The sequence below is a fragment of the Streptomyces sp. NPDC020379 genome (assembly GCF_044387105.1).
GTDB lineage: Bacteria > Actinomycetota > Actinomycetes > Streptomycetales > Streptomycetaceae > Streptomyces.
Window position 1 is genome coordinate 57,672 of sequence record NZ_JBIRVR010000007.1, and the last position, 113,908, is coordinate 171,579.

Sequence of the window (113,908 nt, forward strand, 5' to 3'; positions counted from 1 at the left end):
GTAGCCGCGCGGGAGCTGTTCCATGGCGTCGTCCCCCGCGGTGTCAGCAGGATCCCGCACCATTCCCTCCTCCGGTCCGCCGGCCGTGCCGGTGGGTGCCGCCCCCGCTCATCCCGTCGTCTCCCGCTCCCGCGTGCCCGCTCCGGCGCGGGGCGGCAGCAGGGCGAGATGCTCCTCCCGCACGAGCCCGAACCGCAGCGCGAGTCCGACGATCGCCTCCCGCTTGCCGTTGCGGCGGGCCTGCCTGCGGGGTTCGCCTCCGGCCGGGTCGCTGATGCGCATCTTCTCCTCGGCCAGGTAGTCGATGTGGGAGCTGACGGCGCGGGCCGTGAGACCACCGGCGGGGTGGCACCTGAGCCGTTCGACGATCTGCGGGGTGGTGGGCACGGCGACCGGCGACTCGTCACGCAGCCGTGGTTCGCAGAGCGCGACCAGCACGAGGAAGTACGTCGCCGTCTCGTCCAGGCAGTACGCGGTGACCGTGCGGCTCCCCCACGGGCCGCCCATGCCGTCCGGGTCGAGGTAGACGTGGTCGGGCGCGAACACCTGGAAAGCGACGGTGGTGCCGCGGCGGGTGGGCAGCACCACCCGGGAGAACTCGAAGGGGATGGGCGCTCCGGCCCGTCGTGGCGGCACCCTCAGGTACTCCCCCGCGCCTTCCGGATTCTCCACCAGATAGCTCTGGGTCGCGCTGTGGTTGCTGAGCTGCCAGTGGTCGTCGGTCACCCGGATCTCCCCCGCCAGCCGGGAGATCGCCGCGTCGGCGAGGCGGAGTTCGACCGGGGTCGTCGCGGATCCCCGTCCGAAACGAGCCACTTCCCCCGGGCCGAGCCGTAGCGTCACCGGCCCTCCCCCCGGCTCCCCGCCGGCGTCACCGCTCCCCTGCGGCAGGTGGATCACTATCCCGCTCACGGTCCCTCCTCACACCCCCGTCCACGGCACTCACGCCCGGGCCGCCCCCGCGGCAACCAGACACTCCCACACTTCCCGCACACCGTCACGCCGCCCGCCGGGCCGGGGACATGGGCCGCCGTGCCCCGGGGTCCGCCACGTCACCCAGGCCATCGGGGCCTCAGAGCCAGCCACGCCGTGCCGCCTGGACGCCCGCCTGGAAACGGGTGGTGGCGCCCAGTCCGGCCAGGAGGACGGAGACGCGGCGCACGACGGTGCGGCGGCCCAGACCCAGGTGGCGGGCGATCGCGTCGTCGGTGGCGCCGCTGGCCATGAGCGTGAGGATCTGCCGGTCCCGGGCGTCGATCTGGGTGCCGATGCCCGTGGCCGACACCGGGACCGCGAGCCGCCACAGGGACTCGAAGACATTGGACAGCGCCCGGAGCAGACTCGACGGACGGATCAGGAGGGAGACCACGCCCGGGTGGCCGTCGGCGCTGAGGGTGACCACCGCGAGGTCGCTGTCGCTGATGGCGAGCTTCATGGGCGGATCGTCCAGGGTGCGCGCCTGCTCCCCGGCCGAGATCATGCGCGCCATGTTGGGCCAGGCGACCGAGTCGTCGAAGGCCGATCCGGGGTAGATCGTGCGGTAGACGACCCCGGCGGCCATGCGCTCGCGTTGCAGCACTTCCTGTTCGAGATAGTGGTCGGCCGTCCCGGAGTACGGCGGCACGTCGATGACGCGGATCTGCCGGCGCGCGGACTGCTGGAGTTGCCGGCTGACCGTCAGGATGCGCGCGGCGTCCTCGACGACCTCCAGCGCGCCGTAGTGACCGGCGTCCTTCCTGACGAAGCGGTAGAGCTGTTCCAGTTCCGTGCCGACCTGCCGCCGGGCGGCACGGACGGCGTCGTCGCGCTGCGCCAGCGCCTCGACGACCTGCATGGGCGACAATGCCTCCCAGGTCGGCTCGCCGGCCCCGGAGTCCGTCATGACGACGATGTCCTCGGCCGCGAGTTCCTTGAGCAGCGCCCCGACGAGGGCCTCGCCGAGCCCGCACCGGGCCGCCAGCCGGGCCGCGGACTCACGCGGATGACCGACCAGGGACCGGTAGACCCGGCCGCGGTCGGAGTCCGGATCCAGCACGTCGTGCACGTCACTCCCCTCCCGTACCCCCGTCGGGCGGCAAATCCTACTGGGGAGTAGGCGCACCTGCGCCAGTGGCACAAGTGCGCCACCTCCACCTATGGCGCCGTGTGAAGCCCTGCGGTGAGATTCCGGGTGACCGGCTGCTCCACAAGCCACCGGCATCCAGCCCACCCCGAGGACAACCGATGAGATCAGTCCCGCAGGCCCGGCTGCCGCGCGCCAAGGCCGCGGTCGCAGCCATGGCCGCCGCCGCCCTGCTTCTCCTGGGCGCGCCTTCCGCGCATGCCCGCACCTCGGACCCGCCGAGGATGACCGACGGCTTCGGCCTGACCCAGACGGGCCCGGCCACCGGCACCGCCACCAACTTCGTGGTCACCGTGAACACGCCACAGGTCGCGGGTGAGCACCACATCCGCATCCTGCTGCCCGAGGGCTACGCGGACAATCCCGCCAAGCGCTACCCGGTGCTCTACTTCCTGCACGGCGCCTCCGACGACCCGGTCAACCCGAGGCTGGCCTACCCCGCGCTCGCGGCGGCCAAGTCGATGATCACGGTCATCCCGGACGGCGGCCGGCGGGGCTGGTACAGCAACTGGCTCGACCAGGACACCGCCGCGGGCGCGCAGAACTGGGAGAACTTCCACATCGGCCAGGTGATCCCGTTCATCGACGCCAACCTCCGCACCGTCGCGGCCAAGAAGGGCCGGGCCGTCGCCGGCCTCTCGAGGGGCGGCTTCGGCTCCCTCCACTACGCCCAGGCCCACCCCGAACTGTTCAGCCAGGCCGGGGCGTTCTCCGGTGCCGTGGACCTCTCCAGGGACCACGCCGTCATGCGGGCCGCCGTCGTCGCCACGCTGACCGACATCGGCGCCGCGCTCTGCGGCTCCAGCGGCCCCGCCTGCTCGCTCGACTTCGGGCCCCCGGTCTCCAGCGACGCGATCTTCGGCACGCCGTATCCGGTGTTCGACGCCGACTGGCGCTGGAACGACGCGGATCCGTCCGGCCACATGGACCGGCTGGCCGGCATGGGCATCTCGCTCTACACCGGCAACGGCGGCGGCAACCCCGCGGATCCGGAGTTCTGGGTCCAGTCGGCGACACAGCATGCCAAGGAACACCTGGACGCGCTCGGATATCCCTACCACTACGTGGACTACGGCAACGGCGCCGGCTGGGGCACCTGCGACGGCGGGCACGACTACGACTGCTGGGCCCAGGATCTCGTGGACTTCGTCCCGCGCCTCGAAGCGGCGTTCGCGGCCGCCTGACCCCAGCCTCCGGCAGACAGGATCTCCGCACATGCTCAAGAGACTGTTCGTCCTCCTGCTCGGCCTGGCGGTCGTCTGGACCATGGGGGCCGGTGCCGCACAGGCCGGGCAACGCCTCCAGGACAAGCGCGTCCACAACGCGATGCAGATCGTCTTCAGCACGTCGACGCCGGACAACTACTGCACGATCGGCGCGGTGGGCACGGACAAGTACGGCCACAGGATCGCCATCACGGCGGGCCACTGCATCAACGACCCCCGCTACGCGGACCGCGAGATCCACGACAACATCCAGCCCGTCTACGACCGGGCGGACACCGGGTTCGGCCCCCTCGGCTACGTGCGCTATTTCAAGGACCCCGAGGGCTCGCAGACGGGTCACGTCACCAAGGACTACATGGTCATCGAGCTGCTCCCGCGGACGGTGCTCTCCTCCCAGGGCCCCTACCTCAAGCAGACCGGCGAGCTGAAGGTCCCCGGGGGAACCGCCAGCCCCAACGCCCTCGACCCCGCGTCCGACAACGAACGGCTGATCGCCCCGGGCTCCGGGGAGATCATCACGTCGGGCCAGACGGGTTGCTGGTACGGCACGGTCATGGACAACGAGGACGGTGTCTACCTCTCGGCGGCCACGAACACGCTGGGCGACTCCGGGGGCCCGGCCATCTGGCACGTGCCGGGCACGGCTCTCCCCTCCCCGGACAACAACTTCCAGGCCGAGGGCCCCTGGGCCGGCATCACCAAGGGATTCACCCTGTCCCTGCCGCCCTTCCTCTACACCAGCTCGGCGAACATCCTCGCCGACCTGCGCGCCCGGGACGCCCGCACGCCCGGCGGTGTCTTCGGCGCGGGCTTCGAGGTCACGACCAACCCGTAGAGCCGGCCGCGGCACACGTCCGACGTCGCGCCGGATCCACCTCCACACCCTCAAGACCCTCAAGGGGAAGAAGCCTTGTCCATAGGGATACCGCCAAGACGCACGCCAGCGACCCTGCTCGGGGTGCTCGCGCTGGTGGCCGCTCTGTTCACCGCGGCACCCGCGGCGCACGCCGATGACACCGCGTTCGAGCTCCGCCCGCTGGTCCCGGCCGGCGCGGACCATCAGCAGAAGCTCAGGGCCGAGGTGGAGCACTGGACCCTCGCGAAGATGGCGGCCGTCGGCCTCAACCACGAGGACCAGGACGCCACTCCGCCGCCGGGAGGCTGGGACGACCTCGGCAAGCCCTGGCCGCGGGAGGCGGGGCTGGTCTCCCGCACCGCGGGCAAGATCTTCGTACAGTTCACGGACGTGGACACCGGCGCCGTCACCGAGGACGCGTGCTCCGGCGACGTGGTGAACAGCGCCAACCAGAGCGTTGTCGTGACCGCCGCCCACTGCCTGCGCATCCACACCCCGGTCAACATAGGCTTCGGCAACGTCATCGCCACCAACATGGTCTTCGTGCCGGGGTTCAACGGAGCGAACCTGCCCCGCCACACCACCAGCACGGCCCTGCCCGGCAAGGACATCGCTCCCTACGGTGTCTGGGGAGTGACCCGCGAGTGGTTCACCAACACCTGGAGCCAGAGCGCCGATTGGCTGCTGGGGCACGACATGGCCGCGGTGCTGGTGGCCAACCCCGATGACCCGCGGCCGATCGGCCAGGTCACCGGCGGCCAGGAGATCGGCTTCGGCCAGCCGCAGCGGCAGACCCAGTACGTCTTCGGCTACCCGACCATCAACGAACGCAACTACTACCGCCCCGGCAAGGTCTCCCCGCAGCTCCAGCGGACCTTCGACGGCCGCAGCCTCATGGTCGCCCAAGGCACTCCGTGGGCCGACCCGGTCTACTACAGCGACGTGATGCCCGGCGCGCTGTCACCGGGGTGCAGCGGCGGCGCCGTGCTGCAGAACTTCGACCCCGCCACCGGCAAGGGCCTCCAGACCGCCGTCTTCTCCCGCTACGACGACCCCGGCCAGATCATCGGCATCATGGGCTGGGTGGAGGGCCCCAACATGAGCTCCACCCACCTCGGTGACGAGGAACGGGCCGTCTACAACGTCGCCCAGTCGGCGAGCCCGGCGTAGGGCCGGGCCCTTTCCCGCACCGCTCGCGCGGCGCGCCACGGTCCGCCGTGGCGCGCCGTCGTCACAAGTGCCGCCCCCGCTCGGCCGAAAGCGGCCGACGGCGTGCCGGGGTGCGCGATGATGCCGGGATGACGCTGACATCGATGTGCTTGTGCCTGGTGACCCGGACCACCGCGACCGGCGACCGGGAGGTGCTGCTCGGCCGGAAGAAGCGGGGCTTCGGCGCCGGCAACATCGTGGGCCTCGGCGGCCACGTCGAGGCCGGGGAGACGCCCGCGCGGGCCGCCGTGCGTGAACTGGCGGAAGAATCCTCGCTGGTGGCGGCCGAGGCGGACCTGCGGCACGCGGCACGGCTGGTCTTCCGCTTCCCGGCCCGGCCGGGCTACGACCAGGAAGTGGCGGTGTTCCTCACCGACAGGACCGAGGGCACCGCCCGGGAGTGCGAGGAGATCGCGCCGTCCTGGTACCCGGTGGACGAACTGCCGCTCGGCGCGATGTGGGACGACGCGGGGCACTGGCTCCCGGACGTGCTGGCCGGGCTGCGCCTGGAAGCGGAGTTCGTCTTCGCCGACGACAACCTGACGGTGGCCAAGGCGGACGTCCACAGGGAACCGGTCCGCGAGGCCGGGTCAGGAGACTGATCTCCGTGACACCGGCAGCATCGCCACGACCGTCAGCACCTGGAACGCCACGGCTGTGAGCGTCAGCGCCCCCGCCCCGTGCGCCAGGACGAGTCCCCCGGCCAGGCTCCCGGCCGCCTGGCCGGCGTAGACCGCCGAACCCGACAGCGACAGCACCACCTGTGCCTGCTCACCACCCGCGTTGATCAGGCACTTCTGCAGGGCGGGGTTCATGGTCCAGCCGATCAGCGACCACAGCACGACCGTCACGAAGAACGCGACGACGGTCGGCGCGTGGTGGGAGCCGACGCGGGCCAGGAGCGCCATCAGCCCCATGACCGGGACGAGGGCCGCGGAGGAGAGCAGGGCGAGGCGCTCCGGCGGGAAGCGGTCGATCAGCACGCCGGTCACCAGGTTGGAGACCACTCCGCACGCGCCGTAGGCGAAGAAGACGAGGGCGACGGCGCCGCCGTGCAGCCCCGCGATGTGCTGGGCGGTCCACTCCAGATAGGCGTACAGCGCGAACATGCCGCAGAAGGTCAGCATGCTGACGAGCAGGACCGCCGGCACGCCGGGCAGGACGGCCGCGCGGGCGCGTTCGGCTATAGGCGCCTCCGCCGTGGGCGGCACCGAGGGGAGCGCGCGGGCGAGGCCGAGGAGGGCGACGAGGCTCAGCAGGGCGACGAAGAGGAAGGTGGCGCGCCAGTCGGAGAAGGCGGCGATGACGGTGCCGGCGGGGACGCCGAGGGCGCTGGCGATCGTGATGCCGCCGAGGACGGCGGTCAGGGCCCTGCCGCGTTCCCCGGGCGGGACGATGGCCGCGGCGGTGGCGGACGCGGCGGGCATGAACAGCGCGGTGGCCAGGGCGGCCACCACCCGCGCGGCCATCAGGACCGCGTAGTCCGGCGCGGCCGCGGCCAGGACGTTGGCGACGACGAAGCCGCCGAGGGCCGCCAGGAGCACCCTGCGCCGGTCCCAGTTGGCGGTGCCCACGGCGATGAAGGGGGCGGCCAGCGCGTAGACGGCCGCGAAGACGGTGATGAGCAGGCCCGCGGTGCCGACCGACACCGACAGGTCGTCGCCCACCGAGGACAGGACGCCGCTGATGACGAACGCGTCGGTGCCCAGGGCGAAGGAGCCGAGCGTCATCAGCAGGACCGGCCTCCTGGCCGGTGGGCTGGGGAAGAGGCCCGCCGGGCCCCGTCCGCCCGGCGCTAACCCCAAGGGTCTGCCTCTCCGGTCCCCTTCCTGGTGCCCCTTCCCGCGCCCGCGAGCGCCGCGGCACCCCGGAGTTCCGCGATGTCGGGAAACCCCGCCCGGCTCCACAGCCACAGCGGGGTGTGCACGTCGATGGGGGCCAGGGCGGAGCCGGCCAGCGCCTCCGCCCAGGTCCCGGCGACCGCCGCCCGGTGCGCCGCCGAGCCTTCGAGCACCTCGCTCCCGCACAGCCCGAGCCGCACCGTGGCCTGGATGACGTGCGTGTCGGGGGCGATGGTGATCAGTTCGCGGGACGTCCACCGCACGCCCGCGTACTGCTCCAGGGCGTACAGCCAGTAGTTGAAGATCTTCGGGCCGGACAGATAGGGGAACTCCGGCTTCCTGCGCACCCGCACGATGTCGCCGAGCCTGGCGATGTCCCTCCCCGCCGACGTCAGCAGGCCCGCGACGTCACCGTCCGCCGACGAGTCGGCGATCCCCCGGGCGACGCGGCGCCAGATCTCGGGGTGCCGGTTCGGCTGGAGGGCGACCCGGTGGGCGAGGAGGTGCCGGGCGAGGTCCTCGGGGGTGCGGTCGAGGACCAGCGCCGGGGTGAACACCCAGCGGGAGCCGGGGTCCTGGTATGCCGCGGCGACCGCCCGCCAGAGCGCGTAGCTGTCGCGCTGGTAGTTCAGGGACATGCCCAGCGTCAGGGTGTCCAGGAGGTCCTCGGGAGGCACCACCGCGACGAGCGCGTCCTCCGGCATGACCTCGCCGCCCAGCAGGCTCTCCCGGTGGGCGGCCACGAGGTCCCGGACCCGTGCCAGGACGGCTGAGCCTGTCGTCACGCTACCCCTTGTCGGATGTCAGGGCGCGCCCCATGGACGCGAGGATGTCCAGCCAGTACGGCTCGAGGCGCGTGTCGTCGGGAAGACCGGTCCGCCGGAGCTCCCGCTCGGCCGCGAGCACCGCGCCGTCCGTGCCGAGCGGTGTGCGGGCCGGCATGGGAGGCATGGCCTCCACCTCGTCCGCGCAGCTCAGGACGGAGCGCAACTGGCCTTCCTCGCCCGCATAGTAGTGGAGCGATCCGCAGTGATGGTAGTAGGAACCCAGCGCGAGCCCGAGCTCGTTGGCGACGGTCTCCTGCACCATGGTCAGGAGGACGACGTCGTAGGGCATCACCCCGATCAGGGACTGCGAGCGCATGGACGCGACGCAGTCGAGGCGGCCGCCGCGGTGCAGGAACTGCAGCGACCCGAAGCAGGAGAAGTCCCTCGGTTCGTCGCGGAGGTCGGCGGGGTGGATGAAGCCGAGGTAGGCCCTGCGGGTGGACAGGTCCCGCCTCATGAGTGCGATCAGGTCGCGCAGCGGTGAGGTGGTCCCGTCGCCGATGAGCCGCTGGGAGAGGCCGCAGACGAGTGTGCCGTCGTCGTCGGTGAACGCCTTTCCGCGCGCGTTGTAGGCGATCACCTGGTCCGCGCTCGCGCCCGGTGTCAGGGCCCACAGGTAGTTGGCGAAGGCGAAGCCCTTGTTGGTGTGCCGGCACGTGTCCGGAAGGAGGCGGTTCCTGGGGTCGCGTATCCGCACGGTCGGCGAGATCACCTCGTAGGTCACCCTCTCCGCCGTCCCGAAGCCGGAGCCGACCGAGGTCCGCGACCGCGGCCCGGGCACCCGGTCGCCCTCCTTCGCGAGCAGCGCCGTCAGGTGGTGGTACGCCTCGTGGAAGGACTCGAAGGAGTTCACTGCCGCACCCCCACCGCGATCGAGACCACGCTCTCGGGCAGGGACCCGTCGGCGAGATACGTGTCGGGGCTGTAGGGGCGCCCGGTGGGCGGCACCGGAGGACATTCGAGGAAGTCCGTGAGTGCCAGGCCGGCCAGCCGGAAGAGCTCCTTGGTCCGGGTGCGGTCGGGTGTGAAGGAGTGGACGCCCGGGACCTCCTTGCCGCTGGAGGAGACGAACCGGGTCGTGTGCGTGGTGCGCCGCCGGCCGGTGGACCACACCGCGGACGGCCAGGTGAGCACGATGCGCCCGGCGGGCGCGAGCAGTTGGGCCAGGCAGAAGACGCCGAGCGGGTAGGCCATCCCGTCGACCAGGGATCCCACGACCCAGTCGTAGGAGCCGTGTTTCGCGGGCAGGGCCCTGATCGGCTCCGTCATGACGTCGTCCGGCAGATAGCGGGCCATTCCGGCGCTGGACTCCTGGCAGGAGTAGTCGGCCTCGCCCGTGTCCACGGCCTGGCGGAGCCAGCCCCGCCCCGCGCCCACTTCGAGCAGCCGGGAGCCCGCGGGTGTCCTCCCCAGGATTCCGCTCAGCCGGGGAGCCGACGCGTGGTGGAAATCGGCGGTGGTGAGCCGTAGTTCGTCGATGAATTCCTCGGCGATTCCGGAATAGCCGACGCGGTTGTCGAGATCGACGGACCGGCAGTCCGGATACGCTTCCGCCGCCTTGTGCACCTCGAATCCCTCGCGTACCACGTGGGCGATCTCCTCGATGGTGTCCCTGTTGGCGCGGTGGAGGACGAGATGTGCCTCGTCGGCCATGCGTGACACCTCTTCCGGAGGCTTTCGCTCCGGGAGCAGGGTCACGCGGAACTCCGTGGCGGAGCGCGCGTCGGGGGCGGAAAATGAATCGGACTCCGCGGCCCCGATGTCCTTCAGCCTCTCCGCGAGTTCCGCCCGGCCGGCTCCCGCGGGGCCGCCGATGAGGACCGGGTGACGGGCGGTGTCAGTGGACATTGAAGACGACATCCCCTATTCGCGGCAGCAGGCAGAATCTGCACTTGGCGCAGTCGATGCCTTCCCGGTATTCCTCGGGACAGGCGATCTGCCGCACCTTCGGGCGCGCTTCCTCCGCCGCGGTGCCGGGCGCCCGCGGGTCCCGCACCCGGCTCACCCGCCAGCCTTCCGGAGGAGGGCCCATGGTGTGGTCGACGGAGGCGAAGAGCTGGACGTTGGGCAGCCGCCTGAGCTCCTCGAACGCGGGGAGCATGGCCGGGATCACCCAGGAACGCGTGTAGGCCCAGAACAGGTGCTGGGGCACCGCGCGGGCGATGTCGCGCCACATGGCGACATACCGCTCGCCGAAGAAGTCCCCGGAGGAATGCACCCGCACGGCGACCACGGGAGGGGTGGCTCCCCGCGCGGCGTCGGCCAGTTGCCCGAGAATGATCCGGCCGAGACCTTCGGGGTCCTCGCGGGCGTGCCGTTCATTGGCGAACCACAACGGCCGGTTGAAGACGACCTCGCCGCTCGTGTCCCCGTTGTAGCAGTTCCTGGCGCACCAGTCGCTCGCCCCGGGGCATGTGCGCAAGGTCGGCAGATTCCATACGAGAACGCATCCGATGTGTTTTCCCGACATCCCCGTCTTGATGTTTCCCGGTTCGAGTGCGGGGTGGTCGACAGACGGAGCGGAAATGCCCACAATGGGGAGACCCCGCTGCTGTGCCAGATATCGGGATCTCTGCTGGATCTCCCGTTCCGATGGTATGGCCCGTTTCACTTTTCCCCCGAGCAGTGCAGCCCGCATGCTCCTTGATGACCAGGAAGCTAGCACAGGGGGTGAAGGCTGTGGAGAGGTCGGGAGTCCGTCCTCCGGTGGTATTCAAGCCAATTGAACTCGTGATATTCGACTGTGACGGCGTATTGGTCGACAGTGAATGCATCGCCATGCGGGTCCATGTCCTGCTGGGCGCCGAACTGGGCTGGCCCCTCACCGAGGACGAGGCGGTCGAGCGGTTCATCGGCCGCTCCATGCTGTCCATCACCGGCCAGGTCGCCGCCCGGCTGGGCAGCCGGGCGGCCGCGACGTGGTGGGAGCGGTTCGTCGAACTGCACCGCCGCGAGGTGGACCTCGGCCTGCTGCCGGTCGAGGGCATGCCGGAGGCGCTCGACGCGATCACGCTGCCGACCTGTGTCGCCTCCAGCGGTTCGCACGAGAAGATGATCCACACCCTCGGCCGCACCGGCCTCTACGACCGCTTCGCGGGCCGCATCTACAGCTCCACCGAGGTCGCCCGGGGCAAGCCGGCGCCGGATCTCTTCCAGTACGCGGCGCGGCGGATGGGCGTCGACCCCGCGGCGTGCGCGGTGGTCGAGGACAGCCGCCCCGGCGTCGAGGCGGCCCGCGCCGCCGGCATGCGCTGCTTCGGCTACTCCGGCGGGCTGACGCCCCGCGCCTGGCTCGAAGGCCCCGGCACCGTGGTCTTCGACGACATGCGGAGCCTGCCCGCCCTGCTGACGGGGCGGTGGTGACCGGCCCCGCCGCCGGCCTCCGGTCCGTCTACGCCGCCGCGCCGCGTGCCACGATCCGGTAGGCGTTGGAGAAGCGGGTGCGACTGAGGAGCGGTGTGAGCAGTTGCTCCAAGCCGTACACACCGACCAGGAAGGGAAAGGCCGACCAGAACATGGCCTTGCGAGCCTTCCGCTGGAAGTCGCGGGGAGGCTGGGCGTGCCAGGGTTCGTCGGCGGGCGGCAGGGCGTGAGCGAGGACGAGGGCCGCGGCGCCCGTGAGGTCGAACGAGGTGTGCGGCTCTTGCCGCGCGACAGCGACAACGGTGAAGCCCTGTGCCTCCAGTTCACGGCGGAGGTTGGCGATCGGCATGAGGTGCAGGTGCTGCGGCTGGAAATACGGCACCCACCAGCGACGCAGGACCGCGCTCATCGCGCTCTCCGGGTCCGGGACCTCGATGATCAGGTGGCCGCCCGGGGCGAGAACGGTCCGGGCGGCGGTCAGCTCGGCGCGCGGGTCGGTGGTGTGCTCCAGGTAGTGGAACATGCTCATCGTGTCGTACCGCCCCTCCAGCTTGGGCGCGAGCTCGGTGAGGAGGCCCCGGTGCGCCTCGGCGATCCGGCCCTGCCGCGCGCCCTCCTCGACTCCCGCACCGAGGTCGAGACCGTCGAAGACCGTGTCCGGATGGACCGTCCTGGCCGCGTCGGGGAAGTGCCCGTGCCCGGTGCCGACGTCCAGCCAGCGGCGGGGAGAGCCGAACGGCAGCAGGGCACGCGCACTGGCCTGGTAGCGCTTGCGGTTGCCCTTGCGGCCGAAGAGCATCTCCGCGTTGGCGGCGCCCAGGCCGTCGTAGAAGTCCCGGTAGTAGAAGGCCAGTCCCTCGGACGTGAGCCGGGGGTTCTGGAAGGAGTGGGAGCAGTCACGGCACTGGTCGAGCACGAAGGTGCCGGGCTTGTGCTGGATCAGGTCGACGGTGCGCAGCCTGGTACGCAGCCGGGAGGAGCCGCACCAGGGGCACGCGGTGCTCTTCGGCCCGTGGAAGCGTTCCGTGCCGTCGGCGAGTTCGCGCTGGTAGTCGACGCGGAGCTGGGCGACTTCCTGGGTCCGGTTCATGGGCTTCCTGGTTCTCCCTGTCATGGGGTGGCGAATTCTTCGAGGTGCGCGGCCGCCGCGGCGGCGCCTCCCGCGGCACGGAAGGACTCCTGGACGCGGCGGGCGGCCGCGCCGTACTGGGGAGAGGCGAGCACGCCGTCCAGCGCGGCGCCGATCGTGCGGCGGTCGCCGCGGCCGAACCGGATCCGGATCCCGGCACCGGCCGCGGTGACCTGGGCGGCGATCACGGGCTGGTCGTCCCGGATCGGGGCGACGACCAGCGGCACCCCGTGCAGCAGGGACTCCGCGACGGTGTTGTGGCCGGCGTGGCAGACGACCGCCGACGCCTGGCGCAGCAGGTCGAGTTGGGGCATCCGGCGCACGGCCAGCACGGCGTCGTCCGAGGTGCCGCCGAGCGCCCCGGCCGGGTCGGCGATGACGGCCTGGAGGTGCCGTGACCTGTCCCGTACGGCGGCCGCGCACTCGGTGAGGAAGCGGGCGCCGAGATCGGTGTTGGCGGTGCCGAGGGAGACCAGGACGGTGCGCCGCGCGGGGTCCAGCCGCTCCCGGGGGAAGGGCGCCGGTTCGGGCCGCCGGGTGAGCGCCGGGCCCACGAAGCGGGTCTGCGGGGGCGCGCTGTGGTCCCCCGCCAGGGCGGTGGTGGTGAAGGCCAGGACGAGGTCCGGCGAGAAGCGCGGGTCGTGGGTGCGCGCCGGGTCGCCGAGCGTGCCGCGCAGCCCGGCCAGCAGGTCGTGGATCCACGCCTCGACCTTGGGCGTGCCGCCGAGCGCGGCGGAGAACTCGGCGGAGGTGGTGGCGGAGGTGGCGTAGGGGATGCCGAGCCGTTCGGCCACGAGGGCCCCGGCGAGCGCCTGCTGGTCGGCGACGATCACCTCCGGGCGGAAGGCGACGGCGGCCCGTTCCACCCCGGGGGCCATGGCCAGGGCGAGCGGCCCGAGGAAGTCCTGCCACAGGAAGCGCAGCGCGGCGACCCCGCGCAGTTCGGGGGGCCGGCGCAGATCGGCGGGTGTGTCGCAGGCGTGGACCTCGGCGTCGGGACCCGCCAGCTCCTCGACGATGCCGGGGGCTCCGGCCCAGGCCACCCGGTGTCCGCGCCGGGTGAGTTCGCCGGCCACCGCGACGGCGGGGTTGATGTGTCCGACGAGCGGCGGCACCACGAAGAGGAACCGGCTCATACCCGCAGGCCCTCCGTCCGGTGGCGGTGGCGGTGGCCTGTCCCGAACCAGTCGAGCATGAGCGTCCCGACGGTCCCCGGGTCGCCCACGAGCACGGAGTGGCCGTGGCCCGCCACCCGGTGGGTGCGGCAGTCGGGGAGCAGGGATTCGAGCCAGGGTGCCGTGCCGGCGAGGTCGGAGGTGTCCCCGTACACCGCCAGGACGGGCAGGTCGAGGGTCCGCCAGCGCTCCTCGGCGGGGGTGCGGCTGGCCGCGATGTCCGCGGCGATCGTCGTCCCCTGCAGCAGTGGACGGGCCCAGCGGACGAGGCGGGCCTCGTGCCGGCCGTAGGTCCGCTCGATCCAGGGCAGGGTGCGGTCCTCGCGGAGCCGGCTCGCCGAACCCGCCAGCAGACCGCTCATCTTGGCCGCCCAGGCCGCGGTGGGCGGTTCGGACTCCACGGCCAGGAGGCTGGCGACCCGGCCGGGGTGGCGCAGGGCGTAGTCGAAGGCGACGGTGCCGCCGAAGGAGTTCCCGGCCAGGTGGACCGGCCCGGCGGTGTCCAGGCCCTCGACGAGGGCGGCGAGGTCGTCGGTGAAGTCCTCCAGGCGGTAGCCGGTGGCCGGGCGTTCGCTGCGGCCGTGGCCGCGCTGGTCGTACATCACCACGTCGTGCCCGGCCGCCGCGAGCAGCGGGGCGACGGTGAAGTAGTAGCTGGTCAGGTTGTCCGTGGCGATGCCGTGCACCAGAACCACGGTGTCCTGCCCGGCCGGTCCGATGCGCAGGGTGTTCAGGCGCGGGCGGCGGAGCGTCACCCGAGGCGTCCGGCGATGTGACGGACCATGTGGCCGACGGAGAGCTCGATGATCTCGGTGAGCTCCAGGGAGGCGAAGTAGGCCGGGAAGTCGACCCGTTCGCCATAGCGGCGTGCGAGTTCGCCGGTGAGGGTGACCAGGTCGATCGACTCCAGGTCGAGGTCCTCGACGAAGCGGGTGTCCATGGTGACGGCCGTGCCTTCGAGACCGATCTCGGGGATCACGCGGTGCAGTGCCTCGGTGAGTTCGGCGAGGACGGCGCGCTCATCGGTCCCCGGGAGGGGGGTGACAGCGTCGGACGTGGGGGTGGTGGTCATGAAGGGCTCTCCTCGTGGTGCTGCCGGTGGGCGTCCTCGGTCCAGGCGACGATGTACCGGCGGGGCCGCAGACCCGCCGGGTTGCCGACCTCGGCGAGGGACACGGGGTGGGTACGGCCGGAGGGTGTGCGGACCGTCAGCCGGTCGCCGTCGGCGCTGACGACGCGGAAGTCGCGCGGTCTGCCCCGCAGTCCGGTGCCCTCGGCCTTGGCCGCGGCCTCCTTGGCCGCCCAGAAGCGGGTGAGGGTGTGCGCGCCGCCGCCGAGGGCGTCGTGGAGCGGGAGCTCCTCGGGGGCCAGGGCCGCGTCGCGGGTGGCGTCCGGCCGCTCGGCGATCTCCTCGATGTCGATGCCGGTGGGCGCGGCCCCGGCCGGGCGCACCAGGGCGACGGCGGCTTCCGCGCGGTGGGCGAGGGAGAGGTCGAGGGGCGGCAGTTCCCGGCCGTGCACGCCTTCCAGGTGCGGGCGGCCGCTGTCGTCGTTGCGCACCCGGATCTCGGCGGGGAAGACCGGGCCCGCGCCGTGCTGCCACAGGTGGTGGCGTACGGCGTCCTTGGCGGCGATCCGGCCGAGCAGCCATTGCGGTCTCCCGCGCGGCGGCCGGGCCGCGTAGGTGTCGCGTTCGGCGCCGCCGAGCACGTTGCGCATCATCAGCTCGCGGGAGGCCGGGTCGGGGCAGTGTTCGAAGACCAGGTGCCAGCCGCCGGGCTGGACCCGCGCCAGCGTGCCGCGCCCGGGCCGGCGCCGGATGGCGTCGGTGGCGGCCGGTGAGTCGAACCGGCGGTCCTCCCAGCCGCTGATCTCGCACCAGACGGTGCCGCGGTGGCTGAGCTGGAGGTCCGCCGTCAGCTGGGTCCCGGTGAGGGAGGTGATCCGGATGTGGCAGTCGAGGCGTTGGCCCGCGGCGGGTTCCGGGCCGTGGAAGCGGATCTCGCGGACCCCTGTCGGCAGCACCACCGTGCGGTCGGGGTGGGTGGCCGTCAGCCAGTAGCCGAGCAGTTGACCGGCGCTGTCGAGGAGCGCGCCGGGCGCGGGTGGTGCGGTGAGGACGCCCCGGACATGCCGGGCGCCGAGCGCGGTGACGGTGGTGACGCCCTGGAAGAGCGGGCCGTGGAACATCCAGCGTCGCTCGTACATCTCCCGGGCCGTGACGGTGGGCGCGTCCTCGTGGGCGGGGACGGGCCAGCGGGCGGGCGGTGCCGGGTGGCGGGCCGCCGTCTCGGTCTCCGCGCGCGCGTACCGGCCCAAGCGCACGGTGTGGCGGCCCGGTTGCCCGGGCACGGCCCGTACGGTCAGCTCCACGTCGACGGCGGGCTCGGCGACCAGCCACTCCAGGAACCGGGCCCCGCGGACCGCGACCGTGACACCGGTGCCGGGCGCGGGCACCGCGTCGGCCATGTGCCGGATCATGGTGGCCGCGGGGACCACCGGCCACCGGTCGCCGATGTCGGGCCAGTCCGGCCGCTGGCGGTAGAAGCAGTGGTCGACGAGGTACGGCATGGTGTCGAGGGCGACCCGGAGGGTGGTGGTCCGGAGCGTGGTGGTCCGGAGAACATCCGCCGTGGGACGAGGGATGTCGTGCGCCGCCGCGAAGAGGTCCGCCGCCGCGTCGGCCGTCTCGCTCAGCAGGGCTCGCAGTTGTGCGGCCTCCGGGAACCGCCGTGCGGCGTCCTCCAGCCGCCCGGTTCCGGGGGCCGCCGTCCCCGGGGCGGTGAGCGCGCCGCGCAGCACCGTACGGAGCCGGTCCCGGGAGGCGGGTTCGAGGTCGACCGGACCCGCGTCCAGTCCGAGCCGTACGCCCGGCGTGGGGGAAGGTGACGGGGGTGACGGGGGCGGCGCGACGGTCGTGGTGCCGCGGGCCTCGCCGGGGGCCAGGGCCGCGAAGTCGGGCTCCGCGCCGTAGGCCCAGAGTCCGGCCACGGCGCGGCGCAGCCCGCCGAGACCGTCACCGCGGGTGTCCCCCGCCGTGACCGCCAGGTGCTCGCGGTCGGCGAGGATGTCGCCGACCAGGGCCGGCAGCTGGCCGTGTCCGGCCTGGACGAAGGCGCGGAACCCTGCGGCGTGGAGGGACTCGACGAGGCCGCGGAACCGGACCGGCTCCAGGAGGTGGCGCACGGCCAGCTCGCGGATCTCCGGCTCGCCGTCCGGGAACGGCGCGCAGGTCGTCCCCGACCAGACCGGGACCGAGGGACGGTGCAGGGTGAAGCGCCGCATCCCCTCGCGGATCGGTCCCAGATAGGGGGCCAGCATGGGGGTGTGGAAGCCGGATTCGAAGGGCAGCGGGCGCCCCAGGACGCCTTCCCGGCGCAGTCGTTCCGTCACCTTCTCCGTCTGGGCCGCGGGGCCGCAGACCACGCATTGGTGCGGGGCGTTGTCGTGGGAGAGCACCACCTCGCCGATCCCGTCCAGCGCCGCCTCCACCTGGGCGACGGGCGCCCCGAAGGCCACGAAGACCAGGTCCGGGACCCGCAGGGACAGGGGGTCGAAGTCCCTCAGGAAGGCGTCCACTTCCTTGTCGGCGAAGATGCCGCCCACGGCCATGGCGGTCCACTCCCCCACGCTGTGCCCGGCCAGGGCGTCGGGGGTGACACCGGCGCGGCGCAGCGCCCCGGCCAGGAGCCGTCCGGCGTCGACGACGGCGGCGCCGTGCTCGCCCACGGCGCCGACCCGGGCCTGCTGCCAGGTGGGGCGGGGCAGTCCGAAGTGGCGGGCGACGTCCTCGCCCTGGGGGGTGAAGCCGGCTTCCAGGCCGGGGAAGAGGAAGGCGGTGCGGCCGCCGCCCGGTCCGAGCAGGGGGCGGGGCGCGAACCAGACGTCGCGGCGGCCGCCCCAGGCCCGGCCGCGGGCGACCACCTTCCGGGCCAGTGCGAGGCGTTCGGCACCGGGCCCGGCCACGACCAGCCGGGTGCCTCCGGCGCCGGCGGTCCCGCCCGCGCGCAGCCGCTCGTCCCCGGCTTCGAGCAGCGTGCGCAGTTCCTCGGCCGTGTCCGCCGCGATCCGCAGGACGGGGTCGGGCTCGGCGATCCTGAGGGCCGGGGACGCGGTGCGCCGCTTCCCGGCCGTGGGGCGGAACTCCTCCAGGACCACATGGGCGTTGATGCCGCCGAAGCCGAAGGCGTTCACCCCGGCCCGGCGCACCTCCGCGTCCCAGGGGCGGGCCACCGGGGAGGGGCGGAAGCGGGTGGCGAGCAGGCCGGGGTGGGGGTCCTCGCAGTGCAGGGTGGGCAGGAGCACCTGATGGTGGAGGGCCAGGGCCGCCTTGACCAGGCCCGCCGCGCCCGCCGCCGGCATGGTGTGGCCGATCATCGACTTGACCGAGCCGATCACCGCGTCGGGTTCCCGCGCGGGGCCGAACACCCGGCGCAGTGTGGTCATTTCGGCGGCGTCGCCGTTCGGGGTGCCCGTGCCGTGTGCTTCCAGCAGGCCGATCGACCCGGGGGCCGCGGGATCCAGTCCGGCGGCCGCCCACGCCTGCCGGACCGCTCGGGTCTGGCCGTCCGGGTCGGGGTTCACCAGGGCCGCGGCCCGGCCGTCGCCGGCCACCCCGGTGCCCCGCACCACCGCGTAGACCCGGTCGCCGTCGCGCACCGCGTCGGCGAGCCGTTTGAGGACGACCACCGCGGTGCCCTCGCCCATCAGCACGCCGTCGGCGTCCCGGTGGAAGGGGCGGATCCGCTCGGTCCGGGAGAGTGCTCCCAGCCGGGCGAAGACCGACCACAGGGTCACGTCGTGGCAGTGGTGCACGCCTCCGGCGAGCATCACGTCGCAGCGCCCCGCGGCCAGTTCCCCCACCGCCTGGCCGACCGCGAGCAGCGAGGAGGCACAGGCGGCGTCGACCGTGTAGGCGGGACCGCGCAGGTCCAGCCGGTTGGCGATGCGCGAGGCGGCGAAGTTGGGGACGAGTCCGATGACCCCGTCGGGGCTGTCGGGCCCCAGGGCCTCCTCGAAGGCCGTACGGACCTGGGCCAGCCTCTCCTCACCGACCTCGGGCAGCAGCTCCCGGAGGGTACGGGTCAACTGGCCCGCCGTACGGACCCGTTGGTCGAGCCGCGCCAGCCCCGGCGTCAGATAGCCGCCGCGGCCGAGCACCACGCCGACCCGCGCGGGATCCGCCGCCGCGAGGCCGCCCGCGTCGGCGATCGCGGCCGCGGCCGTGCGCAGGGCGATCAGCTGGTCGGGCTCGATGGCCTGGACGGAGCCGGGCATGATGCCGAAGGCGGCGGGGTCGAAGCCGGTGAGCCGGTCGTCGACGAACCCGCCGCGCCGGCAGTAGATGGCGCCGGAGCGGTAGGCGTCCTGGTCCCAGCGCCCCGGCGGCACCTCGGAGATGGCGTCCACGCCGGTGAGGAGGTTGTGCCAGTACCGGTCGAGATCCTCGGCGCCGGGCAGCGTGACCGCCATGCCGGTGACGGCCACCGGTTCCCGCGCCGGATTTCCGGGGAGGGGGAGGTGCACCGTCACCACCCCGAAGCGGTGTAGAGAACCTCGCACGTGCCGTCGTCACCCCAGGTGAGTTCGCGCAGCAGGGCGAGCGTCCCTTCCCTCGGGTCGATCAGGGCGATGCCGCGCCGGGCGTACTCCCGGGCGAGCTCCGGGCCGACCATCCCGCCGTGCACGCGGTCCGGGGCCCACGGCCCCCAGTGCACGGTCAGTGTCCGGGTGCCCGTGGAGCGGTGCCACTGCCGGCCCAGCCCGGCGAGGGCGTCGTTGGCAGCGGCGTAGTCCGCCTGCCCCCGGTTGCCGTGCACGGCGGCGACGGAGCCGAACAGCAGGGTGAAGCGCGGTGGTTCGGGGAGCCGGCGCAGCGTGGTGAAAAGTGTGCGGGCGCTCTCCGCCTTCGTCTCGTGCACCCGGGTGAAGGAAGCCGGGTCCTTGTCGGCGATGAGCCTGTCCTCGATGACTCCGGCGGCGTGCACCAGGCCGTCGACACGCCCGTAGCGGGCGTGGGTCTCCTTGACCGCCTGCTCGACGGCCTCCGCGTCCCGCAGGTCGACGGACCGGTAGGCGGCCTCGCCACCGGCGGCGCGGATCCCGGCGAGGGTCGCGTCGATCTCCCGGCGGGCCAGGACGATCCCCGCCTCCCGTTCGATCTCCGCGGGCCGGAGCCCACCACGCGCGGCGAGCGCGGCCCGCAGGGCGGCGCGGCCGGTGACGCCCGCGATGCCGGGCGGTTCGGGGGCATCGGCCATGGGGGTGCGGCCGAGGAGTTCGACCCGGCAGCGGGAGGCCGCCGCGAGGGCCACGGCGGCGCGCGCGGCGATGCCCCGCGCCCCGCCCGCGAAGAGCAGGACGGACTCCGGTCCGAGCCCGAGTGCCTCGGCCGCCCGCTCCCCGGTGGACTCGTCGTCGGTGCGCAGCGTTCCCAGCGGGGTCTCCCGGGGTTCGATGCCGAACCTCCGGCCGTCCTCGGCGCGTTCGACGACGGGGGCCCGGTCGGGTGCCAGGAGTTCGGCGACGATCGCGTCGGCTGTCCCGTCGGCGTCCTGCCCGCCGGGAAGGGTCACCAGGCGGACGGCCGTCTCCGGATACTCATGGGCGACGGTGCGGAGGAAGCCGCCCAGTCCGTCGCGGTGGCCGTCCTCGGCCCACCGCACGCACAGCAGCCGGCGCGGCCCGCGCCCGAGCAGATCCTTCAGGAGGGGGAAGGCGTTCGGCAGTACGGGGGCGGCCGGCAGGATCACTCCGTCCAGCGGACCGGCGGACTGGCCGGGGACGGCGTCGGAGTGCGTGACGTGTGCCCCGTGCTCGCCGAGCCGGGCGACGAGAGGCCGGGCGACGCGGGCGCTTCCGCCGAGCACGAGGAGGCGGCTGCCGCGCAGGACCGTGGCGCCGTCCGGCGCGGGGGCGTCGTCCAGTGCCACGCGCTGGAGTACGTACCGCCGGGGCGCGGCTCCGGCCGGCTCGGTCGCCTCGGCGTCGTCGGGCGCCTGCTCCATGTGCTGCGCCGGGCCCTCAGGGCCCTCAGGGCCTTCGGGGCCTTCGGGGCCTTCCGTGTCCGCCGTGCCGTCCGTGCGCGAGGTCATCCACGCGGCGATCGACGCCGCGGTACGCGCGCGGGTCAGGCTCTCCAGGTCCGCGTCGTCCCAGCCGCGCGGGCCTGCCCCGGCGCCGCCCACCCGCTTCGCCAGTTCGCCCGCGATCTCCGTCCGTTTGATCGAGTCCACGCTCAGGTCGGCTTCGAGATCGAGCTCGGGGTCGATCATCTCGACGGGATAGCCGGTCCGTTCGCTGATGACCGACAGCACCGTACGCAACAGATCCGGCTCGTCCTCGGCAGGAAGCCCGACGGGCAGTTCCGTCGGGGCCGCCTCGGCCGGCAGGGAAACCGGCTCCCGCGCGGAGACCGGCGGCGGGGCCTCCCCCACCCCGCCGAAGTAGGTCAGCAGGACGTCCCGCTGCGCCGCGATCAGTTCACGGCTGCCGCGCAGGAAGTCCTGGAGCAGGGCCTCACGGCCCGCCTTCCCGGCCCCTTCCGCACCACTGGTCCCGGTCAGCGGCGCGATCCGCCGCGCCGGCCGCAGCCCTCCGGGGAGCAGCCCGCCGTCCGCGGTGCGCACCAGGTGCCCGTCCACGAGCCAGCCGGGGCGCTCCGGCAGCCTGCCGGGCTCGGCCACCACGGCGTCCCGGCCCGCGAACAGCGCTTCCGCGTCCATCCGTACGCCGGAGACCGCCAGCCGGGCCAGCGCCTCCAGGTGGCCGCGCAGCCCCGCCTCGGAGTGCGGCTCGAAGGGCACGGCCACGTGCGGCCGGTCGCCGAGGACCGCGCGCGTCAGACCGGTGAGCGCGGTGCCCGGGCCCGCTTCGACGAAGACGCGGGCCCCGGCCTCGTACATCGCCTCGATCTGCTCGGTGAACCGCACCGGTGCCGCGATCTGCCCGGCGAGGCGGGCCCGCAGCTCCGTGGTGTCCGCCGGATAGCGGGTGGCCGTCAGTCCGGACCACACCGGGATCTCCGGTGCCCGCACGGGCCGGGTGGCGAGCGCCTCGGCGAACGTCCGCGCCGCGCCGGTCATCATCGGGCTGTGGAAGGCGCACGCCACGTCGAGCGGCCGCACCGCGAACCCGGCTTCTCCCAGGGCCGCCGCTCCCCGCCCAACCGCCCGGGCCGGTCCTGAGATCGTGGTCTGGGAGGGGGAGTTGAGGCCCGCGACCACCACCTGGCCGGCGAGACCGGCCCCGGTCAGTACGGCCTCCACCGCGGCCGCCCCCGCCGTGACGGCGGCCATCGAGCCCGGCTCGTCCCCGGCGGAGCCCAGCATCGCCTCGGCGCGCAGCCCGCTCAGCTCCGGCAGCGCCTCGGTGGGAAACGCGTCGGCCACGCAGAGCGCGACGAGTTCGCCGTAGGAGTGGCCGGCCACCATGTCGGGACGGATGCCCAGGTCCGTCAGCACGTCGTGGACGGCCAGGCCGGCGGCGCCCAGGGCGGGCTGGGCGTGGCGGGTGTCGGCGAGGCGGGCGCGCTGCGCGTCGCGCGTGGCGGGGTCGAACGCGGCCGGGGGGAACATCGCGGCGACCGGGGCACCGCGCAGCCGCTCGTGCGTCTGCGGGAAGGCGGTGAAGAGGTCCGCCAGCATGCCGGGCCGCTGGCTGCCCTGGCCCGGGAAGAGGAAGGCCAGCTTGCCGCGCGTCCGTTCGGCACCGGCGGTGGGACCGTCGTCCCGTCCGGCTCCCGCGGTGGGACCCTCAGCCGTGAAGACGCCGGGCGCCGCCTGTCCGGCGAGCGCGGCCCGCAGCAGGCCGGGCAGCTCGGCGAGGTCCGCGGCGACCACGGCGGCGGTGACGGGACCGGCGGCCGGGTCCGAGGCGCGGCGCGCCGCCGTGCGGGCCAGGTCACGGAGCCGCCACGGCGACCGACGAGGCGCGTCGGCCGGGGCGGGCGCGTGCGTCTCCGCCAGCCGCAGCAGATCCTCGATCGCCGCCGCGCCGCGGAAGAGGAACAGCTCGGCGGGCCAGGCGTCGGCCGCTCGCCGCGGCGGTGCCCCGTCGTCGCACCCGCGCATGACCACGTGGAAGTTGGTGCCGCCGAAGCCGAAGGCACTCACGCCGCCGACCCGTTCACCGGCCGGCTCCGCCCAGGGCAGGGATCGCCGGTGGAAGACGAAGGGGCTGCTCTCCGGCCGCCACCCCGGATTGGGCCGCTGGATGTGCAGGGTCGGCGGGCGCACCCCGGTGTGGAGGGCCAGGGCCGTCTTGATGACACCGGCCAGCCCGGCCGCGCACTTGGTGTGCCCGATCTGCGACTTCACCGATCCGATCACACAGCCGCCGGGCTCGGCGCCCGATTCCTGGAACACCTTGGTGAGCACGTCGAGTTCGGTGCGGTCGCCGACCACCGTGCCGGTGCCGTGCGCCTCGATCAGACCGACCCGGGCCGGGGAGATCCCGGCCTGGGCGTAGGCCCGTTCCAGCGCCGCGCGCTGGCCCTCCGGGCGGGGCGCGGTCAGGCCGAGGGACCGTCCGTCGCTGGAGGCGCCGACTCCCCGGACGACGGCGTAGACCCGGTCCCCGTCGCGCCGCGCGTCGGCGAGCCGCTTGAGCACCACGCAGGCGACGCCCTCGCCCAGCGCGATGCCGTCCGCCCCGGCGTCGAACGCCTTGCAGCGGCCGGTGGGGGACAGCGCGTGCACGGACGAGAAGAGCACGTAGTCGTTGATGCCGTTGTGCAGGTCGGCGCCGCCGCACAGGACGAGGTCCGCCGCGCCCGTCACCAGCTCCTTGCAGGCCACGTCGACGGCGGCCAGGGAGGAGGCGCAGGCGGCGTCCACGGTGTAGTTGGCACCGCCGAGATCGAGCCGGTTGGCGATCCGGCCGGAGATGACGTTGGCGAGCATCCCGGGGAAGGAGTCCTCGGTGAGCGTGGGCAGTTGCTCCGCCAGATCCTCCGGGAGCCGTCCGCCGAGGTAGGACGGCAGGACGGTGCGCAGCGTGGTCGCGTTGGCCATGTCGCCGCCGGCCTCGGCTCCGAAGACCACGCCGGTGCGCTCGCGCGGGAAGTCGCGGTGCTCGTAGCCCGCGTCGGCGAGGGCTCGCCGGGCCGCCTCCAGGGCGAGCAGCTGCACGGGTTCGATGGAGGCGAGCGAGGCCGGCGGAATGCCGAAGCGCAGCGGGTCGAAGGGGATTGCCGGCAGGAAGCCGCCCCACCGGGAGACCGAGACGTCGCTCGCGGGCGCCCCCTCGCCGTAGTGGAGTGCCGGGTCCCAGCGGCCCTCGGGCACCTCGGTCACCGCGTCCGCGCCGCCGAGCACCTGGGCCCAGAAGGCGGGCAGGTCGGGGGCGCCGGGGAACATGCCGGCCATGCCGATGATCGCGACGTCCAGCGGCTCCGGCGCGGGAGTCGTCTCCCGGCCCTCGCCGCCGGTGAGTTCCGCGGCCCGCCGCTCGTAGAAGGCGGCCGCCCCGTCCGTCACACCGCGGTGCAGTGCGGTGACGGTGGTGGTGGCGTCGCGCAGCACCGCGACCTCCCCGGCCATGAACATGCCCTCGTCGCGCTGCCGCCCCTCCCCCACCTCGCGGAGCTCGCCGTCCACCCGCTCGACGCCCTTGCTGGCGATGCGCAGCCGCCCGAGGTTGAGCCGCTCCAGCCGCTCCCACGCCTGCCGCTTGGGGACGCCCTGCCGGCGCAGCTCCTCTTGATGTGTGCGGTAGGTGTCGGTGAACGGGCTCGGTACGCAGCGGGTGACGTGTCCCGGCGCGGTGTCCAGCAGGACGGTGCTCCGCGCGGTGAGCACCGTGCGCTGGAAGAGCGGCTGGACCGCGCCGCACTCCACCGCCTCGCGGGTGAAGAGGTACGCGGTGCCCATCAGGACGCCGACGGCGGCGCCGCGCCGGGTGAGCCCGGCGGAGAGGGCCGCCACCATCGCCGCCGAGCGCTCGTCGTGCACCCCGCCCGCGAACAGCACCTCGATCTGCCGCTGCCCGCCCTCCAGGAAGTCTTCCAGGACGGCCAGTTGGGCCTCCCAGAGCGGGAAGGAGTTGCTGGGCCCGACATGGCCGCCGCACTCGGCGCCCTCGAAGACGAAGCGCCGGGCCCCCGCGTCGAGGAACTGGCCGAGCAGCCCGGGTGTCGGCGCCTGGAGGAAGGTGCGGATGCCGTGGGCCTCCAGCGCGGCCGCCTGCGCGGGGCGGCCGCCGGCGAGGATGGCGTGGGTGGGCCGGAGTGCGCGCACGGCCTCCAGCTGGGCGGCGCGTACGTCGTCCGGCGCGAAGCCCAGGATGCCCACGCCCCAGGGCCGCCCGCCGAGCGCGGCCCTGGCCTCTTCCAGGAGGGTCCTGGCCCGCTCGGGTCCGGCCAGGGCCAGCGCGATGAACGGAAGGCCGCCGCCCTCGGCGACGGCGGAGGCGAACCGCGCCTGGTCGCTGACCCGGGTCATCGGGCCCTGCGCGACGGGGAGCCCGGTGCCGAAGGAGCGGCTCAGGGCCGATCCGGGGCGCAGCGCCGCCGCCGCGCCGTGGTCCCGGAGCGCCCGGTCGATGCCCTCGCGCACGGACCGTACGGCGGCGCCCACCGTGCGGTGGTCCTGGGCGAAGCGGCGGGCGAGGAAGGCGTCCTGTCCGAACGGGACGGGGCGGTCGCGCAGTTCGGCGGGGGTGCCCGGGCGGTCGCGGTCCAGCAGGCGCTCGCCGCCGGCGAGGACCGTCCCGGTGCCGTCCGCCGTACGCAGCAGGCGGGCGAGGGCGGGCGGGGTGGCCGCTTCCTCCAGCAGCGCGAGCTGTACGTCGAGCACGACACCGGCGGCGCCCGCGACGACGGCCGCCGCGGCGGTGTTCGGCCCGATGCCGCCGCAGGCCCAGACGGGGACGCCCAACGCGGGGTCGGAGAGAAGCTGTTGCAGCAGGACGAAGGTGGACAGCTCACCGGCCGGCCCGCCGCACTCGCTGCCGCGCGCGACGACTCCGGCCGCGCCCCTCCGCACCGCGGCGCGGGCCTCGTCCCGCGAGCGGACCTCGGCCAGGACGGTGACGCCGTGGCCCGCGGGCCACTTGACACCCGGGGCGAGCAGCACGGTGTGCGGGCCCGCGGCGCCGGGCTCGCACAGCTCGTCCGGAGAGAGCGCGCAGCCTTCCGCGACGCGTACGCCGAAGGCGCCGCCCGTCCAGCGGCGCGCCAGGGCGAGGGCTTCGCGGGCGCGGCGGCCCCCGTCCCCGAGGTCGAGGACTCCGAGCCCTCCGGCCCCGCGCACGGCGGCGACGACCCGAGAGTCGGCCTCTCCGAAAGGACTGACACCGATCACGGTCTGCACCACGGAGGCGGCTCCCCATCAGGGACTCTGAAAGCTGGATGATGCCAAAGGAGCCGGTTGCAAGGACGAGCGCTCCCGCCTCCGCAGTCGCAACTTCCCCACAGCAAGACTTCCGGATCACTGTGGTACACACCCGGCCGGAGATGCAAATCCGGCCCTACCGCGCACAGTTGCACGCACGGGGGTCCTGTCAGCGCCCGCGCATCATATTCCGCTTGACAACAAGCCTCAAGACCTCACCCCCGGCACATCCGTTCACCCGATCCCATGAAACTTCAGGAACTCCCGTACTTCACCGGTGAGTTGACTGTTCGTCAATTTGCCGCCGTGCCGCGAGGCGGGCCCGGGCGTTCGCGTCGTAGGGGCAGTCGGGCCGCAGGTTCACACGCTCGCTGAGCAGCGTGCGGGCGCGGTCGTGGTGTCCGGCGCGCAGGGCCGCCTCGACGAGGGTCTTCTGGAGGGCGTCCCGCTGGGCGTGGCTGCCGCCGAAGGTGTGGAGGCGGCGCCGCAGAGGCAGCAGCAGGCCGACCGCGTCGGCGTACCGCCGCTGCCCGTACGCCACGAGCGCCCGGCACACCGGCAGCCCGATCTCGGCGGTCATCGGGGCGTTGGACCCGCCCGTACGCCCGGCGACGGTGTCCCGCAGCCAGGCTTCCCGGTCGCGGATGAGGCGTCCGGCCTCGGCCGTGCGGCCGGCTCCGACGTAGGCCATGACGGCGTGCACGTCGTTGAAGGCGTAGTAGGCACCGTCGTTCCGTCGCGCCCAGGCGTCCGCGAGCGCGGGCCAGCGGTCACCGGTGTCCGCGTCCGAGAGGTACAGCCGCCACAGCAGTGACGCGGCGTCGAGGAGCTCCATCGCGGCCCCGGCCGAACCGTCGTGGTGCACGGCGGCGTCGTAGACGGCGAGGACCTTGTCCACGCGCCCCGTCTCCATGACGTAGAGGGCGTAGTGCCACCAGTTGTGGACATTCAGGTAGTTGCCGGTCGACCAGTCGTCGGTGCGGGCGTCGAGATAGCGGATGCCGTCCTCGTAGCGGCCCTGCATCTCATAGGCGTGCACGACGGCGTGGATGCCCCAGACGTCCCGCGCGTTGCGCTCCACCGCTTCCAGGCCCACGCGCTCGGCCAGGGTGTAGTGCCCGGACTCCTCCAGGCCGAAGGCGTACATGCCCTGGAGGAGCCCGTAGTGCGGATCGTCCGTGTCCCAGGCGGACAGGGCGCCGCCGATGCGGTCGCGCAGCAGCGCGGCGTCGCCGGTGAAGAAGTCGAGCTGGTGCCCGACGGCCAGGGCGAGGGCGTCCCGCGGACAGGCCACGACGAGTTCGCCGAGGACGCGGCCGGCGTGCCGCATGTCGCCGTCCAGCCAGCGGGAGGCGGCCTCGACGTGCATGCGCTCGCGCGGACCGAGGTCCGCCATGTCCACCGCCCGGCGGTACGCCTCGAACGCCGTGGCCGCTTCGGCCGCGTCCTTCTCCTCCGTGCCCAGCAGCCCGAGGTAGGCGCCGAGGACGTTGCCCATGGCGGACCGGGGCGAGGCGTCGAGCACCGCCGCGGCCTCCGCCGCCACCTCCCCGCGGAAGAAGAGCAGGCTGTCCAGCGCCCGCTCGTAGAGCCGCACGGCGTCGGCGTCGGTGTACGTCATCACGTGGGCATGCCGGTCCGTCACCACGTCGTCCTCCTACGGGATCACTCGGGATCACTTCGAGCAGGAGGGATCTCTGCCCCGCGGGTCCGCGACGGACACCGCGCCGGCGAGGGGTCAGCGCGCGCCGGTGGCGCGCGCGGCGCGGCGCAGCCGGGCGCGGGCCGGGTCGCGCGGCGGGTGGGCGGCCGTCGGCGCCTTGTCGGGGCCGGTCCGCACGAAGAGGGTCACGGTGACGCCCTCGGTGAAGCCGCCCCGGCGCATCAGGGCCGCCGACGCCTTGTTGCTGCTCTCCACGTCGGTGATGATCCGGGAGGCGCCGGCCGCGAAGAGCGCCGCACAGCACCGCTCGACGAGCTCACTGGCGACTCCCTTGCCCCGCGCGCGCTCGTCGAGCGCGATCCATTCGAGATACCCCCAGTCCTCACGCTCGTCGTAGGACAGCGACCCGAGCACGAACCCGATCAGCCCCTCGTCGTCCACGGCGACCCAGCACGCTTCGGGCTGCGCGTCCCAGTGGACGGCGACGGTGGACAGCGACCACGAGGTGTACGGCATGGCGTCGACGTCGTACGCGCGGTAGCCGAGGCTGAGCACGCCATCCAGATGGGACAGCTGCATAGGAATGATGTCGATTTGACCCATGAGGGAATCTTTACATATGGGTGAGTTCGTACCCACAGTGGCTCGGCCGCGGACCCATTGCGGTGCGATGCCTCGCCGCCCCACCATGCCGGCATGCGGTTCTCCATGAACGTCCCCAACTTCGGCGACTTCGCCGATGCCAGGAACGTGGCGGCCCTGGCCGTGGCGGTGGAGGGAGCGGGGTGGGACGGCTTGTTCCTGTGGGATCACGTGGTGCACCGCAAGCACGATCCCCGTCCCGTCGGCGATCCGTGGATGCTGCTGACGGCGGCCGCGCTGGCCACCACGCGCATCAGGCTGGGCACACTGGTCACGCCGGTGCCCCGGCGGCGGCCGCATCAGCTGGCGCGGCAGGTGGCGACGCTGGACCGGATCAGCGGTGGCCGGGTGGTCTTCGGGGCGGGCCTGGGCGGGCCGGTCGAGGACGAGTACGGAAGCTTCGGCGAACCCACCGACGAGGCCGTGCTCGCCGAGCGCCTCGACGAGGGGCTGGGCCTGCTGGAGCGGTACTGGTCGGGCGAGCGGGTCACCCACCGCGGCCGTCACTTCCACGCCCACGACGTGGCGCTGCTGCCCCGGCCCGTGCAGCACCCGCACCCGCCGGTGTGGGTCGCCGGTTTCTGGCCGAACCGCAGGCCCATGCGGCGTGCCGCCCACTGGGACGGCGCGGTGCCGCTCTTCGAGTCCGCGCGGCACGGCCGCACTCCGCCGGTGGACGAGGTCCGCGACCTGGTGGCCTACGTCCGCCGGCACCGTCCCGACGACCGCCGTGACGCGCCCTTCGAGTTCGTGGTCGAAGGCGTCAGCCCCGCGAACGCCCCGGCCGCCGCACGCGACGTGATCGGGCCGCTCCTCGACGCGGGCGCCACCTGGTGGGACGAGCGTCTCCCGATGGACCACCCCGGGCTGTCACACCTCGGCACGGTCGTCCGGCGCGCCGGACTGGGCCCGCCCGCACTCTGACCGGGGCCGCGTCACCACAGCCGCTTGCGCCGGCATCGCACGCTCCCGCTCCGCCCCACCGCGTCGTAACCGTCGGCACGGCGCCAACGGGCGTTGTCGTACCCGACGGTGTCGGCCCAGGGGCCGGCGATCCCGCACAGCTGGTTCCACAGGCGGAACTTCGCGCGCAGCGCACTGCGTGAACCGTCGTCGCACTCGAACACGTCACGGAGTTCCCGGCACAGGAGGAAAAGGGCGTGCTGGAAGGACACGACGGTGCAGTAGACGCCATTGCCGAAGCCGTTGGCGCGCCGTACGTCGTCGGTCCGCGACGTGAGGAACGCTTCCAGGGCGTCCACGTCGGCGAGGGTGAGGTCCGCGGCGTAGCGCAGTTCGCGGACCGCGGGCGGGGGCTGGGTGACAGCGCTCATGAGGCTCCCTTTCGGCGGAGTTGGGGTTGTCGGTTCCGCCACGTCTAACGATGTCCTCTTATTTCGGACATGGGTTGCTTATTCGGAATCTGTGGGGCGGGCCACGCCGTGCGGATCTGGCCGAAATCACAGGCTGGCAGTGACCGTCTCGCGCCACGAAGATGCTCCCCTGCCGTTGTGGGGCCGATCTGAAGGGTGGGAACGGATGGCTTTACGAGGAAGAGGGCTGCGGGGCAGACGGGTTGGGGCGCTGACGCACAGCGCGGCCGCGCTGGCGCTCGCCTGCGCCGGGGCCGTGGCCGTGCCCGCCGCGGCGAGCGCGTCCGCCCCGGCGGCGTCGTCCGGAACGGTCTCCGGGGCGGCGTGCTCCACGGACACCGGCGCCAAGGGGCTGGCCAGTAACCCGGTTCCCGGCAGCCTGGTCTCCGTGGCCCGCGCGGACGGCCGGATAGCCCAGCTCCAGCTCTTCTACGACACCACGGCGACGAGGGGCCTGCCCTTCGTCTGGCACCGTGAGCAGGACGCGCCGGGCGGCGCTTACGGGGCCTGGCAGCGGGTGGGCACGACGACCGTGGGCCCGAAGAACTACTCCATCGCCGCGATCGAGAATTCCGCGGGCGACCTGGAACTGCTGTTCCCCACCTTCGGCGCGTTCTGCCACACGGTGGAGGACGACAGCGAAGGAGGCTGGAGTGCCCCGGAAACGTTCGGTCTCGCACCGTCGCCGTACCACGGTGGGGTCGTGCTGTTCAAGGAACGGGACGGCAGCATCGACGCCTTCGCCTCCGGGCCGGGGAACGGCAACGCGATGCAGCTCCGGCACGAGCGGACCGCCGGCGACGGCTGGGGCCCGGTCCGGTCCACCGGGCAGCTCCCGGATCCGAACGCCGGGCTGAGCCAGCCGAGCACGGTGGAACAGCTCCCGGACGGCAGGCTCCATCTGACCGCCCGCGAGTGGAACAGGGACCGCACCTGGGAGGTCTATCAGACGGCGTCCGGCGACTGGGACGCGTGGCATCTGCTGTCCCCGGTCTCCGCCCGCACCCGGCGGGCCGCCCCCGCCGCCGGTCCACGGCTGGAGGTGAACCGGACCGGTGACCTCCTGGACGGCGACATCGTCGAGTTCACGATCGCGGGCGGCCCGCCGAAGGCACGCGTCTGGGTCAAGCAATGCGGGCCCTCGGCATCCGTGACCACCTGTGACGACGCCACCGGGCGCCAGTTCCGCGTGTATCCGGACGGCACGTACGAGAAGTCACCGAAGAAGCTGTACGCCCAACTGAGCACCACGGCCGGGAACATCGACTGCCGGACGGCTCCCGCCGAGACCCCCTGCTCCCTGGCCCTCACCGACAACACCGGGGCCCTGCTCGCCACCGCTCCGCTGCGTTTCCGCCCGCACGGCCGCCTGGAGCCCCCGCCCACCCTCGACGTCACACCGGACGAGGACCTGGTGGACGGCCGGCCGGTGCGCGCGACGGGCCGGGGCTACGAACCGCAGTACCACGTACTCGTCATGGAGTGCGCCACCGGCTCCGCCGACACCTCCGGCTGCCGCCCCCGCACGAGGCCGCCCGCCACCAGCGACGACGGCCGGATCGACGAGACGGTGACCGTCTCCGCGACCTTCACCGGCATCGACGGCCGCGCCGTCGACTGCCGCGCCCAGGACGCCTGCGAGCTGGTGGTCTTCGGCACCCGCGTCCGGGGCCCGGAATCCGTCCGCCACCCGCTGGACTTCGCACAGGCCGGCCAGCCGCGAACGGCCCGCCCGGCACAGTCGGCGGCAGCCGGCCCGCCCATGACATCTGTCAAGGTCCACCGGTGACAGACCGCTCTACGGCCGGTCCTCCTCGCGCGAGAAGATGATCTGGCACCACCGGATCGTGCGGGCGGGGGCGTGCCCGTGGAACACCTGCTGCTGAGCGGCGGCGCCGCGGAGGCCCCGGTGGTCGCCGGGGCCGCCGCCCAGATCTTCGGCATGCCGGTCACCGTGCGGCGGCCCGACGAGTACGTGGCCCTGGGCGCTGCCCGCCAGGCCGCCCGGTCCCTCGCCGCCACCCCGAACGGCCCGAGTGGCCACAGCCCCGACGGCACCGATGTGGCAGCACCGGCCGACAGGGGCGTGGGCGGACGGTCCGGCAGGCGTACGCCCGCGCTCGTGAGCAGGTGCACGGAGCGGGGGCATAAGGGCCCTCCGGCCCAGCTCCGCCCTCGGAGGGTCAGGCGAGGTGCCGTACGAAGAGGCCGGAGACGGTGGCGGAGCCCTTCGGGGCGGGCTGGTCCGGCGAGCCGCCGAAGAGCACGGTGCCTCCGGCGCGGTCGACACCCAGGAGGCGGGCGTGGTCGGTCCGCTGCTCGCCGTCGACGCCGGTGCTGACGCGCTCGACAGCGCCGGTCACGAGGTCCCGGACGAAGACGTCGTAGGTGTTGTTGGTGTCGCCGGGCACGAGGTTGGTGGCCGCCGAGGTGAAGAACGCCTTCCGGTCGTCGGCGCTCATGAGCGCGCCGACGGGCGAACTCCCGTCGCCCTGCACGCCGTCGGGTCCGAGGCTGAGAAGCCGGATGTCCTTGGTGACCAGGTCCGTGGCGAAGACATCCCCCACCCCATTGGTGTCGTTCGCCACGACGCGCTGCGAGGTACAGGAGAAGAGGGCGTACCGGCCGTCGGGGCTGAGGCTGATCCGGTCGGCCCGCACATCCTCGCCGTCGAGACCCCAGGCGGCCAGGCGGATGCCGCGGCCGCGGATGTCGTACACATAGAACTGACGGTCCGGGGCGGGCCGTCGGATCCCGGACTTTCCCGCCGTGGCGGGCGGGTCGGTGGAGATGCCGTTGGACTTGAAGCCGACCTTGCTTCCGTCCGCGCTGATCACCGGCGAGGCGTACACGCCCCACGCCGGCCGGCCGCCGATCCGCGCGGTGGTCCGCTCCCGGCGGTCCCGGACATCGATGTGGGCGACGCCGTCGCCGCCGGTCGAGGAGAACGCGACGTAGCGGCCGTCGTCGCTGATCTGCCCGTCGGAGCTGCTCGCGGCCGAGGAGGCGTCCTCACTCCGCACGAGGAGCTCGGTCCGGCCCCGCTCGCGGTCGCGGACGTAGACGTCGGACCTGTGGCCCGTGCGCGCGGCGTCGGTCAGGTCGGTGGCGTAGGACGAGAAGACGACATAGCGGCCGTCCCCGCTCACACTGTCGGCCGTGGAATCGTCATCGGCCACCGAGCCGTCCGGGGTGGCGCTGATCAGCTCCACCCGGCCCGTCCGGAGATCCTTGAGGAACACCTTCAGGTGGTCCCCGGTGGCTCCGGGGACCAGACCGGTCGCCCGGGACGCGAAGACCACGAAGCGTCCGTCGCCGCTGATCCGCCCGCCTTCCACGGGCGCGTTCGCCGGAGTGCCGTCCTCCGCGACACTCACCTGCTCGGTGCGCGGCTCCCGGCCGTCCGCCACCGCCGAGGCCGCGGGCAGAGCTGTCGGGAACCCTACGGATAACGCCGCCACAACAGCGACATGTCTGAGTCGACCGGGTCGACGCATGGCTGTTCCTCCTCATGCGATCGCGCGCATACGCGTGTGGACTGGGAGGAGGAAGCCAACAGCCGACGCGGTGTTCCGTCAATGCCGACCGAGCTTCCGTCCGCCCGGGACCGCGGGACCACAGGCCGCCTCCGCGCGCGAGGAGCGCACGGAGGCGGATGCCGGCGGCGGTCAGAGGGAGTGGGCCCCCACCACGTAGTAGAGGGCGTAGAGGACTCCGGGCAGGCCCGTGATCAGTCCACCGAGCGCCGCCAGCACCATGGGGAGCCGACGGGTCGCCCGCAGGACGCGGGCGAGATAGCCGACGAGCACGAAGAAGGCCAGGGCCACGACGACCCCGGCTGCCAGCCATGCGGAAGGATTCGGATGCATCTCTGCTCTCCTTGCGACTGCGCCCAGTCCGGAATATCCGACGCGTCGGCACGGAACGACCCGCTCACAGGCCCTTGGTAGGAGGGCCGGGACCGCCCGCGACCGTGCGTCGGGGGTCTTCGACGGTAGCCCAAGTGGGTATGGGCGGGCCAGAGTTGGCGGAGTACGCGGCAGGATGGACACGCGATGGCAGAGCCGCTCCGGGCTACCACCCCCGGAGGGCTCCGCGTCTGAGCCGACACCGGACTGGGCACGTCACGGCTGGCCATCGGCCCCATGGTGCCACGAAGCGATAAACAGCCGAGAAACGAAGGAACACCTCCTGCGATCCACAACCGCTCTTCGCTCACTTAACGCCCGCTGAATGCGCTGCTACGGTGAAGAACGCGCCCGTGTGGTCCGGAAGTTGGAGTGTGAGGGGGTTCGATGAGCCTTCGGTTCGGCCTCCTGGGGCCCGTGGAGGCCGACTGGCTCGGGAGACCCGTCGCCCTCGGCCCGCCGCAGCGCAGGGCCGTGCTCGCCGTGCTCCTGCTCGCGCGGGGCCGGGCGGTGACGGTGGCCGCGCTGCGGGACAGGATCTGGCGCACGTCGCCGCCCACGTCCGCCATCTCCGCGATCCATGTGCACGTTCACCACCTCAGAGCCGTGCTCGGGGCGCTCGCCCAGCGGAGCCAGGACGGACTGCCCCAGTTGGTCACCCACCCCGGACACCCCTCCGACCAGGTGAGTTACGCTCTGCGCGCCCCCCTGGGCAGCGTCGACGCCGACCGCTTCCACCTCCTGGCCCGGCGGGCCGACGAAGCCGAGGCGCGGGGCGAGGCGAAGCAGGCGCTCGTCCTGGTCAACTCCGCGCTCGCGCTCTGGCGGGGCGCGCCGCTCTCGGGCCTGCGGATCCCGGACTTCTGCGCCGACCACGTACTCGGCCTCCAGGATCTCCGGCTGGACCTGGCGAAGCGCAGGGCGACGGCCCTGCTGGCGGCCGGCGCGACGGCACGCGTCACCGCCGAACTCCGGCAGCTGTGCGCCGAGTACCCCGCGGACGAACAGGTCGTGGTGCTCCTGGCCAAGTCCCTGCGCAAGGCCGGCACCCACGCGGGAGCCCTCGACCTCATGACGCGCGAAGTGGACCGCTGGCAGCGGGAGTACGGGATCCGGCCCCGCGCGCTCCTGCGGGAGCTGGCCGCGAACGGCGGGAATCCCGATGGCGCGCGTTGAGGCGAGGGTCCTGGGCCCGCTGGAGCTGCTGGTGGACGGGCGTCCCGTCACACCGACCGCGGCGCGCCAACTCGCCCTGCTCGCCTCCCTCCTGGTCGAGCCGGAGCGCGTCGTCGCACCGGAAGCGCTCATCGAGGACGTCTGGGGAAGCCCCGCGCCGGACAACGCCCTGTCCCAGCTCCAGAACCACATCCACCTGCTGAGGAAGCGGCTCGCGGCGTCGGTGGGGAGCGAGGAGGCGAAAGAGCTGCTGCGGCGCTCCCCGGCCGGATACCGCCTCCACGCCCCGGCCGCCGACCTCGCGGAGTTCACCGAACTGCTGGAGGCTGCGAGGGCCGCTCCCGGACCGGAAGCGGTCCTCGCACTGGCGGGCCGCGCCCTGTCGCTGCACCGGGGCCCGGCCTACGCGGGGGCACCGCTCCACAGCACGCGCCTGGCCGGCACGGCTCAGCTGATCGAGGAGCGCAGGCTGGAGGCGCTGGAACTCCGCATCGACGCCGAACTCCGCATCGGCCGGCACGCCCGCGCCCTGCCCGAGCTCCGTCTGCTCGTCCGGGCACACCCGCAGAACGAGCGCTTCCAACGCCTCCTGGCCGCCGCCCTGTCCGGGGCGGGGCGCGAGGGGGAGGCGGCGGGTGTGCTGCGGCGGCTGGCTGCCGGGCCCGCCACGGACGGGCCGCAGGTCCTTGACCGGACGAGTGCCGCCGAGGCTGTCGCCCCCGCGGCCGAGCCCGTGCTCGACGCGCCACCCGTGGCGGGGGTGCCGTCCGGCCGCACCCGGAGGCCGGGCCGCCCCTCCGAGGCATCGCCGCGGCTGCGTTTCACCCTGCTCGGGCCCGTGCGGGCCTGGCGCGGCGAAGAGCGGCTGAGCATCGGTTCACCTCAGCAGCGGGCGTTGCTGGCCACCTTGCTGCTGCGTGGTGGCCGCACGGTCCTCGCCGGCGAGTTGGTGGACGCGCTGTGGGGCGACGAACCCCCGCACGCCGCCCTCGCCGCATTGCGTACGTACGCCTCCCGGCTCCGCAACGTCCTCGGCCCTGATGGCAACGCCCTGGTTAGCGAGTCCGGCGGCTACGCGATCCGGGTGGGGCACGGCTGCCTCGACATCGACAAGGCCGAACACCTCGCCACCGAGGCCGAGAAGTCCCGCGCCGCGGGCGACCGCACCCGCGCCCGCGAGCTGATCAACGAGGCGCTCGGGGTCTGGGACGGCGAGCCCCTGGCCGGCCTGCCCGGCCCGTACGCCGAAACGCAGCGCGCCCGGCTGGAGGAGTGGCGGCTCACCCTCATCGAGACCCGCCTCGACCTCGACCTGGAGGTCGGCGCCCACGCAGAGGCCGTCTCCGAGCTCACCGCCCTGACCGCCGCCCACCCGCTGCGCGAATGGCTGCGCAAGCTGCTGATGCTCGCCCTCTACCGCAGCGGACGGCAGGCCGAGGCCCTCGCCGTCTACACCGACACCCGCAGGCTGCTGGCCGACGAACTGGGCATCGAACCCAATCCGGAGCTCGCCGAGCTCCAGCAGCGCATCCTGCGAGCCGACCCCGGCCTCACCCTGAACTCCGCGGCCGACCGTTCCTCACCCGACCCCGGCTTCACCCGGCCTACGCAACTTCCCGCGATGGTGCCGGACTTCACCGGCCGCGAGTCCTTCGTGGCGGAGCTGATCGAGCAGCTGGTCACGGCGGAGGGCCGGATCATGGCGGTCTCGGCGGTCGCGGGCATGGGCGGCGCCGGCAAGACGACGCTGGCCGTGCACGTCGCGCACGCCGCCCGGCACCACTTCCCCGACGGCCAGCTCTACGCCGACCTCCAGGGCACGGGGCCGGTGCCCGCCGAACCCGAGGCCGTCCTCGGCTCGTTCCTGCGGGCGCTGGGCGTCCCCGACTCCGCGATCCCCGACGGCCTCCAGGAACGCACCGCGCTCTTCCGCTCCACCCTGGACGGCCGCCGCGTCCTCGCGCTGCTCGACAACGCCCGCGACGCCGCCCAGCTCCGCCCCCTGCTGCCCATTGCCGAGGGCTGTGCGGCCCTGATCACCAGCCGGAGGCGCATGCTCGACCTGGCGGGCGCCCGCCTCGTCGACCTGGGCGTGCTGAGCGCGGACGAGGCGCTCGCGCTGTTCACCCGTATCGTCGGCCAGGAACGGGTCGGCGCCGGGCGCGACGCCGCCATGGACGTCGTCGCCGCCTGCGGCTTCCTGCCGCTGGCCATCCGCATCGCCGCCTCCCGGCTCGCCGCCCGCCGCACCTGGACCGTCTCCGTCCTCGCCCACAAGCTCGCCGACGAACGCCGCCGCCTGGACGAGCTCCGCGCCGGCGACCTCGCCGTCAAGGCCACCTTCGAACTCGGCTACGGCCAACTGGAGCCGGCACAGGCCCGCGCCTTCCGGCTGCTCGCGCTGCCGGCGGGGCCGGACATCGGGCTCGAAGCGGCCGCCGCGCTGCTCGACCGGGAGGCCGGCACCACGGAGGACCTTCTGGAGTCCCTTGTCGACCTGAGCCTCATGGAGACCCCGGGGCCGGGCAGGTACCGCTGCCACGATCTGCTGCGTACATATGCCCGGCACCGTTCACCTGCCGGTGCCGAGGAGGACGAGGCACTGCTGAGGCTGCACCGGTTCCACCTCGCATCCGCGCGCGCGGCCTTCGTCGTGACACGTCCGGGCGACCGCTCCTTGGCGTACCTGAGGGACACGGGCTCCCCGGGGCTGGAGTTCGCCACCCATGACGCCGCCTTGGACTGGGTCTGCGGAGAGGCGGGAAACCTGCTCGCCGCTGTGCAACAAGCCGTGGCCCACCCCTCGGACGAGGCACTCGGCGATGCCGTGGACACCTTGTGGGCGGTCGGCGACCTCCTGGAATCGGGGAAGTGGGAGGAGGCATACAGCAGGGCGGCCGGGGCCCTGGTCGCGGCGGCCGGGCAGCGCGGCGCGGTGGTCGCCGAGGGCCGGGCGAGATGTCTGCTCGGCCGCCTGGCCGCCGTCGCGGGACGGTTCGAGGAGGCCGGGACCGAGGCGCTGCGGGCCGGGTCGTCTGCCCGGGAGACCGGGGACCGGCTCGTGCTCGTCCAGGCGCTGATCCTCAGGAGCACCGTCGCGCGTCATCGGCACGCGTACGAGGAGGCCGAGCGGTGTCTTGAGGCCGCGCTGGAGGAATACCGCGCCGACGGTGACCGGTACGGCGAGGCCGCGGTGCTCGCCGACCTGGCCCGGACACACGCGGAAACGGGGGCCGGCGAGCGCGCGGTCGAGGAGGCCCGGCGCAGCGTGCGCGCCTTCCGGGAGTTGGGTGCCGTCTCGCGACTGGGCGACAGCCTGTACACCCTGGGGCTGGCTCTGGAGCGGCTTGGGCAGAGGGACGATGCCTTCGTCGCCCTGGACGAGGCACGAACCCTGTTCATCAGGGCGCGACAAGGGCTCTGCGAGGGGATGGCGCTGTTCCGTATGGCCGAGAACTGCTTGGGGCGGGGACAGCCCTCGCGGGCCGCCCAGTTCGCGCAACGCGCGCTGACCGCACTGGAGACGGTGGGCGGCGATCGGCGCAGGGCGTCGGTGCTGACCCTGCTCGGCAGGGCGTTCCACGACCTCAACCGCCTGGACGAGGCCCGCTCGTGCTGGACGACGGCGCTCGGGCTCTTCGAACCGCTGGGCGCGAGCGAGGCAGCGACGGTCCGGACGCTGCTGGGCGAAGCACCCATGGCCCGGAGGGCGTAAGGCCCGTGCTCGCTGAGGGGCGTCGGCGCGGCGGACCGGACCCCACAGCCACCCGCCCGCAGCGGCTCCGCTCCGGCATAGCCTTGCCACTTGTGGACCGATCCGTGGACGACACAGACCTCCGTCTCGCCGGCCTCCGCCGCGCGCACTCCCGCCTCGAACGGGCCACCGTCGACGCGCGGGCCCTCGACCACCGACTCCGCCTCCTCGGACACCGGCCGGGGCTCCTGCGCTGGGTTCTCCTCGCCATAGCGGTGTGGTGCGCGGCCAGGGGCGGCTGGGCTCTGCTGGGCGCGTGACGAGCGGCGGCCGGTGACCTGCCGACGGCTCTGCTGCCCGGCCGGCCAGGAACTCGGCGAGCGCTCCGTACCATGCCCGCACAGCTCAACAGACCGCATACAGGCCGGACATCATGGGGTTCGGCACAGCGACAGACAAGGTCTCCGAGTCCTACGGGCAGCATCACCGCCTTGTCCGCCGCCGCTCTTCCCCGCATTCGTTCCTCGCCCCGCACCCCGTCGGCCCGGCGGTACCGGCGCTTCGTATGCTCACGGTGCGGGGAACCGGAAGCCGACCACCTTCGGAGGCGAACGAACATGTCGGAACAGCGTGTTGTCCTGGTGACGGGCGGGGCAACGGGAATCGGGGCCGCCACCGCCCGGCTGCTGCGCACCGCCGGGCACCAGGTCGTGATCTCCGGGCGGCGGCCCGAGCCACTGCGCCGGGTGGCCGAGGAGACCGGAGCGCTGGCCCACCCTTCCGACGCCGCCGACCCCGAGGCCGTGCGTGAGCTCGTCGAGACGACGGTGGCGGCCTACGGGAGACTCGACGGTGTGGTGCTCAACGCCGGAATCGGGCGTGGCGGCGCGGTCGGCGACACCACGCCCGAGGACTGGGAAGAGCTGATACGGACCAATCTCACCGGCCCGTTCCTGCTGCTGCGTGCCGCGCTGCCGCATCTGCTGGCGGCCCGCGGTGCAGTGGTCGCGGTCGCCTCGGTCGGCGCGCTCCGCAACAGCGCCGGCAATGCCGCCTATGCGACGTCCAAGGCGGCTCTGCTCCACCTCTGCCGCTCTCTCACCGTCGACTACGGACCGCGGGGCCTGCGGGCCAACACGGTGTGCCCGGGCTGGGTGCGCACGGAGATGGCCGACCAGCGGATGGCGCGGTTCGCGACGGAGGCCGGGCTGGCGGGCGGTGCCGAGGAGGCATACGGGGAAGCGAACCGGCTGACTCCCGCAGGGCGGCCGGGTGACCCGGAGGAGGTCGCCCAGGCGATCGACTGGCTGCTGTCGCCGGCCGCGTCCTACGTCAACGGGGCCGTCCTCACCGTCGACGGCGGGGTGACCACGGTCGGCGTCGCCGGTGCCGCCTTCGACTACCGGATCGAGGCACGCGCTCCGCGCCTGTGACGGACTGACGGAGAGGCCCGTTCGGCTTGTTCCCCGCATGGTTCTGCGGGACGACTTCTTCGACAGCGCGCCAGCGGTGACTGCATCCCTCCGTCAACGGTCCGCCGAACAGGTCGAGCGCCTTCTTCACCGCAGTGGCAAGTGACAGGGGGGCGGCCTGCTCGGCTACGCCGAGACACACCCGGAGCGGGTGTCGGAGATCGTCATCTCCGCTGTCACCACCACCCGGCGCTCCGAGATCGACTGGCTCTACCGCGGCGTCGGCCGCTTCTTCCCCGAGCAGTGGGAACGCTTCCTGGCGGGTGCTCCTGGCACACCGCGGGACGGCGATGTCGTCGGGGCCTACGCGCGCCTGACGGAACACCCGGACGCCGCGGTACGGAGAAAGCGACGGCCGACTGGTGTAGGTGGGAGGACGCGGTCCTGTCCGGGGAGACGGACGGTACGGCCAACCCGTCGGGGACCGGCCGCCGGACGCCCGACTGGCCCTGGTGCGCATCTGCGCGCACTACTTCTCCCACGGCGCGTGGCTGGAGGAAGGCGCGTTGCTGCGCGACGCCCACCGCCTGGCCGGCATCCCTGGCGTTCTGGTCCACGGCAGGATCGACATGGGCGGCCCGCTCGACACCGCCTGGCAGCTCACCCGCGCCTGGCCCGACGCGGAACTGATCGTCGTCGGCAACGCGGGCCACATGGACAGTGACACCACACGGGCGCATGTGCTCAAGGCCCTCGACCGATTCGCTCACCAGGCGTGAAGCGGCACCTGTGCTGCCGCACGATGGGCGGTGGGCGGCTTGATGTGCGGCAACGCGGCCGTCGTCGGGGCCCTGGTCGAAGACCTCGGGACGGCCAGGGCGCATATCCCGGCGCCGATGCGGCGCTCACGGTCGGCACGCGGGCGCGTCGTCCTCACGCCTCCTACTCGCCCCAGGTAACCGGGAGGCTCTTCACCCCGTAGATGTCTGCGGTCTCCGGGCGCAGGTCAACCTCTTCGGCGGGTACGGCCAGGCGCAGTGTGGGGAAGCGGTCGAACAGCGCGGGGAGCGCGACCCGCATCTCGACGCGGGCCAGCTGCTGGCCCAGGCACTGGTGGATACCGTGGCCGAATGCCAGGTGCCCGCCGTACTGCCTCCGGATGTCGAGCACGTGGGGATCGGCGAAGCGCTCGGGGTCACGGTTGGCGGTGTTGTACGACAGGACGACCGTCGTACCGGCCTCGATGGTCCGGCCACCCACCTCGACGTCCTCCAGCGCCGTCCTCATGAACGACTTGGCGACGCTCAGATACCGCAACAGCTCCTCCACGGCCCCGTCGGCGAGCGTGGGATCGGCGCGCAGCGCGGCCAGTTGCTCCGGGTGCCGCAGCAGCGCGAAGGTGCCGAGGGACAGCATGTTCGCAGTGGTGTCGAACCCGGCTGCCAGGAGAATGAGGCTGATCCCCGTCAGCTCCTCATCGGTCAGATCGCTGTCGGTGAGTTCGCTGAGCACGTCGTCGGTGGGGTTCGTGCGCTTGGCGGCCACCAGCTCCGCGAGGTAGTCCTGAGTCGCGGTATAGGCCGCTATCAGCTCCTCGTCGCTCGTCTCCCCACCCATGAACGCGTCGATCTGCTCCTGGAAGGAGCCCCGGTCCTCGTACGGCACCCCCAGCAGCTCGCAGATGATGATGGTGGGGATGGGCTTGGCGAACGCGGTCACCAGGTCCGCCGACGGCCCAGCCTCCTCCATGGCGTCCAGGCAGTCGGCGGTGATCCGCTCGACGCGCTCGGTGAGAAGTCGCATCCGCCGCACCGTGAACTTGCCCGCCAAGGGCTTGCGGTAGCGGCGGTGCTGTGGGTCGTCCATGAGGAGGAACTCGCCGGGCGGCGCCGGAGGAAGCTCGAAGTCCACGACATTCATGAGCTCTTTGCGCGCGCTGAACCGTGGGTCGGCCAGGACCGACCTGACCAGGTCGTACCCGGTGATCAGCCAGCCGGGCTTTCCGCCGGGGTGGGTGTAGCGGCTGATGGGGCCGTGGCCGCGAGCGTCGATCAACTCTGCCGGCGGGTCGAAGGGGCAACCGGACTGACGCGCCGTCGGCAGAGCCGTGATGGTGTGAAGGGATTCACCCATGACCATTCCTCATCTCGCGATAGTACGTGTTCGGTACTTCGTGAAAGCTATGTTGCATTCAGCAGTACGTCAATCGACGGAAAGGAGCTTCTCCAGTTCAGTGGCGGTAAATTGATGCAATGACGCTGAGATCGAACGCAACGCAGCGTTGCAATGAATGATGGCGAAGGCAATACTGGCGGCATGCCAGGAGGACGTTTGAACCAACAGGACCGCCAGCGCATCGCGGCCGGACTGGCCGACGGGCTCTCCTACGCCGAGATCGCCAGGCGGCTCGACCGGCCGACCTCGACGATCAGCCGGGAGGTCGGACGCAACGGCGGCCCCGGCGGCTACCGGCCCCAGCAGGCTCACCAGGCGACGGTCCAGCGGGCACGGCGTGACACACCGGCACCCCCGCACACGGCCGGGCCGCCGGGCGGCGCGGTGGAAGAGGAGATCGTCGAGCTGGCGGTCAGGTCAGGGATGCCGAGGATGACAGCACGCGTGCACGTCGACCTGCTGCTGTCCGAGGACGGCAGGCGCACCGCGGCCGAGCTGGCCGGCAGGCTGAAGGTCAGCCCGGCCTCCGTCTCCGCGGCCGTGAACTTCCTGGTCCAGCAGGGCTATGTCCGGCGCGAGCGCGATCCGCGGCGGCGACGCGACATCTACGTGGTCGACGACGAGGCCTGGTACCACTCGGTCGTGATCAGCGCACGGCAGACGCTCGAGTCGGCGCAGGCCGCGATGAGGGGGGCGGAGACGGTCGGGCTCGACAGGCCCGCAGCGCAGCGGCTGGCCAAGGCAGGGACGTTCCTGGAGCGAGTCACCCTGGACATGATGGAGTCGGCCGACCGCTGGCGCACCCTCCTGGCGTGATGCGTCTCGCCCCCCTTGAAGCCGGCGCACGATCTCCGTGACCCGGGGCACTGGGGAAAGTGCCACGCATACTCGCGCTTCGGCGGTCCTCCGAAGAGGAACGAGACCTTCTTGACGCGGCGTTGACGGCTGACGTCGACAGCAGGACGGCGTGGCGTGCCGGACGTGGCGGCGGTGGCCGAACATCGGCCACCGGGACGGACTGGCGTGTTCACACCCTCACCTGTGACGCCCGGCATTACCGTCTTTGACCGTGTATCAACCCTTGACACATCATCATCGAACAATTCCCTTCGGCCAGAACAAGCCATCGAATGCAATAAACACCCCGTCAAGAGGCCCTGGTTCAGCGTAAATATTGCGATAAGGGGACTGGCCACGCCCAGATCTTCAGCGCTTCTCTCAGATGGCTCAAACAGATCGGTCTGTCGACTCCCGGCCACAGCGGTCCTCTCGTCCCACGTGCGACCGGCGGTTCCCGTCCCCCTTCCGCTCCTCACCACTCAACGAGGTGCATCGCCTATGGCGGATCTGGCTTTCCTCGGTCTCATCGTCCTCTCGTTCGTCCTCCTCCACCTCGTGGTGAAGGGGGTCGAGAAGCTGTGAGTGCCGACAACGCCGTGGGGCTCGTCACGGCCGTGGCCCTGCTGGTCTACCTGGTGTTCTGCCTGCTCTTCCCGGAGAGGTTCTGATGAACGACACCCTCGCGGGCTGGCTGCAGATCCTCACCCTGGTGGCCGCGCTCGCCCTGTCCTACCGACCGCTCGGTGACCACATCGCCCGCTGCCTGACCACCTCCCGGCATCTGCGCGCCGAGCGCGTCGCGTACCGGGCGGGCGGGGTGAACCCGGACGCCGATCAGACCTGGGCGGCCTATCTGCGCAGCGTCCTGGCGTTCTCGCTGGTGTCGCTGCTGTTCCTCTACGGCTTCCAGCGGCTGCAGAACCACCTGCTGCTGTCGCTGGGCATGAAGCCCGTCCCCTCGGACCAGGCGTTCAACACCGCGGCCTCGTTCGTCACCAACACCAACTGGCAGTCGTACTCGGGCGAGTCGACGATGGGCCATCTGGTGCAGATGGCCGGCCTCGCGGTACAGAACTTCGTCTCCGCGGCGGTCGGCATCGCTGTCGTCGCCGCCCTCATCCGCGGCTTCACCCGCAAGCGGACCAGCCGGGTCGGCAACTTCTGGGCCGACCTCACCCGGATCGTCCTGCGTGTGCTGCTGCCGATCGCCCTCGTCTTCGCGATCGCGCTCCTCGCGGCCGGAGTGATCCAGAACTTCCACGGCGTCCAGGCGGTGACGACCATCGCCGGCGACCACCAGAGCATCACCGGCGGGCCGGTCGCCTCGCAGGAGGCCATCAAGGAGCTGGGCACCAACGGCGGCGGCTTCTACAACGCCAACTCCGCCCACCCCTTCGAGAACCCCACCGCCTTCACCAACCTCCTGGAGATCTACCTGCTGCTGGTGATCTCCTTCTCCCTCCCCCGGACCTTCGGCACGATGGTCGGCGACCGGCGGCAGGGATACGCCGTCCTCGCCGTGATGGGGGTCATCTGGGCAGCGTCCGTCGCCGTGGTGACGGCCAACGAGCTCCACTCCGTGAGCAGTTCGGCGGGTCATGCCGCGGGCAGCATGATGGAGGGCAAGGAGCAGCGGTTCGGCGTCTGGGCATCGGCGCTCTTCGCCGTGGCGACCACCCTCACCTCCTGCGGCGCGGTCGACTCCTCCCACGACTCGTACACGCCGGGCGGCGGCGGTCTGCTGATCTTCAACATGATGCTGGGCGAGATCGCCCCCGGCGGCACGGGCTCCGGCCTCTACGGGATCCTGGTCCTCGCCATCGTCGCCGTCTTCGTGGCCGGCCTGATGGTGGGCCGGACCCCCGAGTTCCTGGGCAAGAAGATCCGCAGCCGGGAGATGAAGTTCGCCTCCCTCTACATCCTCACCACCCCCGTCATCGTCCTGATCGGGGCGGGCGTCGCCATGGCATTGCCCGGTGAGCGGGCGGCGATGACGAACCCCGGGCCGCACGGCTTCTCCGAGGTGCTCTACGCCTTCACCTCAGCGGCCAACAACAACGGCTCCGCCTTCGCCGGCCTCCAGGCCAACACGGTCTGGTACAACACCGCCCTCGGCCTGGCCATGATCTTCGGCCGCTTCCTGCCGATGGTGTTCGTCCTGGCACTCGCCGGTGCCCTGGCCGGGCAGCGCCCCGTGCCGGTGACGGCGGGCACGCTGCCCACGCACCGGCCGCTGTTCGTGGGCCTGCTCACCGGCGTGATCCTCATTGTCGTGGGCCTGACCTTCTTCCCCGCGCTGGCGCTGGGCCCCCTCGCGGAAGGACTCCACTGATGTCCACCTCTCCGGCACCGGACCCCTCGCATCAGCCGCACCGGGTCTCGGGCGGTCTGCTGGACCCGCGGCAGCTCGCCTCCTCCTTCCCCGGTGCCGTGCGCAAGCTGGATCCCCGGTTGATGGTCCACAACCCGGTCATGTTCGTCGTCGGGGTCGGAGCCGTCCTCACCACCTTGTCGGCTCTCAAGGACCCGGGCGTCTTCCCCTGGGTGATCACGGCGTGGCTGTGGCTCACCATCGTCTTCGCCAACCTCGCCGAGGCGGTGGCCGAGGGGCGGGGCAAGGCCCAGGCGGAGACGCTGCGCCGGACCCGGACCCAGACCACGGCACGCCGCCTCGCCGACTGGCGTCCCCGGACAGCGACCCCCGTGGAAGAAGAGGTGCCGGCCGCGGACCTGCGCCTGGGCGACCACGTCGTCGTCGAGGCCGGGCAGGTCATCCCCGGTGACGGCGACGTGGTCGAGGGCGTCGCCAGCGTGGACGAATCGGCGATCACCGGCGAGTCCGCCCCGGTCATCCGGGAGTCCGGCGGAGACCGCTCGGCGGTCACGGGCGGCACGAAAGTGCTGTCGGACCGCATCATCGTCAAGATCACTTCCAAGCCCGGCGAGACCTTCATCGACCGGATGATCGCGCTGGTGGAGGGCGCGGCGCGGCAGAAGACACCGAACGAGATCGCGCTGAACATCCTGCTGGCCTCGCTCACCGTCGTCTTCCTCGTCGCGGTGGTCACCCTCCAGCCGTTCGCGGTGTTCGCGGGCGCGGAACAGAGCATCGTCGTCCTCGTCGCGCTCGTCGTGGCCCTCATCCCGACCACGATCGGCGCGCTGCTCTCGGCCATCGGCATCGCCGGCATGGACCGGCTCGTGCAGCGCAACGTGCTCGCCATGTCAGGGCGCGCCGTGGAGGCCGCCGGGGACGTGGGCACACTCCTGCTCGACAAGACGGGCACCATCACGCTGGGGAACCGTCAGGCCGCCGAGTTCCTGCCGGTCGGCGGCGTCGGCGCGGACGAACTCGCGGACGCCGCCCAGCTGTCCTCGCTCGCCGACGAGACGCCCGAGGGCCGCTCGATCGTCGTCCTCGCCAAGCAGCGGCACGCGCTGCGTGCCCGCACGGAGGGCGAGCTGGCGCATGCCACGTTCGTGCCGTTCACCGCGCAGACCCGGATGAGCGGAGTGGACGTGGACGGCCGCCGCATCCGCAAGGGCGCGGCAGCCGCCGTCGGGACCTGGGTCACCGAAGCCAGCGGCACGGTCAGCGATGAGGTCCACGAAGGCGTCGAACGGATCTCGCAGAGCGGGGGCACCCCGCTCGTGGTCGCGGTCCGGGACGGGGACGGCGCGCGGGTCCTGGGACTGGTGCACCTCAAGGACGTCGTCAAGGAAGGCATCCGGGAGCGGTTCGACGAGCTGCGCGCCATGGGCATCAAGACGGTCATGATCACGGGTGACAACCCGCTGACGGCCCGGGCCATCGCCGAGGAAGCCGGCGTCGACGACTTCCTCGCCGAGGCCACGCCCGAGGACAAGATGGCCCTCATCAAGCGCGAGCAGGCCGGCGGCAAGCTCGTGGCGATGACCGGTGACGGTACGAACGACGCGCCCGCCCTGGCCCAGGCCGACGTCGGCGTCGCGATGAACACCGGCACCTCCGCCGCCAAGGAGGCCGGGAACATGGTCGACCTCGACTCGAACCCCACCAAGCTCATCGAGATCGTCGAGATCGGCAAGCAACTGCTCATCACCCGGGGCGCGTTGACCACGTTCTCCATCGCCAACGACGTGGCGAAGTACTTCGCGATCATCCCGGCGATGTTCGCCGCGGTCCACCCGGGCCTGGACAGGCTCAACATCATGCGTCTGCACAGCCCGGCCTCGGCCATCACCTCCGCGATCGTCTTCAACGCACTCATCATCGTGGCGATGATCCCGCTCGCCCTGCGCGGAGTCCGCTACCGGCCCACGTCCGCGGCGGCGCTGCTCAGTCGCAACATCTGGGTCTACGGGCTGGGCGGGCTCGTCCTGCCGTTCCTCGGCATCAAGCTGATCGACCTCGGCACGCAGTTCGTCCCCGGCCTCCACTGACCGACCGCGCAGAAGAGCAGAGAAGAGGCGTCACCCCATGTTCCTGCACCTCCCGCCGACGCTGCGACAGCATGTGTCAGCCCTGCGCATGCTCATGGCGTTCACCATCGTCACGGGCATCGCCTATCCGCTCGCGGTCACCGGCATCGGCCAACTGGCGTTCGGGCACCAGGCCAACGGCTCCCTGATCAAGGAACACGGCGAACCCGTGGCTTCCAGCCTCCTCGGCCAGAACTTCGCCCTGCCGAAAAAGAACCCGGACGACAGCTCGGAACCCCTCCGACCCGACCCCAAGTGGTTCCAGCCCCGCCCCTCCGCCGCCGATGCCGGCCAGGGCGCCGGCCCGTACGACCCCACCTACTCGGGCGCCTCCAACCTGGGCCCGAACGACCCCCGGCTCATCACGTCGATCGCCCAACGGCGCGCAGCCGTGGCCGCCTTCGACGGCGTCAGCCCCGCATCCCTCCCGGCCGACGCGCTCACCGCCTCCGGCTCGGGCCTCGACCCCGACATCTCCCCGGCGTACGCCTACGAACAGGTGGCCAGGGTCGCCAAAGCCCGTGGTCTGCCGGCCGAGCGGCTACGGACGCTCGTGGGCGATCACGTACGCGATCGCGAACTGGGCTTCCTCGGACAGGGACGGGTCAACGTGATCGAGCTCAACCACGCCTTGCGTCACCTCCCCGCGCAGTCCCCGGTCAGGTCGTGAGAACGAACCCCAGGGAGCCCGTCGGAATGACCGGGGCATTCCCAAGCGCGTACAAGGCCCGGCGGCAGAACTGCCGCCGGGCCTTGCCGCGGTTTTCGGGTCCCGGCCTCGTCAGCAAGGCCAGGCCCCGCGTGCGTGTGCACGCTGCTCACCGTCCGGCAGCCCCAGGGTGCCGTGCCACCACCGGCAGGGCGAGAGTGAGCGCCCACCCCGTTCCCCGGCGGTGGCCGGCCCGGACCCCCAGTGTGCCGCCCATCGCTTCGACGAGGTCGCGGGCCAGCCGGACGGAGAGACTTCCGGCGTCCGCCTCGGCTCCGACGCCGGTCATCCGCATGACCAACCGGTCGTCCGACACCTCGGCCGTGAGAGCGGGCGAGGTGTCGGAGCCGCCGCGGCTCAAGGCCTCCGCCGCGACACTCGTGAGGACGCGGGCGAGGACGGCGGCATCGGCGATGACGTCCGGCAGTTCCTCCGGGAGCGAGACCGAGATCGTGCGGCCGCCTGGCCCGAGGTCGTCCAGCACGGTGGTGAGCACCTCGCCGACGTCGACCGGGCGCAGGTGCAGCTCCAGGGCGCCCGCGTGGAGCCGGCCGAGGTCCTCAAGGTCGCCGGCGAGCTGCTCGGCACGTCTCGCCGACTCCCGTGCCTCCGCCAGCAGACGCCGCTCGCGCGGCGGCCGGTCCCTCGTCCCGTCCGTCAGCCGGATGAGCACCGTGCTGGTCACGGTCAGCGCCGCCCGCAGGTCCCGGACGGCCATGGCGAGCGCCATCGCGCGGCTTCGTTCCGCGGCTTCCCGGGTGCCGGTCTCCGCGGCCTGGAGCGCGACCCGGCCCTGGGCGTGCGCGATGCCCAGCTGAGTGGCGCATGCCGCGAAGATGTCCTGGTCGTCCGCGCTCAGGCCACGGCCGCGAGCGGCCAAGGTCAGGTACTCGTCGATGGGGCTCTCCAAGTCGGCGTCGTACGGGCGCTCGGGCGGTCGTTCACCGGCACTCGCGACGACGAACCAGCGGGGCGGGGCCGCCGGACCGGGGGCCCGTTCGAGCAGGCTGACGGCGGCGAGGCCGAAGTTCTCACGCAACTGCTCGACCAGGGCGGGGAGATCCTGCCCGTGCATCATGGCAGTCGCCAGCCGGCTCAGCGCCGCCGCCTCGGCGGTGGCCCGTGTGGCCTGATACGTGCGCCGGGTGACCGTGCCCGCCGCCGTGCCCACCAGCACCGCCACAACGACGAAGACCGCCAGGGCGATGATGTCGTTGCCGCGTTCCACGTCGAAGGTGTGCACGGGCACGGTGAAGTAGTAGGTGGCCAGCAGTCCGGCGGCGATCGCCACGAGCAGGGCCGGGCCCAGGCCGCCGACGAGCGCCACCACGACGACGACCAGCAGGTACAGCACGAGATCGCTGGAGAGATCGAGACGGCCACGCAGCGCGGTGAGCACGGTGGTCAGCGCCGGCAGGAGTACGGCCGCACTGGCCATGGCCGGCAGGAATCGCTTACGGCCGGTTCCCCGGCCGGGGCGTGGCAGAGCGAGGCCGGCGGCTCCGGCAGCTTCCTCATGGGTGACGACGTGGACATCGACGGGGCCGGACTCCCGGATCGTCCGCCGCCCCACGTGACCCCGCAGCAAGGATCCGAGCAGGCCCCGTCGGCCGGCGCCGAGGACGATCTGGGTGACGTTCTCGGCGCGGGCGAAGTCGAGCAGCCCTTGGACGACGTCGGCGGCGGTGGTCTGGTGGTAACTGCCGCCCAGGGACTCCACCAGCGCACGCTGTTCGGCGAGGACCGCGGGGTCGGTGCCGGCGAGCGCGTCGCCCGGGGTGACGTGCAGGGCGAGCAGTTCGCTGCCCGGGGTCCGGGCGGTGATGCGGGCTGCCCGGCGGATGAGCGTCTCGCCCTCCCGCCCACCGGTCAGCCCGACCAGGATGCGTTCCCGGGTCTCCCACGGCGCGGCGATCCCGTGCTCGGTGCGGTAGCGCTGGAGGCCCTCCTCCACCCGGTCGGCGAGCCACAGGAGGGCGAGCTCACGGAGGGCGGTGAGGTTGCCGACGCGGAAGTAGTGGGTGAGGGCCGCCTCGATGCGGTCGGGCGGGTAGATGGCGCCGTGCGTCATGCGGCGGCGCACGGCTTCGGGCGGGAGGTCGACCAGCTCGATCTGGTCGGCCCGGCGTGCCACCTCGTCCGGGAGCCTCTCGCGCTGCCGTACTCCGGTGATCTGCGCGACGACGTCGTTGAGGGATTCCAGGTGCTGGACGTTGAGCGTGGTGACGACGTCGATGCCGGCGTCCAGGAGTTCTTCGACGTCCTGCCACCGCTTGGCGTTGCGGCTGCCGGGCACGTTGGTGTGGGCCAGCTCGTCCACCAGGGCGACCTGCGGGTCACGGACCAGGACGGCGTCGACGTCCATCTCGGTGAAGTCCGCCCCACGATGTGCCATGGCCCGGCGCGGGACCGTCTCGATCCCCTCGGCCATGGCCGCGGTCGGCCGCCGCCCGTGCGGTTCGACGAAACCGATGATCACGTCGGCGCCCTGGGTACGCAGCCGCTGCCCCTCCTCGAGCATGGCGTAGGTCTTGCCCACGCCGGGGGCGGCACCAAGGTAGATCCGCAGTTTTCCGCGCGCTGCCATCGACCGACTCCCGTCGGCTCTTCCACCGAGTCCCCGGCCGGGCCGCTCTCCGGCCCGGTGGCCTTCCGTTTCCATGGTGCGCCGCAGTGCGGGGCAGCCGCCCGCCACCTACGGGGAGGCCGGGGCGCCGAGCGCGCCGTGCGCGTACGTGTGGATCAGCTGGAATCCGGACTTCGCGGCGAGGTGGCGGCCTGGGTGACTGTCGCGGGAGCAGGTCCAGGACGGGACGCGGCCGCGGGCGGTGATGTCAGCGCACGGACGCAGGCGTAGGCCGGGCCCCGGCCACGCTCGGCCGGAAGGGGGCAACGGCGATGTCCTCGTAGCGGCTGCCGGCGAGGAGGAGGCAGGCGCTGGTCGCGGAGGCGCCCCAGCTTCGGCCGGAGGCCGCGAGCCCGGCCGGCCCGCCCCCACTCGCGGTGGTCCAGGCGAGGCCGTGGTCGAGGGCCCGTAGGGCCGGCGCGTCAGCGGGCGCGAGTGGGCGGAGGACGACGCCGGAGGCGGGCCGGGCGGCAGGCATCGGGGCGACATGAGCACAGATCATGCGCTCCCGGGGAATGATCTGCTCGAAACGCACTGCCGACCAGGGGCAGGAAGCGGTCCGGGGCTGCGATGCAGCAGTGGGCCAGCGGCGCGAGGTCCTCGGGGATCGTGGCGCACGGGTCGCCGGCCAGGACGGCATAGCCCCCGCAGGAGACGGCGGCTGCCCGCGGGCGCGGCAAGCGGTCGACCCGCCACGTGTCCCGCCCGGTGCGGGCGGCGTGCTCGGGAAGGGCTCCCGCACCCGGGCGCCCGGCCGGGAACCGGATGGCCGGCGCGGTCTTGGCGCGCTGCTGGGCCACGAACACGGCCGGCACGACCACGCCTGCGGCGATCATGTCCCCCACCAGGTAGTTCCTCACCAACGCAGCGGATCGCCGGCGCCATGTACCTCCCCGAACCACGCTACGGATACGGGCAGCACCTGAATGCAGTCGTGCTGACTGCACGCCCGTGTCATGCGGTCAGCACGAACACCGGACCGCGCAACCGCCAGGTTGGACTTTCAGGGGTTCACCCGGCGCCGAGGCCCCGGTCCGCAGGCTGCGCACCCGGCCCCGCGCCTTGTTGACATCACACAATCGAATCGCGAGAGCGGAGTCTGTCGTGCGCGAGAGAAACTGACAGAGCCGAGGCCATCTCCAGCGCGCACCCAGCCGCCCTCCACCACCGCGTGCCACGATGGCCGGGCGATGCCCGGACGCCCATGGGGAAGATCCTCGGACCCCGTGGCGTCGGCGCTCGCACCAGCCTCACCGACGCACGTGACAGGAGTGGACCCCCGCCATGCCCAGCACCCCCTCCCCCAAGGCCACCGCCCAGATCGGCGTCACCGGACTCGCCGTCATGGGCAGCAACCTGGCCCGCAACTTCGCACGCCACGGCCACACCGTCGCCGTCCACAACCGCACGTACGCCAAGACCACGGCCCTCATCGACGAGCACGGCCACGAGGGGAACTTCGTCCCCGCCGAAACCGCCGAAGAGTTCGTCGCCGCACTGGAGAAGCCCCGCCGCCTCATCATCATGGTCAAGGCCGGCGACCCCACCGACGCCGTCATCGACGAGTTCGCACCTCTCCTCGACGAGGGCGACATGATCATCGACGGCGGCAACGCCCACTTCCACGACACCCGCCGCCGCGAGAAGAAACTCCGCGACCGCGGCATCCACTTCGTCGGCACCGGCATCAGCGGCGGCGAGGAAGGCGCGCTCAACGGGCCCGCGATCATGCCCGGCGGATCCACCGAATCCTACAAAGCCCTCGGCCCCCTTCTGGAGTCCATCGCCGCCAAGGCCCCCGACGGCAGCCCGTGTTGCACGCACATCGGACCCGACGCCGCCGGACACTTCGTCAAGATGGTGCACAACGGCATCGAGTACGCCGACATGCAGCTCATCGCGGAGGCGTACGACCTGCTCCGCAACGTCGCCGGCTACGAGCCCGCGCGGATCGCGGAGACGTTCCGCGCCTGGAACACCGGCCGTCTGGACTCGTATCTCATCGAGATCACCGCCGAGGTGCTCTCCCACACCGATGCCGCCACCGGGCAGCCCTTCGTGGACGTGGTGGCCGACGAGGCCGAGCAGAAGGGCACCGGCCGGTGGACGGTGCAGACGGCGCTGGACCTCGGGACCCCGGTGTCGGGCATCGCGGAGGCCGTCTTCGCCCGTTCCGTGTCCGGGCACGGCGATCTGCGCAAGGCCGCGCGCGGGCTGCCCGGACCCGCGCGCGAGACCCTCTCCCCCGCCGAGGCCGAGGAGTTCGCGGCGCGGGTCGAGGAGGCGCTGTACGCGTCCAAGGTCGTCTCGTACGCCCAGGGCTGGAACATGATCAGCGCGGCGAGCGCCGAGTACGGCTGGGACATCGACCTCGGTGCGGTGGCCGCCATCTGGCGGGGCGGATGCATCATCAGGGCCGCGTTCCTGGACCGGATCCGCAGCGCGTTCGCGGCCGACCCCGGGCTGCCGACCCTGCTGGCCGACAAGGGATTCGCGGACGAGGTGGGCCGGGCCCAGGACGCCTGGCGCTCGGTCGTCGCGACCGCGGTCGGCCGCGGGGTGCCCACGCCGGGCTTCTCCGCCGCGCTCGCGTACTACGACGCCCTGCGCGCGGAGCGCCTGCCGGCCGCGCTGACCCAGGGTCAGCGCGACTTCTTCGGCGCCCACACCTACCGGCGCACGGACCGCGAGGGGACGTTCCACACGCTGTGGTCCGCCGGCCGCGGCGAGGAGCGCACGGCCTGAGAAAGGCCGCGTGACCTGCGGACGGCCAACGGCCCCGGGCCACCGGGAGGGTGGGCCGGGGCCGTCCGGTCCGATAAGAGTGTCCCCACCTGCCGCTTCTGTCCTGACCTGCGTCTTTGCAGGTCAGAAAGGGGTTGCGGGGACCTTGGCATAGACCCGGCCAGGGGCGTGGGCTTAACTTATGGGCTATGACCTCCCCCCGCAGCACCTACGGTGGCGGCTACTACGCCTCGCCGTCGTTCCCGGACACCCCCATCTACGACAGTCTCGTCGCCGAGCGGGGCACCCCGCAGATCGCGCCCATCCGGGTGTCGTCGCCGTACGACGGCGGGAGCCAGCTGCCCGCCCTCCCCGCCCTGCCGTCGGGGCCGTCCGCGGCACCGGCCCCGCAGTCGCCGCAGACCGGCTATGCCGGGCAGGCCCCGCAGTACGGGTACCAGCCGCCCGCGCCGCAGCCCTCGGGCCTCCAGCAGGCGCCCGCGCCCTACATCCCGCAGCAGGCGGCGCCGCGCGGCTATCCGGGCCCGCAGCAGTACCAGCAGCGGCCCGCAGCGGCCTCGGCGAGTCCCGCCGGGTACGAGGCGATGCGCCCCGTGGCGCCCCGCCCGGCCCCCGCGCCGTACGACGACCAGTACAACAACCGCCAGTACCCGAATCAGGGCGGTTACTGACGGAACTCCCGATTCGGGCGGAGCCGACCGGGGGGCTTCGGTCAACCGCCCGGCCCGGGTGGCAAGATGGCCGCATGTCCACGCCATTGTTGACTGCGGTCCACTTCTATCCCGTCAAGTCGCTGACGGGTCGTGCCGTCGATGAGGCGACCGTGGAGCCGTGGGGGCTCGCCGGGGACCGCCGCTGGATGCTGGCCGACGACAGCGGTCACATGATCACCCAACGGCAGCAGCCGCGGGTGGCGTTGGCCGCCGCCGAGCCGCTGCCGGGCGGCGGGGTGCGGCTCAGCGCCCCGGGGCGCGCGCCGCTGGACGTCACCGTGCCCGACCCCGCGGAGCGGGGCACGGTCACGGTGCAGCTGTTCCGGGACAAGGTCGAGGGGGTTCCCGCCGGGGAGGCCGCGGACGCGTGGCTCAGCGCGTACCTCGGCACCCCGGCGCGGCTGCTGCACATGGACGACCCGGCGACGCGCCGCCTGATCGACCCCGAGTACGCGGATCCCGGCGAGACCGTGAGCTTCGCCGACGGCTATCCGCTGCTCGCCACCACCCTCGCCTCGCTCGACGCCCTCAACGCCCTGATCTCCCAGGGCGACCACCCGGACGAGGGCCCGCTGCCCATGAACCGCTTCCGGCCGAACGTGGTCGTCGGCAACACCGCGCCCTGGGCCGAGGACGACTGGCGGCGCGTCCGCATCGGCGAGGTGACCTTCCGCGCCGTGAAGCTGTGCGGACGGTGCATCGTGACCACCACCGACCAGCACACGGCGGAGCGCGGCAAGGAGCCGCTGCGGACGCTCGCACGGCACCACCGGATAGACAAGTCGCTGGTGTTCGGGACGAACCTCATCCCGGAGCACACCGGAGTGGTGCGCGTCGGTGACGACGTGGAGATCCTCGACTGAGCAGGCCGCGCGCCGTTCCGCCGGGAGCACGCTCCGCACGCCACTCGTCAACGCGCCGCCAGGAAGGGTCTCCGGAGGGGGTGATTTTGCTCTCTCCGCCGCCTTCCTCCGCATGCGATGCCCTGTGTGAGGTATTTACGGACGCGGAAGGGGGTGAGCGCTGTGCGCGCGACGATCTTCGCCCGGCGGTGGCGGCTCAATCCGCTGCGCCGTCGCACCGATGTCCTCGAAGCGTGGGTGGGGGCGGTCGCGGTGGTGCTGATGCTGCTGACGGGATCGGCCATCGGCTGGGTGACCGGCTCGCTCGCCCACCAGGCACTGCGCCAGACCGTCCGTGAACAGCGCCTGCACCGGCACCTGGTGACCGCCACAGCCCTGCGCAATCTTCCGGTCAGGGCCACCGAGACCGACCGTGAGACCGCCGCCGGCCGCGAGGGCCACCACCGGGTGGTCGCCCGGTGGCCCGCCCCGGACGGCCACCGGCAGTTCTCCGGCGTGGTCGCCGTCCGGCAACAGACCCGCGCGGGGCAGCGGTTCCCGCTGTGGACGGACGACCGCGGCCGGATCGCGGGCCGCCCCATGGACAACGACACGGCCACCGTCCACGCGGTGCTCGCCGGTGCCGCCGCGGCCGCCGGAGCGGCGGGCCTGGTGGAGGTGGGCCGCCGGCTGGTCGTATGGCGGATCGTGCAGCGGCGGTACGCCCAGTGGGACCGCGCGTGGGAACAGGCCGGGCACACCTGGGGCCGGGCGGGCGCAGGCAGCTGACCGGTCAACTTCCCTGGCCCACGCGCGCTACGGTGGACCGGCCGGTACGCATCCGTCCCGGGTGAACAGAGCACGAGGTGGGGGCGCAGCAGCACCATGGCACAGGGCTCGGTCCAGGTGACGCACACCGGTACGGCGCGATGGCGGCGGCGCACCGGCGAATACGACTCCCTCGCATCGGCTCTGGAGGCGGCGGCGGACGGGGACGTGCTGTCGGTCGCTCCGGGCACGTACCGGGAGAACCTGGTCGTGACCCGTTCGATCACGCTGCGCGGCAGCGAGGGTTCGCCGGGGGCGGTGCGGATCGCGCCGGCCGAGGGGGTGGCCCTGACCGTGCGGTCCTCCGCGGCGCTGCTGGATCTGCACATCGAGGGTCAGGACGCGGCGGCGCCCGCGCTGCTGGTCGAGGACGGCGCGCCGGAGCTCGCGGACCTGCGGATCGTGACGCGTTCGGCGGCCGGGATCGAGGTGCGCGGCGGCTCGCGTCCGACGGTGCGCCGGTGCACGGTGGAGAATCCGGGCGGGGTCGGCATCAGTGTGCTGGACGGCGCGACCGGTGTCTTCGAGGAGTGCGAGGTCGTGGCGGCGGGCCGGTCGGGCGTGACGGTGAGCGGGGGCGCGCATCCGCGCCTGGAGCGCTGCCGGGTGCATCATGCCTCGGGCGCGGGGCTGTCGCTCTCGGGCGAGGGCAGTGCGCTGGAAGCGGTCGGCTGCGAGGTGTACGAGATCCGTGGCGCGGGCGTGCAGGTGGCGTCGCGGGCGGCCGGTTATCTGTCCGACTGCCAGGTGCACCGGACGTCCGGTGACGGCGTGACCCTGGACACCGATGCCGTGCTGACGCTGGTGGACTGCGACATCCACGACGTGCCGGAGAACGGCGTGGACCTGCGGTCCCGGTCGGTGCTGTCGATGACGCGCACAGCGGTGCGCAAGTTCGGGCGCAACGGTCTGTCCGTGTGGGATCCGGGGACGCGGGTGGACGCGGACCGGTGCGACATCCACGACAGCACGGGTGACTATCCGGCGGTGTGGGTCAGTGACGGGGCGAGCGCCGCGCTCGGCTCCTGCCGGGTGCGCGATGTGCCGGACGCGCTGTTCGTGCTGGACCGCGGGTCGCGGGTGGACGTGGTCGACAGCGACCTCGCGCAGGTCCGTAACACCGCGGTGTCGGTGAGCGACGGCGCCACCGCGCAGCTGGACGACTGCCGGATCCGGGCGGCGGCGACGGGTGCCTGGTTCCGGGACCACGGGAGCGGGGGTTCGCTGGCCGGGTGCACCATCGACGCGACGGCCACGGGGGTCATCGTCACCAAGGGCGCGGATCCGGTCATCGAGCGGTGCACGGTGAGTTCGCCGGTGGAGGCGGGCTTCTATGTGTCGGCGGGCGGCCGGGGCTCCTTCCACGACTGCCGGGTGACGGGGAGCAGCGGATACGGCTTCCACGTCATCGACGGCTGCCGCACGACGCTGACGCGCTGCCGTACGGAGCGGTGCGCGCGCGGTGGTTACGAGTTCGCCGAGGAAGGCACGGTCAGCGAGGGCTGCACGAGCGACGAGAGCGCGGCGTTCACGCTGGGGGCGTCCTCGGCGGGGTCGTTGCGGACGGCCGGTGTCCCGGTCGTGGAGCGGACCGTGCCGCTGCTGTCGGTGCCGCCGGTCGCGGTGCCGGTCCAGCGGGTGCCCGAGGGCGCGGTGCCCTCCCCGGCGGCGGACGGCCGTCCCGCGGCGACGGTGCTGGGTGAACTGGACGCGCTGGTGGGCCTGGAGAGCGTCAAGCGGGAGGTGCGGGCGCTCACCGACATGATCGAGGTGGGGCGGCGGCGCCAGGAGGCGGGGCTGAAGGCCGCCTCCGTGCGGCGGCATCTGGTGTTCACCGGTTCACCGGGCACGGGCAAGACCACGGTGGCCCGGCTCTACGGCGAGATCCTCGCGTCGCTGGGGGTGCTGGAGCGCGGTCATCTGGTGGAGGTGTCGCGCGTGGACCTGGTGGGCGAGCACATCGGTTCCACGGCGATCCGGACGCAGGAGGCGTTCGACCGGGCGCGAGGCGGGGTGCTGTTCATCGACGAGGCGTACGCGTTGTGCCCGGAGGACTCGGGGCGGGACTTCGGCCGCGAGGCGATCGACACCCTGGTGAAGCTGATGGAGGACCACCGTGACGAGGTGGTGGTGATCGTCGCGGGGTACACCGAGGAGATGCGGCGCTTCCTGACGATCAACCCCGGGGTGGCGTCGCGGTTCTCGCGCACGATCACCTTCGGGGACTACGCCCCGGACGAGCTGCTGCGCATCGTGGAGCAGCAGGCGGAGGAGCACGAGTACCGGATCGGGGACGGGGCCGCGGAGGCCCTGTTGGCGTATTTCACGGCGATCCCGAAGGGACCCGCGTTCGGCAACGGCCGCACGGCGCGGCAGACGTTCGAGGCGATGGTCGAGCGGCACGCGGGCCGGGTGGCGCAGCTCGTCGACCCGAGCACCGACGATCTGACGCTGCTGTATCCGCAGGATCTGCCGACACTGCCGTGAGGCAGTCCGGATATGCGATGGCCGGAGTGAGGCACGGGCGTTGTCACAGGTGCGTGGGAGGATGAACACGCGGATTCGGCAGTGCTGAGCGGAGGGACCGGCCGGTGAGCGACAACCAGAATCTCCTGGCGGAACAACGGCGCGCCCTGATCCTCGACGAGGTGCGGCGGCGTGGTGGTGTGCGGGTCAACGAGCTGACGCGCAAGCTCAATGTCTCGGACATGACGGTCCGCCGCGATCTGGACGCGCTGGCCCGGCAGGGTGCCGTGGAGAAGGTGCACGGGGGCGCGGTGCCGGTCGCCGAGGCGACGGCGCACGAGCCCGGCTTCGAGGCCAAATCGGCGCTGGAGCTCATCGCCAAGGAGGACATCGCGCGGGCCGCGGCGAAGATGGCCGCGCACGGCAGTGCGATAGCCCTGGCCGGCGGGACGACGGTGTTCGCCCTGGCCCAGCAGCTCGTGGATGTCCCGGATCTGACGGTGGTGACGAATTCGGTGCGCGCGGCTGATGTGTTCCACAGCGCTCAGCGCACGATGACGGCCGCGGGGCCTTCGCCACGTCCGGGTGCGGCGATGGTGGTGCTGACGGGCGGGGTGCGTACGCCGTCGGACACGCTGGTGGGGCCGGTGGCGGACGCGGCGATCCGCTCACTGCACTTCGATGTGCTGTTCATCGGGGTGCACGGCATCTCCGTGGAGGCGGGGCTGTCGACGCCCAATCTCGCGGAGGCGGAGACGAACCGGCACTTCGTGCGGTCCGCCCGGCGGGTCGTGGTGGTGGCGGACCACACCAAGTGGGGGACGGTGGGCCTGAGTTCCTTCGCCGCCCTGGACGAGGTGGACGCGCTGGTCACGGACGCGGGGCTGTCGGAGGGGGCGCGCCAGGACATCGCGGAGCGGCTGCCGGAGCTGGTGGTGGCGGAGAGTTCGCGGGGCAGCGCCGAGGGCTGAGGCGGCGCAGACATCCGGGGCCTCAGGGGTTAGGGTGTGCGGCGCCGTTGGCCGGTCGATCCGATGGGGTGCACGATGGCGCGCAGACTCCGCCCTGTGGGGCTGGACTTCGTGGAGGCGGCACCGCTGCGGCTGGTGTTCGTCGCGCACATGGCGGCGGCGCCCCGGCGCGTCTATGCCGCGCTGGCGGAGGATGTGCCGGGCTGGGCGCGGTGGTTCCGTGCGGTGACGGCGGCCCGGCCGGTGGAGCGGGCCGCCGTCAAGGGCCGGGAGATCCGGCTGCTGGGTGGCGCGCGCTTCCTGGAGACGGTCCTGGCGGAGGACCCGTCCCGGCGCTACGCGTACCGCGTCGACGTCACGAACGCGCCGGGTGTGCGGGCCATGGCCGAGGACTGGCAGTTGCTCGCCGTCGGCACGGGCACGGTCGTCCGGTGGACAGTGGCGGTCGACGGCTCCGCACCGGTGCGCCTGGCGGCCGCGCTGGCGAGGCCCGGCCTCGGGTACGCGTTCCGTGACGCGGTGCACTGCCTCGACCGGCGTCTCACGGCGATGCACGGCCGTCCCTCCTGAACGCGCTTACGGGCCTTCAGCCGGGCCAGTGGCCGGAGGTCAGGAAGGTGTCGATGGCCCGCGCGTACGGGGTGATGTCCAGGCCCTGTCCGGCGAGCCAGCTGTCGGAGTAGTACTTGTCGAGGTAGCGCTCACCGGGGTCGCAGATGAGGGTGACGACGCTGCCCTGGCGGCCCTGGTCCGCCATCTCGGCGACGATCTTGAGCGCGCTCCACAGCCCGGTGCCGGTGGAGCCTCCCGCCTTGCGGCCGATGGTCCGGTCGAGGGCGCGTACGGCGGCGACGCTTGCGGCGTCGGGGACCTTCATCATCCGGTCGATGGCTCCGGTCACGAAGCTCGGTTCCATGCGCGGCCGGCCGATGCCCTCGATCTGGGAGCCGCGGTCGCTGGTGGCGTGGGGGTCGTGGTTCCGCCAGCCGTCGAAGAAGCAGGAGTTCTCGGGGTCGGCGACGCATACGCAGGTGTCGTGCTGCATGTAGCGCACATAGCGGGCGATGGTCGCGGAGGTGCCGCCGGTGCCCGCGGTGGCGACGATCCAGGTGGGCACGGGATGGCGTTCGAGGCGGAGCTGGCTGTAGACGGACTCGGCGATGTTGTTGTTCCCGCGCCAGTCGGTGGCCCGTTCGGCGTACGTGAACTGGTCCATGTAGTGGCCGCCGGTCCGCGCGGCGAGGGCGGCCGCTTCCTCGTACATCTTGCGCGGGTCGTCGACGAAGTGGCACCGCGCGCCGTGGAATTCGATCAGCCGGCACTTCTCACGGCTGGTGGTGCGGGGCATGACGGCGATGAAGGGGACGCCGATGAGCCCGGCGAAGTACGCCTCGGACACGGCGGTGGAGCCGCTGGACGCCTCGATGACGGGGGCTTCCGGGCGGATCCAGCCGTTGCACAGCCCGTAGAGGAAGAGGGAGCGGGCGAGGCGGTGTTTGAGGCTGCCGGTGGGGTGGGTGGATTCATCCTTCAGGTAGAGGTCGATCCCCCATTCGGGTGGCAGCGGGAAGCGCAGGAGGTGGGTGTCGGCGGAGCGGTTCGCGTCGGCCTGGACCTTGCGCACGGCCTCGTTGAGCCAGGCACGGTGGGCGGGATCGCTGCGGTCCACGTCGAGGGTGGGGACGGCGGCACCGGGATCCGCGCCCGTCGCCCCGGGTTGCACGGTGCTGTTCACGGCGCTCCTCACGCAGTTCATCCGGGCCCATGCGGAGCACTCGGACGTTTCGATCATAAATGGGCACTGGTGCGTGAGCCGCCTCACAGGCAGACTGCGCACTGGGCACACGATTCAGCCGGGGAGGCGGTTGCCGTGGCGGAGCCGGAGTTCAACGCGACCGGGGTGCGGATCGAGCGTTCGTTGCGCTCTCTCACCCGGGCCGGCCAGGTGAAGATCAAGGACGGCAGGCTCGAGTTGCTGACGAGCTACGGCAGGGAGATCGACAGCGCGCCCGTGGACTCCGTCCAGGCGGGCCGCCCATGGTTCGCCGCCCGGGACCGGGCCCGGGCGCGGGTGAACGGGACGCGCTACGTCCTGACGCTGGGCGGCCAGAACCCGTCCGCCGAGGAGTCGGGCCCGTCCGCCGTCCGGCGCTTCCTGGAGGCGGTCCGCTCCGCCCGGGGCAGTGACGCGGGGGACTGACGGTCCAGAAGTTGCGCGAGCGACCATCAGGGTCGACCCTGGACCGTACCGGCATCACCGAGGGTTCATAGCCCGCTACGCTGTGGATCCGCGACGTCGACCGGGTCGGCAGCCGCCTCCGCCCGCCCGGACCCAGCGCGTGCAAAAACGCCTATCTGCATCAGGCTAGCCCTACTTCTTCAGGGAGTCGCAGCCGTGATCAGCCGACCGAACAAGCACTGCACCGTAGAGCTACAGGCTCTCCCGCCGCGGATCGGCCAGGTCCGCAGAATCGTATCTGCGCAATTGCGCTACTGGCATCTCGATCCGCTCATCGACCCGGCCGCCCTCGGCGTCACCGAACTGCTGACCAACGTGCACCAGCACGCGGAACCGGACAAGCGCTGCACGGTCGAGATCGAACTCGTGCTGGACCAGCTGACCGTCTCCGTACGCGACCACGACCCCCGCCTGCCGCGCATCGGCAGCGCCGACCCCGCCAGCACCCACGGCCGGGGTCTCGCCCTGATCGCCGCGGTCAGCGCCAGCTGGGGGGTGCAGGAACGTCATGACGGCGGCAAGGTCGTGTGGTTCACGCTTTCCGTACCCGGCACCCCCAAGGCCCGGCCGGTGCAGTCGGACCGGACGACGATCGCCTTCGAACAGCCCGTTCTCGAACTGCCCGCGCTCCAGCCGCCGGTGCTCCAGGAACCCGTCTTCGACGAGTCCCTGGTGGCGGTCCGGACGGCGCCGTTGCGCGACCGCTCCCCTGTCTGATCCAGCGTTCCCGGCTGCTCGGCAGGGGCAGCCATTCCAGCGGGAGCGGCGCGCGGCACCTTCGGGCGCGCCGCCCGCCGGGCGGGCCGAGCCCGTACTCAACGGCCATGCCGGACGCCTCAGCGCACGGATGCCCGCGCCTCGACGGCGCCGACGAGCCCGTGCGGCAGGGGGCGTTCGCGAGGAGATCACGGCGTGCCGCGTTTCCCTCCGGTGCCGAAGTGCTCCTCCAGGACGGACATCCGGCGCCAGTATTCGTCCTCGTCGATGTCACCGGCGGCGAACCGGCGGCCCAGAACGGCCGTCGGCGAGTTCTCGGCCGCTGCCGGCCGGATGTGCCAGGGGCCGCGACGGCCGCGCCATACGGTGCGGCGCAGCAGGGTGACGACACCGACCACGACGGCGGCCCAGATCAGCGGGAAGAAGAGGATCCACGGGCCGGGCCCGCCGTGGGCCCAGGGTTGCGCGAGAGTGTTCATGGGGGTTCAGCTCCTCGGTAGTGACGGTTTCCCGTCACCTCCGAGCCTGGTCGTCGCGGGCGCCCACGTCGTCGTACGGCGGGCGGCCGCACATCTGCCTCGTGGGGGGGTACGAGGAGTGTGCGGCGTACTCCCCACGGGTGTTTTCGGCCCTCCACGCGCGTGCGCGCACGCGTGGTCAACCGTGACGACGGCAACGCGGCGGTCCCGAAGGCGGACGCGCGCGTGGTCAGCGTCATCGCACAGAGGCGCCGAGGTCCCTGTCACCGCTGGTGCGCGCGTGCGCGTCGTCAGCCGAGGGCGGCCAGGGGATCGTCCAGTACGGGCTGCCAGGCCGCTTCCGCCGCGCCGATGAGGCTGTTGTGGTCGAGGGTGCAGGGCAGGATGGGCACGCTGCCGCTGCGGCCCCACAGGCTGCGGTCGGCGACGACGGCGCGGAGCCGGTCCGGGTCGGCCTCGAGCAGGTCGCGGTGGAGTCCGCCGAGGATGACGCGGTCGGGGTTGAGGATGTTGACCAGCCCGGCGAGTCCGAGTCCGAGCCGGTCGATGATGAGTTCGGCGGCGGCCCGCACGGACGGGTCGGCGTACTCCGCGCGGAGCAGGTCGCGGGACTGCTGGAGCTGCGAGACCTCGGGGCCGGGCGCGCGGCCGGCCGCGGTGAGGAAGGCGAGGGGGTCGGCCTCGACGTCGAGGCAGCCGCGGCTGCCGCAGTGGCAGGGCAGGCCGACGGGGTTGACGGTGAGGTGCCCCACCTCCAGGGCGAGGCCCGAACTGCCGGTGTGCGGGCGCCCGTCGAGGACGAGGGCGCCTCCGACGCCCCGGTGGCCGGTGGCGACGCACAGCAGGTCCTTGGCACCGCGCCCGGCACCGTGGCGGTGTTCGGCGAGGGCGGCGAGGTTGACGTCGTTGCCGGTGACACCGGTGGCGGGGGCGGCTCCGGCGCCGGGGATCCCCGCCGTGGCGAGGGCCTCGGAGAAGAGGTCGCGGACCGGTGCCCCGGCCGGCCAGGACAGGTGCAGCGGGTTGAGTGCCGTGCCCTCCGGTTCGGCGACGGCCGAGGGGACGGCGAGTCCGGCGCCGAGGCAGCGGCGGCCCGTCTCGCGCAGCAGCCCGGCACCGGCCTCGACGACGGCGCCGATGATGTGCGAAGGATCCGCGGGCACGGTCATGCAGCCGGGCGCGGTGGCGATCATCCGGCCGCCGAGCCCGACGAGCGCGGCACGGAAGCCGTCGGCATGGATCTGGGCGGCGAGGACGACGGGCCCGTCGGGGGCGATGGCGAGCCGGTGCGAGGGCCGCCCCTGGGAACCGGCGGCCGCGCCGGGCCGCGCGTCGACCTCGATCAGGCCGAGGGCCTCCAGCTCGGCGGCGACGGCCCCGGCGGTCGCGCGGGTCACGCCGAGCTCGGCGGTGAGCACGGCGCGGGTGGGGGCACGGCCGGTATGGACGAGCTCCAAGGCCGGGCCGAGGGCACCGCGGCCCCGTTCCAAACGTGTTGTCCGAGTCTGGGTCACGCCCCTATTCTGACTTTGTGCCGACGCTGAACAAAATACGGACCGCCTTTCGGGGCCCGCAGGCCCCGATACCCGTCGACCCTGCCCTGCGCAGCCTCCGTACCGCCCTGACCCTCTTCTTCGCCCTCGACGGCCTGCTCTTCGCGGGCTGGGTCGTCCGCATCCCCGCCATCAAGGAGCAGACCAGCGCCTCCGCGGGCGCTCTCGGACTGGCCCTGCTCGGGGTCTCCGCCGGCGCCGTCGCGACCATGACCGTGACCGGCCGGCTGTGCCACAAGTTCGGCAGCCATCCGGTGACGGTCGCCGCCGGCGTGCTCATGTCCCTGGGCATCGCCCTGCCGCCGCTCACCCACTCGGCGCTCTCCCTCGGGCTGGTGCTCCTCGTCTTCGGCGCGGCCTACGGTGGCATCAACGTCGCCATGAACAGCGCGGCCGTCGACCTCGTCGCGGCACTGCGCAGGCCCGTGATGCCCAGCTTCCACGCCGCGTTCAGCCTCGGCGGGATGCTGGGCGCGGGGCTCGGCGGCCTGGTCGCGGGACACCTCTCCGCCACCGGCCACCTGCTGCTCCTGACCGTGATCGGGCTGGTCATCAGCGCGGCCGCGGGACGCGCGCTCCTCGCCCACCCGGCACCGCGCCCCGGGCCGCGCACCCCGGCCGCCACGGCCGGCACCGGCACCGGCAGGGGACGGCGGCTGGTCGTCGTCTTCGGCCTGATCGCGCTGTGCGACGCCTACGGCGAGGGCGCCCTCGCGGACTGGGGCGCGCTCCACCTCCACCAGGATCTCGACGCCCGGCCGGGACTCGCGGCCGCCGGCTACTCCGTCTTCGCGCTCACCATGACGCTGGGGCGCCTGTCGGGCAGCGTGCTCCTCGAACGCCTGGGACAGACCAGGACGTTGGTCGCGGGCGGTGCGGCCGCCGCCGCCGGCATGCTGCTCGGGTCGCTGGCCCCGACGGTCTGGGCCGCCCTGCTGGGCTTCGCCGTCACCGGGTTCGGCCTCGCCAACATCTTCCCGGTCGCCATCGGCCGGGCCGGGGAACTCGCCGGTCCCGGCGGGGTCGCCACCGCCTCCACGTTCGGCTACGGCGGCATGCTGCTCGGACCTCCGGCGATCGGCTTCCTCGCCGAGACCTGGTCCCTGCCGCTCGCCCTGACCACAGTCGCCGCACTCGCCGCGATGGCCGCGGCGATCGCGTACGGGACACGGAACGTGGTGCGCGCCACCGCGCGGTGACCCGGCGGCGTTGTCAGTGCTCGCTGACACAATCCGAAGGAGAGGCGTCCGGGAAGCCGGACGGGACCGCCGTCGAGGAGTGACGCGGACCGTCCGGGAGGCGAAAGGCGGGGTGGGCATGAGCGGAACGCGGGAAGAGTGGCGGTGCGCCGGGCTGCGCTGGGCACCCTCCGGACCGTCGCTGGCCTGGCTGCACCCCGCCCACGGGATGCGCTCCTCTCCCCTGCCTCCGGGGCGGCCGCTGGCGTTCACGACCGGTGACGCACGGCGGTGCGTCGGAGTGCGCAGGGGCACCCGGCACACTCCGTGCCCGGCAGACGCCGAAGTGCCCACGACAGCGGTCTCGGCGCAGTGCCCCGAGTGCGCGCGGCTGGACCGCTCGCACTCCGTGGCCGCCGACACCGCTGTCGACGACCCCCGGCCGTACGACGTCTATCTGGCGTGGTTCGGCCCCGACGTGATCAAGGTCGGGATCACGGCCGCCGAGCGCGAAGGCGTCCGGCTGCTCGAACAGGCCGCGCTGTCCTACGCCCTGCTCGGGCGCGGCCCGTTGATGGCCGCCCGCCGGGCGGAGGCCGTGCTGGACGCGGCACTCGCGGTCCCGGACCGCTTCCCATACGCGGCCAAGCGCGCCGCCCGCCACCCGGTGCCGCCCCGCGAGCAGCGGGTGGCGGAGCTGGCCGCGCTGCACGAGCGGGCCCGCACGCTCGGCACCCTGCCGGAGTCCCTGGCCGTACGGGCCTTCGCGCCGGTGCACCACGACGAGATGTTCCGTCTCGACCGCATCGGCCCGGACCCTCGTCTGGTGGAGCTGTCCGCGGGGCGCACACTGACGGGCGAGGTCGCCGCGGTGGCCGGCCCGGACGTGTATCTGGAAACAGCGGACGGGCGGCTCCTGTTGGCGGACGCCCGGCGGCTCGCGGGCTGGCCGCTGCTGGCGGCAGCGGCCGGGGCGAGGACGACGGTGTCCGTGCGCATACCGGAGCCGGCCGGTCCGCAGTCGCTCTTCTGACGTCCTCCCGTCAGCCCAGCCAGCCGGGCCGGACGAGGCCGGACTCGTAGGCGAGGACGACCAGTTGGGCCCGGTCCCGCGCCCCCAGCTTGACCATGGCACGGCTGACGTGCGTCTTGGCGGTGAGGGGGCTGACGACGAGACGACGGGCGATCTCGTCGTTGGACAGGCCGATCCCGACGAGCGTCATCACCTCGCGCTCGCGGTCCGTCAGCTCCGCGAGGGCGTCGGCGGCAGCGGGTTCCTTGGAGCGGGCGGCGAATTCGGCGATCAGGCGGCGCGTCACGCCCGGCGAGAGCAGCGCGTCACCGGCGACCACGGCCCGTACGGCACGGAGCAGTTCATCCGGTTCGGTGTCCTTCACGAGAAAGCCGGAGGCGCCGGAGCGGATCGCCTCGAAGACGTATTCGTCCAGCTCGAAAGTGGTCAGCATGATGACCTTCACGTCCGCCAGGTGCGGGTCCTCGGTGATCCGTCGGGTGGCGGCGAGCCCGTCGAGAGCGGGCATCCGGATGTCCATGAGGACGGTGTCGGGGCGCAGTTCGCGGACCAGCGCCAGGGCCTGCGATCCGTCCGACGCCTCACCGACGACGGTGATATCGGGCTGCGCGTCCAGCAGGGCGCGGAATCCGGCGCGTACGAGCAGCTGGTCGTCGGCGAGCAGGACGCGGATGGCGGGTGCCGCTCGGTCGCTCACGGCTTCTCCTGGGGCGGGGTGGTGAGGGGCAGTCGGACGCTGACGCGGAAGCCGCCGTCGGGCCGGGGGCCCGCCTCGACCGTACCGCCGAGGGCGGCGGCCCGCTCCCGCATGCCCACCAGCCCCTTGCCGCCGCTGGGGAGCGCGGCCCCGGTGGCGGGGCCGTCGTCGTCGACGCGCAGCAGGAGCGCGTCGGGACGGTAGGCCAGCAGCACCCGGGCCGTGCGGGAGCCGGAGTGGCGGACGATGTTGGTGAGGGCCTCCTGGACGATCCGGAAGGCGGCGAGGTCGGCACCGGGTGGCAGGGCGATGCGCGGGCCCTCGGTGGTGATGTCCACGGCGAGCCCGGCGCCGGCCGCCTGTTCGGCCAGCTCGGGCAGGCGGTCGAGGCCGGGGGCGGGCGAGCGGGGCGCGTCGCCGGGGGTGCGCAGGGTGTCGAGCACCTGCCGGACCTCGCCGAGCGCCTCCTTGCTGGCGGCCTTGATGGTGGTGAGCGCCGTGCGGGCCTGTTCGGGGTGCTCGTCGAGCAGGGCGAGACCGACGCCGGCCTGGACGTTGATGACGGAGATGCTGTGGGCGAGCACGTCGTGCAGTTCGCGGGCGATGCGCAGCCGCTCCTCGTCGGCGCGGCGGCGCTCGGCCGCGGCCCGCTCGACGCGGTCGCGGACCCACTGTTCGCGCCGCAGCCGGACCAGTTCGGAGCCGACGAGGACGGCCACGGCCCAGGCGGTGGGCGCCCACTCCTCGTTCCAGGCGGCCGGCCCGTCGCCACCGGGCGGCAGCCAGCGGTAGAGCCAGTGGGCGATGAGGAGATGACCGGCCCACAGCAGACCGACCGCGCTCCAGGCGGCACGGCGGTGTCCGGCGACGATCGCGGTGAAGCAGGCGATGACGACGCTGAGGAAGACGGGGCTGTAGGGGTAGCCGCCACCGAGGTAGAGCAGGGTGACGGCGCATGTGCCGAAGACGGCGGCGCGCGGGTGGCGGTGGCGGATCAGCAGGAAGGCGGGTCCGGCGGCGAGCAGGACCCTCGCGAAGGAGTCGAGCGGCGCCCGGTCGGGCTGGTCCAGTGCGGCGTAGTCCCCGCCGATCTGCTGGAACACCGCGACGGCGAGGGTGGACGGCCATGGCGGGCGCCGCGTCGAGCGGGCGAACCAGCGCTCCCAGGGCGGCCCCCCGCCGCGCTCCCGCGCCCACGGCGCCCGTCCTTCACTGCCCATACGGCCAAGCTAGTCGGCGGCGGGGCGGATGGCGTCAGCCGCGCGTGGTGGCCGCGTCTGCTTCCTGGGGAGTAGTGAGCCCGACCTGATGGGCCAGACCGCGGACGGCGTGCGCGAAGAACGCGTCCCGGGCCTCGACGACCTGGTTGAACTGGCCGAAGAGCTCGAAGCCGATCAGCCCGAAGAGCTGGGCCCAGGCGGCGACGAGCGCGGCGGTCGCCGGCGCGGGAAGCCCTGGGGCGAACTCCGCGGCCAGCCGCTCGACATCGGTGTGCACGGTGCGGGGCAGGGGGTCCACGGGCGGGGTGACGAGCCTGCCGCCGGCGTGGGCCTCGCGGGCGATGGAGAGCAGGGTGAGCGCCACCCGGCCGGCCGGCTCGACGGTGGTCAGGGGGGCGGTGTAGCCGGGGACGGGTGAGCCGTAGATCAGCGCGTATTCGTGCGGGTGGGCGAGGGCCCAGGTACGGACGGCCCGGCAGACGGCGGTCCAGCGCGCGGTCGGATCCTCGCTGTCGACGGCGGCGAGGGCGGTCTCGGCGGCGGTGCCCACCGCGTTGTACGCGTCGACGATGAGGGCGGTCAGCAGGTCGTCGCGGCTGGGGAAGTAGCGGTAGAGCGCGGAGGAGACCATGCCGAGCTCGCGGGCGACGGCGCGCAGGGACAGTTTGGCCGCGCCGTCCCGTGCGAGCTGCAGGCGCGCCTCGTCCTTGATGGCGGCGGTGATTTCGCTGCGGGCCCGCTCTCTGGCCCCTCGGATCGCACTCATGAGGCCCAGTCTGCCAGTCGACGGGAGCAACAGCCAGAAACGAGAGCAGTGCTCTTGCGCTGCCGCGAGAAAGAGCGCACACTGATCTCAAGCGAGAGCACCGCTCTCTAATTGGAAACCGGAAACCCGGGGGTATCCCATGGCGCGCTACATCAAGCCCGGACGGCTGGAAGCACGGCTCGTCCACGGCACGATCGGCTGGCTGGCACGGCGAGGTCTGAGCCTGGCGGGAACGGCGGAGCTGTCGGTACGGGGGCGCAGCAGCGGCGAGTGGCGGCCGGTCCCGGTCAATCCGCTCGACGCGGAGGGAGGGCGCTTCCTCGTCTCGGCGCGCGGCGACGGGCAGTGGGTGCGCAATCTCCGGGCCGCGGGCGGCGGGCGGCTGCGCGTCGGGCGCACCACTCAGCCCTTCACAGCGGTGGAGGTGGCCGACGAGGAGAAAGTCCCACTGCTGCGGGCCTATTTGAGCCGCTGGGGCTGGGAGGTGGGCCGGTTCTTCGACGGAGTGACCGCGAAGTCGCCCGACGAGGAACTGCGGCGGATCGCTTCACTGCACCCGGTCTTCCGGATATCGACGACACCGGGGGCAGCTGGGCAGGGCTGAGGGGGCAGGCGCGCGGGCCGACAGCGCGCCACCGGCCCACCGGCGGCTCACGCGGAGGGCGAACCATGCGGGCCGATCGGCGCGAACCGTGCGCGCCTCCGGAGCGGCTACCCGCTGCCCGCCCTCGAAACCCGGTGAAATGCCGCCGGGCCGGGCCGACGGCCGGCCCGGCTCACGCTCCGAGCGCTCAGCGGGCGTTCGCGGCCTCGGCGCGGTCCACCGAGGACAGGACGCGGCGGGCCACCGGGTGCGTCCGTACGATCTCGGCGAGCGTGGTCGTGCCACGCGTGATCTTCGCGAACGCCTGCCATGCCGGGCGGAAGCCCGTTATGGCAGCGTGGACGAGGCCGGGGCGCCGCCTGTAGAGGGCGAGCATCCGGCGCCCGACCCCCATCTCCACGCCCAGACCCGCCTTGATGGCGAAGGCGTAGTTGAGCGCCTGGCGACGGGCGTCCACCGCGTCCTGCGCCTCACCGATGCGTACGGCCCACTCCCCCGCCAGGCAGCCCGAGCGCAGGGCGAAGGAGATGCCTTCGCGGGTCCACGGCTCCAGCAGTCCGGCCGCGTCACCACACACGATCACCCGGCCGCGGGAGAGCGGCGAGTCGTCCGAGCGGCAGCGGGTGAGATGTCCGGAGGAGATGCTCGGCTCGAAACCCGCCAGGCCGAGGCGGGCGATGAAGTCCTCCAGATAGCGCTTGGTGCCCGAGCCGTCGCCCCGCTCCGAGATCACGCCCACCGTCAGGGTGTCGCCCTTGGGGAAGACCCAGCCGTAACTGCCCGGGATCGGGCCCCAGTCGATGAGCACCCGGCCCGCCCAGTCCTCGGCGACCGTCGGGGGCACCGGGATCTCGGCCTCCAGGCCGAGGTCGACCTGATCGAGCTTGACCCCCACATGGGCCCCTATGCGCCCCGCGCTGCCGTCGGCGCCGACGACCGCGCGGGCCAGGACGGTCTGCCCGTCGCCGAGCACGACAGCGACGGTGCGCCGGTCGGGCACCGCCGGGCCGTGCTGCTCGACACGGGAGACGGTCACGCCCGTGCGCACCTCGGCGCCCGCGCGCTGCGCGGCCTCGACCAGACCCGCGTCGAACTCGGGCCGGTTGATGAGCCCGAAGAGCATCCGCTTGGAGCGGCGGGTGCGCGAGAGCTTCCCGTTCAAGGAGAAGGTGACAGCATGCACACGCTCGCGCAGCGGCAGTTCGAAGCCCGGCGGCAGCGCGTCCCGCGAGGGGCCGATGATGCCTCCGCCGCAGGTCTTGTAGCGAGGCAGTTCGGCCTTCTCCAGGAGGAGGACGCGGCGGCCCGCCGAAGCGGCCGCGTGGGCCGCGGAAGCCCCCGCGGGTCCCGCGCCCACCACTACGACATCCCACACCGGCCCCTGGCCCTCGGCCGCGTCCCGCCCCGCGTCCTGGGCTGCGTTGTCGCTGCTCACCTGTGCTGTTACTCCCGCTCGATCACCGGTTACGGCTACCGCCCGCATCCTACGGCCCGCCGCCCGTCCGCCCCGCCCCGGGAAGGCCGTGGGCACAGCGCGGGGCGGCCATGGGAGGATCGGCAGCGCAATCGCCTGTATGTACGGCTAACGCCGTGCCCCCAAGGAGCGTTCCATGGAGCAGCCCTCGTCCCCTCAGCCCCAGCCGGACCCGGCCGCGCTGGCGGCGACCGTCGCCTCACTCCAGTCCCGTGCCAGGGCCGAGCTGGCCGAGCTGGTGGCCTTCAAGTCGGTCGCGGACGAGGCGCAGTTCCCGCGCGGCGAGTGCGAGGCCGCGGCGAACTGGGTGGCCGACGCCCTGCGCGCCGAGGGCCTGGAGGACGTGGCGCTCCTCGACACCCCCGACGGCACCCAGTCCGTCTACGGCTGCCTGCCGGGCCCGGCGGGCGCGCCCGTCGTCCTGCTCTACGCGCACTACGACGTGCAGCCGCCACTGGACGAGGACGCCTGGCTCTCGCCGCCGTTCGAGCTGACCGAGCGCGACGGGCGCTGGTACGGGCGCGGTGCCGCGGACTGCAAGGGCGGTGTGGTCATGCACCTCACCGCGCTGCGGGCGCTGAAGGCGCACGGCGGTGTCCCGGTCACCGTGAAGGTGATCGTCGAGGGCTCGGAGGAGCAGGGCACCGGCGGCCTGGAGCGGTATGCGCAGGCGCACCCGGAGCTGCTGGCCGCCGACGCCATCGTCATCGGCGACGCGGGCAACTTCCGGGTGGGCCTGCCGACCGTCACGGCGACGCTGCGCGGCTTGTCGACCCTGGTGGTCCAGGTGGACACCCTGGAGGGCAATCTGCACTCCGGCCAGTTCGGCGGGGCGGCTCCCGACGCGCTGGCGGCACTGATCCGCGTCCTGGACTCGCTGCGCGCCGAGGACGGCTCGACCGTCATCAACGGCCTGGACGCACAGGCGCGCTGGGAGGGACTGCAGTATCCGGAGGAGGACTTCCGCAAGGACGCCAAGGTCCTCGACGGCGTGCGGCTGATCGGTTCCGGCACGGTGGCCGACCGGCTCTGGGCCCGCCCGGCCGTCACGGTCCTGGGCATCGACTGCCCGCCGGTGATCGGCGCCACCTCGTCCGTCCAGGCGAGCGCCAAGGCGCTGGTGAACCTGCGGGTCCCGCCGGGCACGGACGAGGCCGCGGCCGCGAAGCTGCTGACCGCCCATCTGGTCGCGGCCGCGCCGTGGGGGGCGCGGATCTCGGTGGAGCAGGTCGGCCAGGGCCAGCCGTTCCGTGCCGACACCGAGAGCCCGGCGTACGCGTCGATGGCCGAGGCGATGCGCGTCGCCTACCCGGGCGAGGAGATGCAGATCTCCGGCATGGGCGGCTCGATCCCGCTGTGCAACACCCTCACCTCCCTCTACCCGGAGGCGGAGATGCTGCTGATCGGGCTGAGCGAGCCGGATGCGCAGATCCACGCGGTGAACGAGAGCGTCTCCCCGGAGGAGCTGGAGCGGCTCTCGCTGGCCGAGGCCCTGTTCCTCGTCAACTACGCGGCCGGCAAGCGCTGACGTCACGGCGGCCCTTGGGCCGTCAGCCGACCGGGACGCCCGCTTCGAGGTTGAGCGGGCGTCCCTGTTCACGGGCGCGCAGCGCCCAGCGGAGTCTGGTCAGCCGCACGGGCGGCAGCAGGGCCGCCGCCTCGCTCTCGGTGACGAAGCGCCAGCCGCGCAGTTCGGAGCCGGGCAGCAGGAGCCGGTGCGCGTCGTCCTCCGTGAGCCGCCCTCCGTCGAAGAGGAACCGCAGGCCGCCGTAGCCGGGCGGCTTGGGCGGCTCCCAGTCGATGACCAGCAGGCGTGGCACCTCGGGGAGTTCGATGCCGATCTCCTCGGCCACCTCGCGCATCCCGGCCCGGGCGGGCGCCTCGCCGGGTTCGACGACCCCGCCGGGGAACTCCCAGCCCGGTTTGTAGGTGGGGTCGACGAGGAGCACACGGTCCTCCTCGTCGAAGAGCAGGACCCCGGCGGCGAGGGTCTCGGCCGTGGGCTCGGGGGTCTGGACGATCGTACAGACGCCGGCGGTTCCGGTGCGTACGGCCTCCGCGACCCGCTCGGCGACCTCCCGTGGGGTCAGGCCGCCGGTGTCCACGGCGAAGGTGTCGGCGCGGAGCCAGGGCAGCGCCGCGCGGTAGGGGGCGATGTGGTCCAGCGCCCAGCGCCGGACGCTCTCGCTGCGCTCGGGGTCGTGCTCGTACTCCTCACGGTTCGCGATACGCGCCCGCAGTATCGTTTCGTCAAGCGTCAGCAGCACATGCCGAACAGGGATGCGACGGGAGGCGAGGGCGCCGAAGATCTCGTCCCGGTACTCCTGCCGCAGCAGGGTCATGGGCACCACGAGCACCCCGCCGACCTCGGCGAGCAGCGCCGCCGCGGCGTCGGCGACCAGCCGCCGCCAGATCGGCAGGTCCTGGAAGTCGCCGACCTCGCCCATCCTCTTCGGCGGCATCAGACAGCGCAGTGCTCCGCCGATCACTTCAGGGTCGTAGAGGGTGCTGCCGGGAATCAGCTCGGTCAGCTCTCTCGCCGTGCTGGTCTTCCCCGTACTGAACGCGCCATTCAGCCAGACGATCACGGTTCCCCCTTCTCCGTTGACCCCTGTGAAGTGCCCGCAACACCTTGCCACGGAAACGCGTGCGAGCGGCATGGCGCGCCACCAGTTCGACGGCTCGTCGGTGACGGCCGGATTCCGCCTGCCGCGCCCCGTCCGCAGCAGCCGGCACGGCCGTCGGTTCGCGTTCCTTGCCCGGCCCCCTCTCCCCCGGGACCGCTTCCGGCGCATACCCCCGCGCCGGGCTTCCACCCCCGCGGGTCTCAGCGTCCCGACGGCGGCGCCCAGAGCCCCAGTTCGCGCGCCGCGGCGGACGCCGCGCCGACCAGCCCGGCGTCGGATCCGAGCCGGGCCGGGAGCACCTCGATCCCCGAGGCGAAGGACAGCGTCGCGTAGTCCCGCAGGCGCTCACGGAGCGGGCCGAAGAGGATGTCACCCGCGCCGGCGACACCGCCGCCTATGACGGCCACCTCGATCTCGACCAGGGTGGCGGTCGCCGCGATCCCCGCGGCCAGGGCCTGCGCGGCGCGCGCGAAGGAGGCGAGGGCCACCGCGTCCCCGGACCGGGCGGCCGCCGCGACGGCGGCCGCGCTGCGGTCGCCGCCCGGGCCCGGGCGCCAGCCCCTGTCGAGCGCGCGGCGGGCGATGTTGGGGCCGCTCGCGATGCGTTCGACACAGCCGCGCGCGCCGCAGGGGCAGGCGTCGCCGTCGAGGTCGACGCTGATGTGTCCGATGTGGCCCGCATTGCCCGTGGGTCCGGTGTGGAGGCGGCCGCCGAGGACCAGTCCGCCGCCGACGCCCGTGGAGACGACCATGCACAGGGCGTTGGCGCGGCCACGGGCAGCGCCCTGCCAGTGCTCGGCCGCGGTCATGGCGACGCCGTCGCCCACCAGCACCACCGGCAGTCCGCCCACCCGCTCCCGCACCTCGGCGACCAGCGGGAAGTCGCGCCAGCCGGGGACGTTGACCGGGCTGACCGTGCCGCGGGAGGCGTCGACGGGACCGGCGCTGCCGATGCCCACCGCCAGGACCCGTGGCCACTCGGGTGCGCGTACGAGCTCGTCCTGCACCTCCGCCACGGCGCCCATCACCGCCGTGGCGGCCTCCCCCGCGGGCGTCAGCCGCTGGGCGCGGACGAGCAGGCGCCCGTTGTCGTCCACCAGCGCGCCCGCGATCTTGGTACCGCCGATGTCGAGAGCCGCGACGAGGCCGGAGCGGTCGATGTGCATTTGGTGCGGTATCTCCTGGTCCACGGGCGCCGAAAGGGTGTGCGGTCGCCAGTCTCCCCAGAGTTGACAACGTTGTCCAGGCTCTATGCTCGACGTCACCCCCACGCATCGACGCCCGCCGTGACACACAAAGGAACGAGCCATCGTGGCCCAGACCAGCCCGCAGTACCGCTACGGCAACCGCCCGACCATGAAGGACGTGGCGGCGCGCGCGGGGGTGGGTCTCAAGACCGTCTCGCGGGTGGTGAACGGCGAGCCGGGCGTCACCCCGGACACCGAACGGCGCGTGCAGGACGCCATCACGGCGCTGGGCTTCCGCCGCAACGACAGTGCCCGCATCCTCCGCAAGGGCCGTACGGCGTCCATCGGGCTCGTGCTCGAAGACCTCGCCGACCCCTTCTACGCGCCGCTCAACCGCGCCGTCGAGGAGGTGGCCCGCGCCCACGGCGCCCTCCTCATCAACGGTTCCAGCGCCGAGGACCCCGACCGCGAGCGGGAGTTGGCCCTGGCCTTCTGCGCCCGCCGTGTCGACGGCCTGATCGTCATTCCGGCGGGCGACGACCACCGCTATCTGGAACCCGAGATAGCCGCCGGCATCGCCACCGTCTTCGTGGACCGCCCGGCAGGGCGGACGGCCGCCGACGTCGTGCTCTCCGACAGCTTCGGCGGCGCCCGCGACGGCGTCGCCCACCTCGTCGCGCACGGCCACCGGCGCATCGGCTTCATCGGCGACCACGCGCACATCCACACCGCCACCGAGCGGCTGCGCGGCTACCGCGCCGCCATGCGGGACGCCGGGCTGCCCGTGGACGAGCGGTGGATCTCGCTCGGCCCCACCACCCCCGAGCGCGTCCGGGCGGCGGCCGAGACCATGCTGGCCGGACCGCGGCCGGTGACCGCTCTGTTCGCGGGCAACAACCGCGTGACGGTCACGGCCGTGCGCGTCATCGCCGCCGCGCCCCGCCCGGTCGCTCTCGTCGGCTTCGACGACTTCGAGCTCGCCGACCTCCTCTCGCCCGCCGTCACCGTCGTCGCACAGGACGCGGCGCGGCTCGGACGCACAGCGGCGGAGCGGCTGTTCCGGCGGCTGGACGGAGTGACGGAAGCCCCGCAGCGGGTGGAGCTCCCCACCCGGCTGATCGTGCGCGGCTCCGGCGAACTCCCGCCCGTCGAAGACTGATCGCTATGCCTCCCGGCCCGCCAGCCGGTCGAGGTCCGCGCGCGTCAGCCCGGTCGGTCCGGTGACCTCGGCGCTGTCGATCGCCCCGCAGTCCAGTCCTCGCAGCAGATACCCGCTGAGTGCCCTGGCCGTGGCGGGTTCATCCAGTACGGCGCCGCTCACACTCCGCATATATGCGGCCAGTCGAGCAGCGGCCTGGTCAAGTCCCTCTCGGTAGAAGGCGTACACCGCCACGTAGCGGGTCGGCAGATGGCCCGGATGCATGTCCCAGCCCTGGTAGTACGCCCGCTCCAGCGCCCGGCGCACGAGTCCGTGGTGCAGCCGCCAGGCGTCGTGCACCTGCCGGGTCGAGCCGACCGGCAGGACATTCGTCGAACCGTCGGAGAGGCGGACCCCGGTACCGGCGGCCGCGACCTGCATGACGGCCTTGGCGTGATCGGCCACCGGATGATCGGGCGACTGCTGCGCCGCGCCCACCCCGCAGGAGGCGCTGTAGTCGAAGGTGCCGTAGTGCAGCGAGGTCACGCGGCCCCCGGCGGCATCGATCATCCGGGCGACGGTGGCCCGCCCGTCGGCGCCCAGGATCGCCTGGGTGGTCTCGATCTGGATCTCGAAGCGGATGCGCCCGGGCGCGAGGCCCCGCGCCTTCTCGAACTCCTCGGCCAGCCGGACCATCGCCGTGACCTGCTCGGCGTAGGTGACCTTGGGAAGGGTGAGCACCAGCCCCGCGGGCAGCCCGCCGGCCTCCATCAGCCCGGTGAGGAAGATGTCGAGCGTGCGGATGCCGCGGTCGCGCACGGCGGCTTCCATGCACTTCATGCGGATGCCCATGTACGGGGCCGCCGTGCCGTCCTCGTACGCCCGCGCCACCAGCCGCGCGGCCCGCGCGGCCGCCGCGTCCTCCTCGGCGTCGGGGCGCGGCCCGTAGCCGTCCTCGAAGTCGATGCGCAGGTCCTCGACGGGCTCGTGCTCCAGCTTGGCGCGCACGCGCTCGTACACGGGCCCGGCGAGGCCGTCGGGTATCCCGAGGACGGCGGCGAGCGCCGCGGCGTCGGGGGCGTGGGCATCGAGAGCCGCGCGCGCCTTCGCGCCCCAGGAGCACACGGTGTCGGAGGCGAAGACGTCGGCGGGGACGTAGACGGTGTGCACGGGCTGGCGGGTGCCGGGGTCGCCGGGATAGCGGCGCGCGAGATCGGCGTCGACGTCGGCGAGGGAGGCGCCTATGCGTTCCTTCAGGGCCTCGTCGAAGGTTGTCGCGACCGTCCCGTGCTGCCCCATGGCGCCGTCCTCCGCATTTCCGCTGACCGGAATTCACTGTCCGTGCAGCGAAGTTAGCGACGGCCCAGGGGCAAGGTCAACAGCCCCGGCCCGATCGGCACGGTGCCGGGGACGCCGTGAGGCCCCGTACGCGCGGGCGTACGGGGCCTCACGGGCGGACGGGTTCAGCCCTTGCGGGCCGTGACCTCCGCGGTGAGCTGCGGGACGACCTCGAAGAGGTCACCGACCACGCCGTAGTCGACCAGGTCGAAGATCGGGGCCTCGGCGTCCTTGTTGATGGCGACGATCGTCTTCGAGGTCTGCATGCCGGCCCGGTGCTGGATCGCGCCGGAGATGCCCGCCGCGATGTACAGCTGCGGCGAGACCGACTTGCCGGTCTGGCCGACCTGGTTGGTGTGCGGGTACCAGCCGGCGTCGACGGCGGCACGCGAGGCGCCGACGGCCGCGCCGAGCGAGTCGGCCAGGCCCTCGATCAGCGAGAAGTTCTCGGCGCCGTTGACACCGCGGCCACCGGAGACCACGATCGCGGCCTCGGTCAGCTCGGGGCGGCCGGTCGACTCGCGCGGGGTGCGGGAGACGACCTTGGTGCCGGTCGACTTCTCGCCGAAGGAGACGGCCAGTTGCTCGACCGTACCGGCGGCAGCGGCGGCCTCCGGGGCGGCGGAGTTGGGCTTGACGGTGATGACCGGCGTGCCCTTGGTGACGCGGGACTTGGTGGAGTACGAGGCCGCGAAGACGGACTGCGTGGCCACCGGGCCCTCGGCGCCGGCCTCCAGGTCGACGGCGTCGGTGATGATGCCCGAGCCGATACGGACCGCGAGGCGGGCCGCGATCTCCTTGCCCTCGGCGGAGGACGGGACGAGCACGGCGACCGGGGAGACGGCCTTGTACGCGGCCTCCAGGGCGTCGACCTTGGGCGCGACGAGGTAGTCGGCGAACTCGGACGCGTCGGCCGTGAGGACCTTCACCGCGCCGTACTCGCCGAGTGTCTGCGCGGCGGCGTCGGCACCGGCACCCAGGTGCACGGCGACGGGCTCGCCGAGGCGGCGCGCGAGGGTGAGCAGTTCGAGGGTGGGCTTGCGGACGGCACCGTCCACGTGGTCGACATAGACGAGAACTTCAGCCATGGGATGGGACTCCTGCGCAGAAAAGGGGCGGATGACGGTTCGTGCGGACTGACGGAAGCTCAGCCGCGGTGGGGACCGGAAGCCTTCGCGGACGCGCCGCGGGGCCCGGATCCGCCGCTAGATGAACTTCTGGCCCGCGAGGAACTCGGCGAGCTGCTTGCCGCCCTCGCCCTCGTCCTTGACCACGGTGCCGGCCGTGCGGGCCGGGCGCTCGTTGGCCTCGTCGACCTTGGTCCAGGCGCCTTCGAGACCGACCTCTTCGGCCTCCAGGCCGAGGTCGGACAGGTCCAGGGACTCCACCGGCTTCTTCTTGGCCGCCATGATGCCCTTGAAGGACGGGTAACGGGCCTCGCCGGACTGGTCGGTGACGGACACGACGGCCGGGAGGGACGCCTCCAACTGCTCGCTCGCGGCGTCACCGTCACGGCGGCCGGTCACCTTGCCGTCGGCCACGGCGACCTCGGACAGCAGGGTCACCTGCGGCACGCCCAGGCGCTCGGCGAGCATGGCCGGGACCACGCCCATGCCACCGTCGGTGGACGCCATGCCGGAGATGACCAGGTCGTATCCGACGTGCTCGACGGCCTTGGCCAGCACCAGCGACGTGCCGAGCGCGTCGGTGCCGTGCAGGTCGTCGTCCTCGACGTGGACGGCCTTGTGCGCGCCCATGGACAGCGCCTTGCGCAGGGCGTCCTTGGCGTCCTCGGGACCCACGGTCAGCACGGTGATCTCGGCGTCGTCCGCCTCGTCGGCGATCTGCAGCGCCTGCTCGACCGCGTACTCGTCGAGCTCCGAGAGCAGGCCGTCCACGTCGTCACGGTCGACGGTCAGGTCTTCGGCGAAGTGCCGGTCGCCGGTGGCGTCGGGCACGTACTTCACACAGACAACGATCCTCAAGCTCACGCCGGCTCTCCTACTGCATCGTCTCTTCGTAGCTGCCTTGTGCAGGCAGCATAGGCGCCTTGTGGGGCGTATTCCGGTCGGACCGGGCAACGCCCCGAACGGAATGTTACTCGTCAGTACACCCAGCGCGTTCCACGAATGCAAGGCACGCCAACTGTGATCTGGCCAACGCGCCGGACCAGGGACGTATCAGTCGCGCAGACCGTTGAAGCGCCCCTGGTGGTAGAGCAGCGGGCGGCCCGCACCCTCGGGGTCGCCGGCGACGACTTCCGCGAGCACCAGGCGATGGTCACCGGCGGGCACCCGGGCGACCACCCGGCACACCAGCCAGGCCAGGACGCCGTCGAGCAGGGGCACGCCCTCGGGGCCGGTCCGCCAGCTGGTGGGCGGCGCGAAGCGGTCGGCACCGCTGCGCGCGAAGGTGCCGGCCAGCTCCCGCTGGTGCTCGCCGAGTATGTGGACACCGACGTGTTCGGCCTCGGCCAGCACGGGCCAGCTGGAGGAGCCGGTGCCGACGCCGAAGGAGACGAGCGGGGGTTCGGCGGCGACGGAGGTGAGCGAGGTGGCGGTGAAGCCGACGGGGTGGGTGCCGTGCGCGGTGATCACGGCGACGCCCGAGGCGTGCCGGCGGAACACGGAGCGCAGCAGTTCGGGGCTGGCGAGGCGGGGCGTGCCGAGTCCGGGCGTGGCCGTCATCGATCTGTCCTTCTGGTGGAGGTCCATCCGGGAGCTGTACGGTCTCGGGTGCTCATTGCTCCGGACAGCGCGCGCCGGCCGTCCGGAGCAGATCGACGTACGCGCGTCCGTGGAGAAGCAGTCCAGGCCACATCACGTCACATTGACGATCATGCGTGTACACCGTCAAGTGAGGCCGGGGGTATGGGAGATGGATCACGGTGCATCACACCAGGGCGCCGAGCGCCGCGATGACATGGGCCTTGCGGGGCTGCCCGGCCGCCCGGCGCGCGACGCGGCCGGACGCGTCGAGGACGAGCACGGTGGGAGTCGCGCTGACGCCCAGGGCGCGGACGAGCTCCAGTCTCGCCTCGGCGTCGATCTCGACATGCGCGACGCCCTCGACCATGGCGGCGACCTCCGCCAGGGTCCGTCTGGTCGCCCGGCACGGCTGGCAGAAGGCGCTGGAGAACTGGACGAGGGTGGCCCGCTCCCCCAGCTCCGCACCGAGCTCGGCGGCATCCAGCCGCATCACTTCGTCCCGCACCGGCACACTCGCCCCTCCGCAGTCGTCCGCGTCCCCGGGACCGTCGCGGCCCCGTGGTGTTCCGACGGTTGAAGCGCCGCCGGGGCCGCAGAAATTTCCCTTCACGCCCTCGAACGCGCCCCCGTCCGGCGCTCGCGGGGGTCTGCCCGGTTCTGTCCGGAGTACGCGGTGTACCTTCGGCACTACCGGACGGCCGGACCGCGCCGCGGGCCGACGTGACGAGGATCTCCTGGCCCCCGGGGCGTCCCCGCTGGTCCATGGGCCGGGCGATCAGGCACGATCGGCCGGGAGCCGAGAACCTACGGCCGCGTAACTTCAGCCGGGAGCACCCTCCCCAGGCCCAGAAGGATTTCCCCGATATGGCAGAACTCGTCTACCCCCCGGTGATCGGTGTCGCCCGCTCCATGTTCAAGGCGCTCGATCTGCGCTTCGACATCCAGGGCACCGAGCACGTGCCGCAGCGCGGCGGGGCGGTGCTGGTGAGCAACCACATCGGCTATCTCGACTTCATCTTCTGCGGGCTGGCCGCCCGGCCCGCCAAGCGCCTGGTGCGCTTCATGGCCAAGGAGTCCGTCTTCCGGCACAAGGTGTCGGGGCCGCTGATGCGCGCGATGAAGCACATTCCCGTGGACCGCGCGGCCGGCATGGACGCCTACAAGCACGCGCTGTCCGCGCTGCGCTCGGGTGAGATCATCGGTGTCTTCCCGGAGGCGACGATCTCCCAGTCGTTCACGCTGAAGAACTTCAAGTCGGGCGCGGCCCGGCTCGCCCAGGAGGCGGGCGTGCCGCTGCTGCCGATGGCGCTGTGGGGCACCCAGCGGCTGTGGACCAAGGGGCACAAGCGGGATCTGGGCCGCAACCACATCCCGATCACCATGCGGGTGGGCGAGCCGATGGCCGCCGATCCGGCCGAGCACGCCGACACGATCACGGAGCGGGTACGGGGCCGCGTCCAGGAGCTGCTGGAGGCGGCTCAGCGGGCCTATCCCGTCCGCCCCAAGGGTCCGGACGACACCTGGTGGGTTCCCGCCCACCTCGGCGGCACGGCGCCGACCCCCGCGGAGGCCGCGGCCCTGGACCGCCGCTGACGCGCGCCCGGCGGGCGCCTGACACCAGGCGCCCGCCGGGGCGCCGTCCCCGATCGTGGACCGGAATGACACATCCGGCCGCAAGGTCGATGACATTGCGGCCGGACGCATTCTCACGCGCGAGCGCTTACCTCTGCTTGCCCATCTCCGCCGCGAGCGTCGCCACGAAGGCGTCCACATCGGCTTCGGTGGTGTCGAAGGAGCACATCCAGCGGACATCACCGGCCGCCTCGTCCCAGAAGTAGAAGCGGTAGCTCTTCTGGAGACGCTCGCTCACGTCGTGCGGCAGCCGCGCGAAGACGGCGTTGGACTCCACCGGGTGCAGGACCTCCACTCCGTCGACGGTCCGTACGCCCTCCGCCAGGCGCGCGGCCATGGCGTTGGCGTGCGAGGCGCTGCGCAGCCACAGGTCCCCGGCGAGCAGTGCCTCGAACTGGGCGGAGACGAAACGCATCTTGGAGGCCAGCTGCATGGACAGCTTGCGCAGGTGCTTCATGGCCCGCACCGCGTCCGGGTTCAGCACGACGACGCACTCGCCGAACAGCATGCCGTTCTTCGTGCCGCCGAACGACAGCAGGTCCACGCCGGCGTCGGTCGTGAAGGCCCGCAGCGGGACGCCGAGCGTGGCCGCCGCGTTGGCGATGCGGGCGCCGTCGAGATGGACCTTCATGCCCCGCTCGTGGGCATGGTCGCAGATCTCCCGGATCTCCTCCGGCGTGTAACAGGTGCCGAGTTCGGTGGTCTGGGCGATCGAGACGATCTGCGGCTGCGCCCGGTGCTCGTCGTCCCAGCCGTACGCCTCCCGGTCGATGAGCTCGGGGGTGAGCTTGCCGTGCTCGGTCGGCACGGTCAGCAGCTTGAGCCCGCCGACACGCTCGGGTGCCCCGCCCTCGTCCACGTGAATGTGCGCCGTGCCGGCACAGATCACCGCGCCCCAGCGCTCGGTGGCCGCCTGGAGGGCGACCACATTGGCACCGGTGCCGTTGAAGACCGGGAACGCCTCGGCCGTCGGGCCGAAGTGACCGCGCATCACCTCTTGGAGGTGCGCGGTGTAGACGTCCTCGCCGTAGGCGATCTGGTGGCCGCCGTTGGCGAGGGCGAGGGCCGCGAGGATCTCGGGGTGCGCGCCCGCGTAGTTGTCGCTGGCGAAGCCGCGCGAGGCGGGGTCGTGCCGCCGTATGGCATCGGTCGTCGCGGTCACGGTTGCGGAGTCAGCCACAGACGGGTTCCGTTCACTTCTCGGGCGGGCTTCCCCCAGACGCCGACGATGGCCTCGGCCAGGTCCTTGACGTCCGTGAAACCCGCGAATTTCGCGTTCGGGCGCTCGGCGCGCATGGCGTCGTGCACCAGGGCCTTGACCACCAGGATGGCAGCGGCCGCCTTGGGTTCACCCTCGCCCCCCGCCTTGCGGAAGGCGTCGGCGAGCGCGAGCGTCCACGCCTCGGCGGCGGCCTTGGAGGCGGAGTACGCGGCGTTGCCCGCGGTGGGCTTGGAGGCGCCGGCGGCGCTGACGAGGAGATAGCGGCCGTTGCCGCTGCGCTGGAGCGGGGCCTCGAAGGCGAGCGAGGTGTGCTGCACGGTACGGATGAGCAGCTTCTCCAGCAGCTCCCAGTCCGCGAGGTCGGTCTCGGCGAACGTCGCCGAGCCGCGCCAGCCGCCCACCAGGTGTACCAGGCCGTCGATCCGGCCGAATTCCTTCTCGGTGCGGTCGACCCAGCCGCGGGTGGCCTCCAGGTCGAGCAGGTCCACGATGTCGCCGGTGACCGTGGCGCCCCCGTGGGCATAGCGGGCGGCGTCGACGGCCTCGGCGAGCCGGGCGGCGTCCGCGTCGGAGGCGACGACCGTCGCCCCGGCCTCGGCCAGGCGCAGCAGCGTCGCGCGCCCGGCCGGTCCGGCCGCGCCCGCCACCGCCACGACCGCGCCGTCCAGCCGGCCCTCGCCGTTCGTCGTTGTGCTCATGATCGTCGCCTCCGTCTCACGCTTGCTCACGCGGCCGCCTGCCCCTCGCTCGCCGCGGTGATCCCCTTGGTCGAGGCGATCACGCTGCGCAGCTTCTTGGCAAGGGCCTCGTAGAACATGCTGAGCGGGAACTCGTCCGGAAGCACGTCGTCCACGAGCTTGCGCGGGGGCTGGGTCAGGTCGAGGGCGTCGGGGCCCTTGGCCCATACGGAGCCGGGGTGCGGCGCGAGGTAGGAGGAGACGAGCTCGTAGGCGGCGAACCAGTGCACGAGCTTGGGACGGTCGATCCCGTCGCGGTAGAGCTTCTCGATCTCGCCGCACAGCTGGTTGGTGACCTGCGGGGCGCGGTCCCAGTCGATGTGCAGTGTGTTGTCCGTCCAGCGTACGACGTCGTGCTTGTGGAGGTAGGCGAACAGCAGCTGCCCGCCGAGGCCGTCGTAGTTGCGCACGCGCTCGCCGGTGACCGGGAAGCGGAACATCCGGTCGAAGAGGACGGCGTACTGCACGTCGCGGCCCTGGGCATAGCCGTCGCTCTCCAGCTTCACGGCCTCCTTGAAGGCCGTGAGGTCGCACCGCAGCTCCTCCAGGCCGTACATCCAGAACGGCTGCCGCTGCTTGATCATGAAGGGGTCGAACGGCAGGTCGCCGTGGCTGTGGGTGCGGTCGTGGACCATGTCCCACAGGACGAACGCCTGCTGGCAGCGGTGCTGGTCGCCGATCATCTCCCGGATGTCGGCGGGCAGCTCCAGGCTGAGGATGTCGACGGCCGCCTCGGTGACCCGGCGGAAGCGGGCCGCCTCGCGGTCGCAGAAGATGCCTCCCCAGGTGAAGCGCTCCGGGGCCTCGCGGACGGCGATGGTCTCCGGGAAGAGGACCGCGGAGTTGGTGTCGTAGCCGGCGGTGAAGTCCTCGAAGGTGATGCCGACGAAGAGGGGGTTGTCGTAGCGGGTGCGCTCCAGCTCGGCGAGCCACTCCGGCCATACGACGCGCAGGACGACCGCCTCGAGATTGCGGTCGGGGTTGCCGTTCTGCGTGTACATCGGGAAGACGACGAGGTGCTGGAGTCCGTCGGCGCGCTGCGCGGCGGGCTGGAAGGCCAGCAGCGAGTCCAGGAAGTCGGGCACGGCGAATCCGCCGTCCGCCCAGCGGCACAGGTCCGTGACGAGCGCGCGGTGGTACGCGGCGTCGTGCGGCAGGAGAGGCGAGAGCTCCTCGACGGCCGTGGCGACCCGGCCGATCTCGGTGCGTACGGTGTCGCCCGGGGGTGCGCCCTCCGCTTCGAGGTCGATGGACCCGTCCGGGGACTGCCACGGCCGGATCGTTTCCACGGCGTCCTTGAGCGTGGCCCACGACGGATGATCGATCACGCGGCTCGCCGCTGTTTCGTCGGTCGCTATCGCCATCGACGCAAGAATTTCCGTCATGTCTGCCCCTCCTCGGGAGAACTTCGCGTTAAGACACCGTATCTGTGTGCGGTTCTTCATCTCAAGAGGGGCAGCCATAAATTATCCTGCCGACCCCCTGGTCAGACCGCTGATTTTCCTGTCGGCACGCACTCGGGTGGCCTCAGACGCCTCACGGCATCGCGTCCGGCGCGTGCGGCCCGCTGCTGCCCTGGCTCAGTTCCGGCCATTGACCGGCGCTCCTTCATGGGTACCCTCCGGGGCCGCCGAGAATTCATGAATCGGCAACAGTCTTCCGCTATTCGGACGATCAGTGATCTGACCTGGACAGATCCCGTCGGCACTGCCACGCTCCCGCCATGTCCGTCGCCAACCGGCCCGCAGGCCGCACGACTTCCCGTTCCGCTTCCCTCCACGCCGCTCTCTCCGCCGGGCCCTCGCACCTCGCGGCTCCCGGCCACCGCGGGCGCCTGCCGCGCCTCGGTGCCGCGCTCGCCGTGCTGCTGCTGGGCGCGGCCGTCGGCTGTGCCCCGCAGGACGACACCGGCTCCGCGAAGTCGGCCGCCGCGCCGCACGCCGCCGCGTGCGCCAAGGGCCACCTGGCGACCGCGACCGCGGGCAAACTCACCGTGGGCACCGACAAGCCGGCCTACGCCCCGTGGTTCCAGGACGACGACCCGGCCGACGGCAAGGGCTTCGAGTCGGCCGTCGCGTACGCCGTCGCCGACCGGCTCGGTTACGCCAGATCCGACGTGATCTGGCAGACGGTGCCCTTCAACTCCGCTGTGGCACCCGGGAAGAAGAAGTTCGACTTCGACCTCAACCAGATCTCCGTCAGCGACGAGCGCCGCCGGGCCGTCGACTTCTCCTCGGGCTACTACGACGTCCGGCAGGCCGTCATCGCGCTCAAGGGCTCACCCGCCGCCAAAGCCACCACGGTGGACGCCCTCAAGCACGTGAAGGTAGGCGCGCAGGTGGGCACCACGAGCCTCGACGTCGTCAACAGCGTCATCCGGCCCGAACAACGGCCCGCCGTCTTCCAGAAGAACGACTACGCCAAGACCGCGCTCAAGAACGGCCAGGTGGACGCGATCGTCGTGGACCTGCCCACGGCCTTCTACATCACCTCCGCCGAGGTCCAGGAGGCGAAGATCGTCGGCCAGTTCGCAGCCTCAGGAGGCAGGGCCGAGCAGTTCGGACTCGTGCTCGACAAGGGCAGCGGGCTCACCGGCTGCGTCAGTGACGCCGTCGACTCCCTGCGCAAGGACGGCACACTCGCCCGCCTGGAGAAGACCTGGCTCTCCGAGGCCGTCGACGCACCGGTGCTCAAGTGACGGCCGAGGACACGGGGCCCGCCACCCCGGCCCGGGGCGCCCCGCCGGAGAGCGACGCCCTGCCGGAGAGCACCGCGTCCCAGGAGGCCGCCACCCGGGACGCATATATTCCTTCCGCACGACGCCTGGAACGCGAACGGTTCAAACGTGCGCGTGCCCGCCGGGCCACCAGCGTGGCGGCCGTCAGCACACTGGTCACCGGCACCGTACTGTTCCTCGCCGTCGTCAACTCCCCCGGCTGGTCCCGCACCCGGGAGACCTTCTTCGACGCGCACTACGCCCGCGAGGCCCTGCCCAAGGTGCTCGACGGACTGCTGCTCAACCTCCGGCTGCTGGTCGTCTGCGGGGCCGCGGTCCTCGTACTCGGCCTGCTGATAGCGATCGCCCGCACGCTGCGCGGCCCGGTCTTCTTCCCCTTGCGGGCCCTCGCCACCGCCTACACCGACTTCTTCCGCGGTCTGCCGCTCGTCATCTGTCTCCTGATGGTCGTCTTCGGCGTTCCGGCGCTGCGGCTGCAGGGCGTGACGACGGACCCGGTGCTCCTGGGCGGCACGGCGCTGGTGCTCACGTACTCCGCCTACGTCGCCGAGGTGTTCCGCGCGGGCATCGAGTCCGTGCATCCCAGCCAGCGCGCGGCCGCTCGCTCGCTGGGCCTCTCCGGCCCGCAGACGCTGCGCCACGTGGTGCTGCCGCAGGCCGTGCGCCGTGTCGTCCCGCCCCTTCTGAACGACCTCGTCTCGCTCCAGAAGGACACCGGTCTCGTCTCGATCGCGGGCGCCGTCGACGCGGTCTACGCGGCGCAGATCATCGCCGCCAAGAGCTTCAACTACACGCCCTACGTGGTCGCCGGGCTCATCTTCGTGGCCCTCACCATCCCGATGACACGGTTCACCGACTGGATCACCGCACGGATGGACCGCCGCCGGGCCCAGGGAGGAATCGTATGAGCACCGCCGAACCGTCGGCCGCCGTGCTGCGGCTGGAGGCCGTGCGCAAGACCTTCGGCCGCTCCGTCGTCCTGCGCGATGTCGGCCTCGAAGTCGCCCCGCACACCGTGACCGCCCTCATCGGGGCGTCCGGTTCGGGCAAGTCGACCCTGCTGCGCTGCGCGAACCTCCTGGAGGAGATCGACGACGGCGCGATCTTCCTGGACGGCGAGGAGATCACCGACCCGCGCGTGGACCCGGACACGGTGCGCCGTCGCATCGGCGTGGTCTTCCAGGCGTACAACCTCTTCCCGCACATGACCGTGCTCGACAACATCACGCTCGCCCCGCGCCGGGTGCACGGCGTGCCGCGGGCCGAGGCGGAGGAGCGGGCGCGGGAGCTCCTGGAGCGGCTCGGCCTGGGCGGCAGGGCCGGTGAGTACCCGGACCGGCTCAGCGGGGGCCAGCAGCAGCGGGTGGCGATCGTACGGGCCCTGGCGGGGCGGCCCCGGCTGCTGCTGCTCGACGAGATCACCGCCGCCCTCGACCCGGAGCTGGTCGGTGAGGTGCTGGCCGTCGTGCGCGATCTCAAGGACGACGGCATGACCATGGTGCTCGCCACCCACGAGATGGGGTTCGCCCGGGACGTCGCCGACCAGGTGTGCTTCCTCGACGGCGGTGTGGTGCTGGAGCATGGCACGCCCGCGGAGGTCTTCGGCGAGCCCCGCGAGGAGCGCACGCGGCGCTTCCTGCGCCGGCTGGTCGAGGCGGGCCGGCTGTAGCGGTGCGGGCTGTAAGGGGCACCGCCCGCGGGCCGGTGCCCCTTACAGCCTCGGAATCCTGCCGCCTTACGGCAATTCCTTGACGAGCAGCTCGAACTCGAGGTCGTCGCGCTGCGGGATGCCGAAGCGCTCGTCGCCGTACGGGAAGGGGGACATCCGGCCGGTACGGCGGTAACCGCGGCGTTCGTACCAGGCGATCAGCTCGTCACGCTGCCGTATGACGGTCATGTGCATCTCGTCGGCGCCCCACTCGGCACGCACGAACCGCTCGGCCTCGGCGATGATCACCTTGCCGAGCCCGGCGCCCTGCATCGCCGGACGGACCGCGAACATCCCGAAGTAGGCGTGCGTGCCCCGGTGTTCCAGCTGGCAGCAGGCGACGGTCTCGCCCTCGCACTCCACCACCAGCAGACGGCTGTTCTCGTCCGTCACCACGGCCTCGACGCCCGCGGGGTCGGTCCGCTGGCCGTCCAGCAGATCCGCCTCGGTCGTCCACCCGGCACGGCTGTCGTCACCGCGGTAGGCCGATTCGACGAGTGCCACGAGCTCGGGCACGTCGGCGACGGTCGCTGCCCGGAAGACCGGCTCTGCGGTGCGGCTGCTGGCTGTCTCCATGGTCTCCGTGTGGTCCTCTCCGTACGGCTTCGGCTGCACCTCTTGGCTGCATACGAACACTAACCCGATCGGCTCTGCGTACAGTCGCGTCATGGTGCATGTACTGAGCAGCCGCGTGCTTCTGCGGCCCACCGATCCGGAGCGTTCCCGGGAGTTCTACGGGCGGGCGCTGGGGCTCGCGGTCTACCGGGAGTTCGGGACCGGCCCGGAGCGCGGCACGGTCTATTTCCTGGGCGGCGGGTTCCTGGAGGTCTCGGGCCGCGCCGACACGCCGCCGGACCCCGGCATCGAGCTGTGGTTCCAGGTCGCGGACGCCGCGGCGGCCCACGCGGAATTCCTCCGCGAGGGCGTCGAGGTGCTGGAGCCGCCGGAGACCAAGCCCTGGGGACTGATCGAGATGTGGATCACGGACCCGGACGGGGTGCGGATCGCGGTGGTGGAGGTGCCGGAGGGGCACCCGATGCGCTATCGCCCAGGCATCTGAGGACGCCTGGGCGACGCGCGGCCGCGCAGCAGGGGCGACAGGATTCGAACCTGCGACTAGCGGGTTTGGAGTCCGCTGCTCTGGCCAGCTGAGCTACGCCCCTTCGGTGCCCTCACTCTCTCCCGAAGACCGCGCCCAAGGCAAGATCTTTTTTTGCCGCGGGCTTCGGCCGGTGGGCGCGCTCCTCCCGTGCACCGGTCTGCCACCCTGATGCGCCCCCGTGTCACCGCGCGTGCGCGGGCGTGCCCGGCGTCGCGCAGTGCTCCCCTTGTGCGCCCGTGCGCTCCCGTGTGATGCGACTCGGGCGGGAATCCTCCGGGGGTAGGTCTGCCTGACCGGGGAGGTGCGCGGTGCACGAACCACCGCTCATCGGCTGGCTGCTGGTGGCACTGTGCGCCGCGACCGGCGCGTATTGCCTCGTGAGGGCAGGAGCGAGGAACCCGGCGGAGGCCCGGTCCACAGGTGGTGACGCCTTGATGGGCCTGGGCATGGCCGTGATGGCCGTACCGACCGCCGGTCTCACCAGCCACCCCTGGGGCGCCCCGGTGTTCGCGGCCGTGTTCGGCGCGGCGGGCCTGCGCTCCCTGCTGGTGGCACGTGGCCGTACGGAACAGCACCTGCACCATCTCCACCACGCCGTCGGCGCGTTCGCCATGGTCTACATGGCGCTGGCGATGGCGGGTTCCCCCATGAGCGGGCACACCGGGAGCGCACACGCCGAAGGGCACGTCCCCGCGGGGACTCCCCTGCTGACGGGCCTGCTGCTGGTGTATTTCGCGGTGTACGTCGTACGGACGGTGGCCGCCCTCGTCCCCGTGGTCGCCGCCACCTCCGGCGAGGCGCCCTGGCCTGGCCGTCCCAATCTCACCAACGCGTGCCGGCTGTCCATGGGCATCGGCATGCTGGCGATGCTGCTCACCCTCTGAGCACGCGCGGTCCCTCTGTGAGACCGTGGCATGCGTCACTTCGCGCCCGGGACCGTACCCGGGCACGGTGTCGCGCTCATAGGCTGCGGCCATGATGGTCCCGCTCGTGCTGCTGGTCCTCGGTGGGCTGGTCGCCGCGATGACGCCGCGCCTGCTGACCCGCTCCGACTGGGCCGACCGCGAACCCGTCGTGGCCCTGTGGGTGTGGCAGTGCGCGGTGGCGGCCGTACTGCTGTGCTGTGCTCTCGCCATGGCGCTCAGCGCCGCGGCGGCCTGGGAGGCGGTACGCGGCCATGTGTTCGCGGCCGCCCCGCACGGAGTCATGGAGGCGTACGCCCTCGCCTCGTACCGTCCGTGGGCCGCCCCGCTGGCCGTGGCGCTGGGCTTCGGCGCGGTGTGGACCGCCGCGATGCTGACCCGCGAGATCGGCCTGGCCCGGGCCTGCCGTCGGCAGCGCCGCACCGATCTGCTCGTCCGCGCACCGCAGTTGCCGGGCGAGGCGCCGGACGCGGACCGGCTGGTGGTGCTCGAGGGTGAGCGGCCGGACGCGTGGTGGCTGCGCGGCGGGACGGCTCCCCGGCTGGTCGTCACGACGGGCGCGCTGCGCCGGCTCTCGGACTCGCAGCTGGACGCGGTGCTGGCCCACGAGCAGGGGCACGCGCGGGCGCGGCACAGCTGGCTGCTGCACTCCTCGTCGGCGCTGGCGACCGGCTTCCCGCAGGTGCCGGTCTTCGCGGCGTTCCGCGACCAGGTGCACCAGCTCGTCGAGCTGGCGGCGGACGACGCGGCCTCGCGGCGGTTCGGCCGGATGACGACGGCGCTGGCGCTGGTCGAGCTCAACGAGGACCGCGGTGTCTTCGGCCCCTGCCCGGCCCAGCTGTCGCAGGTGCCGCGCCGGGTGGACCGGCTGCTGTCCCCTGGGCCGCGGCTGACGACGGCACGGCGGTTGCGGTTGACGGCCGCCGGAGCCCTGGTTCCGGCGGTGCCCTTGCTGGTGGCCTTCATGCCCGGGCTGAGCGCGCTGGGCTGAGCCCCCGGAGGGACGCTCTCCGGGCTGTACGGGTGGCGCTACGGCCAGGGCTTCCGCAAGGATCCGGCCATGCACGTTCCGACGCGCTCCGACGCACCCGCCCTGCCGACCCGCCCCGCGCCCGCCCTCGGGTGGCGCGCAACTGCCGTTCTCTGCGCCCTGTTTCTCGCTCTGACGGTGCTGGTCGTCCGCGATTGGGGTCCGCTCGTATCACTGGACCGGCGGGTGGCCGACGGCCTGCATCCGATCGCCGTCGGCCACCACGGCTGGACGGGGTTCGTCCGCTGGCTGTCGGAGCGGTTGTGGGATCCCTGGACCATGCGCGCGGTTCTCGCCGTGGCGGCGCTCTGGCTGGCGCGGCGGCGCGCGTGGCTGCTGATCGCGTGGATCGCGGGGACGTCCGCCGCCGGAACGCTGGTGCAGCAGGCCCTCAAGTCCGCTGTCGGCCGGGACCGCCCGCACTGGCCGGATCCGGTGGCCGTCGCCAGCTATCAGGCGTTCCCTTCGGGCCACGCGCTGACCGCCACCGTGACGTGCGGACTGGTGGTGTGGCTGCTGTGGCTGCACCACGTACGTCCCGCCGGGATCCGTGCGGCGCTGGCGGTGGGAGCGCTGTCGGTGACCGGCGTGGGCTTCACCCGTCTCTATCTCGGTGTGCACTGGCTGTCCGACGTGGTGGGCGGCTGGCTGCTGGGCGCGGCGCTCGTCGCGGGGGCGGTGTGGGCGTACGACGCCGTGACGGCGGGGCGCGGCACCGGAGCGGGGGCCGGGCGGGAGGACGCCCGGACCGATCGGAAATAGTTCAAGCTTCATCTATGTTGGCGGGGAGGAAAGGAGCGATCCATGACCGCTTTCACCCCGTCCTCCCCCACCGCCGCCGTGCCGGTGTCCCCGCACCCGCTGGCGGACGAGTACGAGCGCGCGCACCTCTTCTTCGAGGCGAAGGACTACGCCGAGGCCGCCCGCATCCTGGCACCCGTCGTCGAGGCGGAACCGGCCCACCTGGCGGCCCGGCTGCTCCTCGCCCGGTCGTACTACCACTCCGCCCAGCTGAACCGGGCCGAGGCCGAGGCGCGGCGCGTCCTGGACCACGCCCCCGCCGAGGCGTACGCGCATCTGCTGCTCGGGCGCACGCTGGAACGGCAGAACCGGGACGCCGAAGCGGCGCCCCACCTCCGGCTGGCCGCCGCGATGAACGGCGACTACGCCTCGGCCGCCCCGGTTATCCACAGGACCGCCACGTGACGGCCCCTGGATGGGACAGTGCTCCCATGAGCAACCTCGAACTCCGGCCCGCACCGGCCGAATGCGGTGGCCGCGCCGACGTCACCGCGCGGCCGGTGCGGGAGCTGCTGCCCGCGAAGCGGGTCCCGCTCGGCGAGAGCACCGTCGTGCGCCGTCTGCTGCCCAGCCTCGGGCGCCGCATGGTGGGCGCGTGGTGCTTCGTCGACCACTACGGCCCGGACGACATCGCTCAGGAGCCGGGGATGCAGGTGCCCCCTCATCCGCACATGGGCCTGCAGACCGTCAGTTGGCTCCATGACGGCGAGGTGCTGCACCGGGACAGCCTCGGCAGCCTTCAGACCTTGCGTCCGGGGCAGTTGGGGCTGATGACGGCGGGGGGTGCCATCGCGCACTCGGAGGAGTCCCCGCGCGAGCACGCGCGCCTGCTGCACGGCGCCCAGCTGTGGGTGGCACTGCCGGACGCGCACCGGCACACCACTCCGAGGTGGGAGCACCATGCCGAGCTGCCGCGGGTGACGGGCGGCGGCCTGCGCGCCACCGTCCTCATGGGCGAACTGGACGGCGCGGCCTCTCCCGCCACCGCCTTCAGCCCGCTCATGGGCGCCGACATCACCCTGCCGGCGGGCGCTTCCGCGCGCCTCCCCGTCCGGCCCGACTTCGAGTACGCGGCCCTGACCATGTCCGGCGAGGCCGAGGTGGACGGCGTGCGCCTCGCACCGGGCTCCCTGCTCTACCTCGGCTGCGGACGCTCCGAACTGCCGCTCCGCACGGACGTGGACAGCTCGTTCATGCTGCTGGGCGGCGAGCCGTTCGAGGAGCGCATCCTCATGTGGTGGAACTTCGTGGGCCGTTCCCACGAGGACATCGTCCAGGCCCGGGAGGACTGGATGACGGGGTCTCGCTTCGGCGAGGTGCACGGCTACGACGGCGGCCGGCTGTCCGCTCCCGCGCTGCCGCCGGTTTCCCTCAAGCCGCGTGGCAGGGTGCGCTGACCTGGAGGGACGACCGCGGCCCCGACGGCGTAGTGCACGTATTCGTGGACGACACGGAAGCCGGTCCTCGTGGCGAGGTGGCGGCTGGCGTGGTTGTCCCGGGAGCAGGTCCAGGACGGGACGCGGCCGCGGGTGGTGAGGTCCGCGCAGAGTGCCTCGACGCAGGCCGAGGCCAGGCCCCGTCCGCGTGCTCCGGGGAGGGTGGCGACGGCGATGTCCTCGTAGCGGCTGCCGGCGAAGAAGGTACAGGCCAGGGAGAGGAGTTGGCCCTCGCGGAAGGCGCCCCAGCAGCGGCCGGAGGCGGCGAGGCCGGCGGGGCCGCCCCAGCTCGCGCTGGTCCACGCCAGGTCCGGGCCCAGGGTGCGCAGGGCCTGGGTGTCGCGGGGCAGGAGCCGGCGGACGGTCGTGCCGGGGCCGAGGCGTACGGCCGGGGGCGGGTCGCTTCGGATCCAGATCATGCGCTCCCAGGGGACGAGGCGGTGGAAGGCGGCGCCGAGGAGGGGCAGGAACCTGTCCGGCGCGGCCACGTAATGACCGGTTAGGCAGGCCAGTTCCTCGGGGGCCGTCCGTCGCGGGTCCCCCGCCAGGATGGCGTGCCCGGCGCAGGAGACGGCGGCGGCCCGTGGATCGGCAGGGTCGTCGGCCCACCAGCTCCCGTGGCCGGTGAGGGTGACGTGCTCGGGGAGGGCTCCCAGCCCGGGGCGGCCGGCGGGGAACCGGAGCGGCCCGGCCCGGAGGGCCGTGCCGTGGAGATGTTCGACCAGCATCACATCACTCCGGGGTACGCGCGGAGCAGGCGGTACGGAACCGTTGCCGGTGCCGTACCGCCGCCGGCCCACTGTCAGACGCAGGCTTTGCTTCCGTGGTTGGCGTTCTTCTTGCGACGGGCTCGCTTCTTGCGGGCGCGCTTGGACACGGTCGTGGTTCCCTTCGTCAGGCGGTCGTGGTTCTTTTCGTCAGCCGGCCTTGGCGACCAGCTGGTCGGCGAGCTTGCGCAGTCGGCGCACCGTGCGCTCCTCCATCGCGACCGGGGCCGCCGGGGAGAGGGCCGTACGGTCGTAGTAGGCACCGGCGACGAGCTCGGTGGCGGGGTCGCAGAGCCGGACGACGCGCTCGGCGCCCTCCACGGCGGAGTCGCCCTCGTGCGCGTACAGCGGCAGCAGTCCGGTGTCGCACACGCCGGGGTGCACACTGACCGACGTCCACGGAGCCTGCTCGCGGGCGAAGACGGTCAGCGCCAGCTGGGACTGCGCGTAGGCGGCGAGACGGGAGTAGCGCTTGGTGCGCTGCGGGTCGTTCCAGGAGATCGACGCCGTGCGGTGCATGGAGGAGGACACGTTGACGACGCGGCTGCCGGGCCGGGCGCTCAGCGGGCCCGCCAGTTCGTGGGTGAGCAGATAGGCCGCCAGGAAGTTGACCTGGAGGGAGAGTTCGTTTCCGTCGGCGGTCATCGTGCGCTGTTCGGGCGCGACGACGGCCGCGTTGTTGACCAGGACGTCCAGGACGGGGTGTTCCTCGGCGATGCGGGTGGCCATGGCCCGCACCTCGTCCAGGCGGGAGAAGTCGGCGACGGCCAGCCGCAGGCGCAGGGTGTCGGTGCCGGCCGCTGTCAGGCGGACGATGGCGTCGTCGCCGGACTCCTGGTCGGGGGCGTGGACGATGACCGTGTCGCCTCGTTCGGCGAGCAGCCGGGCGGTCTCCCAGCCGATACCGGACGTGGCACCGGTGACCAGAACGGTCCTGGAGGCGGGTGAGACAGCAGAAGACATGGGAATCCACTCCGGATCGGGCAGAGCGGCAGCGAGCGCCGTAGGGCGCGGCTGCCGTGCGAGCGTGAAGGGGCATCAGTGACAGGACGGCGGATGCCGGGACGCACTGTGCCGGGTGACACCGGCCGCCGCGTGTAGGGCGCGGCCGGGGAGTCGGTGAACAGCGGGTGCGCTCAGCGCACCGTGTGGGAACGGCACGCGGAACCGGGCAGCGCCGTATGAGGCGGCCGGTCGTCGTGGCGAAGGTGGCTGTTCACGGGGACCATTGAAGGAAGCCGGAAGTCCGGGCACAAGCGACACGCCGCATCCCTGACGCTGCCCTGACGTGCGTGCTCCCCGGGGTTCCGCCGCGCACGTGGCACCCGCTTCGACGTCTCCGACGGTGAGGGCGGCGTTCGGGCCGCGTCAGGAACAGGCAGCCGCCTTGCCTGAGTTCACCTCCACTTGTTCTACTAGTATGCAAACAAGTGGAGGTTCTGCTTTCATGCCGCAATCACGATCCGCGTACGTCAACGCCCGTCGCCTTGCCGTCTCCCTCGTGCCGCCTCTGATCGCCGCTGCCGTCGTCCTGACGGTGTTCCTCTCGGTGCGGGACCGGCTGCCCGGCCGGATCGCCTCCCACATCGGCCCCGGGGGAAATGCCGACGGCTACTCGGGCCAGGGGTCCTTCCTCGCCGCCGCATTGGGAGTGCTGCTGGGCGTCGGTGCCCTCTTCGGCGCGCTCGTCCACCGGATGCGGCCGAACGACGACGGCCAGCGCGTGGTGGCCGTCATCGGCGGTGCCGTCGCGGTGTTCACCGGATGGCTGGCCACCGCCGTGCTGCTGGCCAACACCGGCGTCGACGACGCCTCCTCCGTCACGCTGCCCGGGACTCAGGCCGCATTCGCCTTCGGAGCCACGGCGCTCTACGCGGCCGTGGGCTGGCCGGCCTGCGGCAAGGCCGAGGAAGCCGAGACGATACCCGGATCCTCCGCCGACGCCTCGCGCCTCGCGCTCGGTGACTCCGAGATCGCCGGCTGGACGCGAGTGGCGGGCTCCCGGGTCCTGCCCGTCACCGGTCTCCTGCTCCTTGCCGCCGGCGTCGTCGTCGGGTTCACCGCCGGCTGGCTGCCCGCACTGCCACTCCTCGTCACCGGAGTCCTGATGGCCCTGCTCACGGGTGCACGGGTCACCGCGGACCGGCGCGGGCTCACCGTCACCCCCTCGATCGTCCCCTGGCCGCGCCTCAACGTGCCGCTGCGGAAGATCGCCGAAGCCGATCACCGTGCCGTCAGCCCGCTGCGGGACTTCGGCGGCTGGGGCTATCGCATCCGCCCCGGGGCGAGCGGCATCGTGCTGCGTTCCGGTGATGCCATCAGCGTCCGCCTGACCACCGGCAGCGAGTTCGTCGTCACCGTCGACGACGCCGCCACGGCCGCCGCGCTGCTCAACACCCTCGCCGACCGCGAACGCCGCACCGCCGCAGGAGGGTGACCGTGCTCTTCCGCGTCGACCCCTCGTCCGCCGTGCCCCTGGGCGACCAGATCGCCGCCTGCGTCCGCGGCGCCATCGCCGACGGCACCGCAGGCAGCGGCGAGCGCCTGCCCTCCGCCCGCGATCTCGCCGCGTCGCTCGGTGTCAACATGCACACCGTGCTCCGGGGTTACCAACGGCTGCGCGAGGAGGGCCTCCTCGAATTGCGCCGGGGGCGCGGCGCCGTGGTCACCGGAGGACCGACGGCCGAACGCGCCCGGCTCACCGTGCAGGCCCAGCGCCTGGTCGCCGATGCCCGCGCGCTGGGACTGAGTGACGACGATGTGCTCGGTCTGGTCAGGACGTCCCTGTCGGCCGATGGCAGGTGAGGGTGCGCGGAGCGCCGCTGTCCGAGCCGGGAGCGCGCCGTCGGCCGACGGCGCGCTCCCCTCGCTACGACACGGTCAGCTCGGCGATCCCCGTGCGGGACTTGGCGTCGGTCCGGCCGTGCAGCGCGACGCGTACGTATCGCGCGGAGACCGGCCCGCCGCCCGCGACGGCCTCGTGCCAGTGCCGGCCGTCGGGGGAGAGCCGGACGCTGTACGAGGCCGGTGCCGGGCCGGTCCAGACGGGGGCGGCCTTGGTGACGCGTACGGACTTGCCGAGGTCGGTGGTCAGTTCACCGTTCGGCCCGTCGGGGACCCAGGCCGTGGCGGGGTTTCCGTCGACGGCGGCCGCCGCGTACATCCCGGGTTCCTCGGAGGTGGCCGTGGCGGTGGTGCAGCGGGCCAGGTTGTCGGTAGGGGTGAGGTCGGGGCGGCGGGTCTTCAGGACGGCCGGTGCGGCCTTGGTGAGGACCTGCTCGCCCCGCGGGGTGTCGAGGGTCATGGGCGCGCCCTCGGTGAGCCGCACGGTGGTGTCGTGGGCGCCGATGGCGATGTCGTACGTGCGGCCCTGCCAGCGCAGGCCGCGCAGGGTGACGCCGCGGCCGAGCTGCGGGGGCAGCGTCGGGTCGAGGTGGAGCCGGTCCTCGCGCATCCGCATGCCGGTCAGGCCGTTGGTGAAGATCTGGAGGAAGCCGCCCTTGCCGGTGAGGAAGTCCTGGGCGGGCGAGCCGGCCAGCGGGTCGTCGGCGCCCGCCTTGGTGCCGCGGGCCTCGTAGAACTGGTCGAAGGGCCCGCGTACGAACGGCCGGACGGAGCGCTGCAGATAGGTGTACGCCGAGCAGCCCGGTTCGCCCGTGGCGGCAGCGTCGATGGCATGGACCGAGTCCGTCATGGCGGGGCCGTCGGGGTCGGTGCGCCGGGCGTAGTAGTCGAGGGTGCGTGCCGCGTCGGCCCGGGACATCGGCCATTCCAGGGGGTACGTCAGCAGCACCGTGTCGGCCTGCTTGATCCTGCCGCCGGGGTAGCCGTCGTACTGCTGGAAGACCTTGTGCCGCGCGTCGTACGGGATCCGGATCCTGTCGGCGACCGACGTCCACTCCCCCGGCGCGCGCTCGCCGAGCAACCGCGCGGCACGGGCGGCGTTGCGCAGGGAGGTGACGGCTCCGGCGTTGGTGAAGACCGCGTCGTCGACGCCGTTGCTGTACTCGTCGGGGCCTGCGGTGTCCTTGATGGAGTAGCTGCCGTCGGCGTTGGGAGTGACCCTCCCGGCCCAGAAGTCGGCGATGCCCTTCAGCACCGGCCAGCCGCGCTCGCGCAGCCAGGCGGTGTCGCCGGTGGCGAGGTAGTACTGCCAGGTGGCGAGGGAGATGTCCGACTGGAGATGGATCTGGGTGCGGCAGTGGGGCGGGTCGACGCTGTGGCACTCCTGGGCCAGGTTGCCCTCGCTGCCGCTGTTCCAGGGGTAGAAGAGCCCTTGGTAGCCGAGCCCGCGGGCGTTCTCGCGGGCTCCCGGGAGGGTCCGGTAGCGGTAGTCGACGACGGTCCTGGCGAGTTCGGGTGCGGTGGCCAGCAGGGCCGGGTACATCCAGGTCTCGGCGTCCCAGAAGACGAGGCCCGCGTAGTTGTCGCTGGTCAGCCCGGCCGGGGCGATGCTGTTGGCCGCGCCCTGCCGGGTGCTGGACAGCAGCCCGTATTGGGCGGAGCGCACCCACGCCTGAAGATCGGGCTGTCCCGGCACCTCGATGCCCGAGCGCCACAGCCGGGCCCAGACCGCGGTGTGGGCGCGCAGCAGGCCGTCCCAGCCGCGCCGGGCCGCGCGCAGTGCGGCGGCGGTGGCGTCCTGGCGGGGCGCGTGCGAGGTCAGGGCGGTGTCGACGCCGACGTATTTGGTGAGTTCGTACGCGTGGCCCTCGCGGACGGGGAAGGTGAGGGACTGCTCGGCGCTCAAGTCCTTCGCGGATCCGGCGCGTCGGCCCCCGGTCGCGTGCACACCGCGCCCGGCCCGCAGGGTGGAGGCGACGGCGCCGTCGGTGTCCGTGCCGTCGGTGCGGAAGGCCACGTCCATGGTCCGGCCGTCCCGGCCGGTCCCACCGGTGCGGTCGCCGCCGCCGGTCTGCCGCATGCGCCGCGCGCCGCGTCCGTCCAGCAGGTCGGTGACGGTGGCGTCGCCGCTCCAGCGCGGCGTCATGCGCAGCCGTACGGCGCCCGTGTGCGGGTCGTCGCGGTCGGCCAGCACGTCATAGACGAGGTCGGTCCCGCGCCCGTCGGCGGCGGTCCAGGTCAGGGAGGTCCGGACGATGCCGCAGCTCTGGAAGAGGGTCTGGCGATATCCGGAGATCCGGCCCGGCTTCGTCGAAGAGTCGAAGACGTCACCGTGTTGGCCGCCGGTGCCGACGGTGAGTCCGGTCCAGGTGGGGAGGGCGGCGACGGCCTGCCGGTCGGCGGCGGTCCGTTTGTTGTGCGCGTAGAGCCCGGAGACGAACGAGCCGTCGTATCCCGGGGTGAAGAGCGGCCAGCCGGTCTTGGCGTCGCTGTCGGTGTAGCCGGCGCCGTTGGGCGGTACGCGCTGCCCCAGATAGCCGTTGCCGACGTAGGCGTGGTGGGTGTCGCCGGTGTCGATACGGGTGGAGTCGAGTGTCCAGCCGTCGCCGGTCCGGCAGCCGCCGGCGGGGGAAGTGGCAGCGGCGGGGCGGTCGGCGGTGGGGGGTTGCGGCGCCGGCGCGGCGGCCGCGGGCGGCACCGAGGCGACGAGCGCGCCTGCGAGCAGCAGTGCGGACAGCCGGGCCGGACGCGGCCGCGCGCCGGGGGAGTACGTCATTGTTCTCCGTCGTCTTGCCTGTGGTCCAAGAGTCCCGCGACCTTAAATTTGATGAACTCATAACGTCAACAGTCGCGGTTGTCTTTATGACTCTTGAAGACGGAGAACCTCGCGCCGACACGCCGGAGGCCATGGCGAACCGGGCGTGACCCGCCGGCCCCAGCCGACCGGCGGCCCGCCGGGGCCCCGGGCGAGAGGGGCCCCGGCGGGGCGGCGTCAGCGGACGAACTTCCAGGTGATGCCGTTGATCACGCCCTTGTCGAGCGGCGCCAGCTTCTGGAAGGCCGTCTTGCTGAGGTCGATGTGGGTCCGGTCGCACGAAGGACACTTGTCCTTCACCGGCACTCTGATGGTCTTGCCCTGGTAGCTGACCTCCACCGATATGCCCTTGCACAGCGGGTCGTTGTTGGGATTGGTGGAGGTCCACCACGACGCCGGGACCGCGACGAGGTCCTGGGAGGTGGCGTCGATGGGGGTGCCGCAGGCGCCGTAGCCCTTGTCGGTGTAGTACGTCGTCTTGCCGCTCATCGACTGGCCGATCGGGACGTCGGCGGCCGCCGGTCCCGCGCCGAGGGCGATGCCGGTGACCGCGGCGACCAGGACGGGAGCCGCGTATCGCAGGGTCTTCAATGCGCGCATGTTCTCTCCTTGTTCATGAGGTGTTGTGCACTAGGAGTTGTTCACCAGGCGTTGCGCACGGGCCTTTGCCCATAGGCCATTCAGGGCGACTCCCGCCCGGAACAGCTGATGACGGCATGACGGAGCCAAGGGAGTCCGTCGGCCCACGAAGCCACAGGACAGCGGCATTTCATCGGCACGTGCCCGGCTTCCGGCATATGAGGACATGCTCCTCGTTGCTCCCGCAAGCCCTTTCAGGCGCAGTTGTCCTGAAAACATTGCTCAATACATTGAGTTCGGCCGGACACGGCGCCTGCTGTTGACAGCAAACTCAAGGGAGTTATTCACTGCGCGATGGCGACAACACGCCGGTCGGCCCGATTCACCGTCGGCGGGCGTCACTCACCTTTCCCCCACAGGAGCCGCCATGAGAAGAAAGCGCATCGCCGCCCTGCTGTTGGCCGCACTGACCCTGACCGGCATAACCGTCCTCGCCCCGGCCGGCACCGCGGGTGCCGTCGGCCCGCGTGGTGCCGCGCGGGCCGCCTTTCCGGTGAGCGAGGCCCAGTTCAAGCAGATGTTCCCGAAGCGGAACGCGTTCTATACGTACAAGGGCCTGGTCGCCGCGCTGAGCGCGTACCCCGGCTTCGCGGGCACCGGCAGCGCCGAGACCCGGAAGCAGGAGGCCGCCGCCTTCCTCGCCAACGTCTCCCACGAGACCGGCGGGCTGGTCTACGTCGTGGAGCAGAACACCGCCAACTACCCCCACTACTGCGACCGGAGCCGGCCCTACGGCTGCCCGGCCGGCCAGGCCGCCTACTACGGCCGCGGCCCCCTCCAGATCAGCTGGAACTTCAACTACAAGGCGGCGGGGGACGCCCTCGGCATCGATCTGCTCCACCGTCCCTCGCTCGTGCAGACCGACGCTGCCGTCTCCTGGAAGACCGCCCTGTGGTACTGGAACACCCAGCGCGGCCCCGGGACCATGACCCCGCACGAGGCGATGGTCAACGGCCGCGGATTCGGGCAGACCATCCGCAGCATCAACGGCAGCCTGGAGTGCGACGGCCGCAACCCCGCCCAGGTCCGGAGCCGGGTGTCGAACTACCAGCGTTTCACCGGCATCCTCCACGTGGCGCCAGGCGGCAATCTGTACTGCTGACCCCGATTGCCCTTTCAGGCAACAGGAAACGGGCGGCACCGTCGAGGTGACCGCCCGTTTCACATGCAAAGCGTTTGAGTGGACCGTGTCAGCGTCATCGCGGAGTGCTGCTCTTCGCTCTGCTTAATTCATGAACTCCGCTGTTCGGCAATTCCCTGTCCGACGGCCGCCGCACGGGATCACGGGCAGGCCAGCCAGCGCACCTCGTACGGGGCGAGGGACAGCGCCCGCCCCTCCACCGTGGCCGCCACCGGCCGGCACTCGGTATTGACGACGAGCACGGCCGCGTCGTCGGCGAGGACCTGGATCCTGTCTCCCGCCCCGGCGGTGGCGGCGACCGGCCGGAAGGCGGTGCCCGGAGGGAATTCGCGGGCGAAGTTCCTCAGCAGCCGCGCCATGGGCAACTCCCCTCCCCCGTCCGGCAGATGGGTGCTCCGCCACAGGCAGCCGGGGCACGCCTTTCCGGTGCGCTGCGGGTTCCAGTAGAAGGCCGCGGACGCGCCGCTCTCCGCCAGCCGCATCATCGCGGTGGCGTGCACGGCGGTGCGGTGCTGCTCGCCCCAGCCGTCCCGGCCGCCGGCCCTGTCGTCCCCGGCGGGCGGCTCGACGTACCACTCGGCCCACCACACCGGGAGCCCGGTCACGCTCCTCACCCAGCGGGTGACGTCGGCGAACTTCTCGGTGGCGGCAAACTCGTCGGGGAGCGCCCGGTGGCCCTCGCGGGTGTAGCTCGACCCGTCGACGACGACGAAGTCCGCGCCCGCCTTGTGCGCGCTCCAGTAGCGGATGACGTCGGCGGAGCGCTGGTCGAGCTCGCCCCAGGGGCCGCGCAGTTCGCGCGAGCGGTCCTCGGGGTCATCGGCGGGCGGATCGTGGTCGACCACCACATAGGGGCCGCCCACCAGGTTGCGAGGGTTCCGCCGCTTCAGCTCCGCGTGGACGAGGTTGTACAGCCGTGTGTAACCCTCGTAGTCCCAGCGCCTTTTGTCCTCGTCGTAGAAGCCCTTCATTTCGTTCCACACGAGGAAGTGCCGGATGTCCGGATAGCGTTGGGCGATCACACCCGCGAGCCGGGCGAAGTCTGCGTAGTGCCGGGGATCGGGAGCGGCCTCCAGCCGGGACCAGTCGGTGCGCCCGGCCCGGCCGCCCTTCATCCAGTCGGGGGCCGCGCACAGGGTGAGGACGGGCGTGGCTCCCGTGGCGCGCATCAGGGTGACGCGCTCGTCGAGCGCCTCGAAGTCGTAACGGCCGGGCGCCGGTTCGGGATTCTCCGCGCCCCAGCCCATGATGTGCTGGTTCTGCGGCAGGGGCCGCGCGGAGAGCAGGGCACCGGCTCTGCGGGTGGCGTCAGGCTCACCGTGTTCCGCGCTGTGCCGGGTATGGGTGAAGCCCCAGCCCGGTGCCCCGTCGTGTCGTTCCACGGCATCCAGAATATCCGTGTCGTCCGGTCTTCTCCCGGGCTCACGTGAATCCGGGGCACGGCCGGCCGGATCCCGTGCGGGAGCGCGGTGGGACCGTGTCAGATCCTGACGGCCCCCGCGCTCGTGACGGCCGCCCGTCTCAGCGGAGCCACGGAAGATCCGCTCCCTCCCTGTCGAGCCCTGCCTCCATCGCCCGGCAGATCCCGCCCAGTTGCTGGATCTGCTCCGGGGTGAGGTTGTCGAAGACGGCCGCGCGCACCGCGGCGACGTGGCCCGGGGCCGCCTTCTCCAGGACCTCGCGGCCCTCTTCCGTGAGGACGGCGTTCTGGCCGCGCTTGTCTCCGTAGCACGACTCCCGGCGCACCCAGCCGAGCTTCTCCAGGCGGGTGACCGCGTGCGAGAGCCGGGGGCGGGTGATCTTCGCCTGGCGTGCCAGGTCGGTCATCCGGATCCCCCGGCGGGGGGCCTCGGAGAGCTGGACGAGCAGCCCGTAATACAGGTGCGGCATGCCCGCCTCCCGCTGGAGGCGGCGGTCCAGGTGGTCCTCCACCAGCCTGCTGGCCCGCAAATAGGCGCGCCACACGCGCTGTTCCTCATCGGTGAGCCACCGCGGCTGCGACTCCTGCCCCACAAAGCCTCCTCGTGTGTCCGTGCCCACAGGTCATTCCGCCGAGGTCTGCGGCTTGGGGAGGAAGGGGATCATCAGCATGCTCACCAGGATGATGGCCCCGGACACGACGAACGCCCGGCCGTAACCGGAAGCCAGGGCGTGGGCGCCGGACCCCACGTCGGCCGTGCGGCGGGCGGCGACGGAGGCGAGGACCGACAGGCCGAGCGCGCCGCCCATGGTGCGCGAGGTGTTGGCGAGACCGGCCACCAGGCCCGATTCGGAGAGCTCCACGCCCGTCGTGGCGGAGACCGCGAGGAGCGTCATCATCAGGCCCGCGCCGAAGGAGAACACGATGCCCGGACCGAGCAGGGTGACCAGGAAGGAGCCGTCGGCGTCCATGCCGCCCTGCCAGATGAAGCCCGCCGCGGTGAGCAGCCCCGCGATCACGAGGAGGGTGCGCCCCTTGATCCACCGCATCAGGCGGGGTGCGAACTGCGCGGAGAGGATGATGGTGGCGGTGTGCGGGAGCAGGGCCAGGCCGGTCTGCACGGCCGAGTACTTCAGCACGTTCTGCATGTAGAGCGAGAGGAAGTACCACATCGCGTAGAAGCCCATGCCGCTGACGATGGTGATGGCGTTGGCCGCCGACACCGAGCGCACCCGGAAGACGCCGAGCGGCATCAGCGGCTCATGTGTGCGCTGCTCCACGGCGACGAAGGCCGCGAGCGCCACGGCTCCGGCGATCAGGAAGACGAGGGTGCGCGCCGAGCCCCAGCCGTGTCCCTCGCTCTGCGAGATGCCGTACGCCAGGCTGCCGACGCCGAGTGTCACCAGCACCGCTCCGGGGAGGTCCAGCCGGCGCTGCCGCGCCTGGCCGGTGCGGCTCTCGGCCAGCCAGGCCACGGCCGCGACGATCACGATCATGCCGAGCGGCACGTTGATCAGCAACACCCAGCGCCACGAGAGGTAGTCGGTGAGCAGACCGCCGATGAGGCCGCCGGCGGCGCCGCCGCCCGTGCCGACCGCCGTCCAGATCGCGACGGCTTTGACGCGTGCCGGGCCTTCGGGGAACGTGGTCGTGAGGATCGCCAGGGTGGCGGGTGAGAGCACGGCCGCCCCGATGCCCTGCAGGGCGCGCGCGACGATGAGCATCCACGGCGCCTGCGCGAGGCCGCCCAGCAGGCTCGCGGCGGTGAACACCCCGAGGCCGAAGACGAACACCGCCTTGCGGCCGAACAGGTCGGAGGCCCGGCCGCCGAGCAGCAGGAAGCCCGCGAAGGTGATGACGTAGGCGTTGACCACCCACTGCAGGCCCGTCTCACCGATGTCGAGGCCGGTACGGATCGACGGCAGCGCGACATTGATGACGGACACGTCGAGGACCACCACGAACTGCCCCACGCAGGCGGCGAGGACCGCCACCCAGGTGGGCCCGCCGCGACCGCGCGCCTCCTGGGCGCCGTCCTTCCCGGAAAGTAACTGTGACATGGACTACATCATCCCCAGGTGGCATCCTCGCCCTCAACAGACAAACGGAGTAGGGGACTTCAGACTTAGGGACTAGTCCTCCGCTTGCTGTCCCGCGGTCCCCGTGCGAAGCGCCCGGCTGGGCGTACCGCGATGTGCCGTCGGCCGGACGCGGCGGCGCGGCGGAGCCGCAGACCGACGTCTCCCCGTGCCCCTTCAGGGCGCTGCCGAACCGCGGTCGACGTCACCCGGCCCGCTCAGAAGTACCCCTCCCGCTTGCGGTCCTCCATGGCCGCTTCCGACAGTTTGTCGTCGGCCCGGGTCGCGCCTCGTTCCGTGAGCCGGGAGACGGCGATCTCGGCGATGACGTCGGCCACGGTGGCCGCGGCCGAGTCCACCGCGCCGGTGCAGGACATGTCGCCCACCGTGCGGTAGCGCACCCGGCGCTTCTCCACCGGCTCCCCGTCCCGCGGCCCGCCCCATTCCCCGGGCGCCAGCCACATGCCGCTCCGCCGGAAGACCTCGCGCTCATGGGCGTAGTAGATCGAGGGGAGTTCGATCGCCTCGCGGGCGATGTACTGCCATACGTCGAGCTCGGTCCAGTTGGACAGCGGGAAGACGCGGACGTGTTCGCCGGGGGCGTGCCGGCCGTTGTAGAGCTGCCACAATTCGGGCCGCTGACGCCGCGGGTCCCAGCCGCCGAACTCGTCCCGCAGGGAGAACACGCGCTCCTTGGCGCGGGCCTTCTCCTCGTCGCGGCGGCCGCCGCCGAAGACGGCGTCGAAGCGGTGGCGCTCGATCGCGTCCAGCAGTGGCACCGTCTGCAGCGGATTGCGGGTCCCGTCGGGACGTTCGCGCACGCTGCCGTTGTCGATGAATTCCTGTACGGAGGCCACTTCCAGCCGCAAGCCGAGCGCTGCCACGACGCGGTCCCGGTAGGCGATCACTTCGGGGAAGTTGTGGCCGGTGTCCACGTGCAGCAGCGCGAACGGCACGGGCGCGGGCGCGAAGGACTTCAGCGCAAGGTGCAGCATGACGATGGAGTCCTTGCCGCCGGAGAAGAGGATCACCGGTCGCTCGAACTCGCCCGCCACCTCGCGGAAGATGTGGACGGACTCCGACTCCAGCAGGTCCAGGTGCGTCAGCCCGTGCGGCCGTGCCGTCCCGTGGGTCCCGTCGCGCCCCGCGGTGTACGGCCCGCCCCGCCGGGGGTTCAAGCGAGCTCCCTCTCCGCCAGGAGCCGGTGCAGCGCCCGCGCCGACTCCTCGGCGCTCCGCTCGCGCACCGAGAGCCGCAGCTCGGGGCCGGGCGGCGCCGGGAGCCCTCGCGCGGGCACTGCGTCCCGCACCACCCGCACCTCCAGATGCGCGGTGCCGGACCTCTCATGGCGTCTGCGTACGGCTTCGCGGCCGGCCGCGCGGGAGGCGGTCACCGGGACGAGGACGACGATGCCGTTGCGCGCGAGGACCTCGGCGACCAGACCGATCCGCCGCATGCCGGTGTCGCGGTCCGCGGGCGAGGAGCCCGCGGACAGGAGCGCGCGGGTCCCGTCGCTGTCGAGCACCTCCACGCGCCGGCCCCGCTCGCGCAGCCGCTCCGCCAGCGCGCGGGCGATCGTCGTCGTGCCCGCGCCCGGCGGGCCCGTCAGCCATACGGTGGCGCCCGGCCAGCACGTGCAGAAGGATTGAGGGTTCACCCGTCGCTCCCGACTCGCCGATGAGTAATGCGTGACAACCGCGGCGGACCGGGCACCGGCGCCGCGCGTTCCGGCAGCGCGAGGACCCGGGCCGCCGCCGAAGTGATCAGGTCCTGCGCCCTGTCCGGGCCCGGTGGCGCGTCCCGGACCGTGCGCCAGGCCACCATGCCGTCCGGCCGTACGAGCACCGCGCCCGCGGGCCCGGTTCCGCAGGTCCGCGGGAAATCGCCGGAGGGATCGGCGAGTTCGCCGCCGGTGGCCGCCAGGTGATGGCCCCGGAGGGGTACGCCCGTCTCCTTCGCCGTCCGTGCGGCGGCCGCCGCCCAGACCGGGTCGGCGGAGAGCAGGACGAGGCGCCCGTGGCACAGGTCGAGCGTGGAGACGCGCCCTCCCCTGTCCGTGCGCAGCCACATGTGCGGCAGCCGGGTGCCCGGGTCTCCCCGCAGGGCGAAGGCCGGAGGAAAGGCGGGCCCGGGCGAGGCGCCGAGGACGGCGGCGGAGCTGTAGCGGTATCCCATGATCAGGGTCCGGGGGTCGCAGCGGACGCTTCCTCCCAGCGGCTCCGGCGGCACGCCGTCGAGGAGCATCGACTGGTCCGCCGTGGCCTTTCCCACCGGCCGGCGCTCTTCGTCGTAGGTGTCCAGGAGCCGCGGTCCGGCCCAGCCGCCGAGCACGGCGGCGATCTTCCAGGCGAGGTTGTGCGCGTCCTGGAATCCGACGTTGGAGCCGTAGCCCCCGGAGGGCGGGTGGAGGTGGGCGGCGTCGCCGATGAGGAACACCGCTCCGCTGCGGTAGGCCGCCGCTATGCGGTGCCTGGCCTTCCAGTGGAAGACGGTGTCGATCCGCGCGTCGCTCCCGCCGTCACCGACGGCGGCCCGGACCAGGTCGAGGCAGGTGCGCTCGGAGTAGCTGCCGTCGGGTTCGGCGCGGGCCGGGTCGTAGTCCACCGCGGCGCACCAGCGGCCCGGGGTGTTGAGCTCCATCACCGCGCCGTCGAACCCGGGGTTCTGGATCATGCACATGAAGAACCGCCGGTCGCGCGCCCAGCGGCCCGGGTCGGCGCGGAAGAGGATGCTCACCCGGTGGGCGACCGTGCCCAGCCCCTCCCGCGCGATGCCCACGCCCTCGGCGATCCGGCCGCGCGCGCCGTCGGCGGCGACGACGAAGCGGGCGTCGACCGTATAGGTCCGGCCTGTCCCCCCGTCCCGGACGCGGGCCCGCGTCCGGTCCTCCCCCGGCCACAGTCCGGTCACTTCGTGCCCGAAGCGCACATCGGCACCGTGGCGCGCGGCGGCCTTCGCGAGCAGCGGTTCCATCCGGTCCTGGCCGCACCAGAAGGGCGCGCAGGGGCCGGGTACGGCCAGTTCCTCGTCGCCGGTCTCCAGCACCTGTGCCGGTTCGGGACCGGCGAGCGAGGCGGCTTGCAGGACCACTCGGGGGAGGTGGCGTTCGGGGCGGGTCCGCAGCCGTGGGTCGTCCTCGCGCACGACCTCGAAACCGGCCCGGCGGATCTCCTCCTCCAGGCCCGCCTCGCGGAAGAGTTCCATGGAGCGGCGGCTGACGTGGGTGGCGCGCGGGACGGGCGAGGTGGTCGTGCGCCGTTCGACCAGCAGGGTGCCGACGCCGTGGCGTGCGAGGAAGAGCGCCATCGCCAAGCCCGTCGGTCCTCCTCCGACGACGAGCACCGGGACGTCCACCGCTTGGCTCTCCTCCCTGCCGGTCGCGGGTCTCGGGCCGCTGTCAGGACTTGGCCGCCAGCCGGTCCCCGACGACGAGGTGGTCCAGGCGCATGCCCGCGAACGCCTCGACGGCGTCCTCCGGGGTCTCGACGATGGGCTGGCCCGCGACATTGAAGGAGGTGTTGAGCAGCACGGCACAGCCGGTGAGCGACTCGAACCTGCCGAGCAGCTCGTACACCTTGGGGTTCTGCGCGGCGTTCAGCGTCTGGAGCCGGGCGGTGCCGTCCACGTGGGTGGCGGCCGGGATGGCGTCCTGCCGGGTCACGCGCGCGACGACCAGCATGAACGGGGAGGGCTGGGCCAGGTCGAAGTAGTCCGCCGCCCGGTCCTCGCGCACGATGGGCGCGTACGGCCGGAACCACTCGCGGTGCTTGACGTTGTCGTTGAGGTGGTCCCGCACGGACGCGGGGAAGGGTGCGGCGAGGATGCTGCGGTGTCCCAGGGCCCGGGGGCCGAACTCGGAGTGGCCGTCGAACCAGCCGATGATCTTGCCTTCGGCGAGCAGGCCGGCGACCCTGCCGGGCAGGTCGTCGGGGGTCTCGACGGTGAAGCCCGAGGCGGCCAGGGCCGCGTCGACGCGCTCGGTGGCGTAGTCGGGCCCGAGGTAGGCGGTGCCGAGGGCGGGGAGCTCCGCGGGCGAAAGGCCCTCCAGTTGGTGGAGGCCGTAGTAGGCGCAGCCGAGGCTGATCCCGTTGTCGCCGGCGGCCGGGACGACGAAGACCCGCTCGAAGGGGGTCTCGCGCAGGATCCGGCCGTTGGCGACGCTGTTGAGGCCGACGCCGCCGGCGATGCACAGGTCCGTCATCCCGGTGCGCCGGTGCAGGTCCCGGGCACAGTGCAGGAGGGCGCGCTCCAGGGTCTCCTGGGCGGCGTAGGCCAGGGCCGCCCGGTCCTCGAACTCATCTGATTCCACGAGTCGTTCGAAGACGTGGTTCACCTTGCTCGCCGAGATCTGCACGCCGCCCTCGGGCAGCAGGGTGACCAGCTCGGCGACCTCGTCGACGAAGCGGTCGTCGCCGTAGGGCGCGAGGCCCATGGTCTTGCCGTCCTCGCTGACCGGGTAGCGGGTCTTGGGGCCGGAGTAGGCGAGGCCGAGGGCGAGGCTGGCCGAGCGGTAGAAGTGGCCGAGCGAGTTGTCGGTCTCGCCCGGCTGGTAGTAGGCGCTCTCGGAGGAGGCGTCCACGGCGTGGGTCCCGGCGACCCGGTTGACCAGGCGCAGCCCGGAGGCGTCGGCGGTGTAGCAGCTGACCGTCTCCGCCTCGCGCGGCCCGGGGCCGGACTTCAGGCCGGTCACCAGGCTGCCGGAGTTGTCGCAGACCAACACGGCGGCGCGGGTCATGCCGGAGGCGCCGAACGCGCTGTAGGCGTGGGCGAGATGGTGGTTGACGACCGTCACACGCTTGCGGAACGAGTGGTAGAAGGGGCGTGGTACGAGCTCGCAGGCCACCACGTGCTCCACGGCCTCGGCGGTCGTGCCGAGGGCGTCGAGGACGGCGCGCCGGCTGTGGCCCGCCAGGAGGTCCGCTCCCAGGCCGTACTTGCTGCGGACCAGCCGTTCCTCGTCGATCGCCACCAGCCGTCGGCCGTCGGTGGCACAGGAGGCCCAGTCATGTCCGGATCCACCCAGACCCAGCACCGTCATGGTGTCATTGCTCCTTCAGCTGTGGCCGGCTTCGATCAGGAGGGGCGGGTTCAGGCCCTGCGGATCTCGACGATGCGCACCGGGCCGGTGCCGCAGGGCAGCGAGCGCTCCACTGTCAGGCCCGACTTCTCCAGCAGCGCGGCGAATTCGCTCTCCGAGCGCTCGGCACCGCCGACGAGGACGAGCAGCAGCAGGTCGACGAAGAGCGTCGAGGCGGCGGGCCGCTCGTCGACGAGGTTGTCGATGACCAGGAGCCGGGAATCCGGCGTCATGGCGGCGGCGACGCGGCGGAGGATGCGTACGACGTCGTCGTCGTCCCAGTCGTGCAGGACGTGCTTGATGAGGTAGAGGTCGGCGCCGTCGGGGATGGTCTCGAAGAAGTCGCCGGGCAGGATCTCGCACCGGTCCGCGAGGCCGCGGCCGGTGAGGAGTTCGCGGGCCTCCTCGGCGACGGGCGGGCGCTCCAGCAGGGTGCCACGCAGGCCGGGGAAGGCGTCGAGGACGGCGGCCATGAGGCTGCCGCGGCCGCCGCCGATGTCCACGACGGTCGCGGCGCCGGAGAAGTCGTAGGCCGCGGCGACCTGGCCGGCCTCGGCGAGGGAGACCGACCCCATGGCGCGGTTGAACAGCTCCCGCGCCTCCGGGTCCTCGTGGGTGAGCTGCCAGAACGAGGTGCCGTTGGCCACGTCGAAGGACGCCTCGCCGGTGCGGACGCTGTGCGCGAGCTGCTCCCAGGCCCGCCAGTGCCAGGGGGCCGCCTGGAAGCGCGCGTCGGTGGCGACCGGGCTCGCGGGGTCGGGCAGCAGGACGGCGGAGAGGGCGTTCTGGGCGAACAGGTCGTCGTGGCCGAGGTCGTCGAAGACGCCCACCGTGGCGAGGAGGCGGAGCAGCCTGCGCAGGGTCTGCTCGTGCGCGCCCGTGGTCTCGGCGAGGGCGGCCGCGGTCCGGGGGCCCTCCTGGAGCAGTTCCGGGACGCCGAGTTCGACGGCCACATGGATGGCGCGGGCCTTCCACGCCCCTTGCAGGATGTCGTTCACGGTCTCTTCCGCGGCGGCGCGGGCAGCCGCGGCCTCGGCGTTCTCGGGTGTCTGCTCCACGGTCATACGGGGGTCCTCCACAGGGCATCGGGGGGGCAGGCGGCATGAGGACGGGGTGAGTGCGGCCAGGTCCGGGGCGACGGGGTGCGCGGATGCGGCCGCGGGCGGCGTGCGGGCGTCGGAGCCGCCCCGGCGGGCGGGGCGGCGCTGCGGGCACCGGCGGCGGACGGCCGGGAGAAGTGGCGCGCGGGCCGTTCAAGGACGGCGCGGGCGGCACACGGATCGCACGGACACCGGTACCGCGACCGGGCAGCACCGGGAGAGGAGCAAACGGTCCACCGAAAACCTGTGTGGAGCCAGCCAAACTGTGCCAAGCACCGGAAGGCCCGTCAAGATTCCGTCCGGCACCGCCTCGCCGTGACCGGAGCCTCCCGCAGTGTTTCGGCCATCGTGGATCAGCGGCCACGCCCTGCCGCACGGCAACTCCTCGACCGGCTCTAGGCTGTTGGGCGACCCCATGACCACGCGGTACGGCTGACCTCGCCGAGCCGCAGGAAGAAGGACCGGCGATGACACCAGAGGAACTCTCCGACTTCGCGCTGGAGCTGCCGGAGGCGGTGGACGACGAGGCGTTCGGCCCCGGAGCCGCGGTCTTCAAGGTGGAGCAGAAGGTCTTCGCCATCCTCCAGGACGCGTCCGAGGACCGTCCGGCGCAGGTCACGCTGAAGTGCGAACCGGATCTGGCGCTGCACCTGCGCGAGCAGTACGCGGCGGTGGTGCCCGGCTACCACGTCAACAAGCGCCATTGGAACACGGTTGTCCTGAACGGCACGGTTCCCGTGGATGAGCTGCGGGAGATGGTGGAGCATTCGTACGATCGCGTGGTGGCGGGGCTGCCGAAGGCGGTACGGGAACGCCTGGGCCTCCTGCGCAAGGTGTGACCCCACCCCACTCTCCTGCCTCTCCCGCCTCTGTCTCTCTCTGAATTTCCTTCGTTCCGTCGTCTGGAGAGAGTCCTCGTCCCGCTGTTAGCTTGATCCGACGATCGACGCCTGTCCGGCGCCGGAACGCTTCGGCCTTTCCGGCGCCTCCCGGATGACGGCATGCCAACTGCCACGCACACCGAGGGAGTCGCCCGTGACCATTCGCCAGCGTGTCGTCGTCATCATCACCGAGGGAGCGGCGCCCGAGCTGCTCGACCGCTGGTGCGCCCAGGGGCTGCTGCCCGGCTTCGCCGCTCTGCGCTCGCAGGGGGCCTCCGGGCCGCTCCACGCCGAGGGCACCCCCTATGAGCCGCCGGGCCTGCTGAGCGTCCTGACCGGCCGGCGCGCCGCGGACCACGGCTTCTTCTCCTACTGGACTTGTCACCACCCGGAGTACGCGCCGCAGGTCCTGACTCCCCAGCACCGCCGTCATCCGCTGCTGTGGCAGCACGAGGTCTTCCACGGCGTCAGATTCGCCTCGATCGGGCTCTTCGGCACCCACCCCCCGGAGCCCTTCGACGGTTCCCTGATCACCTATCCGATGTATGCCACCCTCCACGCCTGCCACCCGCGCAGCCTCCAGCGCACGCTGGCGAAGAAGGGCATCCGTCCCGTCCACGACGTGTCGATCTTCTGGACCGGCCAGGACCGCGACGAGCTGCTGCCCTCGCTGCTGGAGGCGGACGTGCAGCGCGGCCGCGCCGCGCTGGCGCTGCTGGAGGAATCCGATGTCGTGATCGTCAACCTCACGAGCATCGACCGCTGTTCGCACATCTACTGGCAGGAACTGGAGCACGGCCCCGAACACGAGCGGGACAGTGCCGTCTTCGCCGCCTACCGCACCTGCGACCAGGTGATCCAGGACGCCTTGCGGGCGGCCGGCGACCACACCAGCGTGGTGGCCTTCTCGGAGATAGGCTTCGGGCCGCTGCGCAATTACTGCTCCATCAACGACGAGATGGAACAGGCGGGATTCCTGACCACCGCCGAGGACGGCCACGTCGAGTGGGCCGCCAGTGCGGCCTTCGAGGCGGTGCAGGGCACCCATGGGGTGAACATCAATCTGCGCGACCGCTACAAGCACGGTCTCGTCCCGGAGCGTGACTACGAGAAGGTGCGCACCGATCTGGCGGCCGCGCTGCTGGAGCGGCGCAACCCCCGTACGGGCAGGCCGTTCTTCGAGGCGGTGCACCGCCGGGAGGAGGTCTATCCCGGCGAGGCCACCGCGCACGCGCCCGACCTCATCCTGGAGCCGGCCGACTGGCGCTATCTTCCGCTGGGCGACCCGCACTGGGCCTCACATGTCCACCGGGACTGGCAGAGCGGCTGGCACCGCCGGGAGTCCTACTGGTCGGCTGTCGGCCCCCACTTCACCGGCGGAACACGACAGAGTCGTACCGCCGCGCCCGTCGATATTCCCGCAACTGTCTGCGCCCTGCTCGGGCGTGACGTGCCGGCTGATTGGGATGGCGTTCCGCTGTCCTGAAATCGACGCCCTGCCAGCGGCGTTGACCCCCGCGAGGGATGCTCCGATTG

The 113,908-nt window shown here is 72.5% G+C and carries 97 protein-coding genes, 1 tRNA gene and 2 pseudogenes (1 of these 100 running past the window's edge); 47 read left to right on the plus strand and 53 right to left on the minus strand.

Annotated elements, in window-relative coordinates; all coding sequences use genetic code 11:
- The 3 genes from ACH427_RS11555 to ACH427_RS11565 form a co-directional block, all read right to left on the minus strand.
- Window positions 1-24: the start of a serine/threonine-protein kinase gene (locus ACH427_RS11555; RefSeq protein ID WP_398869453.1), read on the minus strand. Its footprint begins 1,368 nt before the window's first position; the window shows 24 of its 1,392 coding nt (coding positions 1-24); it begins with the start codon at window positions 22-24; the stop codon falls past the left edge of the window.
- 84 nt (window positions 25-108) lie between these two features.
- A complete protein-coding gene (locus ACH427_RS11560; protein WP_398869235.1) occupies window positions 109-912 on the minus strand; it encodes a serine/threonine protein kinase in 804 nt (267 codons plus the stop codon).
- Between the two features lie 160 nt (window positions 913-1,072).
- Window positions 1,073-2,044: a hypothetical protein gene (locus tag ACH427_RS11565; protein WP_398869236.1), complete on the minus strand. Its 972-nt coding sequence runs from the start codon at window positions 2,042-2,044 to the stop codon at window positions 1,073-1,075.
- 179 nt (window positions 2,045-2,223) lie between these two features.
- Between ACH427_RS11565 and ACH427_RS11570 the strand changes: the two genes are divergently transcribed.
- From ACH427_RS11570 to ACH427_RS11585, 4 genes are all read left to right on the plus strand, one after another.
- Window positions 2,224-3,306 (plus strand): alpha/beta hydrolase, encoded by a 1,083-nt coding sequence (locus ACH427_RS11570; protein ID WP_398869237.1) that lies wholly within the window; start codon window positions 2,224-2,226, stop codon window positions 3,304-3,306.
- A 31-nt stretch (window positions 3,307-3,337) separates the two neighbouring features.
- Window positions 3,338-4,183, plus strand: coding sequence for a hypothetical protein (locus ACH427_RS11575; RefSeq protein WP_398869238.1), 846 nt, complete (start codon window positions 3,338-3,340; stop codon window positions 4,181-4,183).
- A 123-nt stretch (window positions 4,184-4,306) separates the two neighbouring features.
- Window positions 4,307-5,374, plus strand: a complete 1,068-nt coding sequence (locus ACH427_RS11580; protein WP_398869239.1) for a trypsin-like serine peptidase — start codon at window positions 4,307-4,309, stop codon at window positions 5,372-5,374.
- 128 nt (window positions 5,375-5,502) lie between these two features.
- A complete protein-coding gene (locus ACH427_RS11585) occupies window positions 5,503-6,015 on the plus strand; it encodes an 8-oxo-dGTP diphosphatase (protein WP_398869240.1) in 513 nt (170 codons plus the stop codon).
- On the opposite strand, the gene ACH427_RS11590 is transcribed toward ACH427_RS11585, so the two are convergent.
- The 5 genes from ACH427_RS11590 to ACH427_RS11610 form a co-directional block, all read right to left on the minus strand.
- Window positions 6,004-7,143, minus strand: coding sequence for an MFS transporter (locus tag ACH427_RS11590; protein ID WP_398869241.1), 1,140 nt, complete (start codon window positions 7,141-7,143; stop codon window positions 6,004-6,006). The two genes, ACH427_RS11585 and ACH427_RS11590, sit on opposite strands and share 12 nt — an antisense overlap.
- A 65-nt stretch (window positions 7,144-7,208) precedes the next feature.
- The gene (locus tag ACH427_RS11595; protein WP_398869242.1) at window positions 7,209-8,039 is read right to left on the minus strand and encodes a hypothetical protein; all 831 of its coding nucleotides are present in this window, start codon (window positions 8,037-8,039) and stop codon (window positions 7,209-7,211) included.
- Window position 8,040: 1 nt separating this feature from the next.
- Window positions 8,041-8,934, minus strand: coding sequence for a thymidylate synthase (locus ACH427_RS11600; RefSeq protein WP_398869243.1), 894 nt, complete (start codon window positions 8,932-8,934; stop codon window positions 8,041-8,043).
- Window positions 8,931-9,929: a hypothetical protein gene (locus ACH427_RS11605; protein WP_398869244.1), complete on the minus strand. Its 999-nt coding sequence runs from the start codon at window positions 9,927-9,929 to the stop codon at window positions 8,931-8,933. The genes ACH427_RS11600 and ACH427_RS11605 overlap by 4 nt, the downstream gene beginning before the upstream one ends.
- Window positions 9,919-10,503 (minus strand): hypothetical protein, encoded by a 585-nt coding sequence (locus ACH427_RS11610; RefSeq protein WP_398869245.1) that lies wholly within the window; start codon window positions 10,501-10,503, stop codon window positions 9,919-9,921. The genes ACH427_RS11605 and ACH427_RS11610 overlap by 11 nt, the downstream gene beginning before the upstream one ends.
- Window positions 10,504-10,811: 308 nt before the next feature.
- On the opposite strand from ACH427_RS11610, the gene ACH427_RS11615 reads away from it, so the two are divergent.
- The gene (locus ACH427_RS11615) at window positions 10,812-11,444 is read left to right on the plus strand and encodes an HAD family hydrolase (RefSeq protein WP_398869246.1); all 633 of its coding nucleotides are present in this window, start codon (window positions 10,812-10,814) and stop codon (window positions 11,442-11,444) included.
- 28 nt (window positions 11,445-11,472) lie between these two features.
- Here the strand turns inward: ACH427_RS11615 and ACH427_RS11620 are convergent, their stop codons facing one another.
- The 8 genes from ACH427_RS11620 to ACH427_RS11655 all read right to left on the minus strand — a co-directional run bounded on the left by ACH427_RS11620 (window position 11,473) and on the right by ACH427_RS11655 (window position 28,346).
- Window positions 11,473-12,534, minus strand: coding sequence for a class I SAM-dependent methyltransferase (locus tag ACH427_RS11620; RefSeq protein WP_398869247.1), 1,062 nt, complete (start codon window positions 12,532-12,534; stop codon window positions 11,473-11,475).
- Window positions 12,535-12,554: 20 nt separating this feature from the next.
- Complete coding sequence (locus ACH427_RS11625; protein ID WP_398869248.1) at window positions 12,555-13,709, minus strand: glycosyltransferase; 1,155 nt, start codon at window positions 13,707-13,709, stop codon at window positions 12,555-12,557.
- Window positions 13,706-14,503, minus strand: a complete 798-nt coding sequence (locus ACH427_RS11630) for an alpha/beta fold hydrolase (RefSeq protein WP_398869249.1) — start codon at window positions 14,501-14,503, stop codon at window positions 13,706-13,708. Before ACH427_RS11630 ends, ACH427_RS11625 begins: the two co-directional genes overlap by 4 nt.
- Window positions 14,500-14,820, minus strand: a complete 321-nt coding sequence (locus ACH427_RS11635; protein ID WP_398869250.1) for an acyl carrier protein — start codon at window positions 14,818-14,820, stop codon at window positions 14,500-14,502. The genes ACH427_RS11630 and ACH427_RS11635 overlap by 4 nt, the downstream gene beginning before the upstream one ends.
- Window positions 14,817-19,274 (minus strand): beta-ketoacyl synthase N-terminal-like domain-containing protein, encoded by a 4,458-nt coding sequence (locus ACH427_RS11640; RefSeq protein ID WP_398869251.1) that lies wholly within the window; start codon window positions 19,272-19,274, stop codon window positions 14,817-14,819. The genes ACH427_RS11635 and ACH427_RS11640 overlap by 4 nt, the downstream gene beginning before the upstream one ends.
- 2 nt (window positions 19,275-19,276) lie before the next feature.
- Window positions 19,277-26,062: an SDR family oxidoreductase gene (locus tag ACH427_RS11645; protein ID WP_398869252.1), complete on the minus strand. Its 6,786-nt coding sequence runs from the start codon at window positions 26,060-26,062 to the stop codon at window positions 19,277-19,279.
- A gap of 289 nt (window positions 26,063-26,351) precedes the next feature.
- Window positions 26,352-27,725, minus strand: a complete 1,374-nt coding sequence (locus ACH427_RS11650) for a tetratricopeptide repeat protein (protein WP_398869253.1) — start codon at window positions 27,723-27,725, stop codon at window positions 26,352-26,354.
- A gap of 93 nt (window positions 27,726-27,818) precedes the next feature.
- Window positions 27,819-28,346 (minus strand): GNAT family N-acetyltransferase, encoded by a 528-nt coding sequence (locus ACH427_RS11655; protein ID WP_398869254.1) that lies wholly within the window; start codon window positions 28,344-28,346, stop codon window positions 27,819-27,821.
- A gap of 93 nt (window positions 28,347-28,439) precedes the next feature.
- Between ACH427_RS11655 and ACH427_RS11660 the strand changes: the two genes are divergently transcribed.
- Window positions 28,440-29,309 carry an LLM class flavin-dependent oxidoreductase gene (locus ACH427_RS11660; protein ID WP_398869255.1) on the plus strand — a complete coding sequence of 290 codons (870 nt, stop codon included), beginning with the start codon at window positions 28,440-28,442 and terminating at the stop codon, window positions 29,307-29,309.
- 11 nt (window positions 29,310-29,320) lie between these two features.
- Here the strand turns inward: ACH427_RS11660 and ACH427_RS11665 are convergent, their stop codons facing one another.
- A complete protein-coding gene (locus ACH427_RS11665) occupies window positions 29,321-29,719 on the minus strand; it encodes a hypothetical protein (RefSeq protein ID WP_398869256.1) in 399 nt (132 codons plus the stop codon).
- Window positions 29,720-29,924: 205 nt separating this feature from the next.
- Between ACH427_RS11665 and ACH427_RS11670 the strand changes: the two genes are divergently transcribed.
- Window positions 29,925-31,547, plus strand: coding sequence for a neocarzinostatin apoprotein domain-containing protein (locus ACH427_RS11670; protein WP_398869257.1), 1,623 nt, complete (start codon window positions 29,925-29,927; stop codon window positions 31,545-31,547).
- 394 nt (window positions 31,548-31,941) lie between these two features.
- Here ACH427_RS11670 and ACH427_RS11675 read toward each other — a convergent pair whose 3' ends face one another.
- Both ACH427_RS11675 and ACH427_RS11680 read right to left on the minus strand, forming a co-directional pair.
- Entirely contained in the window at window positions 31,942-33,219 is a 1,278-nt protein-coding gene (locus tag ACH427_RS11675; RefSeq protein ID WP_398869258.1) for a TolB family protein, read from the minus strand.
- Window positions 33,220-33,426: 207 nt separating this feature from the next.
- Window positions 33,427-33,627, minus strand: coding sequence for a hypothetical protein (locus tag ACH427_RS11680; RefSeq protein WP_398869259.1), 201 nt, complete (start codon window positions 33,625-33,627; stop codon window positions 33,427-33,429).
- A 426-nt stretch (window positions 33,628-34,053) separates the two neighbouring features.
- On the opposite strand from ACH427_RS11680, the gene ACH427_RS11685 reads away from it, so the two are divergent.
- The 6 genes and pseudogenes from ACH427_RS11685 to ACH427_RS11710 all read left to right on the plus strand — a co-directional run.
- Entirely contained in the window at window positions 34,054-34,842 is a 789-nt protein-coding gene (locus ACH427_RS11685; protein WP_398869260.1) for a BTAD domain-containing putative transcriptional regulator, read from the plus strand.
- Window positions 34,829-35,434 (plus strand): annotated as a pseudogene (locus tag ACH427_RS11690) (BTAD domain-containing putative transcriptional regulator); the annotation flags it as partial. The gene ACH427_RS11685 and the pseudogene ACH427_RS11690, both read left to right, overlap by 14 nt.
- A gap of 159 nt (window positions 35,435-35,593) precedes the next feature.
- Entirely contained in the window at window positions 35,594-38,557 is a 2,964-nt protein-coding gene (locus ACH427_RS11695; protein ID WP_398869454.1) for an AfsR/SARP family transcriptional regulator, read from the plus strand.
- 104 nt (window positions 38,558-38,661) lie between these two features.
- Window positions 38,662-38,856 (plus strand): hypothetical protein, encoded by a 195-nt coding sequence (locus tag ACH427_RS11700; protein ID WP_398869261.1) that lies wholly within the window; start codon window positions 38,662-38,664, stop codon window positions 38,854-38,856.
- A gap of 297 nt (window positions 38,857-39,153) precedes the next feature.
- Window positions 39,154-39,969: an SDR family NAD(P)-dependent oxidoreductase gene (locus ACH427_RS11705; protein WP_398869262.1), complete on the plus strand. Its 816-nt coding sequence runs from the start codon at window positions 39,154-39,156 to the stop codon at window positions 39,967-39,969.
- 157 nt (window positions 39,970-40,126) lie between these two features.
- Window positions 40,127-40,727 (plus strand): annotated as a pseudogene (locus tag ACH427_RS11710) (alpha/beta fold hydrolase); the annotation flags it as partial.
- A gap of 163 nt (window positions 40,728-40,890) precedes the next feature.
- Here the strand turns inward: ACH427_RS11710 and ACH427_RS11715 are convergent.
- Window positions 40,891-42,081 (minus strand): cytochrome P450, encoded by a 1,191-nt coding sequence (locus ACH427_RS11715; protein WP_398869263.1) that lies wholly within the window; start codon window positions 42,079-42,081, stop codon window positions 40,891-40,893.
- Between the two features lie 183 nt (window positions 42,082-42,264).
- Here ACH427_RS11715 and ACH427_RS11720 point away from each other — a divergent pair, with 183 nt between their 5' ends.
- From ACH427_RS11720 to kdpC, 5 genes are all read left to right on the plus strand, one after another.
- On the plus strand, window positions 42,265-42,939 hold the full coding sequence (locus tag ACH427_RS11720) for a helix-turn-helix domain-containing protein (RefSeq protein WP_398869264.1): 675 nt from the start codon (window positions 42,265-42,267) through the stop codon (window positions 42,937-42,939).
- Window positions 42,940-43,541: 602 nt separating this feature from the next.
- Complete coding sequence (kdpF, locus tag ACH427_RS11725; RefSeq protein ID WP_398869265.1) at window positions 43,542-43,631, plus strand: K(+)-transporting ATPase subunit F; 90 nt, start codon at window positions 43,542-43,544, stop codon at window positions 43,629-43,631.
- Window positions 43,631-45,295, plus strand: a complete 1,665-nt coding sequence (gene kdpA / locus ACH427_RS11730) for a potassium-transporting ATPase subunit KdpA (protein WP_398869266.1) — start codon at window positions 43,631-43,633, stop codon at window positions 45,293-45,295. The genes kdpF and kdpA overlap by 1 nt, the downstream gene beginning before the upstream one ends.
- Window positions 45,295-47,385 (plus strand): potassium-transporting ATPase subunit KdpB, encoded by a 2,091-nt coding sequence (kdpB, locus tag ACH427_RS11735; RefSeq protein WP_398869267.1) that lies wholly within the window; start codon window positions 45,295-45,297, stop codon window positions 47,383-47,385. The genes kdpA and kdpB overlap by 1 nt, the downstream gene beginning before the upstream one ends.
- A gap of 37 nt (window positions 47,386-47,422) precedes the next feature.
- Window positions 47,423-48,094, plus strand: coding sequence for a potassium-transporting ATPase subunit KdpC (kdpC, locus tag ACH427_RS11740; protein ID WP_398869268.1), 672 nt, complete (start codon window positions 47,423-47,425; stop codon window positions 48,092-48,094).
- Between the two features lie 148 nt (window positions 48,095-48,242).
- On the opposite strand, the gene ACH427_RS11745 is transcribed toward kdpC, so the two are convergent.
- Together ACH427_RS11745 and ACH427_RS11750 are read right to left on the minus strand one after the other, a co-directional pair.
- On the minus strand, window positions 48,243-50,720 hold the full coding sequence (locus ACH427_RS11745; protein ID WP_398869269.1) for a DUF4118 domain-containing protein: 2,478 nt from the start codon (window positions 50,718-50,720) through the stop codon (window positions 48,243-48,245).
- Between the two features lie 247 nt (window positions 50,721-50,967).
- Window positions 50,968-51,237 (minus strand): hypothetical protein, encoded by a 270-nt coding sequence (locus tag ACH427_RS11750; RefSeq protein ID WP_398869270.1) that lies wholly within the window; start codon window positions 51,235-51,237, stop codon window positions 50,968-50,970.
- A gap of 806 nt (window positions 51,238-52,043) precedes the next feature.
- Here ACH427_RS11750 and gndA point away from each other — a divergent pair.
- The 7 genes from gndA (at window position 52,044) to ACH427_RS11785 (ending at window position 59,894) form a co-directional block, all read left to right on the plus strand.
- Window positions 52,044-53,504, plus strand: coding sequence for an NADP-dependent phosphogluconate dehydrogenase (gndA, locus tag ACH427_RS11755; protein ID WP_398869271.1), 1,461 nt, complete (start codon window positions 52,044-52,046; stop codon window positions 53,502-53,504).
- Window positions 53,505-53,692: 188 nt separating this feature from the next.
- Complete coding sequence (locus tag ACH427_RS11760) at window positions 53,693-54,175, plus strand: DUF6643 family protein (RefSeq protein WP_398869272.1); 483 nt, start codon at window positions 53,693-53,695, stop codon at window positions 54,173-54,175.
- Between the two features lie 74 nt (window positions 54,176-54,249).
- The gene (locus ACH427_RS11765) at window positions 54,250-55,080 is read left to right on the plus strand and encodes an MOSC domain-containing protein (RefSeq protein ID WP_398869273.1); all 831 of its coding nucleotides are present in this window, start codon (window positions 54,250-54,252) and stop codon (window positions 55,078-55,080) included.
- Between the two features lie 162 nt (window positions 55,081-55,242).
- A complete protein-coding gene (locus ACH427_RS11770) occupies window positions 55,243-55,848 on the plus strand; it encodes a hypothetical protein (protein WP_398869274.1) in 606 nt (201 codons plus the stop codon).
- A 96-nt stretch (window positions 55,849-55,944) separates the two neighbouring features.
- Complete coding sequence (locus tag ACH427_RS11775) at window positions 55,945-58,374, plus strand: right-handed parallel beta-helix repeat-containing protein (protein ID WP_398869275.1); 2,430 nt, start codon at window positions 55,945-55,947, stop codon at window positions 58,372-58,374.
- Between the two features lie 104 nt (window positions 58,375-58,478).
- The gene (locus ACH427_RS11780; protein ID WP_398869276.1) at window positions 58,479-59,324 is read left to right on the plus strand and encodes a DeoR/GlpR family DNA-binding transcription regulator; all 846 of its coding nucleotides are present in this window, start codon (window positions 58,479-58,481) and stop codon (window positions 59,322-59,324) included.
- A 75-nt stretch (window positions 59,325-59,399) separates the two neighbouring features.
- Window positions 59,400-59,894, plus strand: a complete 495-nt coding sequence (locus ACH427_RS11785) for an SRPBCC family protein (RefSeq protein ID WP_398869277.1) — start codon at window positions 59,400-59,402, stop codon at window positions 59,892-59,894.
- Between the two features lie 16 nt (window positions 59,895-59,910).
- Here the strand turns inward: ACH427_RS11785 and ACH427_RS11790 are convergent, their stop codons facing one another.
- On the minus strand, window positions 59,911-61,059 hold the full coding sequence (locus tag ACH427_RS11790) for a PLP-dependent cysteine synthase family protein (RefSeq protein ID WP_398869278.1): 1,149 nt from the start codon (window positions 61,057-61,059) through the stop codon (window positions 59,911-59,913).
- Between the two features lie 135 nt (window positions 61,060-61,194).
- Here ACH427_RS11790 and ACH427_RS11795 point away from each other — a divergent pair, with 135 nt between their 5' ends.
- Together ACH427_RS11795 and ACH427_RS11800 are read left to right on the plus strand one after the other, a co-directional pair.
- Window positions 61,195-61,524: a hypothetical protein gene (locus tag ACH427_RS11795; protein WP_398869279.1), complete on the plus strand. Its 330-nt coding sequence runs from the start codon at window positions 61,195-61,197 to the stop codon at window positions 61,522-61,524.
- A gap of 195 nt (window positions 61,525-61,719) precedes the next feature.
- Window positions 61,720-62,280: an ATP-binding protein gene (locus tag ACH427_RS11800; RefSeq protein ID WP_398869280.1), complete on the plus strand. Its 561-nt coding sequence runs from the start codon at window positions 61,720-61,722 to the stop codon at window positions 62,278-62,280.
- A 188-nt stretch (window positions 62,281-62,468) separates the two neighbouring features.
- On the opposite strand, the gene ACH427_RS11805 is transcribed toward ACH427_RS11800, so the two are convergent.
- Window positions 62,469-62,759, minus strand: a complete 291-nt coding sequence (locus tag ACH427_RS11805) for an SHOCT domain-containing protein (protein ID WP_398869281.1) — start codon at window positions 62,757-62,759, stop codon at window positions 62,469-62,471.
- Between the two features lie 290 nt (window positions 62,760-63,049).
- Window positions 63,050-64,273 carry an ROK family protein gene (locus ACH427_RS11810; RefSeq protein WP_398869282.1) on the minus strand — a complete coding sequence of 408 codons (1,224 nt, stop codon included), beginning with the start codon at window positions 64,271-64,273 and terminating at the stop codon, window positions 63,050-63,052.
- Window positions 64,274-64,290: 17 nt separating this feature from the next.
- On the opposite strand from ACH427_RS11810, the gene ACH427_RS11815 reads away from it, so the two are divergent.
- The gene (locus ACH427_RS11815; protein WP_398869283.1) at window positions 64,291-65,511 is read left to right on the plus strand and encodes an MFS transporter; all 1,221 of its coding nucleotides are present in this window, start codon (window positions 64,291-64,293) and stop codon (window positions 65,509-65,511) included.
- A 118-nt stretch (window positions 65,512-65,629) separates the two neighbouring features.
- Window positions 65,630-66,523, plus strand: a complete 894-nt coding sequence (locus tag ACH427_RS11820) for a DUF2797 domain-containing protein (RefSeq protein WP_398869284.1) — start codon at window positions 65,630-65,632, stop codon at window positions 66,521-66,523.
- A gap of 10 nt (window positions 66,524-66,533) precedes the next feature.
- On the opposite strand, the gene ACH427_RS11825 is transcribed toward ACH427_RS11820, so the two are convergent.
- The 3 genes from ACH427_RS11825 to ACH427_RS11835 are packed head-to-tail and all read right to left on the minus strand — an operon-like array spanning window position 66,534 to window position 69,206.
- Complete coding sequence (locus tag ACH427_RS11825; protein WP_398869455.1) at window positions 66,534-67,196, minus strand: response regulator; 663 nt, start codon at window positions 67,194-67,196, stop codon at window positions 66,534-66,536.
- 20 nt (window positions 67,197-67,216) lie between these two features.
- The gene (locus ACH427_RS11830) at window positions 67,217-68,440 is read right to left on the minus strand and encodes a sensor histidine kinase (RefSeq protein ID WP_398869285.1); all 1,224 of its coding nucleotides are present in this window, start codon (window positions 68,438-68,440) and stop codon (window positions 67,217-67,219) included.
- Between the two features lie 34 nt (window positions 68,441-68,474).
- Window positions 68,475-69,206 carry a TetR/AcrR family transcriptional regulator gene (locus ACH427_RS11835; RefSeq protein ID WP_398869286.1) on the minus strand — a complete coding sequence of 244 codons (732 nt, stop codon included), beginning with the start codon at window positions 69,204-69,206 and terminating at the stop codon, window positions 68,475-68,477.
- A gap of 139 nt (window positions 69,207-69,345) precedes the next feature.
- Between ACH427_RS11835 and ACH427_RS11840 the strand changes: the two genes are divergently transcribed.
- Entirely contained in the window at window positions 69,346-69,810 is a 465-nt protein-coding gene (locus tag ACH427_RS11840; RefSeq protein ID WP_398869287.1) for a nitroreductase/quinone reductase family protein, read from the plus strand.
- A 187-nt stretch (window positions 69,811-69,997) separates the two neighbouring features.
- Here ACH427_RS11840 and ACH427_RS11845 read toward each other — a convergent pair whose 3' ends face one another.
- On the minus strand, window positions 69,998-71,245 hold the full coding sequence (locus ACH427_RS11845; RefSeq protein WP_398869288.1) for a geranylgeranyl reductase family protein: 1,248 nt from the start codon (window positions 71,243-71,245) through the stop codon (window positions 69,998-70,000).
- A gap of 175 nt (window positions 71,246-71,420) precedes the next feature.
- Between ACH427_RS11845 and ACH427_RS11850 the strand changes: the two genes are divergently transcribed.
- Window positions 71,421-72,812 carry a dipeptidase gene (locus tag ACH427_RS11850; RefSeq protein WP_398869289.1) on the plus strand — a complete coding sequence of 464 codons (1,392 nt, stop codon included), beginning with the start codon at window positions 71,421-71,423 and terminating at the stop codon, window positions 72,810-72,812.
- A 22-nt stretch (window positions 72,813-72,834) separates the two neighbouring features.
- Here ACH427_RS11850 and ACH427_RS11855 read toward each other — a convergent pair whose 3' ends face one another.
- Entirely contained in the window at window positions 72,835-73,872 is a 1,038-nt protein-coding gene (locus ACH427_RS11855) for an NUDIX domain-containing protein (protein WP_398869290.1), read from the minus strand.
- A gap of 239 nt (window positions 73,873-74,111) precedes the next feature.
- Window positions 74,112-75,077 (minus strand): ROK family protein, encoded by a 966-nt coding sequence (locus tag ACH427_RS11860; RefSeq protein WP_398869291.1) that lies wholly within the window; start codon window positions 75,075-75,077, stop codon window positions 74,112-74,114.
- Window positions 75,078-75,267: 190 nt separating this feature from the next.
- Here ACH427_RS11860 and ACH427_RS11865 point away from each other — a divergent pair, with 190 nt between their 5' ends.
- Window positions 75,268-76,257 (plus strand): LacI family DNA-binding transcriptional regulator, encoded by a 990-nt coding sequence (locus ACH427_RS11865; RefSeq protein ID WP_398869456.1) that lies wholly within the window; start codon window positions 75,268-75,270, stop codon window positions 76,255-76,257.
- Between the two features lie 3 nt (window positions 76,258-76,260).
- Here ACH427_RS11865 and ACH427_RS11870 read toward each other — a convergent pair whose 3' ends face one another.
- From ACH427_RS11870 to ACH427_RS11890, 5 genes are all read right to left on the minus strand, one after another.
- Window positions 76,261-77,535: a DUF6986 family protein gene (locus ACH427_RS11870; protein WP_398869292.1), complete on the minus strand. Its 1,275-nt coding sequence runs from the start codon at window positions 77,533-77,535 to the stop codon at window positions 76,261-76,263.
- 164 nt (window positions 77,536-77,699) lie between these two features.
- Window positions 77,700-78,662: an electron transfer flavoprotein subunit alpha/FixB family protein gene (locus tag ACH427_RS11875; RefSeq protein WP_398869293.1), complete on the minus strand. Its 963-nt coding sequence runs from the start codon at window positions 78,660-78,662 to the stop codon at window positions 77,700-77,702.
- Between the two features lie 117 nt (window positions 78,663-78,779).
- The gene (locus tag ACH427_RS11880; protein ID WP_087924966.1) at window positions 78,780-79,565 is read right to left on the minus strand and encodes an electron transfer flavoprotein subunit beta/FixA family protein; all 786 of its coding nucleotides are present in this window, start codon (window positions 79,563-79,565) and stop codon (window positions 78,780-78,782) included.
- Window positions 79,566-79,754: 189 nt separating this feature from the next.
- The gene (locus ACH427_RS11885) at window positions 79,755-80,261 is read right to left on the minus strand and encodes a flavin reductase family protein (RefSeq protein WP_398869457.1); all 507 of its coding nucleotides are present in this window, start codon (window positions 80,259-80,261) and stop codon (window positions 79,755-79,757) included.
- A gap of 205 nt (window positions 80,262-80,466) precedes the next feature.
- A complete protein-coding gene (locus ACH427_RS11890; RefSeq protein ID WP_398869458.1) occupies window positions 80,467-80,772 on the minus strand; it encodes a TlpA family protein disulfide reductase in 306 nt (101 codons plus the stop codon).
- 374 nt (window positions 80,773-81,146) lie between these two features.
- Between ACH427_RS11890 and ACH427_RS11895 the strand changes: the two genes are divergently transcribed.
- The gene (locus tag ACH427_RS11895; RefSeq protein ID WP_398869294.1) at window positions 81,147-81,875 is read left to right on the plus strand and encodes a lysophospholipid acyltransferase family protein; all 729 of its coding nucleotides are present in this window, start codon (window positions 81,147-81,149) and stop codon (window positions 81,873-81,875) included.
- A gap of 127 nt (window positions 81,876-82,002) precedes the next feature.
- On the opposite strand, the gene ACH427_RS11900 is transcribed toward ACH427_RS11895, so the two are convergent.
- The 3 genes from ACH427_RS11900 to ACH427_RS11910 are packed head-to-tail and all read right to left on the minus strand — an operon-like array spanning window position 82,003 to window position 85,258.
- Complete coding sequence (locus ACH427_RS11900) at window positions 82,003-83,094, minus strand: threonine aldolase family protein (RefSeq protein ID WP_398869295.1); 1,092 nt, start codon at window positions 83,092-83,094, stop codon at window positions 82,003-82,005.
- On the minus strand, window positions 83,073-83,834 hold the full coding sequence (locus ACH427_RS11905; protein ID WP_398869296.1) for an SDR family NAD(P)-dependent oxidoreductase: 762 nt from the start codon (window positions 83,832-83,834) through the stop codon (window positions 83,073-83,075). The genes ACH427_RS11900 and ACH427_RS11905 overlap by 22 nt, the downstream gene beginning before the upstream one ends.
- A gap of 26 nt (window positions 83,835-83,860) precedes the next feature.
- Window positions 83,861-85,258, minus strand: coding sequence for a DUF6421 family protein (locus tag ACH427_RS11910; RefSeq protein WP_398869297.1), 1,398 nt, complete (start codon window positions 85,256-85,258; stop codon window positions 83,861-83,863).
- A 338-nt stretch (window positions 85,259-85,596) separates the two neighbouring features.
- Here ACH427_RS11910 and ACH427_RS11915 point away from each other — a divergent pair, with 338 nt between their 5' ends.
- The 3 genes from ACH427_RS11915 to ACH427_RS11925 are packed head-to-tail and all read left to right on the plus strand — an operon-like array spanning window position 85,597 to window position 88,279.
- Entirely contained in the window at window positions 85,597-86,571 is a 975-nt protein-coding gene (locus ACH427_RS11915; RefSeq protein WP_398869298.1) for an ABC transporter substrate-binding protein, read from the plus strand.
- A 59-nt stretch (window positions 86,572-86,630) separates the two neighbouring features.
- Window positions 86,631-87,518: an amino acid ABC transporter permease gene (locus ACH427_RS11920; protein ID WP_398869459.1), complete on the plus strand. Its 888-nt coding sequence runs from the start codon at window positions 86,631-86,633 to the stop codon at window positions 87,516-87,518.
- A complete protein-coding gene (locus tag ACH427_RS11925; protein WP_398869299.1) occupies window positions 87,515-88,279 on the plus strand; it encodes an amino acid ABC transporter ATP-binding protein in 765 nt (254 codons plus the stop codon). The genes ACH427_RS11920 and ACH427_RS11925 overlap by 4 nt, the downstream gene beginning before the upstream one ends.
- A 66-nt stretch (window positions 88,280-88,345) precedes the next feature.
- On the opposite strand, the gene ACH427_RS11930 is transcribed toward ACH427_RS11925, so the two are convergent.
- Window positions 88,346-88,894, minus strand: a complete 549-nt coding sequence (locus ACH427_RS11930; RefSeq protein WP_398869300.1) for a GNAT family N-acetyltransferase — start codon at window positions 88,892-88,894, stop codon at window positions 88,346-88,348.
- Between the two features lie 91 nt (window positions 88,895-88,985).
- Between ACH427_RS11930 and ACH427_RS11935 the strand changes: the two genes are divergently transcribed.
- Window positions 88,986-89,378 carry a VOC family protein gene (locus tag ACH427_RS11935; RefSeq protein WP_398869301.1) on the plus strand — a complete coding sequence of 131 codons (393 nt, stop codon included), beginning with the start codon at window positions 88,986-88,988 and terminating at the stop codon, window positions 89,376-89,378.
- A gap of 29 nt (window positions 89,379-89,407) precedes the next feature.
- On the opposite strand, the gene ACH427_RS11940 is transcribed toward ACH427_RS11935, so the two are convergent.
- Window positions 89,408-89,481, minus strand: a tRNA-Trp gene (locus ACH427_RS11940).
- 247 nt (window positions 89,482-89,728) lie between these two features.
- Here ACH427_RS11940 and ACH427_RS11945 point away from each other — a divergent pair.
- The 5 genes from ACH427_RS11945 to ACH427_RS11965 all read left to right on the plus strand — a co-directional run bounded on the left by ACH427_RS11945 (window position 89,729) and on the right by ACH427_RS11965 (window position 93,571).
- Window positions 89,729-90,304: a DUF5134 domain-containing protein gene (locus ACH427_RS11945; RefSeq protein ID WP_398869302.1), complete on the plus strand. Its 576-nt coding sequence runs from the start codon at window positions 89,729-89,731 to the stop codon at window positions 90,302-90,304.
- 91 nt (window positions 90,305-90,395) lie between these two features.
- Window positions 90,396-91,334: a M56 family metallopeptidase gene (locus ACH427_RS11950; RefSeq protein ID WP_398869303.1), complete on the plus strand. Its 939-nt coding sequence runs from the start codon at window positions 90,396-90,398 to the stop codon at window positions 91,332-91,334.
- 69 nt (window positions 91,335-91,403) lie between these two features.
- Complete coding sequence (locus ACH427_RS11955; protein ID WP_398869304.1) at window positions 91,404-92,135, plus strand: phosphatase PAP2 family protein; 732 nt, start codon at window positions 91,404-91,406, stop codon at window positions 92,133-92,135.
- 42 nt (window positions 92,136-92,177) lie between these two features.
- Complete coding sequence (locus tag ACH427_RS11960; protein WP_398869305.1) at window positions 92,178-92,579, plus strand: tetratricopeptide repeat protein; 402 nt, start codon at window positions 92,178-92,180, stop codon at window positions 92,577-92,579.
- A 26-nt stretch (window positions 92,580-92,605) separates the two neighbouring features.
- Window positions 92,606-93,571 (plus strand): pirin family protein, encoded by a 966-nt coding sequence (locus ACH427_RS11965; protein WP_398869306.1) that lies wholly within the window; start codon window positions 92,606-92,608, stop codon window positions 93,569-93,571.
- Here the strand turns inward: ACH427_RS11965 and ACH427_RS11970 are convergent.
- The gene (locus tag ACH427_RS11970; RefSeq protein ID WP_398869307.1) at window positions 93,499-94,338 is read right to left on the minus strand and encodes a GNAT family N-acetyltransferase; all 840 of its coding nucleotides are present in this window, start codon (window positions 94,336-94,338) and stop codon (window positions 93,499-93,501) included. The genes ACH427_RS11965 and ACH427_RS11970 overlap by 73 nt on opposite strands.
- Before the next feature lie 189 nt (window positions 94,339-94,527).
- Window positions 94,528-95,340 (minus strand): SDR family NAD(P)-dependent oxidoreductase, encoded by an 813-nt coding sequence (locus tag ACH427_RS11975; RefSeq protein ID WP_398869308.1) that lies wholly within the window; start codon window positions 95,338-95,340, stop codon window positions 94,528-94,530.
- Window positions 95,341-95,824: 484 nt separating this feature from the next.
- Here ACH427_RS11975 and ACH427_RS11980 point away from each other — a divergent pair, with 484 nt between their 5' ends.
- Both ACH427_RS11980 and ACH427_RS11985 read left to right on the plus strand, forming a co-directional pair.
- A complete protein-coding gene (locus tag ACH427_RS11980) occupies window positions 95,825-96,814 on the plus strand; it encodes a DUF1648 domain-containing protein (protein WP_398869309.1) in 990 nt (329 codons plus the stop codon).
- Between the two features lie 2 nt (window positions 96,815-96,816).
- Window positions 96,817-97,182 carry a GntR family transcriptional regulator gene (locus tag ACH427_RS11985; RefSeq protein ID WP_398869460.1) on the plus strand — a complete coding sequence of 122 codons (366 nt, stop codon included), beginning with the start codon at window positions 96,817-96,819 and terminating at the stop codon, window positions 97,180-97,182.
- Window positions 97,183-97,246: 64 nt separating this feature from the next.
- Here the strand turns inward: ACH427_RS11985 and ACH427_RS11990 are convergent, their stop codons facing one another.
- On the minus strand, window positions 97,247-99,997 hold the full coding sequence (locus ACH427_RS11990; protein WP_398869310.1) for a discoidin domain-containing protein: 2,751 nt from the start codon (window positions 99,995-99,997) through the stop codon (window positions 97,247-97,249).
- A 216-nt stretch (window positions 99,998-100,213) separates the two neighbouring features.
- The gene (locus ACH427_RS11995; protein ID WP_398869311.1) at window positions 100,214-100,636 is read right to left on the minus strand and encodes a cysteine/serine endopeptidase inhibitor; all 423 of its coding nucleotides are present in this window, start codon (window positions 100,634-100,636) and stop codon (window positions 100,214-100,216) included.
- 406 nt (window positions 100,637-101,042) lie between these two features.
- Between ACH427_RS11995 and ACH427_RS12000 the strand changes: the two genes are divergently transcribed.
- On the plus strand, window positions 101,043-101,777 hold the full coding sequence (locus tag ACH427_RS12000) for a chitinase (protein ID WP_398869312.1): 735 nt from the start codon (window positions 101,043-101,045) through the stop codon (window positions 101,775-101,777).
- Between the two features lie 179 nt (window positions 101,778-101,956).
- On the opposite strand, the gene ACH427_RS12005 is transcribed toward ACH427_RS12000, so the two are convergent.
- From ACH427_RS12005 to ACH427_RS12040, 8 genes are all read right to left on the minus strand, one after another.
- Complete coding sequence (locus ACH427_RS12005) at window positions 101,957-103,198, minus strand: xylan 1,4-beta-xylosidase (RefSeq protein ID WP_398869313.1); 1,242 nt, start codon at window positions 103,196-103,198, stop codon at window positions 101,957-101,959.
- A gap of 139 nt (window positions 103,199-103,337) precedes the next feature.
- Window positions 103,338-103,829, minus strand: coding sequence for a MarR family winged helix-turn-helix transcriptional regulator (locus ACH427_RS12010; RefSeq protein WP_398869314.1), 492 nt, complete (start codon window positions 103,827-103,829; stop codon window positions 103,338-103,340).
- Window positions 103,830-103,859: 30 nt separating this feature from the next.
- The gene (locus tag ACH427_RS12015; protein WP_398869315.1) at window positions 103,860-105,296 is read right to left on the minus strand and encodes an MFS transporter; all 1,437 of its coding nucleotides are present in this window, start codon (window positions 105,294-105,296) and stop codon (window positions 103,860-103,862) included.
- Between the two features lie 236 nt (window positions 105,297-105,532).
- Window positions 105,533-106,492: a sulfate adenylyltransferase subunit CysD gene (cysD, locus tag ACH427_RS12020; protein WP_398869316.1), complete on the minus strand. Its 960-nt coding sequence runs from the start codon at window positions 106,490-106,492 to the stop codon at window positions 105,533-105,535.
- Window positions 106,489-106,971 carry an adenylyl-sulfate kinase gene (locus tag ACH427_RS12025; RefSeq protein WP_398869317.1) on the minus strand — a complete coding sequence of 161 codons (483 nt, stop codon included), beginning with the start codon at window positions 106,969-106,971 and terminating at the stop codon, window positions 106,489-106,491. Before ACH427_RS12025 ends, cysD begins: the two co-directional genes overlap by 4 nt.
- Window positions 106,968-108,668, minus strand: a complete 1,701-nt coding sequence (locus ACH427_RS12030) for an FAD-dependent oxidoreductase (RefSeq protein ID WP_398869318.1) — start codon at window positions 108,666-108,668, stop codon at window positions 106,968-106,970. Before ACH427_RS12030 ends, ACH427_RS12025 begins: the two co-directional genes overlap by 4 nt.
- Before the next feature lie 43 nt (window positions 108,669-108,711).
- Window positions 108,712-110,352: a carbamoyltransferase gene (locus ACH427_RS12035; protein ID WP_398869319.1), complete on the minus strand. Its 1,641-nt coding sequence runs from the start codon at window positions 110,350-110,352 to the stop codon at window positions 108,712-108,714.
- 50 nt (window positions 110,353-110,402) lie between these two features.
- Window positions 110,403-111,455: a methyltransferase gene (locus ACH427_RS12040; RefSeq protein ID WP_398869320.1), complete on the minus strand. Its 1,053-nt coding sequence runs from the start codon at window positions 111,453-111,455 to the stop codon at window positions 110,403-110,405.
- 503 nt (window positions 111,456-111,958) lie between these two features.
- Here ACH427_RS12040 and ACH427_RS12045 point away from each other — a divergent pair.
- On the plus strand, window positions 111,959-112,330 hold the full coding sequence (locus ACH427_RS12045) for an MmcQ/YjbR family DNA-binding protein (RefSeq protein WP_398869321.1): 372 nt from the start codon (window positions 111,959-111,961) through the stop codon (window positions 112,328-112,330).
- A gap of 196 nt (window positions 112,331-112,526) precedes the next feature.
- On the plus strand, window positions 112,527-113,858 hold the full coding sequence (locus tag ACH427_RS12050; RefSeq protein ID WP_398869322.1) for an alkaline phosphatase family protein: 1,332 nt from the start codon (window positions 112,527-112,529) through the stop codon (window positions 113,856-113,858).
- Window positions 113,859-113,908: the final 50 nt, after the last annotated feature.

What these genes read in the sequence shown, in the direction of transcription:
- ACH427_RS11570 (WP_398869237.1), top strand. Translation starts at nt 2,224, where the DNA reads ATGAGATCAGTCCCGCAGGCCCGGCTGCCGCGCGCCAAGGCCGCGGTC.
- ACH427_RS11575 (WP_398869238.1), top strand. Translation starts at nt 3,338, where the DNA reads ATGCTCAAGAGACTGTTCGTCCTCCTGCTCGGCCTGGCGGTCGTCTGG.
- ACH427_RS11585 (WP_398869240.1), top strand. Translation starts at nt 5,503, where the DNA reads ATGACGCTGACATCGATGTGCTTGTGCCTGGTGACCCGGACCACCGCG.
- ACH427_RS11590 (WP_398869241.1), bottom strand. Translation starts at nt 7,143, where the DNA reads ATGACGCTCGGCTCCTTCGCCCTGGGCACCGACGCGTTCGTCATCAGC.
- ACH427_RS11605 (WP_398869244.1), bottom strand. Translation starts at nt 9,929, where the DNA reads ATGTCCACTGACACCGCCCGTCACCCGGTCCTCATCGGCGGCCCCGCG.
- ACH427_RS11620 (WP_398869247.1), bottom strand. Translation starts at nt 12,534, where the DNA reads ATGAACCGGACCCAGGAAGTCGCCCAGCTCCGCGTCGACTACCAGCGC.
- ACH427_RS11625 (WP_398869248.1), bottom strand. Translation starts at nt 13,709, where the DNA reads ATGAGCCGGTTCCTCTTCGTGGTGCCGCCGCTCGTCGGACACATCAAC.
- ACH427_RS11635 (WP_398869250.1), bottom strand. Translation starts at nt 14,820, where the DNA reads ATGACCACCACCCCCACGTCCGACGCTGTCACCCCCCTCCCGGGGACC.
- ACH427_RS11655 (WP_398869254.1), bottom strand. Translation starts at nt 28,346, where the DNA reads ATGGGTCAAATCGACATCATTCCTATGCAGCTGTCCCATCTGGATGGC.
- ACH427_RS11660 (WP_398869255.1), top strand. Translation starts at nt 28,440, where the DNA reads ATGCGGTTCTCCATGAACGTCCCCAACTTCGGCGACTTCGCCGATGCC.
- ACH427_RS11665 (WP_398869256.1), bottom strand. Translation starts at nt 29,719, where the DNA reads ATGAGCGCTGTCACCCAGCCCCCGCCCGCGGTCCGCGAACTGCGCTAC.
- ACH427_RS11670 (WP_398869257.1), top strand. Translation starts at nt 29,925, where the DNA reads ATGGCTTTACGAGGAAGAGGGCTGCGGGGCAGACGGGTTGGGGCGCTG.
- ACH427_RS11680 (WP_398869259.1), bottom strand. Translation starts at nt 33,627, where the DNA reads ATGCATCCGAATCCTTCCGCATGGCTGGCAGCCGGGGTCGTCGTGGCC.
- ACH427_RS11685 (WP_398869260.1), top strand. Translation starts at nt 34,054, where the DNA reads ATGAGCCTTCGGTTCGGCCTCCTGGGGCCCGTGGAGGCCGACTGGCTC.
- ACH427_RS11705 (WP_398869262.1), top strand. Translation starts at nt 39,154, where the DNA reads ATGTCGGAACAGCGTGTTGTCCTGGTGACGGGCGGGGCAACGGGAATC.
- ACH427_RS11715 (WP_398869263.1), bottom strand. Translation starts at nt 42,081, where the DNA reads ATGGGTGAATCCCTTCACACCATCACGGCTCTGCCGACGGCGCGTCAG.
- ACH427_RS11720 (WP_398869264.1), top strand. Translation starts at nt 42,265, where the DNA reads ATGCCAGGAGGACGTTTGAACCAACAGGACCGCCAGCGCATCGCGGCC.
- kdpA (WP_398869266.1), top strand. Translation starts at nt 43,631, where the DNA reads ATGAACGACACCCTCGCGGGCTGGCTGCAGATCCTCACCCTGGTGGCC.
- kdpB (WP_398869267.1), top strand. Translation starts at nt 45,295, where the DNA reads ATGTCCACCTCTCCGGCACCGGACCCCTCGCATCAGCCGCACCGGGTC.
- kdpC (WP_398869268.1), top strand. Translation starts at nt 47,423, where the DNA reads ATGTTCCTGCACCTCCCGCCGACGCTGCGACAGCATGTGTCAGCCCTG.
- ACH427_RS11745 (WP_398869269.1), bottom strand. Translation starts at nt 50,720, where the DNA reads ATGGCAGCGCGCGGAAAACTGCGGATCTACCTTGGTGCCGCCCCCGGC.
- ACH427_RS11750 (WP_398869270.1), bottom strand. Translation starts at nt 51,237, where the DNA reads ATGCCTGCCGCCCGGCCCGCCTCCGGCGTCGTCCTCCGCCCACTCGCG.
- gndA (WP_398869271.1), top strand. Translation starts at nt 52,044, where the DNA reads ATGCCCAGCACCCCCTCCCCCAAGGCCACCGCCCAGATCGGCGTCACC.
- ACH427_RS11760 (WP_398869272.1), top strand. Translation starts at nt 53,693, where the DNA reads ATGACCTCCCCCCGCAGCACCTACGGTGGCGGCTACTACGCCTCGCCG.
- ACH427_RS11765 (WP_398869273.1), top strand. Translation starts at nt 54,250, where the DNA reads ATGTCCACGCCATTGTTGACTGCGGTCCACTTCTATCCCGTCAAGTCG.
- ACH427_RS11775 (WP_398869275.1), top strand. Translation starts at nt 55,945, where the DNA reads ATGGCACAGGGCTCGGTCCAGGTGACGCACACCGGTACGGCGCGATGG.
- ACH427_RS11785 (WP_398869277.1), top strand. Translation starts at nt 59,400, where the DNA reads ATGGCGCGCAGACTCCGCCCTGTGGGGCTGGACTTCGTGGAGGCGGCA.
- ACH427_RS11805 (WP_398869281.1), bottom strand. Translation starts at nt 62,759, where the DNA reads ATGAACACTCTCGCGCAACCCTGGGCCCACGGCGGGCCCGGCCCGTGG.
- ACH427_RS11820 (WP_398869284.1), top strand. Translation starts at nt 65,630, where the DNA reads ATGAGCGGAACGCGGGAAGAGTGGCGGTGCGCCGGGCTGCGCTGGGCA.
- ACH427_RS11830 (WP_398869285.1), bottom strand. Translation starts at nt 68,440, where the DNA reads ATGGGCAGTGAAGGACGGGCGCCGTGGGCGCGGGAGCGCGGCGGGGGG.
- ACH427_RS11835 (WP_398869286.1), bottom strand. Translation starts at nt 69,206, where the DNA reads ATGAGTGCGATCCGAGGGGCCAGAGAGCGGGCCCGCAGCGAAATCACC.
- ACH427_RS11840 (WP_398869287.1), top strand. Translation starts at nt 69,346, where the DNA reads ATGGCGCGCTACATCAAGCCCGGACGGCTGGAAGCACGGCTCGTCCAC.
- ACH427_RS11850 (WP_398869289.1), top strand. Translation starts at nt 71,421, where the DNA reads ATGGAGCAGCCCTCGTCCCCTCAGCCCCAGCCGGACCCGGCCGCGCTG.
- ACH427_RS11860 (WP_398869291.1), bottom strand. Translation starts at nt 75,077, where the DNA reads ATGCACATCGACCGCTCCGGCCTCGTCGCGGCTCTCGACATCGGCGGT.
- ACH427_RS11865 (WP_398869456.1), top strand. Translation starts at nt 75,268, where the DNA reads ATGAAGGACGTGGCGGCGCGCGCGGGGGTGGGTCTCAAGACCGTCTCG.
- ACH427_RS11870 (WP_398869292.1), bottom strand. Translation starts at nt 77,535, where the DNA reads ATGGGGCAGCACGGGACGGTCGCGACAACCTTCGACGAGGCCCTGAAG.
- ACH427_RS11875 (WP_398869293.1), bottom strand. Translation starts at nt 78,662, where the DNA reads ATGGCTGAAGTTCTCGTCTATGTCGACCACGTGGACGGTGCCGTCCGC.
- ACH427_RS11885 (WP_398869457.1), bottom strand. Translation starts at nt 80,261, where the DNA reads ATGACGGCCACGCCCGGACTCGGCACGCCCCGCCTCGCCAGCCCCGAA.
- ACH427_RS11890 (WP_398869458.1), bottom strand. Translation starts at nt 80,772, where the DNA reads ATGCGGCTGGATGCCGCCGAGCTCGGTGCGGAGCTGGGGGAGCGGGCC.
- ACH427_RS11895 (WP_398869294.1), top strand. Translation starts at nt 81,147, where the DNA reads ATGGCAGAACTCGTCTACCCCCCGGTGATCGGTGTCGCCCGCTCCATG.
- ACH427_RS11905 (WP_398869296.1), bottom strand. Translation starts at nt 83,834, where the DNA reads ATGAGCACAACGACGAACGGCGAGGGCCGGCTGGACGGCGCGGTCGTG.
- ACH427_RS11910 (WP_398869297.1), bottom strand. Translation starts at nt 85,258, where the DNA reads ATGACGGAAATTCTTGCGTCGATGGCGATAGCGACCGACGAAACAGCG.
- ACH427_RS11915 (WP_398869298.1), top strand. Translation starts at nt 85,597, where the DNA reads ATGTCCGTCGCCAACCGGCCCGCAGGCCGCACGACTTCCCGTTCCGCT.
- ACH427_RS11925 (WP_398869299.1), top strand. Translation starts at nt 87,515, where the DNA reads ATGAGCACCGCCGAACCGTCGGCCGCCGTGCTGCGGCTGGAGGCCGTG.
- ACH427_RS11930 (WP_398869300.1), bottom strand. Translation starts at nt 88,894, where the DNA reads ATGGAGACAGCCAGCAGCCGCACCGCAGAGCCGGTCTTCCGGGCAGCG.
- ACH427_RS11935 (WP_398869301.1), top strand. Translation starts at nt 88,986, where the DNA reads ATGGTGCATGTACTGAGCAGCCGCGTGCTTCTGCGGCCCACCGATCCG.
- ACH427_RS11950 (WP_398869303.1), top strand. Translation starts at nt 90,396, where the DNA reads ATGATGGTCCCGCTCGTGCTGCTGGTCCTCGGTGGGCTGGTCGCCGCG.
- ACH427_RS11955 (WP_398869304.1), top strand. Translation starts at nt 91,404, where the DNA reads ATGCACGTTCCGACGCGCTCCGACGCACCCGCCCTGCCGACCCGCCCC.
- ACH427_RS11960 (WP_398869305.1), top strand. Translation starts at nt 92,178, where the DNA reads ATGACCGCTTTCACCCCGTCCTCCCCCACCGCCGCCGTGCCGGTGTCC.
- ACH427_RS11965 (WP_398869306.1), top strand. Translation starts at nt 92,606, where the DNA reads ATGAGCAACCTCGAACTCCGGCCCGCACCGGCCGAATGCGGTGGCCGC.
- ACH427_RS11970 (WP_398869307.1), bottom strand. Translation starts at nt 94,338, where the DNA reads ATGCTGGTCGAACATCTCCACGGCACGGCCCTCCGGGCCGGGCCGCTC.
- ACH427_RS11975 (WP_398869308.1), bottom strand. Translation starts at nt 95,340, where the DNA reads ATGTCTTCTGCTGTCTCACCCGCCTCCAGGACCGTTCTGGTCACCGGT.
- ACH427_RS11980 (WP_398869309.1), top strand. Translation starts at nt 95,825, where the DNA reads ATGCCGCAATCACGATCCGCGTACGTCAACGCCCGTCGCCTTGCCGTC.
- ACH427_RS11990 (WP_398869310.1), bottom strand. Translation starts at nt 99,997, where the DNA reads ATGACGTACTCCCCCGGCGCGCGGCCGCGTCCGGCCCGGCTGTCCGCA.
- ACH427_RS11995 (WP_398869311.1), bottom strand. Translation starts at nt 100,636, where the DNA reads ATGCGCGCATTGAAGACCCTGCGATACGCGGCTCCCGTCCTGGTCGCC.
- ACH427_RS12000 (WP_398869312.1), top strand. Translation starts at nt 101,043, where the DNA reads ATGAGAAGAAAGCGCATCGCCGCCCTGCTGTTGGCCGCACTGACCCTG.
- ACH427_RS12015 (WP_398869315.1), bottom strand. Translation starts at nt 105,296, where the DNA reads ATGTCACAGTTACTTTCCGGGAAGGACGGCGCCCAGGAGGCGCGCGGT.
- ACH427_RS12035 (WP_398869319.1), bottom strand. Translation starts at nt 110,352, where the DNA reads ATGACGGTGCTGGGTCTGGGTGGATCCGGACATGACTGGGCCTCCTGT.
- ACH427_RS12040 (WP_398869320.1), bottom strand. Translation starts at nt 111,455, where the DNA reads ATGACCGTGGAGCAGACACCCGAGAACGCCGAGGCCGCGGCTGCCCGC.
- ACH427_RS12045 (WP_398869321.1), top strand. Translation starts at nt 111,959, where the DNA reads ATGACACCAGAGGAACTCTCCGACTTCGCGCTGGAGCTGCCGGAGGCG.